This is a genomic window from Aliivibrio fischeri (assembly GCF_009727955.1).
Lineage (GTDB): Bacteria > Pseudomonadota > Gammaproteobacteria > Enterobacterales > Vibrionaceae > Aliivibrio > Aliivibrio fischeri_A.
On sequence record NZ_WOBR01000004.1, the window covers coordinates 1,070,111 to 1,185,453 of the forward strand.

At 38.8% G+C, this 115,343-nt stretch carries 107 protein-coding genes, 2 tRNA genes, 2 pseudogenes and 1 riboswitch (2 of these 112 running past the window's edge); of the genes and pseudogenes, 55 read left to right on the forward strand and 56 right to left on the reverse strand.

All coding sequences use genetic code 11. The annotated features are described in order from the left end of the window. The 16 genes from nadA to aspS form a co-directional block, all read right to left on the reverse strand. On the reverse strand, positions 1 to 186 hold the beginning of the coding sequence (gene nadA, locus GNP81_RS08205; protein WP_155658829.1) for a quinolinate synthase NadA. The gene continues 864 nt to the left of window position 1, outside the view; only the first 186 of its 1,050 coding nucleotides appear in the window; the start codon lies at positions 184 to 186; its stop codon lies beyond the left edge, outside the window. Between the two features lie 131 nt (positions 187 to 317). Then, positions 318 to 1,091 (reverse strand): tol-pal system protein YbgF, encoded by a 774-nt coding sequence (ybgF, locus tag GNP81_RS08210; protein WP_005418625.1) that lies wholly within the window; start codon positions 1,089 to 1,091, stop codon positions 318 to 320. Between the two features lie 25 nt (positions 1,092 to 1,116). Then, positions 1,117 to 1,683, reverse strand: coding sequence for a peptidoglycan-associated lipoprotein Pal (gene pal, locus GNP81_RS08215; RefSeq protein WP_005418623.1), 567 nt, complete (start codon positions 1,681 to 1,683; stop codon positions 1,117 to 1,119). A gap of 35 nt (positions 1,684 to 1,718) precedes the next feature. After that, positions 1,719 to 3,071, reverse strand: a complete 1,353-nt coding sequence (gene tolB / locus GNP81_RS08220; RefSeq protein WP_005418621.1) for a Tol-Pal system beta propeller repeat protein TolB — start codon at positions 3,069 to 3,071, stop codon at positions 1,719 to 1,721. Positions 3,072 to 3,081: 10 nt separating this feature from the next. Continuing rightward, entirely contained in the window at positions 3,082 to 4,122 is a 1,041-nt protein-coding gene (gene tolA / locus GNP81_RS08225) for a cell envelope integrity protein TolA (protein WP_155673439.1), read from the reverse strand. Between the two features lie 16 nt (positions 4,123 to 4,138). Continuing rightward, positions 4,139 to 4,585 carry a protein TolR gene (gene tolR / locus GNP81_RS08230; RefSeq protein ID WP_005418618.1) on the reverse strand — a complete coding sequence of 149 codons (447 nt, stop codon included), beginning with the start codon at positions 4,583 to 4,585 and terminating at the stop codon, positions 4,139 to 4,141. After that, complete coding sequence (gene tolQ / locus GNP81_RS08235; RefSeq protein WP_005418613.1) at positions 4,585 to 5,271, reverse strand: protein TolQ; 687 nt, start codon at positions 5,269 to 5,271, stop codon at positions 4,585 to 4,587. Before tolQ ends, tolR begins: the two co-directional genes overlap by 1 nt. After that, positions 5,261 to 5,671, reverse strand: coding sequence for a tol-pal system-associated acyl-CoA thioesterase (ybgC, locus tag GNP81_RS08240; RefSeq protein ID WP_005418612.1), 411 nt, complete (start codon positions 5,669 to 5,671; stop codon positions 5,261 to 5,263). Before ybgC ends, tolQ begins: the two co-directional genes overlap by 11 nt. A gap of 177 nt (positions 5,672 to 5,848) precedes the next feature. After that, positions 5,849 to 6,151, reverse strand: coding sequence for a cyd operon YbgE family protein (locus GNP81_RS08245; protein ID WP_146865152.1), 303 nt, complete (start codon positions 6,149 to 6,151; stop codon positions 5,849 to 5,851). Then, positions 6,144 to 6,251: a cytochrome bd-I oxidase subunit CydX gene (gene cydX, locus GNP81_RS08250; RefSeq protein WP_000270284.1), complete on the reverse strand. Its 108-nt coding sequence runs from the start codon at positions 6,249 to 6,251 to the stop codon at positions 6,144 to 6,146. Before cydX ends, GNP81_RS08245 begins: the two co-directional genes overlap by 8 nt. 12 nt (positions 6,252 to 6,263) lie before the next feature. After that, positions 6,264 to 7,400 (reverse strand): cytochrome d ubiquinol oxidase subunit II, encoded by a 1,137-nt coding sequence (gene cydB, locus GNP81_RS08255; RefSeq protein WP_146865154.1) that lies wholly within the window; start codon positions 7,398 to 7,400, stop codon positions 6,264 to 6,266. Between the two features lie 17 nt (positions 7,401 to 7,417). Further along, entirely contained in the window at positions 7,418 to 9,004 is a 1,587-nt protein-coding gene (gene cydA / locus GNP81_RS08260; protein WP_038155535.1) for a cytochrome ubiquinol oxidase subunit I, read from the reverse strand. Positions 9,005 to 9,385: 381 nt separating this feature from the next. Next, on the reverse strand, positions 9,386 to 10,399 hold the full coding sequence (gene ruvB, locus GNP81_RS08265; protein ID WP_011261596.1) for a Holliday junction branch migration DNA helicase RuvB: 1,014 nt from the start codon (positions 10,397 to 10,399) through the stop codon (positions 9,386 to 9,388). 27 nt (positions 10,400 to 10,426) lie between these two features. Then, on the reverse strand, positions 10,427 to 11,050 hold the full coding sequence (gene ruvA / locus GNP81_RS08270; RefSeq protein ID WP_005418603.1) for a Holliday junction branch migration protein RuvA: 624 nt from the start codon (positions 11,048 to 11,050) through the stop codon (positions 10,427 to 10,429). A gap of 105 nt (positions 11,051 to 11,155) precedes the next feature. Then, a complete protein-coding gene (ruvC, locus tag GNP81_RS08275; protein ID WP_065603365.1) occupies positions 11,156 to 11,677 on the reverse strand; it encodes a crossover junction endodeoxyribonuclease RuvC in 522 nt (173 codons plus the stop codon). Between the two features lie 152 nt (positions 11,678 to 11,829). Further along, positions 11,830 to 13,605: an aspartate--tRNA ligase gene (aspS, locus tag GNP81_RS08280; protein WP_065596387.1), complete on the reverse strand. Its 1,776-nt coding sequence runs from the start codon at positions 13,603 to 13,605 to the stop codon at positions 11,830 to 11,832. A 386-nt stretch (positions 13,606 to 13,991) separates the two neighbouring features. On the opposite strand from aspS, the gene cmoA reads away from it, so the two are divergent. From cmoA to GNP81_RS08305, 5 genes are all read left to right on the forward strand, one after another. Then, a complete protein-coding gene (gene cmoA / locus GNP81_RS08285; protein ID WP_155673438.1) occupies positions 13,992 to 14,720 on the forward strand; it encodes a carboxy-S-adenosyl-L-methionine synthase CmoA in 729 nt (242 codons plus the stop codon). Positions 14,721 to 14,756: 36 nt separating this feature from the next. Further along, the gene (cmoB, locus tag GNP81_RS08290; RefSeq protein ID WP_012532950.1) at positions 14,757 to 15,731 is read left to right on the forward strand and encodes a tRNA 5-methoxyuridine(34)/uridine 5-oxyacetic acid(34) synthase CmoB; all 975 of its coding nucleotides are present in this window, start codon (positions 14,757 to 14,759) and stop codon (positions 15,729 to 15,731) included. A 79-nt stretch (positions 15,732 to 15,810) separates the two neighbouring features. Then, positions 15,811 to 16,581 (forward strand): ATP-dependent zinc protease family protein, encoded by a 771-nt coding sequence (locus GNP81_RS08295; RefSeq protein ID WP_063655002.1) that lies wholly within the window; start codon positions 15,811 to 15,813, stop codon positions 16,579 to 16,581. Positions 16,582 to 16,689: 108 nt separating this feature from the next. Beyond that, positions 16,690 to 18,198 (forward strand): inactive transglutaminase family protein, encoded by a 1,509-nt coding sequence (locus GNP81_RS08300; RefSeq protein ID WP_155673437.1) that lies wholly within the window; start codon positions 16,690 to 16,692, stop codon positions 18,196 to 18,198. A gap of 3 nt (positions 18,199 to 18,201) precedes the next feature. Then, positions 18,202 to 19,167, forward strand: a complete 966-nt coding sequence (locus tag GNP81_RS08305) for an alpha-L-glutamate ligase-like protein (RefSeq protein ID WP_005418593.1) — start codon at positions 18,202 to 18,204, stop codon at positions 19,165 to 19,167. Between the two features lie 93 nt (positions 19,168 to 19,260). Here GNP81_RS08305 and moaE read toward each other — a convergent pair whose 3' ends face one another. The 4 genes from moaE to moaA form a co-directional block, all read right to left on the reverse strand. Beyond that, entirely contained in the window at positions 19,261 to 19,707 is a 447-nt protein-coding gene (moaE, locus tag GNP81_RS08310; protein ID WP_005418591.1) for a molybdopterin synthase catalytic subunit MoaE, read from the reverse strand. Position 19,708: 1 nt separating this feature from the next. After that, positions 19,709 to 19,954, reverse strand: a complete 246-nt coding sequence (moaD, locus tag GNP81_RS08315) for a molybdopterin synthase sulfur carrier subunit (protein WP_065596382.1) — start codon at positions 19,952 to 19,954, stop codon at positions 19,709 to 19,711. After that, positions 19,951 to 20,430 (reverse strand): cyclic pyranopterin monophosphate synthase MoaC, encoded by a 480-nt coding sequence (gene moaC, locus GNP81_RS08320; RefSeq protein ID WP_005418586.1) that lies wholly within the window; start codon positions 20,428 to 20,430, stop codon positions 19,951 to 19,953. Before moaC ends, moaD begins: the two co-directional genes overlap by 4 nt. Before the next feature lie 12 nt (positions 20,431 to 20,442). Beyond that, a complete protein-coding gene (gene moaA / locus GNP81_RS08325) occupies positions 20,443 to 21,432 on the reverse strand; it encodes a GTP 3',8-cyclase MoaA (protein WP_005418584.1) in 990 nt (329 codons plus the stop codon). Then, positions 21,421 to 21,569: riboswitch (molybdenum cofactor riboswitch) on the reverse strand. It overlaps the preceding gene by 12 nt. Positions 21,570 to 21,815: 246 nt before the next feature. Between moaA and yvcK the strand changes: the two genes are divergently transcribed. Continuing rightward, positions 21,816 to 22,694: a uridine diphosphate-N-acetylglucosamine-binding protein YvcK gene (gene yvcK / locus GNP81_RS08330; RefSeq protein ID WP_155672692.1), complete on the forward strand. Its 879-nt coding sequence runs from the start codon at positions 21,816 to 21,818 to the stop codon at positions 22,692 to 22,694. Here the strand turns inward: yvcK and GNP81_RS08335 are convergent. The 3 genes from GNP81_RS08335 to uvrB all read right to left on the reverse strand — a co-directional run bounded on the left by GNP81_RS08335 (position 22,683) and on the right by uvrB (position 26,782). Beyond that, the gene (locus GNP81_RS08335; protein WP_336495430.1) at positions 22,683 to 23,018 is read right to left on the reverse strand and encodes an Hpt domain-containing protein; all 336 of its coding nucleotides are present in this window, start codon (positions 23,016 to 23,018) and stop codon (positions 22,683 to 22,685) included. The two genes, yvcK and GNP81_RS08335, sit on opposite strands and share 12 nt — an antisense overlap. A 10-nt stretch (positions 23,019 to 23,028) precedes the next feature. Then, positions 23,029 to 24,459, reverse strand: a complete 1,431-nt coding sequence (gene luxO / locus GNP81_RS08340; RefSeq protein ID WP_155672694.1) for a quorum-sensing sigma-54 dependent transcriptional regulator LuxO — start codon at positions 24,457 to 24,459, stop codon at positions 23,029 to 23,031. Positions 24,460 to 24,751: 292 nt separating this feature from the next. Beyond that, positions 24,752 to 26,782 carry an excinuclease ABC subunit UvrB gene (gene uvrB, locus GNP81_RS08345; protein WP_155673436.1) on the reverse strand — a complete coding sequence of 677 codons (2,031 nt, stop codon included), beginning with the start codon at positions 26,780 to 26,782 and terminating at the stop codon, positions 24,752 to 24,754. 480 nt (positions 26,783 to 27,262) lie between these two features. Between uvrB and GNP81_RS08350 the strand changes: the two genes are divergently transcribed. The 11 genes from GNP81_RS08350 to GNP81_RS08400 all read left to right on the forward strand — a co-directional run bounded on the left by GNP81_RS08350 (position 27,263) and on the right by GNP81_RS08400 (position 34,707). Continuing rightward, positions 27,263 to 27,338, forward strand: a tRNA-Asn gene (locus GNP81_RS08350). Between the two features lie 60 nt (positions 27,339 to 27,398). After that, positions 27,399 to 27,474, forward strand: a tRNA-Asn gene (locus tag GNP81_RS08355). 134 nt (positions 27,475 to 27,608) lie between these two features. Further along, complete coding sequence (gene rsxA / locus GNP81_RS08360; protein ID WP_005418573.1) at positions 27,609 to 28,190, forward strand: electron transport complex subunit RsxA; 582 nt, start codon at positions 27,609 to 27,611, stop codon at positions 28,188 to 28,190. Positions 28,191 to 28,192: 2 nt separating this feature from the next. Further along, positions 28,193 to 28,777, forward strand: a complete 585-nt coding sequence (rsxB, locus tag GNP81_RS08365) for an electron transport complex subunit RsxB (RefSeq protein ID WP_005418571.1) — start codon at positions 28,193 to 28,195, stop codon at positions 28,775 to 28,777. A 3-nt stretch (positions 28,778 to 28,780) separates the two neighbouring features. Next, the gene (gene rsxC / locus GNP81_RS08370; RefSeq protein WP_419465703.1) at positions 28,781 to 30,619 is read left to right on the forward strand and encodes an electron transport complex subunit RsxC; all 1,839 of its coding nucleotides are present in this window, start codon (positions 28,781 to 28,783) and stop codon (positions 30,617 to 30,619) included. A 2-nt stretch (positions 30,620 to 30,621) separates the two neighbouring features. Further along, positions 30,622 to 31,677 carry an electron transport complex subunit RsxD gene (rsxD, locus tag GNP81_RS08375; RefSeq protein ID WP_336495397.1) on the forward strand — a complete coding sequence of 352 codons (1,056 nt, stop codon included), beginning with the start codon at positions 30,622 to 30,624 and terminating at the stop codon, positions 31,675 to 31,677. A gap of 4 nt (positions 31,678 to 31,681) precedes the next feature. Next, positions 31,682 to 32,314, forward strand: coding sequence for an electron transport complex subunit RsxG (gene rsxG / locus GNP81_RS08380; protein WP_155672074.1), 633 nt, complete (start codon positions 31,682 to 31,684; stop codon positions 32,312 to 32,314). Beyond that, positions 32,314 to 32,997: an electron transport complex subunit E gene (locus tag GNP81_RS08385; protein ID WP_155672075.1), complete on the forward strand. Its 684-nt coding sequence runs from the start codon at positions 32,314 to 32,316 to the stop codon at positions 32,995 to 32,997. The genes rsxG and GNP81_RS08385 overlap by 1 nt, the downstream gene beginning before the upstream one ends. A 58-nt stretch (positions 32,998 to 33,055) precedes the next feature. Continuing rightward, entirely contained in the window at positions 33,056 to 33,691 is a 636-nt protein-coding gene (gene nth / locus GNP81_RS08390; RefSeq protein WP_155673435.1) for an endonuclease III, read from the forward strand. 24 nt (positions 33,692 to 33,715) lie between these two features. Next, positions 33,716 to 34,132, forward strand: a complete 417-nt coding sequence (gene gloA, locus GNP81_RS08395) for a lactoylglutathione lyase (protein ID WP_155673434.1) — start codon at positions 33,716 to 33,718, stop codon at positions 34,130 to 34,132. Between the two features lie 140 nt (positions 34,133 to 34,272). Continuing rightward, positions 34,273 to 34,707: a DUF2753 domain-containing protein gene (locus GNP81_RS08400; protein ID WP_155673433.1), complete on the forward strand. Its 435-nt coding sequence runs from the start codon at positions 34,273 to 34,275 to the stop codon at positions 34,705 to 34,707. 52 nt (positions 34,708 to 34,759) lie between these two features. Here the strand turns inward: GNP81_RS08400 and motY are convergent, their stop codons facing one another. Then, on the reverse strand, positions 34,760 to 35,638 hold the full coding sequence (gene motY / locus GNP81_RS08405; protein WP_063643878.1) for a flagellar protein MotY: 879 nt from the start codon (positions 35,636 to 35,638) through the stop codon (positions 34,760 to 34,762). A gap of 189 nt (positions 35,639 to 35,827) precedes the next feature. Between motY and rnt the strand changes: the two genes are divergently transcribed. The 3 genes from rnt to GNP81_RS08420 all read left to right on the forward strand — a co-directional run bounded on the left by rnt (position 35,828) and on the right by GNP81_RS08420 (position 39,357). Next, positions 35,828 to 36,493 (forward strand): ribonuclease T, encoded by a 666-nt coding sequence (gene rnt, locus GNP81_RS08410; protein WP_196587340.1) that lies wholly within the window; start codon positions 35,828 to 35,830, stop codon positions 36,491 to 36,493. A 46-nt stretch (positions 36,494 to 36,539) separates the two neighbouring features. After that, positions 36,540 to 37,868: a Na+/H+ antiporter family protein gene (locus GNP81_RS08415; RefSeq protein WP_155672078.1), complete on the forward strand. Its 1,329-nt coding sequence runs from the start codon at positions 36,540 to 36,542 to the stop codon at positions 37,866 to 37,868. Positions 37,869 to 38,037: 169 nt separating this feature from the next. Further along, positions 38,038 to 39,357, forward strand: a complete 1,320-nt coding sequence (locus GNP81_RS08420; protein ID WP_155673432.1) for a response regulator — start codon at positions 38,038 to 38,040, stop codon at positions 39,355 to 39,357. A 64-nt stretch (positions 39,358 to 39,421) separates the two neighbouring features. On the opposite strand, the gene GNP81_RS08425 is transcribed toward GNP81_RS08420, so the two are convergent. After that, positions 39,422 to 39,757, reverse strand: a complete 336-nt coding sequence (locus GNP81_RS08425) for a Grx4 family monothiol glutaredoxin (RefSeq protein WP_005418555.1) — start codon at positions 39,755 to 39,757, stop codon at positions 39,422 to 39,424. A gap of 234 nt (positions 39,758 to 39,991) precedes the next feature. Here GNP81_RS08425 and sodB point away from each other — a divergent pair, with 234 nt between their 5' ends. The 3 genes from sodB (at position 39,992) to GNP81_RS08440 (ending at position 42,177) form a co-directional block, all read left to right on the forward strand. Beyond that, on the forward strand, positions 39,992 to 40,576 hold the full coding sequence (gene sodB / locus GNP81_RS08430; RefSeq protein ID WP_005418554.1) for a superoxide dismutase [Fe]: 585 nt from the start codon (positions 39,992 to 39,994) through the stop codon (positions 40,574 to 40,576). Between the two features lie 200 nt (positions 40,577 to 40,776). Beyond that, positions 40,777 to 41,283 (forward strand): VC2046/SO_2500 family protein, encoded by a 507-nt coding sequence (locus GNP81_RS08435; protein WP_155673431.1) that lies wholly within the window; start codon positions 40,777 to 40,779, stop codon positions 41,281 to 41,283. Positions 41,284 to 41,505: 222 nt separating this feature from the next. Continuing rightward, a complete protein-coding gene (locus GNP81_RS08440) occupies positions 41,506 to 42,177 on the forward strand; it encodes an SDR family oxidoreductase (RefSeq protein ID WP_155672081.1) in 672 nt (223 codons plus the stop codon). 187 nt (positions 42,178 to 42,364) lie between these two features. On the opposite strand, the gene adhE is transcribed toward GNP81_RS08440, so the two are convergent. After that, positions 42,365 to 45,040, reverse strand: coding sequence for a bifunctional acetaldehyde-CoA/alcohol dehydrogenase (gene adhE / locus GNP81_RS08445; protein WP_012533913.1), 2,676 nt, complete (start codon positions 45,038 to 45,040; stop codon positions 42,365 to 42,367). Between the two features lie 582 nt (positions 45,041 to 45,622). On the opposite strand from adhE, the gene GNP81_RS08450 reads away from it, so the two are divergent. Beyond that, positions 45,623 to 46,483, forward strand: coding sequence for an ion transporter (locus tag GNP81_RS08450; RefSeq protein ID WP_005418550.1), 861 nt, complete (start codon positions 45,623 to 45,625; stop codon positions 46,481 to 46,483). Between the two features lie 21 nt (positions 46,484 to 46,504). Here the strand turns inward: GNP81_RS08450 and GNP81_RS08455 are convergent, their stop codons facing one another. After that, positions 46,505 to 46,654, reverse strand: a complete 150-nt coding sequence (locus tag GNP81_RS08455) for a hypothetical protein (RefSeq protein ID WP_005418549.1) — start codon at positions 46,652 to 46,654, stop codon at positions 46,505 to 46,507. A gap of 145 nt (positions 46,655 to 46,799) precedes the next feature. Further along, the gene (locus GNP81_RS08460; protein ID WP_196587333.1) at positions 46,800 to 47,084 is read right to left on the reverse strand and encodes a YeaC family protein; all 285 of its coding nucleotides are present in this window, start codon (positions 47,082 to 47,084) and stop codon (positions 46,800 to 46,802) included. 123 nt (positions 47,085 to 47,207) lie between these two features. Here GNP81_RS08460 and GNP81_RS08465 point away from each other — a divergent pair, with 123 nt between their 5' ends. Further along, complete coding sequence (locus GNP81_RS08465) at positions 47,208 to 48,050, forward strand: DUF2989 domain-containing protein (RefSeq protein ID WP_155672083.1); 843 nt, start codon at positions 47,208 to 47,210, stop codon at positions 48,048 to 48,050. A 62-nt stretch (positions 48,051 to 48,112) separates the two neighbouring features. Here GNP81_RS08465 and msrB read toward each other — a convergent pair whose 3' ends face one another. Further along, positions 48,113 to 48,520 (reverse strand): peptide-methionine (R)-S-oxide reductase MsrB, encoded by a 408-nt coding sequence (gene msrB / locus GNP81_RS08470; RefSeq protein WP_155672084.1) that lies wholly within the window; start codon positions 48,518 to 48,520, stop codon positions 48,113 to 48,115. Positions 48,521 to 48,857: 337 nt separating this feature from the next. Here msrB and gap point away from each other — a divergent pair, with 337 nt between their 5' ends. Together gap and GNP81_RS08480 are read left to right on the forward strand one after the other, a co-directional pair. Then, positions 48,858 to 49,853, forward strand: a complete 996-nt coding sequence (gap, locus tag GNP81_RS08475; RefSeq protein WP_005418545.1) for a type I glyceraldehyde-3-phosphate dehydrogenase — start codon at positions 48,858 to 48,860, stop codon at positions 49,851 to 49,853. Between the two features lie 193 nt (positions 49,854 to 50,046). Further along, positions 50,047 to 50,922 carry a D-hexose-6-phosphate mutarotase gene (locus GNP81_RS08480; RefSeq protein WP_155672085.1) on the forward strand — a complete coding sequence of 292 codons (876 nt, stop codon included), beginning with the start codon at positions 50,047 to 50,049 and terminating at the stop codon, positions 50,920 to 50,922. A gap of 95 nt (positions 50,923 to 51,017) precedes the next feature. Here the strand turns inward: GNP81_RS08480 and GNP81_RS08485 are convergent, their stop codons facing one another. Continuing rightward, positions 51,018 to 52,322 (reverse strand): inosine/guanosine kinase, encoded by a 1,305-nt coding sequence (locus tag GNP81_RS08485; RefSeq protein WP_155672086.1) that lies wholly within the window; start codon positions 52,320 to 52,322, stop codon positions 51,018 to 51,020. Between the two features lie 182 nt (positions 52,323 to 52,504). Between GNP81_RS08485 and GNP81_RS08490 the strand changes: the two genes are divergently transcribed. Together GNP81_RS08490 and trxC are read left to right on the forward strand one after the other, a co-directional pair. Continuing rightward, entirely contained in the window at positions 52,505 to 52,828 is a 324-nt protein-coding gene (locus tag GNP81_RS08490) for an HI1450 family dsDNA-mimic protein (RefSeq protein WP_005418542.1), read from the forward strand. Positions 52,829 to 53,000: 172 nt separating this feature from the next. Beyond that, on the forward strand, positions 53,001 to 53,435 hold the full coding sequence (gene trxC, locus GNP81_RS08495) for a thioredoxin TrxC (protein WP_155672087.1): 435 nt from the start codon (positions 53,001 to 53,003) through the stop codon (positions 53,433 to 53,435). A 99-nt stretch (positions 53,436 to 53,534) separates the two neighbouring features. On the opposite strand, the gene serS is transcribed toward trxC, so the two are convergent. The 6 genes and pseudogenes from serS to lrp form a co-directional block, all read right to left on the reverse strand. After that, positions 53,535 to 54,842, reverse strand: a complete 1,308-nt coding sequence (serS, locus tag GNP81_RS08500; protein WP_005418528.1) for a serine--tRNA ligase — start codon at positions 54,840 to 54,842, stop codon at positions 53,535 to 53,537. 121 nt (positions 54,843 to 54,963) lie between these two features. Further along, positions 54,964 to 56,316: a replication-associated recombination protein A gene (locus GNP81_RS08505; RefSeq protein WP_336495398.1), complete on the reverse strand. Its 1,353-nt coding sequence runs from the start codon at positions 56,314 to 56,316 to the stop codon at positions 54,964 to 54,966. A gap of 27 nt (positions 56,317 to 56,343) precedes the next feature. Beyond that, on the reverse strand, positions 56,344 to 56,940 hold the full coding sequence (lolA, locus tag GNP81_RS08510; RefSeq protein ID WP_155672088.1) for an outer membrane lipoprotein periplasmic chaperone LolA: 597 nt from the start codon (positions 56,938 to 56,940) through the stop codon (positions 56,344 to 56,346). 27 nt (positions 56,941 to 56,967) lie between these two features. After that, a pseudogene (locus tag GNP81_RS19545) lies at positions 56,968 to 58,473 on the reverse strand (DNA translocase FtsK); the annotation flags it as partial. 444 nt (positions 58,474 to 58,917) lie between these two features. Then, positions 58,918 to 60,405: pseudogene (locus GNP81_RS19550) on the reverse strand (DNA translocase FtsK 4TM domain-containing protein); the annotation flags it as partial. A 222-nt stretch (positions 60,406 to 60,627) separates the two neighbouring features. Next, positions 60,628 to 61,119, reverse strand: a complete 492-nt coding sequence (gene lrp, locus GNP81_RS08520) for a leucine-responsive transcriptional regulator Lrp (protein WP_005418488.1) — start codon at positions 61,117 to 61,119, stop codon at positions 60,628 to 60,630. Positions 61,120 to 61,275: 156 nt separating this feature from the next. Here lrp and ald point away from each other — a divergent pair, with 156 nt between their 5' ends. The 4 genes from ald (at position 61,276) to cydC (ending at position 67,152) form a co-directional block, all read left to right on the forward strand. After that, positions 61,276 to 62,394 carry an alanine dehydrogenase gene (gene ald, locus GNP81_RS08525; RefSeq protein ID WP_155672090.1) on the forward strand — a complete coding sequence of 373 codons (1,119 nt, stop codon included), beginning with the start codon at positions 61,276 to 61,278 and terminating at the stop codon, positions 62,392 to 62,394. Positions 62,395 to 62,546: 152 nt separating this feature from the next. Beyond that, complete coding sequence (trxB, locus tag GNP81_RS08530; RefSeq protein ID WP_155672091.1) at positions 62,547 to 63,512, forward strand: thioredoxin-disulfide reductase; 966 nt, start codon at positions 62,547 to 62,549, stop codon at positions 63,510 to 63,512. A 153-nt stretch (positions 63,513 to 63,665) separates the two neighbouring features. Beyond that, on the forward strand, positions 63,666 to 65,438 hold the full coding sequence (gene cydD / locus GNP81_RS08535) for a heme ABC transporter permease/ATP-binding protein CydD (protein ID WP_155673430.1): 1,773 nt from the start codon (positions 63,666 to 63,668) through the stop codon (positions 65,436 to 65,438). Then, entirely contained in the window at positions 65,431 to 67,152 is a 1,722-nt protein-coding gene (cydC, locus tag GNP81_RS08540; RefSeq protein ID WP_155672093.1) for a heme ABC transporter ATP-binding protein/permease CydC, read from the forward strand. Before cydD ends, cydC begins: the two co-directional genes overlap by 8 nt. A gap of 82 nt (positions 67,153 to 67,234) precedes the next feature. Here cydC and serC read toward each other — a convergent pair whose 3' ends face one another. Together serC and GNP81_RS08550 are read right to left on the reverse strand one after the other, a co-directional pair. Next, entirely contained in the window at positions 67,235 to 68,317 is a 1,083-nt protein-coding gene (gene serC / locus GNP81_RS08545) for a 3-phosphoserine/phosphohydroxythreonine transaminase (protein ID WP_017018408.1), read from the reverse strand. A gap of 197 nt (positions 68,318 to 68,514) precedes the next feature. After that, a complete protein-coding gene (locus GNP81_RS08550) occupies positions 68,515 to 69,816 on the reverse strand; it encodes a DUF945 family protein (protein WP_155672094.1) in 1,302 nt (433 codons plus the stop codon). 275 nt (positions 69,817 to 70,091) lie between these two features. Between GNP81_RS08550 and GNP81_RS08555 the strand changes: the two genes are divergently transcribed. Further along, the gene (locus GNP81_RS08555) at positions 70,092 to 70,640 is read left to right on the forward strand and encodes a hypothetical protein (protein ID WP_005418478.1); all 549 of its coding nucleotides are present in this window, start codon (positions 70,092 to 70,094) and stop codon (positions 70,638 to 70,640) included. Between the two features lie 90 nt (positions 70,641 to 70,730). Here GNP81_RS08555 and tfoX read toward each other — a convergent pair whose 3' ends face one another. Further along, positions 70,731 to 71,360, reverse strand: coding sequence for a DNA transformation protein TfoX (gene tfoX / locus GNP81_RS08560; RefSeq protein ID WP_081300364.1), 630 nt, complete (start codon positions 71,358 to 71,360; stop codon positions 70,731 to 70,733). Between the two features lie 373 nt (positions 71,361 to 71,733). Between tfoX and GNP81_RS08565 the strand changes: the two genes are divergently transcribed. The 7 genes from GNP81_RS08565 (at position 71,734) to GNP81_RS08595 (ending at position 79,498) form a co-directional block, all read left to right on the forward strand. Beyond that, on the forward strand, positions 71,734 to 72,657 hold the full coding sequence (locus GNP81_RS08565) for an HDOD domain-containing protein (RefSeq protein ID WP_017018412.1): 924 nt from the start codon (positions 71,734 to 71,736) through the stop codon (positions 72,655 to 72,657). 90 nt (positions 72,658 to 72,747) lie between these two features. Beyond that, positions 72,748 to 73,647, forward strand: a complete 900-nt coding sequence (locus tag GNP81_RS08570; RefSeq protein ID WP_017018413.1) for a LysO family transporter — start codon at positions 72,748 to 72,750, stop codon at positions 73,645 to 73,647. A 136-nt stretch (positions 73,648 to 73,783) separates the two neighbouring features. Next, positions 73,784 to 74,296, forward strand: coding sequence for a hypothetical protein (locus GNP81_RS08575; RefSeq protein ID WP_155672095.1), 513 nt, complete (start codon positions 73,784 to 73,786; stop codon positions 74,294 to 74,296). A 174-nt stretch (positions 74,297 to 74,470) separates the two neighbouring features. Then, positions 74,471 to 76,114, forward strand: a complete 1,644-nt coding sequence (panP, locus tag GNP81_RS08580; RefSeq protein WP_155672096.1) for a pyridoxal-dependent aspartate 1-decarboxylase PanP — start codon at positions 74,471 to 74,473, stop codon at positions 76,112 to 76,114. A 323-nt stretch (positions 76,115 to 76,437) separates the two neighbouring features. Further along, positions 76,438 to 77,295: a MurR/RpiR family transcriptional regulator gene (locus GNP81_RS08585; protein WP_011261554.1), complete on the forward strand. Its 858-nt coding sequence runs from the start codon at positions 76,438 to 76,440 to the stop codon at positions 77,293 to 77,295. Positions 77,296 to 77,405: 110 nt separating this feature from the next. Next, entirely contained in the window at positions 77,406 to 77,669 is a 264-nt protein-coding gene (locus GNP81_RS08590; protein WP_005418461.1) for a GrxA family glutaredoxin, read from the forward strand. Positions 77,670 to 77,815: 146 nt separating this feature from the next. Then, positions 77,816 to 79,498, forward strand: a complete 1,683-nt coding sequence (locus GNP81_RS08595) for an aspartate:alanine antiporter (RefSeq protein WP_005418453.1) — start codon at positions 77,816 to 77,818, stop codon at positions 79,496 to 79,498. Positions 79,499 to 79,656: 158 nt separating this feature from the next. On the opposite strand, the gene fabV is transcribed toward GNP81_RS08595, so the two are convergent. The 5 genes from fabV to GNP81_RS08620 all read right to left on the reverse strand — a co-directional run bounded on the left by fabV (position 79,657) and on the right by GNP81_RS08620 (position 86,950). Beyond that, positions 79,657 to 80,859, reverse strand: a complete 1,203-nt coding sequence (gene fabV, locus GNP81_RS08600) for an enoyl-ACP reductase FabV (protein ID WP_011261553.1) — start codon at positions 80,857 to 80,859, stop codon at positions 79,657 to 79,659. 552 nt (positions 80,860 to 81,411) lie between these two features. Continuing rightward, the gene (gene nhaA / locus GNP81_RS08605) at positions 81,412 to 82,560 is read right to left on the reverse strand and encodes a Na+/H+ antiporter NhaA (protein ID WP_155673429.1); all 1,149 of its coding nucleotides are present in this window, start codon (positions 82,558 to 82,560) and stop codon (positions 81,412 to 81,414) included. 163 nt (positions 82,561 to 82,723) lie between these two features. Next, on the reverse strand, positions 82,724 to 83,845 hold the full coding sequence (locus tag GNP81_RS08610) for a lipocalin-like domain-containing protein (protein WP_005418448.1): 1,122 nt from the start codon (positions 83,843 to 83,845) through the stop codon (positions 82,724 to 82,726). Continuing rightward, the gene (locus GNP81_RS08615; protein ID WP_155673428.1) at positions 83,845 to 86,298 is read right to left on the reverse strand and encodes an ABC transporter permease; all 2,454 of its coding nucleotides are present in this window, start codon (positions 86,296 to 86,298) and stop codon (positions 83,845 to 83,847) included. Before GNP81_RS08615 ends, GNP81_RS08610 begins: the two co-directional genes overlap by 1 nt. After that, entirely contained in the window at positions 86,279 to 86,950 is a 672-nt protein-coding gene (locus tag GNP81_RS08620) for an ABC transporter ATP-binding protein (protein ID WP_005418445.1), read from the reverse strand. Before GNP81_RS08620 ends, GNP81_RS08615 begins: the two co-directional genes overlap by 20 nt. A 307-nt stretch (positions 86,951 to 87,257) precedes the next feature. Between GNP81_RS08620 and GNP81_RS08625 the strand changes: the two genes are divergently transcribed. Then, positions 87,258 to 88,691 (forward strand): DUF2867 domain-containing protein, encoded by a 1,434-nt coding sequence (locus GNP81_RS08625; protein ID WP_155673427.1) that lies wholly within the window; start codon positions 87,258 to 87,260, stop codon positions 88,689 to 88,691. 256 nt (positions 88,692 to 88,947) lie between these two features. On the opposite strand, the gene GNP81_RS08630 is transcribed toward GNP81_RS08625, so the two are convergent. The 5 genes from GNP81_RS08630 to GNP81_RS08650 form a co-directional block, all read right to left on the reverse strand. Next, entirely contained in the window at positions 88,948 to 89,628 is a 681-nt protein-coding gene (locus GNP81_RS08630; RefSeq protein WP_005418441.1) for a DUF2913 family protein, read from the reverse strand. Further along, positions 89,629 to 90,834 (reverse strand): Bcr/CflA family multidrug efflux MFS transporter, encoded by a 1,206-nt coding sequence (locus GNP81_RS08635; RefSeq protein ID WP_005418439.1) that lies wholly within the window; start codon positions 90,832 to 90,834, stop codon positions 89,629 to 89,631. It lies immediately after the preceding gene. 166 nt (positions 90,835 to 91,000) lie between these two features. Beyond that, a complete protein-coding gene (gene rsuA, locus GNP81_RS08640) occupies positions 91,001 to 91,705 on the reverse strand; it encodes a 16S rRNA pseudouridine(516) synthase RsuA (RefSeq protein ID WP_005418437.1) in 705 nt (234 codons plus the stop codon). Between the two features lie 72 nt (positions 91,706 to 91,777). After that, entirely contained in the window at positions 91,778 to 93,379 is a 1,602-nt protein-coding gene (locus GNP81_RS08645; protein WP_155673426.1) for a DHA2 family efflux MFS transporter permease subunit, read from the reverse strand. Positions 93,380 to 93,381: 2 nt separating this feature from the next. Next, positions 93,382 to 94,422 (reverse strand): HlyD family secretion protein, encoded by a 1,041-nt coding sequence (locus tag GNP81_RS08650; RefSeq protein ID WP_026029232.1) that lies wholly within the window; start codon positions 94,420 to 94,422, stop codon positions 93,382 to 93,384. A 136-nt stretch (positions 94,423 to 94,558) separates the two neighbouring features. Between GNP81_RS08650 and GNP81_RS08655 the strand changes: the two genes are divergently transcribed. The 6 genes from GNP81_RS08655 to GNP81_RS08680 all read left to right on the forward strand — a co-directional run bounded on the left by GNP81_RS08655 (position 94,559) and on the right by GNP81_RS08680 (position 101,299). Continuing rightward, the gene (locus GNP81_RS08655) at positions 94,559 to 95,461 is read left to right on the forward strand and encodes a LysR family transcriptional regulator (RefSeq protein ID WP_176721472.1); all 903 of its coding nucleotides are present in this window, start codon (positions 94,559 to 94,561) and stop codon (positions 95,459 to 95,461) included. 115 nt (positions 95,462 to 95,576) lie between these two features. Next, positions 95,577 to 96,083, forward strand: a complete 507-nt coding sequence (locus tag GNP81_RS08660; RefSeq protein WP_336495396.1) for a hypothetical protein — start codon at positions 95,577 to 95,579, stop codon at positions 96,081 to 96,083. Between the two features lie 130 nt (positions 96,084 to 96,213). Beyond that, positions 96,214 to 98,037, forward strand: a complete 1,824-nt coding sequence (secD, locus tag GNP81_RS08665; RefSeq protein WP_155673425.1) for a protein translocase subunit SecD — start codon at positions 96,214 to 96,216, stop codon at positions 98,035 to 98,037. Positions 98,038 to 98,040: 3 nt separating this feature from the next. Next, on the forward strand, positions 98,041 to 98,940 hold the full coding sequence (gene secF / locus GNP81_RS08670; RefSeq protein WP_155673424.1) for a protein translocase subunit SecF: 900 nt from the start codon (positions 98,041 to 98,043) through the stop codon (positions 98,938 to 98,940). A 356-nt stretch (positions 98,941 to 99,296) separates the two neighbouring features. After that, on the forward strand, positions 99,297 to 101,024 hold the full coding sequence (locus GNP81_RS08675; RefSeq protein ID WP_155673423.1) for a hypothetical protein: 1,728 nt from the start codon (positions 99,297 to 99,299) through the stop codon (positions 101,022 to 101,024). Next, positions 101,021 to 101,299, forward strand: a complete 279-nt coding sequence (locus GNP81_RS08680) for a hypothetical protein (protein ID WP_155673422.1) — start codon at positions 101,021 to 101,023, stop codon at positions 101,297 to 101,299. Before GNP81_RS08675 ends, GNP81_RS08680 begins: the two co-directional genes overlap by 4 nt. Positions 101,300 to 101,520: 221 nt before the next feature. On the opposite strand, the gene GNP81_RS08685 is transcribed toward GNP81_RS08680, so the two are convergent. Further along, entirely contained in the window at positions 101,521 to 102,615 is a 1,095-nt protein-coding gene (locus tag GNP81_RS08685) for a Fic family protein (RefSeq protein WP_155673421.1), read from the reverse strand. Positions 102,616 to 102,963: 348 nt separating this feature from the next. Between GNP81_RS08685 and GNP81_RS08690 the strand changes: the two genes are divergently transcribed. Next, on the forward strand, positions 102,964 to 104,052 hold the full coding sequence (locus GNP81_RS08690) for a methyl-accepting chemotaxis protein (RefSeq protein ID WP_065622199.1): 1,089 nt from the start codon (positions 102,964 to 102,966) through the stop codon (positions 104,050 to 104,052). Positions 104,053 to 104,234: 182 nt separating this feature from the next. Here GNP81_RS08690 and GNP81_RS08695 read toward each other — a convergent pair whose 3' ends face one another. Further along, complete coding sequence (locus GNP81_RS08695; protein ID WP_155673420.1) at positions 104,235 to 105,128, reverse strand: DMT family transporter; 894 nt, start codon at positions 105,126 to 105,128, stop codon at positions 104,235 to 104,237. A 354-nt stretch (positions 105,129 to 105,482) separates the two neighbouring features. Here GNP81_RS08695 and GNP81_RS08700 point away from each other — a divergent pair, with 354 nt between their 5' ends. Beyond that, positions 105,483 to 105,962, forward strand: a complete 480-nt coding sequence (locus tag GNP81_RS08700; RefSeq protein ID WP_155673419.1) for a MarR family winged helix-turn-helix transcriptional regulator — start codon at positions 105,483 to 105,485, stop codon at positions 105,960 to 105,962. A 72-nt stretch (positions 105,963 to 106,034) separates the two neighbouring features. On the opposite strand, the gene GNP81_RS08705 is transcribed toward GNP81_RS08700, so the two are convergent. Then, entirely contained in the window at positions 106,035 to 106,538 is a 504-nt protein-coding gene (locus tag GNP81_RS08705) for a YcxB family protein (protein ID WP_155673418.1), read from the reverse strand. Between the two features lie 450 nt (positions 106,539 to 106,988). On the opposite strand from GNP81_RS08705, the gene GNP81_RS08710 reads away from it, so the two are divergent. Together GNP81_RS08710 and GNP81_RS08715 are read left to right on the forward strand one after the other, a co-directional pair. After that, the gene (locus GNP81_RS08710) at positions 106,989 to 107,615 is read left to right on the forward strand and encodes a hypothetical protein (protein WP_005418380.1); all 627 of its coding nucleotides are present in this window, start codon (positions 106,989 to 106,991) and stop codon (positions 107,613 to 107,615) included. A gap of 50 nt (positions 107,616 to 107,665) precedes the next feature. Continuing rightward, positions 107,666 to 108,340, forward strand: a complete 675-nt coding sequence (locus GNP81_RS08715) for a hypothetical protein (protein WP_005418378.1) — start codon at positions 107,666 to 107,668, stop codon at positions 108,338 to 108,340. An 81-nt stretch (positions 108,341 to 108,421) separates the two neighbouring features. Here the strand turns inward: GNP81_RS08715 and GNP81_RS08720 are convergent, their stop codons facing one another. Further along, positions 108,422 to 109,969: a phospholipase D family protein gene (locus GNP81_RS08720; RefSeq protein WP_155673417.1), complete on the reverse strand. Its 1,548-nt coding sequence runs from the start codon at positions 109,967 to 109,969 to the stop codon at positions 108,422 to 108,424. A 42-nt stretch (positions 109,970 to 110,011) separates the two neighbouring features. Further along, on the reverse strand, positions 110,012 to 111,238 hold the full coding sequence (locus tag GNP81_RS08725; protein ID WP_155673416.1) for a lipase family alpha/beta hydrolase: 1,227 nt from the start codon (positions 111,236 to 111,238) through the stop codon (positions 110,012 to 110,014). Between the two features lie 272 nt (positions 111,239 to 111,510). Between GNP81_RS08725 and radD the strand changes: the two genes are divergently transcribed. Further along, on the forward strand, positions 111,511 to 113,235 hold the full coding sequence (radD, locus tag GNP81_RS08730) for a DNA repair helicase RadD (protein WP_005418372.1): 1,725 nt from the start codon (positions 111,511 to 111,513) through the stop codon (positions 113,233 to 113,235). Positions 113,236 to 113,252: 17 nt separating this feature from the next. On the opposite strand, the gene GNP81_RS08735 is transcribed toward radD, so the two are convergent. Next, a complete protein-coding gene (locus tag GNP81_RS08735) occupies positions 113,253 to 113,678 on the reverse strand; it encodes a cytochrome c (protein WP_155673415.1) in 426 nt (141 codons plus the stop codon). Positions 113,679 to 113,876: 198 nt separating this feature from the next. On the opposite strand from GNP81_RS08735, the gene rplY reads away from it, so the two are divergent. Continuing rightward, the gene (gene rplY / locus GNP81_RS08740) at positions 113,877 to 114,155 is read left to right on the forward strand and encodes a 50S ribosomal protein L25 (protein WP_155672110.1); all 279 of its coding nucleotides are present in this window, start codon (positions 113,877 to 113,879) and stop codon (positions 114,153 to 114,155) included. 313 nt (positions 114,156 to 114,468) lie between these two features. Continuing rightward, positions 114,469 to 114,912: an META domain-containing protein gene (locus GNP81_RS08745; RefSeq protein ID WP_005418365.1), complete on the forward strand. Its 444-nt coding sequence runs from the start codon at positions 114,469 to 114,471 to the stop codon at positions 114,910 to 114,912. 79 nt (positions 114,913 to 114,991) lie between these two features. On the opposite strand, the gene GNP81_RS08750 is transcribed toward GNP81_RS08745, so the two are convergent. Continuing rightward, positions 114,992 to 115,343 carry the end of a beta-ketoacyl-ACP synthase gene (locus GNP81_RS08750; protein WP_155672111.1) on the reverse strand. 884 nt of this gene lie beyond the right edge of the window, so the window shows 352 of its 1,236 coding nt (coding positions 885-1,236); its start codon lies beyond the right edge, outside the window; the stop codon is at positions 114,992 to 114,994.

Consider the following 115,343-nt stretch of genomic DNA (forward strand, 5'->3'; position numbering starts at 1 on the left):
ACCAGTCTCTTCAGCTAATGCTTGAATTTCAGGATCAGTATAATAATGGGCAATTAATACCGCATTTTTATCTTTAAGTAATTGTTTGATTTTAGAAATGTATTCTACTTTCTCTTCCGCACTTAATGCGATTGGCTTTGGAGGGAAAGGATAAACGGTATCGATGTGATCTAGAATATGGCCCATTGCTCAGCTCAGTAACTTTTTTCAAATAGTTTGAGCATTATACCCCTAATGATTTAGTCAGCAAGTTAGGGGAAATAAAAAAGGAGCCTTAGGCTCCTTTATGTTTTAAAAATACTAAAAATTCAGCAAAGTTACAGTGATTCCAGTTTAGATGCTGCAGTTTTCGCAGTCGTACTATCTGGGTATTCATTAACTACTTTTTGATAATATTTTTTTGCTGCCGCATTATTATTATTGCGTTTAGCTACTTCGCCTAACTTCAGTAGAGCATCAGCTCGTTTATTTGAGTCTGCATAACTAACGACTTTAGCAAAACTCTTGGCTGCTTCTACATCATTTTTTTGAGCAAAGTACAGCTGTCCTAACCAGTAATGTGCATTCGAGCTATATACTGAATCAGGGTATGCCGTTACAAATTCTTGAAATGCTTTTGTTGCCCCTGCGTAGTTTTTCTCTTTTAAGATCAAATCCACTGCATTTTGGTAAGCTGCATTTTCATTAGTATCAGCAGCATAAGCACCTTCTGTTGATCCACCTTCTGTTGCTTCAGGCTTCGCTTCTACAGTTGGTTTAGCTGTTCTTATGTTGTCTATTTCAATATACAGCTGACGTTGACGCTCAAGCATCTGATCAAGTTCATAGCTATTGCGCTCTACCGTGCCTCGCATCTCTGAAAGCTCTTGAGATAAACCATCCAACTGCTGTTGTAATTGAAGCTGAATTTGATTACGACTTTTAATTAAACGTTCTAGGCGTTCAATACTTGCCGATGATGCAGGAGCAGAAGAGGTAGAATTGGAACTGGCATTTAAATCTGTGACTGGAGCAGGTGCGGCGACCACAAGGGTCGCCGCACTAGCCAGCAACGTAAGCGGAATGATTCGCTTAAGGTTACTGTATTTCATATAAGTCAGCCTTATAAACTATCGATTAGTATACTAATACTGCACGACGGTTTTTAGCGTAGTCTTCAGCTGTTTGGCCAAGAACTAGTGGCTTCTCTTCACCGTAGCTTACGATAGAGATCTGGTCTGCAGAAACACCTAGAGCTTGTAGGTACTTAGATACTGCTTTAGCACGACGCTCGCCTAGAGCGATGTTGTATTCAGGAGTACCGCGCTCATCAGCGTGACCTTCAACAGTTACTTTGATTGAAGGATCAGCACTTAGGAAAGCTGCGTGAGCTGCAAGCATATCTTCGTATTCTGAAGAGATTGTTGAGTTATCAAATGCGAAGTAAACAGTTTGAACTTTACGAAGTTCTTGCTCAGCTTGAGCACGTACTTCAGCTTCGTTCATTGCTTCATCAGCTTCGATAGAAGATAGAACAGCTGTATCTGTTTGACCTTCTGCACCGTTAGTTGTTTGAGTCTCTGCAGCATTAGTTGATTCTTGGCCAGCAGTACTGTCAGTTGCGCTGTCGCTAGAACTACAAGCTGAAAGAGCAACCACAGGCAACGCGATTAAAAGGCTCTTAAGAAGTTTATTTAGTTGCATTGTATTTTCCTTATTTTCCTAAATATTTTTAGTAGCTATAAAAATGGCGACCACGCTGGTGCCCTTACACGACCGTTAGTCGCTGGTAAGCGAGCTTTAAAACGGCCATCTATAGAAACCATAGAAAGAACATTTTGTTTTCTATAGATTGAACTGTAAATCACCATGCCACCATTTGGCGCAATACTTGGTGACTCATCCAGTAGTGTCTTTGTTAAGACCTGGACAGCACCGGTTTCTAAATCTTGTTTCGCTAGATTAAATCCAGTCTCTGAGCGATTTACCATAACGATGTATTTACCGTCTGGAGTAATCTGCCCACCAAGATTTTGACTGCCTTGCCAGGTTAAACGTTTAGTCGAACCATCCCCTAAATTTACTCTATATATCTGAGGTTTACCACCCCGATCTGATGTAAATATAAGTGACTTGTTATCTGGAGCCCAAAAAGGTTCGGTATTATTCGCTCTACCGCGAGTAATTTGACTCATTTTTTTGGTCTTCAAATCCACAACATAAATTTGTAGACTTCCAGATTTTGATAATACTATCGCTAACTTATCACCATCATGTGAGAAGCGCGGAGCTCCATTATGACGCGGATAAGAAGCAATTAACTCTCTCTTACCCGTATAAATATTCATAATGAAAATTTGTGACTTTCTATTTTCAAAACTTACATAAGCAAGCTTTTTACCATCAGGTGACCATGCTGGTGACATGATAGGTTGTTTCGATTTCAGAACTAAACGTTCATTATAACCATCATAGTCAGCAATTCTTAACTGGTATGGGTATTGTGCTTTATCATTTACAACCACATAAGCGATACGAGTTAAAAAAGCACCTCTTTCACCTGTCAATTTCTCATACACCACATCAGAAATACGGTGTGCATATTTACGCAGTTGCTTTGTCGATAATGACGCCACTTTATTAACTAAAATATGGTCTCGAGTAAGTACTAACTTACCTGATTCATCTAATGCCTTAGATTGACCTTTAGTTAGCTGCCCACGAACAACATCGATAAGTTTGTATGTAACTTCATACTTACCTTGTGCGTTTAATTTAACTTCGCCAGTAACAATGGCATCCACACCCATTTTTGTCCAAGCTTCGTAATTAATGTCCGAATCTTTGTAAGGTGTTTGTGGCATTTTATTCGTTGGAATAGGACTAAACTTACCACTACGCTGTAAATCAGACGAAATAATCGCAGATATATCTTGTGGTAACTTACCTTCTCCATGCCATTTAAAAGGCACAATACCAATTGGTCTTGCTGAATCAATACCTTCTGTAATAACCAGTTCTAGCTCGGCTTTTGCGACCTGACTAAAACCTAAACAAACCACAAATAGGGTTAATATCCATCGTTTAAGCACTTGCTCTTCCTTATTCTGGTTGAACGGTAAGGTTTATATTCGTTAACTTAGCAACAACATCCGCATCTTTTGGCATAGGAAATACATTCACTTTTGTTACTGCTGTTTTTGCTGCTCGACAAACTTGAGCATCACCACCTAATGTGGTCACAGATAAAAGCAGTCCAGAAGACGCTAACTTAATTTTCACTCGACAACTTTTACCGACATACGTCTCATCTACCAACAAATTTTGTTGAATCATTTGAGTATAAATTGCCGCATGACGATTAACTTCATTATCGATATGCTGCTGTTTAGCTGATGAGTTCTGAACTGTTTCATCTTCTAAACCTGAAAAAATATCATTTAAAGCTGCTTCTTTCTGCTTACGCTCAGCTTCTGCTCTCGCTGCTTTTTCTTTACGAGCTTTTTCTGCTGCTTTGGCTTTAGCTACTCGCTCAGCCTCTGCTTTCGCTTTTCTTTCAGCTTCTGCTTTGGCCGCTTTTTCTTTTGCCTTACGATCTGCTTCAGCTTTAGCTGCTCGTTCTTTTTCTAACTGTGCTTTCTTAGCAGCCTCTTTCGCTGCTTTTTCTTTATCAGCTTTAATTTTAGCCTGTTTTGCCGCTTCTGCTTTCGCTGCTGCGTCTGCTTTTCGCTTACGCTCAGCCTCTGCAGCTACTGCACGTTCTTTCTCTTTTTTCGCTTCAGCTACTGCTTTTTTGCGTTCTTCTTCCGCTTGACGAGCCGCTTTTTTCTCTTGAACTTGCTTTTCTTTTAATCGACGAATTCGTTCTTCTTCAGCTTTTCGATTTTTTTCTAATCGCTCTGCCTGCTGTTTTAATTTCTTCAAACGATCTTGTTCAGCTCGCTCAGCTCTTTCACGCTCTTGTCGAATTTGATTTGCTTGCTTAGCGATAGTGCCGGGATCAATCACAACTGCTTGAATCGTATTTGGCTTAGCTTTGTCATCTAAAGAAAAATCGCTACCAAATATCAGTGCTATCACTAACAGTAAGTGAAGCAAGATAGAAACACCAATGGCAAATGTGTAATTATTATCCGCTTTCATCAATGGTTATTCACTTCTATTCCTTGAGATCAGTGAGCAAGCCTACTTTACTGACACCCGCTCGACTCAATTCGTCCAAGACCAACACAATTTCAGCATATGGCGTACTTGCATCACCACCAACGGCAACAGGAGAATTTGGCTTTATGCTTAATTCTGCTTTTACGTTAGTGATCATCTCTTGCATCGACATCGGACGACGTACTTCTTGGTTATCAACGCTTAAACCTAAATTACCGTCTTTATCTACTTCAACGATAATAAATGTCGCATTAGGGTCTTCCCCTGCCATTGCCTGTGCTGATTTCGTATTGGTCATTTCAGGCAAATCAACATCAACACCTTGAGTTACAAAAGGAGCCGTTACCATAAAGATAATTAATAGCACTAACATTACATCAATGTATGGAACCACATTGATTTCAGCAGTTAACTTACGCTTTTTAGGTTGATAACCAGACATTACTTCTCCTGACTCGCCATAGCTTGACGGTGAAGAATACTTGAGAACTCATCCATAAATGCAGCATAGTTGTGTTCTAACTTGCCTACTTTAACACTTAAACGGTTATAAGCGATAACTGCTGGAATAGCAGCAAATAAACCCATAGCTGTAGCTACAAGTGCTTCTGCGATACCCGGTGCCACCATAGCAAGTGTTGCTTGTTTTACTGCACCCAGAGCAATGAATGCGTGCATAATACCCCATACCGTACCAAACAGGCCGATATAAGGTGTGATAGAGCCAACTGTTGCTAGGAAAGGTAGATTCGTCTCTAAGTTATCTACTTCACGAGAAACCGTCACACGCATAGCACGAGCCGTTCCGTCCATTACCGCTTCTGATGAAGAAGAATTTACTCGAGATAAACGAGCAAATTCATTAAAACCTGAATAAAAGATTTTCTCTGTTCCGCTAATTCGATCTTTACGAACTTTCACTTCATTGAACAGTTGAGATAAATCCATACCAGACCAAAATTTATCTTCAAAACGTTCCGCATCGCTACGAGCTACAGATAATACTTTTGAGCGCTTAAAAATCATCGCCCATGAAATTACAGACAAGCTTAATAGAATAAGCATCACGATCTTAACTAATAAACTAGCTTGTAAAAATAGATCGAGAATTGATAGTTCACCTGTCACAAGATATCTCCGATAAAATAAACGATGGGATCGCCGTTGGTTTCATAACTGAATTATCGACACAGGCTACCTTAACCGTAGCTTTGCACAATACTTTACCGTCAGAATTAACCAATATTTGACAAAAGGTTAGCGATACTTTTTTAATTTCTGTTATTAATGTTTCAACAATAAGTTGTTCATCTAAACGAGCAGCTGAAATGAAATCAATCTGTAAACTCTTTACAACAAAGCCAATAGATTCATTCAACATTACTTGTTGGGAGACCCCTTTATCTCGTAATAGTTCAGTTCGTGCACGCTCAAAAAACTTAAGGTAGTTTGAATGATATACAACGCCACCGGCATCGGTATCTTCATAATAAATGGTTATAGGCCATTTAAATGGATTCGTATTCATCTCACCTTTCTCATTATTATTGAAAAATCAATTGCTAACTATAACTGATCTTAACCCTAGGTAACTATATGATATTTACATTTTGAGGTTAAATCGTAAAAAAAAATGGTTTGTCACTTAAATAAGTAACAAACCACTCAATATTATGTTTCAAATGATGACTTTAACGCAAGTTAACTATAGGAAATATAAATAACTAAAATAAGCCAAAATCAACATTGAAAAATATGGGCTAAACAGAAGCTTCCATCCCCATTTCTGTGGGATAAATCCAACAACAAAAATGAAAGCGGTACACACTGAGTAAATTAATGCAGGGGCTAATAATCCACTAAACCCACCAATTCGCTCAGCGTATATTGTCGGTTCCCACATAAGCATTGCCATATGGAACACTGCGACACCAACCAACAATAAACGAATGACGATATTGTTGATTGGAGATTGTACGCTATCAATTTTGTCAGCGAGATTACTCACTGTCTTTATCCATCATTTCTGAGTGCTCTAACCAAAGAGCATTGATGATACCAAATGCACAAGCAAGTAGAACACCTAGAATCCATGCGAAATACCACATAGTAAATACTCCTTAGTATAGAGACGTTTTGTTCTCTTCAATGAATTTATTATCAAGACGACCAAACATTTTGATGTACGTCCAGATAGTATAAGCAAGAATAATTGGCACCATTACGATAGCAACGTAAGTCATTAATGTAAGTGTTAACTCACTTGAAGTTGAATCCCACATAGTTAAGCTATGGTTAGGGTTCAAGCTTGATGGCATTACGAATGGGAATAACGCAAAACCAGAAGTTAAGATAACACCTGCGTTAGTTAAGCTTGAGCTTAAGAACGCAAGACCGCCAATATTTGCACGAGATGCAATAATTGTAACGATAGGCATGATCACAGCTAATGCTGGAGCAATCCATAGTAATGGGTATTCGTTGAAGTTATGGAACAAAGCACCTACTTCACGAGTTACTTCTTTGTTTAATGGGTTTGACGGTGCAAAGTGATCTAAGCTACCTACAATCACATAACCGTTAATGCTTTGAGCCCAGAAGCCAGCAATCACAAACAGAACAACCACAAGAGCACTAAAGATCATCGCCATATTTCGTGCGCGAGTGTGCAACTCACCCGTTGTTTTCATTTGTAGCCATGTAGCTCCTTGAGTAATGAACATAAATGAACTTACTAAGCCACACACTAGTGCAAATGGGTTTAACAAACCAAAGAATGAACCATGGTATGTTGGCATCATTAGGTTATCTAGTTGGAATGGTACGCCTTGTAGAAGGTTACCAAACGCAACACCAAAGATAACTGGTGGAACGAAGCTACCAATAAAGATCGCTGCATCCCACGCTGAACGCCAGCGCTTATCTTCAATTTTAGAACGGTAATCAAATCCAACAGGACGGAACCATAGTGCTGCTAACGTTACGATCATTGCTAGGTAAAAACCTGAGAATGACGTTGCGTATACTAATGGCCATGCTGCGAATAATGCACCACCTGCTGTGATTAACCATACTTGGTTACCATCCCAGTGAGGGGCAATTGAGTTAATCATAACTCGACGTTCTGAATCTGTTTTACCGATAACAGGTACTAGTGCACCAACACCCATATCGAATCCATCTGTTACAGCGAACCCAATCAGCAATACACCGATTAATGCCCACCAAACAAATCGCAATACTTCGTAATCAAACATTGCTCAAATCTCCGTTTTTATGCTTCTACTTGGCGAGTTAATTTCGCTTCTGAATCTTGACCGTTTTGCTCAAAGTGGTAGCGGCCTGTTTTCAAGCTACTTGGACCTTTACGAGCAAATTTAACCATTAGGTAAACTTCAGCAATCAAGAAAATCGTGTACAAGCCAATAATTGCAGCCATTGAAATTAGAATTTCAGTTGCAGTTAGTGCTGATGCCGCTACGTTTACAGGTAAGATCTCACCAACAGCCCATGGTTGACGACCATATTCTGCTACGAACCAACCTGCTTCAATCGCAATCCATGGTAATGGCATACCAAATAGTGCAGCTTTAAGTAACCAAGGCTTCGCTTCGATTTTTTGACGACATGTTTGAATGAATGCAAAAGCAAAGATACCAAGCATTAATACGCCACACGCAACCATGATTCGGAATGAGAAGAACAATGGCCATACAGTTGGGATAGAATCATCCGCAGCCGCTTTAATTTGGTCTTCTGTTGCATCAACTACGTTATCTGTATAACGCTTAAGAAGTAAGCCATAACCTAAGTCATGTTTCACATCATCAAATGCAGCAATGTTTTCAGGTGTTTTCTCACCATTACGTAATTTCTCAAGTAGACCGTACGCAACCATACCGTTTCGGATGCGAAGTTCATGTTGGTCTTTAAGATCACGTAAACCAGTCACTTGCTTATCTAAAGAACGAGTCGCAATAATACCCATTACATATGGGATCTTAATTGCGTAATCTGTTTCCATAGATTCTTGATTTGGTAAACCAATCACAGTAAACGCAGCAGGCGCTTCTTCTGTATGCCATTCAGCTTCGATAGCAGCAAGTTTAACTTGTTGTACTTCACCTAGCTCATAGCCAGACTCATCACCAAGAACCATTACAGATAGGATTGATGCCATACCGAAAGAAGCTGCGATTGCGAATGAACGACGTGCAAATGCAATATCACGGCCTTTTAGTAGGTAGTAAGAACTGATACCTAGTACGAACATTGCGCCACATGTGTAACCTGATGCTACAGTGTGAACAAATTTAACTTGTGCTACTGGGTTTAGTACAACTTCAGCGAAGCTCACCATTTCCATACGCATTGTTTCAAAGTTAAATTCTGCACCTACTGGGTTTTGCATCCAGCCGTTAGCTACTAGAATCCAAAGAGCTGAGAAGTTTGAACCTAAAGCAACTAACCAAGTTACTGCAAGGTGTTGACGTTTAGATAAACGATCCCAACCAAAGAAGAATAAACCAACAAAAGTAGATTCTAAGAAGAAAGCCATTAGTGCTTCGATGGCAAGAGGAGCCCCGAAAATATCACCAACGTAGTGTGAATAGTAAGACCAGTTAGTACCAAACTGGAATTCCATTGTTAAACCAGTTGCTACACCTAGTGCAAAGTTAATACCGAACAATTTACCCCAGAACTTTGTCATGTCCTTGTAGATTTGTTTGTCGGTCATTACATATAAAGACTCCATAATAGCCAATAAAAAGGCCATACCTAGAGTCAGAGGAACGAATAGGAAGTGATACATCGCTGTCATTGCAAATTGCAGACGCGATAACTCCACTACATCAGTGATCATGAGAACTCCTTTGTGTCAGGCTGAATGACACAGTACTTCCATACTTTTAAGTGAGCGTAAACACTTTATTTATGTAGTCTTAATATTCATTAGCGTATTAATAACCACAAAGCGTTACATAAATGTGTAAATCAGGTTAATTTAATGTTAAGTTAACTCTAATATAGAACCCGCTAATATTAATAGGAAACAAGATTTCTTTCAAAAGGTTTGTCTCAAAATTGTAAGTTAATTACATTTATTTTTTAGTAAGTGTTCGTTTTTCACACTTTCAATAATCAATATACGAAAAAGCGAGTGATTTTGATCACTCGCTTTCACTTAAATCAATTTTTAATATTAATAGACTGTGTAAACATATTAATACTGTAACTAAATCTATTTATCAGGCTTATCAATCCCAAAATGTAGATACGCTCTATCAGATACAATTCGTCCTCTAGGCGTTCTTTGCAGATAGCCTTGCTGAATGAGATAAGGTTCAATAACATCTTCAATGGTATCACGCTCTTCACCAATGGCTGCTGCAATATTATCTAAACCAACAGGCCCACCATCAAACTTTTCCATAATAGCTAACAATAACTTTCTGTCCATGTAATCAAAACCACGAACGTCCACATCGAGCATATTAAGCGCTTTATCAGCAATCTCAGATGAAATGTTCCCGTCACTCATGACTTCAGCATAGTCACGAACACGACGTAATAAACGGTTGGCAATACGTGGGGTACCGCGTGCACGACGAGCCACTTCTAATGCACCTTCAGATTCCATGGATAAATTCAAACAATCCGCACTGCGTTGAACAATATGCTGAAGATCTTCTACTTTGTAATATTCTAAACGTTGGACAATACCAAAACGATCACGAAGCGGCGATGTTAATGACCCAGCCCTTGTCGTTGCACCAATTAAAGTAAACGGAGGTAAATCTATCTTTATTGAACGTGCTGCAGGGCCTTCACCTATCATGATATCAAGTTGATAGTCTTCCATCGCAGGATAAAGCACTTCTTCAACCATAGGACTTAAACGATGAATTTCATCAATAAATAAAATGTCGTTTTCTTCTAAATTAGTTAGTAATGCAGCTAAGTCCCCTGCTTTTTCAAGAACAGGTCCTGATGTCGTTCTTATATTTACGCCCATCTCATTAGCTACAATATTGGCTAATGTTGTCTTACCTAAACCTGGAGGGCCAAAAATGAGTAAGTGATCTAGTGCTTCTTCACGCATTTGTGCAGCTTTAATGAAAATCTCCATTTGGCTACGAACATGGTCTTGGCCTTGGTAATCATCTAGCTTTTTAGGACGGATGGCTCTATCAATCACATCCTCTTCACGAAAAGTTGGGTTATCTGCTGCAATTAAACGATCAGCTTCAATCATAATAAGTACTCAACAATTAGAAGATGATTAAATCATCGACTTTAATGATTCACGGATCAATACTTCGCTGGTCATGTCCGGCTTAGCAATTTGAGAAACAGTCTTAGATGCTTGCTGAGGTTTATAACCTAATGCAATTAATGCACTAACCGCTTCATCCACAGCACTTTGTGGAGAAGTAATGAACTCTGAACCATCATCCATTGGCGCTGCATCGGTCGCTGGCGTAAACAGATCACCCGCTCCCCATCCTTTTAATCTATCTTTCATTTCAACAACAAGTCTTTCCGCTGTCTTTTTACCAACACCCGGCAACTTAACTAAAGTTGAGATATCTTCACGTTCAACACTTTGCACAAATTGCGCTGCCGTCATTCCAGATAGAATAGCTAAGCCCAGTTTAGGACCAACACCATTTGCTTTAATTACTTCACGAAACAACGCTCGTTCATTTTTAGTATTAAAACCATATAGTAGCTGTGCATCTTCACGTACAACATAATGAGTATAAATAATGGCTTCCGAACCCACTTCTGGTAATTCATAAAAACAGCTCATTGGCATCTGTACTTCATAGCCAATACCACTCACTTCAATTAATAATTCTGGTGGTTGTTTTTCTAATAAATTTCCGCGAAGACGTCCAATCACAATAGATACTCTTTAAAATAAATAATAAGTTAAGATAGTAATAAAGAACTGGATAGATATCCAGTAAAAGAAATGAGAATTTATAACAAGCGACACTGGTGTTCTTTATCTATAACGCCCACGACGTGCACCCGTTGCTTTTCCGGCTAGCGCAATTAATGTTTTATTGGTATTTGCATGACAAATAGCTGCGCCTAATGCATCAGCGGCATCGGCTTGTGGTTTAGCCGGTAATTTCAGCATACTCATGACCATATGTTGAACTTGAGATTTATCAGCAGCCCCCGTCCCTGTTACTGCTTGCTTAATTAAACGAGCTGCATATTCGTAAACGGGTAAGTCTGCATTCACCGCGGCGACAATTGCACTGCCTCTTGCTTGGCCAAGCTTTAATGCTGAGTCAGCATTTTTTGACATAAATACTTGTTCAATCGCAAACACATCAGGTTGGAATTGCGTGATGATTTCAGAAACCCCCGCATAAATTTGCTTTAATCGACCAGGTAGTTCTTTTTCAGACATACGAATACAACCGCTGCCAAGATATTGCAGATGACGGCCATTCTGGCGAATAACACCATATCCAGTAATACGTGAGCCGGGATCAATCCCTAAAATGATGGACATATAAAAACCACTGATTATTTATACATATATATTAGCTAGATACCACTATAAACTCAAGGTATTAGTAATAAAGAGCTGTCTCACTTTACATAGTATAGATACAAAAATGCCCGTATTTATACGGGCATTTTTTACAAAGAGTTAAACGCTAATTATGCGTCTTTTTTCTCTGCAAGTTTAACAGCAATCGCCAATTCTTCTAAAGAAGCAGGGTTTGCTAGGCTTGGAGCGTCTGTAAGTAGACATGCTGCAGCCGTTGTTTTAGGGAACGCGATAACATCACGGATGTTTTCTGTACCACAAAGTAGCATTGCTAGACGGTCAAGACCGAACGCAAGACCAGCGTGTGGCGGCGTACCGTATTTTAGAGCTTCAAGTAGGAAACCAAATTTCTCTTGTTGTTCTTGAGCTTCGATACCTAGGATACCAAATACCGCTGTTTGCATTTCTGCATTATGGATACGTACAGAACCACCACCAACTTCGTAGCCGTTAATTACCATATCGTATGCATCAGAGTTAGCTGCAGCAGGGTTTGCTTGTAGCTCTTCAGCAGAAACACCTAAAGGAGATGTGAATGGGTGGTGCATTGCATGCAAGTTACCTTCACCGTCTTCTTCAAACATTGGGAAATCAACAACCCATAATGGAGCCCACGCAGACGTATCTGTTAGTTCAAGATCAGTACCTAACTTAAGACGTAGTGCGCCCATAGCTTCAGATACGATACCAGCTTTATCTGCACCAAATAGGATGATGTCGCCAGTTTCAGCTTGAGTACGCTCAAGAATTGCGTTTACTACTTCTTCATTTAAGAATTTAGCAACTGGAGATTGAACACCTTCAAAACCCGCAGCACGATCGTTCACTTTCATCCAAGCTAGACCTTTCGCACCGTAGATACCTACAAAGTTACCGTACTCATCAATTTGCTTACGAGATAATGAAGCGCCACCAGGTACACGGATAACAGCTACACGACCTTTTTCATCATTTGCAGGACCTGAGAACACTTTGAAGTCTACGTCTTTAACTAGATCAGCAACATCAACTAGCTCAAGTGGGTTACGAAGATCTGGTTTATCAGAACCAAAACGGCGCATAGCTTCAGAGAATGGCATTACAGGGAATTGGCCAAGTTCAACATCTAAAAGCTCTTTCCACATATCGTGAACAAGACGCTCAGTCACATTACGTACTTCTTGAGAAGTCATGAATGAGGTTTCGATATCGATTTGAGTGAATTCAGGTTGACGGTCGGCACGTAAATCTTCATCACGGAAGCATTTTACGATTTGGTAGTAACGGTCAAAACCAGACATCATTAGCAATTGTTTAAATAGCTGTGGTGATTGTGGTAGAGCGTAGAAGCTACCTTTATGAACACGGCTTGGTACTAAGTAATCACGAGCACCTTCTGGCGTTGCTTTCGTTAATACTGGAGTTTCAATGTCTAGGAATAAGTTTTCATCTAAGAAACGACGAACAAAGCTTGATGCACGAGCACGTAACTTGATACGGTCACTCATTTCTGGGCGACGTAAATCAATGTAACGATACTTCAGACGTTGTTCTTCTGAGTTTGTTTGATTGAAATCTAATGGAAGTGCCGCAGAGCGGTTGATGATCTCAAGACCTGTAGCTAGAAGTTCAACTTCACCAGTAGCCATATCTTTGTTTACTTGGCTATCAGGACGAACACGTACTTCACCAGTAAATTTGATACAGAATTCATTACGCAGTTGACTTGCAACCTCAAATACGTCTTTCATATCTGGGTCAACAACTACCTGAACGATACCTTCACGATCTCGCATATCAATAAAGATAAGACCGCCTAAATCACGGCGACGGTTTACCCAGCCGCAAAGTTCTACAGTTTGCCCTGCAAGGGACTTGTTCAGGTTACCACAGTAATGGGTGCGCATGATGATTTTCCCAATCTAATATACATGTTCAATAGTAAATGCAGCGAAAAAGGAGTGCTGCATTTTTCATAATTCTATTCACGCTTGCTTAAATGACGTATTTACCAGCCAATCTGCTGAATTAATATACAAAACGCAAAAATATGCCGATATTATAAAGGAAAAATAACGTATACCCAAGTAACTTCAAGTCTGTTACCTATCTGAAAAACTTCACTTTCAATTTTCATTGCCCTAAAGACATTAACTCAAGAATTCACTACAATAGCGTCATCATAAGCTGGAGTGCTATGAATCATGCCGTTCTAGGTAAGTAGAATTCAATATTTACCTAGAGTTGTATGAATTTCGTATGGATGTCATAACCAAGCCTTAGTGAGAGTCCCATGGCTAACCCTGATACTATTTTTTCAACACCAATCGACAAAATTGGTGATTTCACATTTGATGAACGAGTTGCTGAAGTATTCCCTGATATGATCCAACGTTCTATTCCAGGTTACAGCAATATTATCTCTGCTATCGGTATGCTGGCAGAACGCTATGCAAAACCTCATTCAAATGTTTATGACTTAGGTTGTTCTCTTGGTGCTGCAACGCTTTCAATGCGCAGAAGTATTAATCAAGAAGGTTGTCAGATCATTGGCGTTGATAACTCATCAGCTATGGTTGAACGTTGTCGTTTACTTGTTAACGCTTACCGTTCTGACACGCCAGTAACGATTCTAGAGGCCGATATTCGTGACGTGGAGATTCAAGACGCTTCTGTTGTAGTGTTAAATTTTACATTACAATTTTTAGCACCTGCAGACCGTCACGCTTTACTTAAAAAAATCTATGCCGGTTTACGCCCTGGCGGCATTTTAATTTTATCTGAAAAGTACATTTTTGAAGATGAAAATGCCAACGAATTACTGATTGACCTACACCATGACTTTAAACGTGCGAATGGTTACAGCGAATTAGAAATAAGTCAAAAACGCAGTGCTATTGAAAACGTGATGCTACCTGACACTATTGATGTGCATAAAAAACGCTTTAATGAAATTGGCTTTAAAAGCTCTGAAGTGTGGTTTCAATGTTTTAACTTCGGTTCAATGTTTGCCATCAAATAACCTGTTTTATTATTACCAACCTATATAAAGATATTTATGTTTAATTTTGCTAATTTTTATCAACTTCTAGCCCAAGATACCGTTCTTCAACCTTGGTTAAATACATTGCCACAGCAACTAACCGACTGGCAGAATGCAGAACACGGTGATATTGAACGTTGGATAAAAGCGTTGAAAAAAATCCCAGAGGGATGTGCTGATAATATTGACTTAAAATCATCAGTTACACTATCTAATAACACTCCTCTCATTGATGGCGAGCGCAAAAAATTAGAGAACTTACTACAAACTTTCCACCCATGGCGTAAAGGTCCATTTACTGTTCATGATATTCACATTGATACAGAGTGGCGCTCAGATTGGAAATGGGATCGTTTGCTACCTCACATTACGCCACTAAAAAATCGTTCAGTTTTAGATGTTGGCTGCGGTAACGGATATCATATGTGGCGCATGCTTGGTGAAGAAGCACGTTTGTGTGTGGGTATTGACCCATCACACCTGTTTTTAATCCAGTTTGAAGCTATTCGCAAACTAATGGGGAATGACCAACGTGCTCACCTATTACCGTTAGGAATTGAACAACTCCCTGAATTGAACGCTTTTGACACCGTATTTAGCATGGGTGTGTTATATCACCGTCGTTCTCCACTTGATCATCTAATTCAACTAAAAAACCAATTAGTTGCTGGTGGTGAATTGGTTCTAGAAACATTAGTTATTGATGGCGACGAAAACGCAGTATTAATGCCTGTTGATCGCTACGCTCAAATGCGCAATGTATACTTCTTCCCATCAGCTAGAGCACTAAAAGTATGGTTAGAGAGTGTGGGATTTGTTGATGTAAAAATAGTAGATGAATGTGTAACAACAACAGGCGAGCAACGCTCTACTGAATGGATGAAACATAATTCTCTACCTGAATACTTAGACCCAAATGATTCAACAAAAACCATTGAAGGTCACCCAGCACCAAAACGTGCGATTTTAATAGCAAAGAAACCTGACTAAACTTTAACATTTGAGGGCTATTCGCTCTCATTTATTATCGTTATTATGCACATGTTAATTTAACTCAACGGAACATAAAATGATCCAACGAATTCTACCACTGGTTGCAGTTTTAAGCCTTTCTGGCTGTGCTCTTACACAACAAACTCAACCTTTAGCTTCAGACAATTCAGAAACCGTCGCTGCAATTAAATCAATGGAAACCAATCTAAACACTCGTTTGGATAATATGGAAACAAAAATTGAGACTCAAAATGACTACATTTCTACATTAGAAAAAGAGTTATCTAACGTTTCTGAAGAATTATCTATTGTTCGTTCAGAGCAAACAAAAATTCAAAACAGCATTAGAGTCGCAACATCTAAGAAAAAACGTCTTGCCCCGCTTCCTGTTTCTATGCAATCTCAAGCTTTAAAAGACACTATTGTGCTTGGTGCTATTGAAAACGTTGAAATCGCTGATATTAAACAAGCATTTACCGCTCGTATTGATACAGGTGCTACAACCTCTTCTTTAAATGCAGTTGATTTACAAGAATTTGAACGCAATGGTAGCCAATGGGTTCGATTCCATCTAGTAAACCAAGACGTAAAAGCTGACGATGGTAAATTGGAGTGGATTACAGCACCAGTTATTCGCAACGTAAAAATTCGTCAAGCAACAGCAGATGATGCAGAACGTCGTCCAGTAGTTGAATTATGGATCAAACTTGGTGCAATTCATGAAAAAGTTCAATTTACTCTTGCAGATCGATCTCACATGACCCATTCTGTTTTATTAGGTCGTGAGTTTATTCAAGATATCGCTGTTGTTGATGTCAGCAAAGAATTCGTTCAAAGCAAAAAATAGCTCCTACCTCAAATAAGCGGTAATTTATTCAATATCTTAGTAGCATAAATTACCGCATGAATTACAATTATAATTATCTTCCACTTATGCCATTACAATGAGGACGTTATGCCATCAAGAGTGCCTTTTTATTTTCTTATCTCGCTATTAATTGTTGCAGGACTTACATTGAGCTGGCTTCGCCATGACTCATATGGTGTGCCTTGGACTCCAGGAGAAAGAAGCCAAGTATGGGATGTTGAAGCCCGTATTCAATTTGATGCTATAAATAAACCTGTTAAGGTTTCTATGGCTGCTCCACAAACTCAAACCGGTTTTACTATTGTCGATGAAAGTGCTTCATCTCCAGGCTATGGTATTGCTTATCTAACGACAGAACATGGACGTCGAGCTGAATGGACAATTCGTCAAGCCGATGGACCTCAAACGCTGTATTACAAAACTCAAATTTTAGTTGACCCTCAAGCTAGTGCAACGATTGAGCCACCTAAAACAGAGAAGCCAGAAGCGGTAACATTTGAAGGACCACATGAAGCAGCAGCAATTTCATTACTAGAACAAGCGCGTCAACGTTCTTCTAATGACATTACACTAACTCGTGAGCTTATTAAGCAGTTTAATGATAATGATAACCAAAATGCATCGTTGCTTCTAAATGACTTAACTAAAGTACAAGCAATTTCAAAACTACTTAGCTTTGAGAACATCCATAATAAAGTGGTTGGTACTCTTTGGTTAGAAGATGGTCGCCGCCGCCAATCAGTTCAACATATGATTGAAGTGTGGAGCGGTGAACACTGGAAACTGTTTAATCCAGAAACTGGTGAACAAGGTCAACCATCGAATCTACTTCTTTGGGATGAGACTAACGTTTCATTACTAGATGTTGTTGGCGGTAAAAACAGTCAAATTCATTTCTCAATGATTGCACAGGAAATTTCACCTGCAGCAGCTACGGATAAAAAAGTAGAAGCAGATAACTTATTAAACTTCTCAATTCACAGCCTACCTCTTGAAGAACAATCGATGTTTAAAACCATCATGTTGATTCCAATTGGTGCTTTGATTGTTGTTTTCTTAAGAATCATTATTGGTTTAAAAACATCTGGTACTTTCATGCCAGTTCTGATTGCTGTTGCATTCGTACAAACACAATTAGTAACAGGTATTGTAGGTTTCTTGCTAATTGTTGGTACTGGTTTAATTATCCGAAGTTACTTATCAAAACTTAACTTACTCTTAGTTGCCAGGATCTCAGCCGTTATCATCACGGTTATTATGATCATTTCTCTGTTTACTATCGTTGCATTCAAGATTGGATTAACAGCGGGTCTAAGTATTACGTTCTTCCCAATGATCATTCTATCTTGGACTGTTGAACGTATGTCTATCCTTTGGGAAGAGGAAGGTTGGAAAGAAGTTGCTACACAAGGCGGTGGTTCATTACTAACAGCGGTAATTATTTATATCGCAATGACAAACCCATTTGTACAACACCTTACATTTAACTTCATTGGTATACAGCTAATTATACTTGCACTTATCCTGATGCTAGGTAACTACACAGGCTACCGACTAAGTGAGCTTCGTCGCTTTAAGCCATTAGCGGAGGACTAACCTATGTTTAGTAGATTTACTTCTCCGTCAAAACTAAAAGCAAAAGGCATTATGGGTATGAACCAACGTAACGGCAGCTACATTGGCCGTTACAATGACAGAAGCAAATACCCATTGGTTGATGACAAATTAAAAACCAAGATCATTGCCGAAAAAGCAGGAGCAACAGTTCCAAAGCTAATTGGTGTGATTGATAGCCAAGCTGAAGTTAAAAACATCCATAATATCGTTAAAGATTGGCCTGGGTTTGTTATTAAACCAGCCCAAGGGAGTGGTGGTAAAGGCATCCTTGTTGTTACCTCTCACAAGGATGGTGTTTATACAAAACCATCTGGTGCAGAAGCATCAAAACAAGATGTTGAACGCCATATTACCAATACCCTTGCAGGTCTTTTCTCATTGGGTGGTAAGAATGATGTTGCGGTTATCGAAAACTTAATCCAATTTGATGATGTTTTTGATGGGTTTAGTTATGAAGGTGTTCCTGATGTACGAATTATCGTATTTAAGGGCTACCCTGTCATGGCGATGATGCGTTTATCAACATCAGATTCTGATGGTAAAGCTAACCTTCACCAAGGAGCCGTAGGCGTTGGTATTGATATTGGTACAGGTAAAGCAGTACGCGCAGTGCAGTTTGATTTACCAGTAGAAACCCATCCTGATACGGGTAAGCTACTCAGTACACTTGAAGTGCCTCATTGGGAAAAGCTATTAACGCTCGCATCAAGTGCTTGGGAAATGACAGGTTTGGGTTATATGGGGACAGATATGGTTCTTGATAAAGAATATGGCCCTATGGTTCTAGAACTGAATGCTCGTCCTGGGCTTGCAATTCAAATAGCTAACGGAACAGGCTTATTACCTAGACTTAAGCATATTGAGAGCTTAGAAGAAACCGTTCCTTACCCTACTCCTGAAGCTCGTGTAGCTTATGCAATGGAGCAATTTGGGATTTATAACAAATAATATATAGCTCTACTTGTAGAGCTTATAGGATTAAAAAAGGGAAGAGAGCTTATGCTGTCTTCCCTTTTTCTTTATGATTCAGTTCTTATACGTCTATTTTTCCCAACGCTCTGCCGCAGTTTTATCCGTATCTCGAGATTCAACCCAGCGCACTTCTTTTGTTGTTCGCTCTTTTTTCCAGAACGGAGCATTGGTTTTCAAGTAATCCATAATGAATTCACAAGAATCAAACGCAGCACCGCGGTGAGCACTTGATACACCCACAAATACAATTTGATCGCCAAGTTCTAAGTCACCTACTCTATGAATCACCTTCACTTTAAGTAGAGGCCAGCGCTCTTTAGCTTGTGCAACGATATCGTTAAGCGACTTCTCAGTCATTCCTGGGTAATGTTCTAAAGATAGACCTGTAACATCATCACCTAGGTTCATATCACGAACTTTACCAATAAAAGTAACTACAGCGCCGGCTGCTGTGCCTTCCGCTAGTAATTGATATTCATCACCAACGTTAAAATCATGCTCTTGAACAGAAATCATATTAACCACCTGTTACTGGTGGGAAAAAAGCGACTTCATCACCATCAGAAACAGCAGAGTCTAAGCTTGAAATCGTTTGATTAATAGCAACAAGCAGCTTGCCTTTTTCTAACGCTAAATCCCACTTATCGCTCTTTTGACTTAATTCCTGACGAATTGCTTCAGCTGTTGCATATTCACCAGATAATTCCAACTTGTCAGTACCAACTAACTCTTTTGTTTGCGCGAAAAATAATACTGTAATCATGCGTCCGCCTTAAAGTGTCCAGATTTACCACCCGTCTTTTCTAATAGACGAACTTGACCAATAACCATATCTTTTTGGACCGCTTTACACATGTCATAGATGGTTAACGCAGCAACAGATGCAGCAGTTAATGCTTCCATCTCAACACCGGTTTTACCCGCTAACTTACATACAGACTCAATTCGAACCATGTTTTCCGCTTCAATCGCTTCAAGTTGAACTTCAACTTTAGAAAGTAATAAAGGGTGACAAAGTGGGATAAGATCCCACGTCTTTTTGGCTGCTTGAATACCTGCGATACGTGCTGTGGCAAAAACATCACCTTTATGGTGAGAACCAGAAACAATAAGTTCCAGAGTTTCAGGAGCCATGTGAACAAAGGCTTCAGCACGAGCTTCACGAACGGTTTCTTGTTTCGCAGAAACATCAACCATGTTTGCCTCACCAGAGGCATTAATATGAGTAAAATTTGACATAATTCTTCTTTATTATCCGCCAATAGAGGCTAAATGAGGGGTCATTCCTGCATGGCCATCATGTAAAAAGTGGCCTTCAGCTTTATTATCTAGCTGAGTTTGAATTCGTTGGATTAATTCATCTTGTTGGGAATCTTGTTGTAATAAGTCGCGAAGATCCACACCATAATCACCAAATAAGCACATATGTAATTTACCTTTTGCCGATACACGAAGTCGGTTACAACTCTGACAAAAATCTTTTTCATACGGCATGATAAGTCCTATTTCACCCACGTAATCAGGATGAATAAATACCTGAGCAGGACCATCACTTTCGCCACGAGCTTTTAATAACCAACCATTGGCAATAAGATGATTTCGAATAGACACACCAGATTGATGATGATTTTTAAATAGATCATTCATTTCACCCGTTTGCATTAATTCAATAAAACGTAATTGAATTGGACGAGTTTGAATCCACTTTAAAAATAAAGGAAGTTCGGTGCTATTGAGATCTTTTAATAATACGGTATTTACTTTGACTTGTTTAAAACCAACTTCAAGAGCTTTATCAATACCAGCCATCACTTCAGCAAATTTATTTTCGCCAGTGATCTGATAAAACATATGTGGATTTAAACTATCAACACTCACATTAATATCGGTTAAACCTGCTTCTCTCCATTCTGCAACGTGCTTTTCCATACGATAACCGTTGGTAGTAGTTGCAACCTTAGTAATACCAGGCTGAGAGGCAACAGTACGAATAATATCAGTGAAATCTTTACGAAGACTTGGTTCTCCCCCTGTAATACGTACTTTTGACGTACCACAACGAGCAAACGCACTTACTGTACGTTCGATTTCATCAAGTTCAAGGAAGGACTCACGCTTTCCATTTTCAGGTTTATAACCATCAGGTAAGCAATAAGTACATTTAAAGTTACAGACGTCTGTAACTGATAATCGTAAATAATAAAATTTACGATCAAAATTATCTGCGAATTGTTGCGCCACGGAACACCTTTCCAAACACGGGAGGCTTGTTCATTTCCAAACAAACCCTTGTGACCGAATTGTCACTGGCTCACGCTACATATTGAGTGCTTCTTAAAAAACAACTTAGCAGCTTGAGCTCGGAGTTATGGCAACCATACTGATTTTTCAGTTTGGTGCTCTTATTAAAATACTCAATATTCATCTGTTTTTCCAATTTTTTTGCTATTACAGACGTTTTTAACCCATATTTATGACTAACTATCTATAAAGTGGTAACGATTCGATAATAAATACTAAAGTAATCTGTGATAACTTCATCATTTCACCAATACTGACTTGTCCTGATTTTCATTATCGAGCACACTTTAATAACTATCACTACATAATTAAGTATCACAACTATGATTGAACATAAAATTGTTGCTATTGGTGGCGGCCACGGGCTAGGACGCGTTCTCGCCGCGTTGAGTGACTTTGGCAGTCATGCAACAGGAATTGTTGCAACTACGGATAATGGAGGCTCTACAGGCCGTATACGCGAATGCCAAGGCGGTATTGCTTGGGGAGATACTCGTAATTGTATCAATCAACTAATTATGGACCCTTCAATCAGTTCGATGATGTTTGAGTATCGTTTTAAAGGTCAAGGTGAACTGCATGGGCACAATCTAGGTAATTTAATGCTAACAGCGTTGGATAACTTAAGTGTTCGCCCATTAGATGCGATTAATCTAATTCGTGACATGCTAAAAGTAGAAACCCATATTATCCCAATGTCCGAGCACCCATCGGATTTGGGCGCATTAACCTCAGACTTACGAAAAATATCTGGCGAAACCAATGTCGATGAAATGGATGAACTTCCTTTACGCTTGTTTCTCGACCCTGAAGTACCAGCAACACTTGAAGCTATTGATGCTGTCAAACAAGCGGATTTAATATTACTTGGACCGGGAAGCTTTTTAACCAGCATCATGCCACCTCTTTTACTTCCAGGCATCGGAAAAGCCATTAATTCAAACAAAAAAGCCAAAGTCGTTTTTATTGATAATCTATCTAAAGAATTTGGTCCAGCAGGTAAAATGGATCATAGAATGATGCTTGAATGGTGTGAACGAGCATGTTCAGGACGAAAGGTAGATATAATCCTAACAGATAAAGAGTTACATGAATTGCAGCAAGAATACGATTGCAAAAAGACTGATCTCGCATCGCCAAATCATGATTGGCGACACGATAGAGAAAAGTTAAAAGATGCGATTATTGACCTACTTAAGTAAAAGTTCTCGATAAGCAATCTCAGTTTGACGCGCAATGTCTACAAATTCAGAAATATTGCGCTCAACCCATTTTTCTTGTTTCTGTTTTGCTTTTTCTTCAATATGAATTGCCATTGTTGCAAGCTTATCTGCACCAAAACTGCCCGCACTACTCTTAAGACAATGGCTAATTTCTCTTACTTTATCAATTTCAGGATGACTACTAAGCGCCCCAATAAAATCATCTAACTCATCACAAAAAATACCAAAAAGCACAGGGATATTTTCATCTCCAACTTCCTGCATTAATTGATTTACAGCGATTTGATTAACATACTGACTCACGATAGTCCCCTTATCTTTCATTCCAAGACTGTAGTTTTCTATATATTGTAGAAGGACTAACCTCTAATTGCTTAGCGGCTTGTGGAATGTTCCCACCACATAGTTCAATTGCGTTTTCAATGATCTGTTTTTCAGATTGCCATAACGGAATAATAGTCTCTTGATCTTTACTATCTAAGATCCTATTACTAGGCAGAATAGATTCTGTAGGCTTAGTTGAATCGCTTATAGATACATTAGATGCAATATTTACACCACTCTTACTATCTAACGATAATGGAGGAGGAAGCATAGATAATTCGACTTCCTTTCCTTTATTTAATACAACAACATTCCTAATCACATTTTGTAATTGTCGTACATTTCCAGGCCAATCGTAATTCAAAAACCTATCGACAACCTCAGGACTAAATGTGATAAATTCACGACCTTCCTCATGTGAAAAGTGCCCAAGGATTGAGTGACCAATTTCAATAATATCATTTCCTCTGTCTCTTAAAGGAGGCAATGTTAAGGGAATAACATGCAAACGATAATATAAATCCTCTCTAAATCGACCTGCTTGTACTTCTAACCAAGGGTCTCGGTTTGTTGCACAAACAAATCGAACATCTACTCGACTCATTTTAGAAGAACCTACTTTTTGGAAGGTTCCGGTTTGAATAAATCGCAATAATTTGGTCTGTAAATCCAAATCCATTTCACACAATTCATCCAAAAATAAAGTCCCCCCATCAGCTTGTTCGGCAGCACCTTTTCGATCAACTGAGGCACCAGTAAATGCACCTTTAACATGACCAAAAAGCTCACTTTCAATTAAATCTTTTGGAATTGCTGCACAGTTAATAGCGATAAAAGGCCCGTCTCCACGCTTACTAGCCGCATGAATGGCTTCTGCACACACCTCTTTACCTGTCCCTGATTCACCAGTAATAAATACCGTTGCTTTACTTGGTGCGGCGGAATCTATCGTGCGATAAACCTGATGCATTTGAGAGCTACTACCAATAAACCCTTGATACTGTTTATTGCTATCTTTAGGGTTCTCTTGGAATTCTTTCTGGTCTTTTTGCGCACGTCGTAATGCGTTATTTACCGTAACCCTCAAACGGTCAGCTTCACATGGTTTAATTAAGAAATCTTGAGCGCCTAGTTGCATTGCTTCTACTGCAGCATCAATTGAGCCATGAGCCGTCATTAATACCACAGGAATACTTTGGTTATCTTTGCGAATTTCAGCCAATACATCAAAACCAGTCATATCAGGCAGACGTAAATCTAGCAACACCAGATCTGGGGTTCTTAATTTTATTTTCTCAATAGCTTCAACACCTTTAGCGACGACATCAATATCAAAACCTAACGGGTTTAAATAAGAACGATATAACGCAGCAACGGAAGCGGTATCTTCTACCATTAACAAATATTTTTTTTGTATCATCAAATCCAACTTGAAGGTAAAACACGACTGATGTTTGCATTATGCAATCACGATTCGCAAAACGCAATTTGCAAAATGCAAAAAAGAATGACTTTGCGCACTATTTAGGCTTATTTAGCTTATTTTTACGGGTAAAAAAGTTGGCACGCTCCCTGCAATAGGTATATTGACCCTTTAAGCCAAAGGGTCACCTAGCCAACTGACGTTGTTAGTGAAATTTACTTTCACATGAACAATAAAGCCAACCGGGATATTGCGGTTGGCTTCTTTTTTTCTGCTATAAAATCAACAACTAACTATTCGCTATAAATTGCTTCCTTAAATTATCAATTTCATCTCGAACTTGTGCTGCTTGCTCAAATTCCAAATCTTTAGCATGCTGATACATCTTACTTTCTAACTTCTGAATCACCTTTTCTAACTGCTGTGGTGACATAGAGCTGTAACCAGCACCTTCTTCTGCAACTTCAGATAATTTGATCTTAGGTGCAACAACTTTACGTTTATTTTTAGTCATATCACCCAATTCAAGAATATCGGCAACATCTTTCTTAAGCGCTTGTGGAACAATACCTAATGCTTCATTGTGCAAACGTTGCTTCTCTCTTCGCCTTTCCGTTTCACCAATGGCTTTTTCCATTGAGCCAGTGATCTTATCGGCATAAAGAATGGCTTTACCTTCTAAGTTACGTGCAGCACGACCAATCGTTTGAATTAACGAACGTTCAGAACGTAAAAATCCTTCTTTATCTGCATCTAAAATCGCAACCAATGAAACCTCAGGCATATCCAAACCTTCTCGAAGTAAGTTAATCCCAACAAGAACATCAAACTCGCCTAAACGTAAATCACGAATAATTTCAACACGTTCAACTGTATCAATATCTGAGTGAAGGTAACGAACTTTAACACCATGCTCATCAAGGTATTCAGTTAGATCTTCAGCCATACGCTTGGTTAGTGTCGTAACCAATACTCTCTCACTATTTTTAGTTCGAATACGAATTTCAGATAGCAAATCATCCACTTGTGTCGCAACAGGGCGAACCTCAATGATTGGATCCAATAACCCAGTTGGGCGCACCACCTGCTCGGCAATCTCTCCATCTGATTTTTCTATCTCATATTTACCAGGAGTCGCTGAAACATAAATAGTTTGAGGGGCTAATGCTTCAAATTCTTCAAAACGCAACGGGCGATTGTCTAATGCCGATGGCAATCTAAATCCATACTCCACTAGGTTTTCTTTACGTGAACGGTCCCCTTTGTACATGGCACCAATTTGAGAAACGGTAATATGAGATTCATCGATAATTAATAAGCCATCTTGTGGTAAATAATCAAACAGGGTTGGAGGAGCTTCACCTTCAGGACGCCCACTCAAATAACGAGAGTAGTTTTCAATCCCTGAGCAAAAGCCAAGTTCGTTCATCATTTCAATATCAAATTGAGTTCGCTGAGTGATACGCTGCTCTTCAACAAGCTTATTATTTTCTAGCAATTCTTTTTGTCTAATAGCAAGATCGACCTTGATCTTTTCGATCGCATCCAATACTTGCTCACGAGGCGTGACATAGTGCGTTTTAGGGTAGATAGTACAACGTGGCATATCTTTCGTTATGATTGACCCTGTTAGTGGATCAAACTTACTGATGCGTTCCACTTCATCATCAAACATTTCAATACGAATCGCTTCATGTTCAGACTCAGCAGGAAAAATATCCAACACTTCTCCACGAACTCGAAATGTACCTCGTTCAAAAGCCATGTCATTACGCTTATATTGCAATTCAGCTAAACGACGCAGCATATCTCTTTGATTAATAATGTCACCACGGCGTAAATGCAGCATCATACTTAAATAGGCTTTTGGATCACCTAAGCCATATATTGCTGAAACAGAAGCAATAATGATCGCATCTTTGCGTTCTAATAGTGCTTTGGTTGCTGATAAACGCATTTGCTCAATGTGTTCATTAACCGACGAATCTTTTTCAATGAACGTATCAGTTGTCGGTACGTAAGCTTCTGGTTGGTAATAATCAAAATAAGAAACAAAATATTCAACGGCATTATTTGGAAAGAAAGCTTTCATTTCACCATATAACTGTGCCGCTAATGTTTTGTTATGAGCCATAATGATCGTCGGGCGACCAGAATGAGCAATAACATTAGCAAGAGTAAATGTTTTACCTGAACCAGTAACCCCAAGTAACGTTTGATGAGCTAACCCATTTTCAAGACCTTCATTAAGTGTTTTTATCGCTTGAGGTTGATCGCCCGCAGGTTGATAATTAGATACGAGTTCATACGCACTAGACATTTTATACTGCTCCACTTTCCTACTTATTTTTATAAGTCACTACCCTATCAAATCCCTTCTCTTTTTTATAGAAACTCTTAAATAAGAAAAGTTTTCCCCAGAAAAGATTAATTTATAATCAATTTAACTTTAATCTTTATTTTTACCGTGAATAATCATTACTATTGATAAGTAAAACATATAATAATTGTAAGTCATTGATTTTTGTCGTCAGTTCTCATTGTTTATTTTACTTATTAAGTGCTGAGGCTATATTTAATCATGCTTAGAGACAGTTAACAAAGATCCATTAACATAGTTATCCACAGTTTTAGTGGATAACTACCCACAACCCTTATCGTCTTTAGCTTAAGAGAGATGTCAATCCTTTTTTACTTAAAATTGTTTTGTTGACCGCAAAATAAACGAACTCATTTTTTTTCAATTTTTAGTATTGACAGTTTTTTTTAGAATAGATAATATCACGGCCGTTTAAACGATTCCCTTTTAGTTCAGTCGGTAGAACGGCGGACTGTTAATCCGTATGTCGCTGGTTCAAGTCCAGCAAAGGGAGCCACATTTAAATGGTTAGGTTGTTGCTCTTTTTAAGCACAGCGTGACTATATAAAAAGTTAATTCCTCTTTAGTTCAGTTGGTAGAACGGCGGACTGTTAATCCGTATGTCGCTGGTTCAAGTCCAGCAAGAGGAGCCACTTTTAAAAGCCTTGTCTAACGACGAGGCTTTTTTTTTACTTAAAATATTAAAAACCTATTCTTTCTAAGGTTGTTATCACGCGCTTAAAGTCCGATAATAACCAGATCATCTATTATCATAAAAATCATTGGCATGACTGAGTATCTCTTACTACTTATTGGTACCGTTCTAGTAAACAACTTTGTACTAGTTAAGTTCTTAGGACTTTGTCCATTTATGGGCGTTTCTAAAAAACTAGAAAGTGCTATCGGAATGGGCCTAGCGACCACATTTGTTCTTACCTTAGCATCAGTATGTTCGTACCTTGTCGAAACATATATTTTATCTCCGCTAGGAATTGAATACCTTAGAACAATGAGCTTCATTCTTGTTATTGCTGTTGTTGTGCAATTTACTGAAATGGTAGTACACAAAACAAGCCCGACGTTATATCGCGTGCTGGGTATTTTCTTGCCGTTAATTACAACTAACTGTGCGGTTCTTGGTGTCGCTTTACTTAATGTAACTGAAAATCATAATTTCGTAGAATCTATTATCTATGGTTTTGGTGCTGCCGTTGGTTTTTCTTTAGTACTTATCTTATTTTCTGCAATGCGTGAACGAATTGCTGCTGCCGATGTACCTTTGCCTTTTAAAGGTGCTTCTATTGCGATGATCACTGCAGGTTTAATGTCTTTAGCCTTTATGGGCTTTACTGGTTTAGTGAAATTATAAACATGAGTTCAATCTTAATTGCTGTTATAGCTATTGCTGCTCTTGCCCTAGTATTTGGCTTAATACTGGGGTTTGCATCAATTAAATTCAAAGTTGAGTCCGACCCTATTGTCGAACAAATCGATGCGATTCTTCCTCAAACCCAATGTGGCCAATGTGGCTACCCCGGTTGCAAGCCCTACGCTGAAGCTATCGCAAATGGCGATATGATAAATAAATGTCCTCCAGGCGGTCAGGCTACTATCGAAAAACTTGCTGATCTAATGGGAGTTGACGTTCCTAGCTCAGCTCACGATGAAGAAAAAAGCATTAAAAAAGTCGCTTTTATTCATGAAGATATGTGTATTGGATGTACTAAATGTATTCAGGCTTGTCCTGTTGATGCCATTGTTGGTGGAACAAAAGCCTTACATACCGTTATTGAATCGGAATGTACTGGATGTGATTTATGTGTCGCTCCATGTCCAACAGACTGTATTGAGATGATCCCTGTAAAAACAACACCTGATAATTGGAAATGGGATTTAAACACTATCCCTGTTGTAAATATTTCTACAGACCAACCTTCTAAATCATCGGAGCTGTAATACATGTTGTCCATTATCGAACAAATTAAACAAGGCCAACTGTGGGACTTTCACGGTGGTATTCATCCTGAAGAAAATAAAATAATCTCTAATCAGGCTGCAATTCAACACGCGGGGATCCCTTCTCAACTTGTTCTTCCCTTAAAACAGCACATTGGTGGAAAAGGTGACATTCTCGTCTCAGTTGGCGATGTAGTATTAAAAGGCCAACCTCTAACACAAGGCAATATTGCTATGTGTGTTCCTGTTCATGCCCCAACATCAGGAAAAATCACAGCTATTGAGCCTCGCACTGTAGCGCATCCATCAGGATTAACTGACCTCTGCATAGTAATCGAATCTGATGGTGAAGATCGTTGGATTGAAGAGCGTACACCAATTGATGACTTTACATCAGTAGACCCTATCGAACTTATCGAGAGAATCCGTCAATCTGGTATATCAGGAATGGGTGGTGCTGGTTTCCCTACTAGCCGTAAGATTCAAAGTGGTATCGGCAAAGCTGAAATGCTCATTATCAACGCAGCTGAATGTGAACCTTACATCACTGCAGATGATCGTTTAATGCGAGAGCATGCTGAAGAGATCATTGATGGTATTAAGATCCTACAACACGTTCTAACACCAAAAGTGTGTATCATTGCTATTGAAGATAACAAACCAGAAGCCGTAAAAGCACTTAACCAAGCCGTTAATGACCATGACAATATCATTATTCGAGTCATACCAACCAAATATCCATCTGGTGGTTCACGTCAACTGACAAAAATCATTACAGGACAAGAAGTACCTGCTAATGGCCGCTCAACAGATATTGGGGTCATTGTTCAAAACGTCGGAACTGTATTTGCCATAAAGCGCGCTATTTGCGATGCCGAACCTCTTATTGAGCGAGTCGTTACTCTAACAGGTAACAGCATGTCAACACCAGGTAACCTGTGGGTTCGCCTAGGTACTTGTATTGATTACCTTATGGAATTAGTTGGCTATAAAGCAGATAAGAAACACCCACGTATCATCATGGGTGGTTCATTAATGGGCTTTACTTTACCCCATCAGCAAGTTCCAATTACTAAAATTACCAACTGTATTATCACACCAGATAAAAAAGAACTGCCTCTTTACAATCATGAAATGGCTTGTATTCGATGCAGTAGCTGTGCTGATGCTTGTCCAACATCATTACTTCCTCAGCAACTATATTGGTACTCAAAATCAGAAGATTATGACAAGTGTAATGAGTATCATCTTGATGACTGTATTGAATGCGGAGCTTGTGCATATGTCTGTCCTAGTGAAATACCGCTAGTTCAATATTATCGCCAAGCTAAATCAGAAATTTATTCTCGTAAACAAGATGAATTAGCGGCAGAACGCGCGAAATTACGTTTTGAAGAAAAAAATGCACGTTTGGAACGCGATAAGCTTGAGCGTGAAAATAAATTTAAGCAAGCAGCTGAAAACCGTCGCAAAGAGATGAAAACAGAGAGTAAAGGTGGTGATGATGCCATCGCTGCCGCTATTGCTCGAGTAAAAGCACAAAAAGCAGCTCAAGAATCAGGCGTAGCTGCACCAAAACCTGCAGTTGCTGCTGCAATTGCTCGCGCGAAAGCAAAACAAGCTGAGGCCGCGAAATCAGAGACTTCAGTACCTGATAATTCGGAAATGGCTAAACTACGTGAAGAACGTAAACAGCAAGCAAGAGAAAGAAAAGCAAAACTAGCAGAAGAAACAACAGTAACAGATTCAAATAAATCAGATAAAAAAGATGCAGTCGCAGCTGCTATTGCTCGTGCAAAAGCACGCAAAGCTGCACAAGAAAATAACAAGAAGGAAGAGTAACAGTGGCCTTTTTTATCACTAGCTCACCCCACGCTCATAGTAAAAAGAGCACAAAACACATTATGAAAATGGTTGCTCTTGCGACCATTCCAGGGCTATTAGCACAAACCTACTTCTTCGGTTGGGGTAATATCATACAAGTGCTTATTGCTATTTTCACAGCAATTGCATCCGAAGCCATTATTTTAAAGTTTAGAAAGAGGCCTCTAGCTCCCTATTTAAGCGATAATAGCGCTCTCTTAACAGGTCTATTATTAGCGTTAGCAATTCCACCACTCGCACCTTGGTGGGTAACCGTTATCGGTGTTGTTTTCGCTATCGTTATCGCTAAACACTTATACGGTGGTTTAGGACAAAACGTATTTAACCCTGCGATGGCTGCTTATGTTGTCTTATTGATTTCATTTCCAGTACAAATGACAACTTGGCTACCAGTAAAAGAACTACTAACAGAAAATATTAGCTTACTTGATTCACTGTGGCTTATCTTCCATGGGTTAAGCCAAGATGGTTTCTCAGTTCATCAATTAACTATGAACGTTGATGGTATGACAATGGCTACGCCATTAGATACGATCAAAACAGGATTAAAATCAGGACTTACCACCTCTGAAGTGCTTTCCTTGCCTATTTTTAATGGTTTTGCAGGTTTAGGTTGGTTATGGGTTAATGTTGGATTCTTATTAGGAGGTCTATTCCTTCTTCAACAACGCTTAATTCATTGGCATATACCGGTTAGTTTTTTAGCCAGTCTATTTATTATTAGCAGTGCATTTGCTTTATTCTCACCAGATACAGCAACATCACCACTGTTTAATCTGTTTTCTGGCGCAACCATGCTAGGGGCATTTTTTATTGCTACGGATCCTGTTTCCGCAGCGACAACACCAAAGGGCCGTTTATATTACGGAGCTCTAATTGGTGCTTTAGTTTATATCATACGAACTTGGGGAGGTTTCCCTGATGGCGTAGCTTTTGCGGTTTTATTAGCAAATATGTGCGTTCCATTAATTGATTACTACACCAAACCAAGAACTTACGGCCATACTAAAGGATAAAACAATGCTAACCACAATGAAAAAAAGTAGCCTTGTTTTGGCTCTGTTTGCGATAGCAGCAACGGCACTAGTTACCATTACTTATGCATTAACTAAAGATCAAATTGCGTATCAACAGCAACAGCAATTATTGTCAGTTCTCAATCAAGTTGTTCCTAAAGAGCAACATGATAACGAACTATACAAGGCTTGTATTCTGGTGAAAAATAACGATGCCTTAGGTTCAAAACAAGCTATGCCAATTTACCTTGCTTCATTAAATGGTAAACATTCAGGCGCAGCCATCGAGGCAATAGCGCCAGATGGATACAGTGGCAACATTAAAATTATCGTTGGTGTTGATTCAGATGCAATGGTCACAGGTGTTCGTGTTCTTTCACACCAAGAAACTCCAGGACTAGGCGATAAAATTGATATTAGAATCACTCGCTGGGTCGATGCATTTTTAGGTAAAACAGTTGAAAGTTCAGAAGATAAAAATTGGGCAGTACAAAAAGATGGTGGCCAATTTGATCAATTTACTGGCGCAACAATTACACCAAGAGCGGTAGTTAAAGCGGTAAAAAGAGCAGTTTGGTTCTATAAGACACATCAAGAAGAGCTGCTCACTCTTCCATTGAATTGTGAGACAAAATAATGGCAAATCATAAAGAATTAATTAAAAACGGTTTATGGGATAATAACCCAGCCCTAGTACAACTATTAGGCCTTTGTCCCTTACTTGCCGTCTCTGCGACTGTTACTAACGCACTTGGTTTAGGTATCGCAACCATTCTCGTATTGGTTGGCTCAAACTTAATTGTTTCTTTGGTTCGTCAGTGGATACCACAAGAAGTACGTATTCCTGTATTTGTAATGATCATTGCTTCACTAGTAACCTGTGTACAATTACTTATGAATGCCTATGCTTATGGTCTTTATTTATCTCTTGGGATATTTATCCCTCTAATTGTGACCAACTGTATTATCATTGGACGAGCAGAATCGTTTGCTTCAAAAAATGATCCCCTTCCTGCTGTTTTAGATGGATTATGGATGGGTATGGGAATGACAGCGGTCTTAGTTTTACTTGGTGCAATGCGCGAGATCCTTGGTAATGGCACTTTGTTTGATGGTGCCGATCTTCTGCTTGGTGATTGGGCAACTATGTTAAGAATTGAGCTTTTCCATGTTGATAGCCACTTCCTATTAGCTATGCTACCTCCAGGTGCATTCCTTGGTGTTGGTTTTCTTATTGCTATAAAAAATGTCATTGATAAGAAAATGGCTGATCGTCAACCTAAAGAAAAAGCAGAGATAGAACGAGTTCGTATTTCTTAACTGTAACACCATAGGTTAACCTCATATATCGTGAAAAAGAAAAGGATTTAATTGCTGTATGAATAATGTAAAACGTTTAGAAATTTTAGAGCGCTTACGTTCAGAAAATCCCAATCCTCAAACCGAACTTGAGTGGTCAACGCCATTTGAATTATTAATTGCAGTACTACTTTCCGCACAAGCAACCGATGTTAGTGTTAACAAAGCAACAAGAAAATTATATCCAGTAGCAAATACCCCACAAAACATTTTAGATCTAGGGGTAGATGGACTGAAAACATATATAAAAACCATCGGCTTATTTAATACGAAAGCAGAGAATGTCATTAAGACCTGTCGTATGCTCATTGATTTACATGGTGGAGAGATCCCTGAAGATCAAGAAGCCTTAGAAGCACTCCCTGGTGTTGGCCATAAAACAGCAAATGTTGTATTAAACACGGCTTTTGGATGGCCTACGATTGCTGTTGATACCCATATTTACCGAGTATCTAATCGCACTAAATTCGCCATGGGTAAAACGGTTAATGATGTTGAAAAGAAACTACTAAAAGTGGTTCCAAAAGAGTTCAAATTGGATGTTCACCATTGGTTAATATTACATGGTCGTTATACCTGTATCGCTCGAAAACCTCGGTGCGGTAGTTGTATGATTGAAGATTTATGTGAATTCAAAGAAAAAACTGAAGATTAATAATATATAAACTGGAGCAAGATTATGGCTAATGGACGCATTTTACATACAATGATCCGCGTGGGTAACTTAGATAAATCCATCGAATTTTATACAAAAGTAATGGGAATGGATCTTCTTCGTCAAAATACGAATGAAGAATACAAATACACACTGGCTTTTCTTGGCTATGGCGATGAATCCCAAGGTGCCGTAATTGAACTTACCTATAACTGGGGCACAGAAGAATACGACATGGGTACGGCTTTTGGCCACATTGCTATTGGTGTTGATGATATCTATGCAACTTGTGATGCAATTAAAGCTACAGGAGGCAATGTTACGCGTGAAGCAGGTCCTGTGAAAGGTGGCTCAACACATATTGCTTTTGTAAAAGATCCTGATGGTTACATGATTGAGTTAATTCAAAACAGCAGCGCATCAGCGGGATTAGAAGGTTAATAAATACCTTATAATCTATCTTGCAGTAAAAACCTGCGATCTAGGCAGGTTTTTTTATACACAAAACTTTAATTGATAATGATTCTCAGTTAGATTTATCGTGATAATGGAATTCTTAATAAACTAATTGAGGCTTTACTATGATTGAATTATGGGAAAAACATACGTTATTAGCTGAACAAGCTTTTAAGAATGAGGATTCATGGCGAACCATTCTTCATTATCAGCAAGCCTTTGCTATTTCAGAAGTACTGATAAAGAGAAATGAAGCTAGCTTAAATGACCAAATAACCATATCCGTTATCTCTTGTCATAATCTGGCTCAATTTTGGAGAAGCCAAAACGACAGTCGTTTTGAACTAAAATACCTTGAACTCGCATCCAAAAAAATATTAACACTCGTACCTCAGTGCCCACATAGCGAGTGTGAATCTTTCGTTGATAATTTAGGTTGTTGCAAGAGTGCATTATTGGATTTTATGAAACGCCACCCTAACCCATCAATTGCACGACATATACAACATATTGATACTACAGTTCAGTGTGAGTTAATTGCCAGTTTCAAATTACAATAAAAAAAGACGCCTACAATGAGGCGTCTTTTTATTACGATTTTACAACGAATAATTAGATAATTGTTCGTCCTAGAGAAATAACAACACGACGGTTTTTATTCTTACCAATCGGTGTTGCATTATCTGCGATTGGGCGACGTTCACCATAGGAATGTACACGGATACGATCAGCGGGTAAACCAATTGATTCAAAGTAATTTTGTAATTTTAACGCACGTCTTTCTGACACTTGTTGGTTCACATTTTTTCCACCACTAGAATCGGTATAAGTGGCAACTAATACTAAATCAACATCTTTCGTGTATTTAATGAAATCAGCAATTTGAGATAAGCGCTTTTTCGATGCTTTGTTTAATTCGTCACTGTTCTTATCAAAATGCAAAATAGTGAACGAAATATCTTCAAAGCTATATGGAAGCAAATTCGCTATACACATACTAAACACATTATATTGCTCTTGAAATAAAACAGGTGATAACGCAACTTCAATCATTTGCTTAGGACTTTGCCAATCAGCATAGGTAAACGTTGGGAAACGACCACTTTCAAGCTCAGCAAGCATAGACCAAGCTGTTGGACCACCAACATAGCCATCAAATTGTTTGAAGAACTTTAAATTCAACATACTTTCCGCACCATCACCCGGCATCCAGCGAGCTGGCATAGACACAAGATTAACAGCACGAGTTTCACCCATTGGGCGGTTCATTTTTAGTTCAAAATCCAGATTCATCTTCTTGTTAGCATAAGATGAAAACTGTGCACTACCATAATTAGGAATGTTATGAGACAAACGACACTCTAAAGGCGAGTTTTCTAACATCGTCCACTTCGATTGCTCTGGCTTAGCGACATAATTCTTATTTGCTAATACAGGAGTAGCAATCAAAGAGCTCACTAATAAAGCAGATGTAACAAATATTTTTTTCATAATACCTAAATCTATGGGTCATGCCGTTGACGATGCTATTAATAAAGCAATAATTAGACCAATAATTACTTACAACTGGCCAGTTTCAGTTAGATACTAATAAATATATCTCTATCACACCTTATTTACAGTTTTTATGCTACGGATAATCTGTAATAATAGTCATAACATTTTCTTACGTACCGAATGATGACTGAAGTAGAACAACACAATTTATTAAAAAACCGTTTTCGTGGCTATTTTCCTGTAGTTATTGATGTTGAAACAGCAGGTTTTAATGCTAAAACTGATGCATTACTTGAGATTTGTGCTGTTACTCTCGCGATGGATGAGCAAGGTAATTTAAAACCTGCTACCACCATTCACTTCCATGTCACTCCTTTTGAAGGTGCTAATATTGAAAAAGAAGCACTTGAATTTAATGGTATACGTGACCCATTTAGCCCATTACGTGGTGCTGTTACTGAAGACGTTGCATTAAAAGAAATCTTTAAACTTGTCCGTAAAGAACAAAAACAACACGATTGCCAACGCGCAATAATGGTTGCTCATAACGCTCATTTTGATCATAGCTTTGTTATGGAAGCCGCAGCACGAACAAAATTAAAACGCATTCCTTTTCACCCATTTTGCACCTTTGATACAGCGGCAATCAGTGGTCTTGCACTAGGTCAAACTGTATTGGCAAAAGCGTGTAAAACAGCAGGAATGGATTTTGATGGAAAAGAAGCTCATTCAGCTCTTTATGATACAGAAAAAACGGCAGAGTTATTCTGTCGTATTGTGAATAAATGGAAAGATCTTGGTGGCTGGCCTGTAATGCCAGAACCAGAAAACAATACTAATAATAATTAATTGGCTAATTGCTAACTACATAATAATTTACAGGGAACTAAACACAATGAATCCAATCATTCTTTCTGTTTCAGTTATGCTTATCCTTGCTTTGCTTAGAGTTAACGTTGTTGTTGCCTTAACATTTAGCGCACTAATCGGTGGATTAGTAGGTGGATTATCATTATCTGAAACCATTTCAGCTTTCGAAGGTGGTCTAGGTGGCGGTGCAACAATTGCATTAAGTTACGCTATGCTAGGCGCTTTTGCTGTTGCTATTTCAAAATCAGGCGTGACTGATTTACTTGCTCACAGTGTGATCAAACGTATAAATGGTAAAGAAAATATCCACGCTGCAACTGGTGTAAAATATTTACTATTATGCTTGATACTTCTAGTGACGATTTCATCTCAAAACGTAGTGCCAGTGCATATTGCCTTTATTCCAATTTTGATCCCGCCACTACTTCAAGTATTTAACAAACTAAAGCTAGATCGTCGTTTAATTGCTTGTGTACTAACTTTCGGTTTAGTGACACCTTATATGATTTTACCTGTCGGTTTTGGTGGTATTTTCTTAAACAACATCCTGCTTAAAAACCTTCATGATAACCATTTAGATGTACTTGCAAGCCAAGTACCACTAGCAATGGCTTTACCAGCGCTTGGCATGGTTGTTGGCTTATTAATCGCCGTATTTATTTCATACCGTAAGCCAAGAACATATGCTGAAGTTGATAACTCTGAGTTAACAGCAACATCAGCAGAGCCTACATTTAATAAACGCCATATCCAAATATCTATTTTAGCCATCATTGCAGCTCTATCGGTTCAGTTATACGCAGGTTCAATGATCATTGGTGCTCTTGCTGGTTTCATGGTGTTTACTTTTGGTGGCGTGATCGCTTGGAAAGAAACGCAAGATGTATTCACTCGTGGTGTTCACATGATGGCAATGATTGGCTTTATTATGATTTCAGCCGCAGGCTTTGCCGCAGTAATGAAAGCCACAGGTGGTGTAGAAACCCTAGTTCAGGCTCTATCTACCTCTATTGGTGATAATAAACCATTAGCCGCCCTACTTATGCTAATTGTCGGCCTATTAGTTACAATGGGAATCGGTTCTTCATTCTCAACCATTCCAATTATTGCAACGATCTATGTTCCTCTTGCTATTGCTTTTGGTTTTTCACCAATGGCAACCATTGCACTTGTTGGTACAGCTGCAGCACTTGGTGATGCTGGTTCTCCAGCCTCAGATTCAACATTAGGTCCAACATCAGGCCTAAATTCTGATGGTCAACATGAACACGTTTGGGAAACCGTTGTACCTACATTTTTGCATTATAACTTGCCGTTAATTATCTTCGGATGGATTGCAGCAATGGTCCTGTAATGTAATTAAATTGCATTTTTATTTAAAAAAACGTTAAAACGGCAGATGTTTCTGCCGTTTTTTTGCATAAAGATCAAAAAAATACCCCTTTATCTCTTTGTTTGAACGTATCTTTAACTGATACAGTTGCTATACTCTGCCATTGTTTAATCACCACCTATAATCTTGTATGAAATTAATTAAGCTTTCTTCATTTCTTATCATTGACGACAGCACTGTCATTCAAAATGCGCTTAGAGCATTACTCAGTCGTATAGGTGTTCCAACCAACAATATTTCATGCTGTCCAACAGCAGGTGCAGCTGTTGGTAACTGTAAACGTCAGAAATTTGATGTGTTATTTGTCGATCATAATTTAGGTCACGGTAGCACTGGCCTACAGATGCTAGAGCAACTTAAGTTACTACGTCTTATCACGGACAACACGCTTATCTATATCGTCACGGGCAATGAAGACCCACAAATTGAGCTAGCATACAGTGATTACATGCCAGCTAAATACATTCAAAAGCCTATTCGTCCTGAAGAAATTATAAAAGTCATTAATCATGATTTGATTAAACGCCAATTTTCTACTGGGATGATTGCCGCGTATACAAAAGATGGATTAACCGGTGTTAAACCCTTAATCTTTCAAGCTCCTAATAAAGTGATCCTAAAAGATTCAATGCTGAAATTGGCATCACGTCTAATTAAAGTAAACCGTCTTCAAGAAGCATTAAGTGTCAATAAAGCCTTACTTTCAATTATCAAAGAATCTATCGAAGCCGATATTCAATATGCTGAAATACTATTAGCTAAAAAAGAATACGAACAAGCAAATCAGCATATCGATGGCCTGCTACAAAAAAACAAAGATAATCTGCAGTTAATTGATCTAAAAGCTGAAGTTTCTTTTGCAAGAGAAGATATTGGAATCGCAGCTCGATTTTGGAAAAGAGGCTTTGAACTCTCCCCCTATTCATACATTCGCTTCTGCAAACTCGTTTGGTCTTTACTTGCAAGAGGTGAAAAATACGACGCTTTTGATCTACTCACTAAATACGCTTATCTGTTACCAAACTCTGCATTTGATTCCGCAGGTAAACGAGCCATGGCGGCGTGGGGCGATTTATATTTAGCTTCTGAAGACATCCTTCAAGAGTGGTCACCAGAAAGTGCATGGCAACGCGTAAGTGCCAAATTAAAAGGACGTCTACGTGGGATCCCGTGTATTGCAGCACAACGAGCACTGTCTGCATTATTTCAATTAAAAATTAATCGATACGGTGAAGCAAATCGACACATATCAGATATTCAAATAAACGATATTGCTGATTATGAAACTGCATTCATTGTATATCTTGTTTATTGTGAAATGAAACTAGACGATGAAAAGGCTCAGTTAGAAGAAAAATGGTTAACTAAACTACAGAAAGGAACATCGACTCTAGCTCAGTTACAAACGATGGCATTCATAAAACAACAAAAATCATCGTCTTCGTTTTAATAGAAATTAGCCAAATAAAAAAAGCCACGTTTAATAACGTGGCTTTTTTATGAAAATATTTTAATTATTCAGCCGCTGGTGCGTTACGCTCTGCCGCTTCTTTAATTAATGGCTGAAGTTCACCCTTTTGAAACATCTCAATGATAATGTCACAGCCACCAACTAATTCACCTTCAACCCATAATTGTGGGAATGTAGGCCATTGTGCGTATGCTGGAAGCTCTGCACGAATATCAGGGTTTTGTAGAATATCTACGTACGCAAATTTCTCACCACAGTTCATTAGAGCTTGTGCAGCTTGAGAAGAGAAACCACAGCTAGGTAGTTTAGGAGAACCCTTCATGTATAAAAGGATGTGGTTTTCAGAAATTTGTTGTTTGATCTTATCGATAGTTTCCATTGTATCCTCTAATGGTCGACATTTAAGTTGTATCCATTCTACTTGTTATGTGTGAAGAAAAAAATACCTATTATTTGTAGTGTTATTATTTATTGAAAAATCGGTACTTTTTCTTTAAATAAACTTAAAACTTGCTAGAATCAAAGCGAAGTCAGATAAGCTCTAATTATAATTGAGCACATATTTTTGGAAAATTAATGAGGCATAGACCTCTTTTAAATGGAGACACGAGCGATGTCATTTGAATTACCAGCTCTACCGTATGCAAAAGATGCACTAGAACCACATATCTCAGCAGAAACACTGGATTTCCACCATGGTAAGCACCACAACACATACGTTGTTAAACTAAACGGTCTTATTCCTGGTACTGAGTTTGAAGGCAAAACATTAGAAGAGATCATTAAAACTTCTACAGGTGGTGTTTTTAATAACGCAGCTCAAATCTGGAACCACACATTCTACTGGCACTGTTTAGCTCCAAACGCTGGTGGCGAACCAACTGGTGCTGTAGCAGAAGCTATCAATGCTGCATTTGGTTCTTTTGAAGAATTTAAAGCTCAATTCACAGATTCAGCAATCAATAACTTTGGTTCTTCTTGGACTTGGTTAGTGAAAAAAGCGGACGGTTCTCTAGAAATCGTTAACACGTCTAACGCAGCAACACCACTAACAGAAGAAGGCACAACGCCACTTCTAACAGTTGACCTGTGGGAACACGCTTACTACATCGATTTCCGTAATGTTCGTCCTGATTACATGGGTGCATTCTGGAATCTTGTAAACTGGTCTTTCGTAGAAGAAAACCTAGCAAAATAATTTTCGAATTATAAATAGACGCTCCTTGCGGCTAAATGTTCAAAGGTCAGTTTTTATACTGGCCTTTTTTTTGTTTTCCGTTGCGGTAACTCTTTGCCCTATTTCTAAAAATAATTTAAAAAACGGCAATTTTTTTCCTAAAAAGACTAAAGCTTTCCAATCCCTTACCGATAAATAGTTATCACCAAGAGGATTGATTCATGAAAGTACATACATTAGACAAAGCAGAATTAATTAGCGAAGTTCAATTTGGCTCGAACCTAAACCATGCTGTAGAAGCTGGTCGTCGTGCTGATTTCGCTTTAATGATGTCGTTACTATCTAATGACTTACGTGAAAACACGCCTGTTGAAAAAATTAACGAGAAAAAAGTAACTGAAGATCTATTACGTCAACGCTTTCAGCTAGCTGATGCTCAAACACTACGTAGTAATGAAGAAAGCTATTCTCGTTCTGCTGCTCAAGCTTATCAATTCCACAACGGTGGAATAGCAAGCGCTAAGCTGCAACATGGTCTAGCACCGGATGCAATGGCTTATATGCCACAAGATACTTGTGACCTACCTGAAGAAATTTATCACAACCTATCAGGCCACCAACGTCGTCAGTTAGAATCAGGTAATGAGATTTTTAATGCTATTCCACAAGATCTTTATAATGAACTTGTAACCGCTAAGCGCCATTCTGAAATGAATTTTTATGTTTAATATGGCATTACATTAATACCATATTAGCCATTAACAGTTTTAACTTCCCCTTCTCATTAATCATTGAGCAATATGTGAGTTAGTGCATAATTCACAATATTGATTGATATTTAATCATCATTTAAAGCCCATCTCACAGCAGATGTCATATTTCTATTCCATTATTAAAGCATCGAGTAACTAACGCTATTAAAGCAATTCATGCTCTAAGGAAAGAATGCTATGCAAATAAAACATTCAACCATACTGATCACATCAGCTGGAAATGTTATGGGTCGTTCCATTTCATGTCATTTCGCTTCTCTTGGCGCTTATTTAATCATTACAGATTCTGATGCAGAAGCGTTAAATGAAACGCATCATTTTTGCAGTCAATTAACATCCAATATTGTCAGCTATCAACTAGAAGACCAAAGCCAAGAAAGCATTCGCCATCTGTTTCATGCCATCGATAATGAGTTTAATAACGGCATAGACGTACTAATCAATAACTATACTGCTGTGACGTTACCAAGCTTGCTGGATTCACAGAGTCAAAATAGTCCATTCCAACTCACAGAGTTAGCAACAACGTTATTCACCTATGGCCAATTTGCCGCTCAAAATATGCGATCTCATAAGAAAGAAGGCGTAATTATTAACCTTGGCTATCACAATGATTTAGCGCATTTGCACCAAGCAGATAACTCCACAGCACTTTTAGCAGGATTAACTAAGAGTTGGGCTAAAGAGCTGAATCCATTCAAAATAAGAATTGGTGGAGTAACACCAAGAATAACAAATAATGATACCGTGCCTAATCTAAGTACCATCAATCAAGAACTGATAAAAAACACTGAATACATTCTTGCTAATGAGTACTTTAGTGGTCGAATTATTGAAGCAACAGCTTAGTAATTTAATACCAATCTGAATAAGCAGTGAGATGAACGGTCAGGTACTTATTTAAATTAGTATTATCAGTTCAATAACATTTTTAAACACAAACCTCTAGATGCAAAAAAGCCACCTAAGACTAGGTGGCTTTCTTATTTATCACTTTCAAATTGCTAGTGAAAGTAACTCAGCGTTTAGCAATCAATTATTTCTTTGCTTTTTTCGCTTTTGGCTCTTCAGTTTTTTTAATTACTGTTGTGCCTTCAAACGTTTCACCTTCAACAAAAGGTTTACCGTAGTAAGAAGTTGTTAGTACTTCTTTTAGCTCTGTGATTAGAGGGTAACGTGGGTTCGCACCAGTACATTGGTCATCGAACGCTTCAACAGATAGTTCATCTAGTTTAGCGATGAAGTCTGCTTCGTTAACACCTGCATCTTTGATAGATAGTGGAATATCTAAATCTTTCTTAAGCTCTTCTAACCAAGTTAGTAGACGCTCAATCTTCTGAGCAGTACGGTCACCAGCTTGGCTTAGGCCTAGGTGGTCAGCAACTTCTGCGTAACGACGACGAGCTTGTGGACGGTCGTATTGAGAGAATGCTGTTTGTTTAGTTGGGTTATCGTTCGCGTTGTAACGTACAACGTTTGAGATAAGTAATGCGTTCGCTAAACCGTGTGGTAAGTGGAACTCAGCACCGATTTTGTGAGCCATTGAGTGACACACACCTAGGAATGCGTTAGCAAACGCGATACCAGCGATAGTTGCAGCATTGTGTACTTTCTCACGAGCGATTGGGTCGTTCGCACCATTTTTGTAGCTTGATGGTAAGTATTCTTTAAGCATCTTAAGAGCTTGAAGCGCTTGACCGTCAGAGTATTCGTTAGCAAGAACAGATACGTAAGCTTCTAATGCGTGAGTTACTGCATCGTAACCACCAAATGCTGTTAGAGACTTAGGCATGTTCATTACTAGGTTAGCATCAACGATTGCCATGTTTGGCGTAATTTCGTAATCAGCTAGTGGGTATTTAGCACCAGTTTTGTCGTCTGTAACAACAGCGAATGGAGTAACTTCTGAACCCGTACCTGAAGTTGTAGTGATACATACAAGCTCAGCTTTTTTACCCATTTTAGGGAACTTGTAAATACGTTTACGGATATCCATAAAGCGCATTGCTAGTTCTGCGAAGTGAGTTTCTGGGTGCTCGTACATTACCCACATAATCTTAGCAGCATCCATTGGTGAACCACCACCTAGAGCAAGGATTACGTCAGGTTGGAAGCTCTTCATTGCTTCAGCGCCTTTCTCAACAACAGATAGTGTTGGATCCGCTTCTACATCAAAGAATGTTTGAACTTCGATACCTTGAGCTTTAAGTAGTTGAACTACGTCATCAGCGTAACCGTTGTTGAATAGGAAACGGTCAGTTACAAGGAATGCACGTTTCTTACCTTCTAGGTCGCTCATTGCGATTGGAAGGCTGCCACGACGGAAGTAGATAGACTTAGGTAGTTTGTGCCATAACATATTTTCAGCTCGCTTCGCTACAGTTTTCTTGTTGATAAGGTGCTTAGGACCCACGTTCTCAGAGATAGAGTTACCACCCCATGAACCACAACCAAGAGTTAGAGAAGGTGCAACGTTGAAGTTGTAAAGGTCACCGATACCACCGTGAGTAGTTGGGATGTTTACAAGAATACGTGCTGTTTTTAGTTTGTCACCGAAGTAACGGATACGGTCAGCGTTAACGTCTTGGTTAGTGTACAGACCAGATGTGTGGCCGATACCGCCAATTTCTACCATTTTAACTGCTTGGTCTACCGCGTTCTCAAAAGAAGACGCACGGAACATACCTAGAGTTGGAGACAGTTTCTCATGAGCGAATTCGTCATCGTAAGATACTTCACCGATACCTTCACCAACAAGGATCTTAGTATCAGCTGGAACTTTAACACCAGCCATTTCAGCGATAGCTGTTGCAGGTTGACCTACGATGTTTGCGTTTAGGTTACCGTCGATAAGTAGAACTTTACGAACTTTATCTGCTTCAGCTTTAGATAGTACGTAACCTTTGTGAGAAGCAAAACGCTCTTTAACTTCGTCGTATACTTCATCCATTACGATTACAGCTTGCTCAGAAGCACAAACTACACCGTTATCGAATGTTTTAGACATAAGAACAGAAGCTACAGCACGTTTAACATCAGCTGTATCATCGATAACAACAGGAACGTTACCAGCACCAACACCGATTGCAGGTTTACCTGAAGAGTAAGCTGCTTTAACCATGCCTGGACCACCAGTAGCAAGGATAAGAGCGATACCGTCGTGCTTCATTAGTGCATTAGAAAGTTCTACAGATGGTTGGTCAATCCAACCGATGATGTCTTTTGGAGCACCAGCTGCAACCGCTGCGTCTAAAACAAGTTTCGCTGCATCATTAGTAGAGTTTTTCGCACGTGGGTGTGGCGAGAAAATGATACCGTTACGAGTTTTTAGAGAGATTAGAGATTTGAAGATTGCAGTAGATGTTGGGTTAGTTGTTGGAACGATACCACAGATAATACCTACAGGTTCTGCGATAGTCATTGTTCCTAGGTTATCGTCTTCTTCAAGAATGCCACATGTTTTTTCATCTTTATATTTATTGTAGATGAACTCTGATGCGAAGTGGTTTTTGATAACCTTATCTTCAACGATACCCATGCCAGACTCAGCAACCGCTTGTTGTGCTAGCGGGATACGAGCTTGGTTAGCTGCTAGAGATGCTGCACGGAAGATTGCATCAACTTGCTCTTGAGAAAAAGTTGCGAACTCTTCTTGTGCTGCTTTAACGCGTGCTACTAGAGCATCTAATTCAGCTAGGTTAGTTACAGGCATAGTGTTTCTCCTAAAATTAAAAAACTATATAAATCATTAAAAACTATTTAGTAAGAACTTTGATTTTTTATTTCATTTGTATAACAAGACCGAAAATTCCCTTCACGTTCTCGTTGTACTTTCTTAGTAAATTGCTTTCAAAACTGATTATATTCTTTCACATTTTTAAAAGTATTGATTCAGATCAGTTATCGGAAAATATTTACCACTTTCGGCTTACCCCTTACGGATAGCACATTTAAAAAGTGATTTATATCACATACTTAATGCAAAAATAGAAGCACTTCAAACATTCAACTCTTAACGAATCAGTCAATAGCAGAAAACCAAACTGTAATAAAATTACATAATCGCGGCCAAAAATGACAAATTAAGGCGAATTATTCGTGCCACTAAAGAGTAGTATAACTCGTGGAAAATTCACATCATTTATATCGTGAATAATTTGCTCTAGATCACTTTATTGTAAAATTTTAGTGTTTTTAAAAAGATAGGATTAGAAATTGATTAAAAGAAATACTAGAGAGGTCAGAGTTTTTTGATTATTCTTGGTATACAGCAATAGCTTATAAATACAGATAAATGACAAAAACAAGAAAAAGCCCAATAAAACATCATCTATATACAATCATCTTTGGTACCCATACTAAAGGTGGCAGAAGATTTGATATCGCCTTAATTATTTTAATCTTATTATCACAAGCAACTTTGATATTAGATTCTATAAGCTCTGTGCGTTTACAGTATGGGGAAGTCTTATGGAAGCTTGAGTATTTATTTACTGCCATCTTCACTCTTGAGTATGTTTTGCGTCTTTATTGTTCGCCACGACCAAGCTCTTATGCAAAAAGCTTCTACGGAATTATTGATTTATTAGCGATATTACCCACATACCTAGCTCTCTTCTTCCCTAGCGCCAGCTATATAGCCATTATTCGTTTGCTTCGAGTAATGCGTATTTTCCGAATTTTAAAACTTGTTCGTTACTTGCAAGATTCAAATATTCTATTGCGCTCACTCTTAATGGCCAAACGCAAAATACTCATATTTTTTAGTACAGTTGCGATTCTTGTTTCTGTTTTTGGTTCACTAATGTTTGTAATTGAAGGACCAGAGAATGGATTTACAAGTATTCCACAAAGTATCTATTGGGCTATAGTAACAATTACTACTGTAGGATATGGTGATTTAGTGCCTCACACCCCTCTCGGCAAAGCAATTGCCTCTTTAACTATGTTATTAGGCTACTCGATACTTGCTGTACCTACGGGGATCATTACTGCGGAATTGAATCAAGAGATGAATACCCACAGAGATCTTGTTCGTTGTCCTAATTGTTTAAAAGGTGGACATGAATCAGATGCAATACACTGTAAGCATTGTGGGAGTCGGTTGCCAGAACCTGACAAAAGAATAGTGAATACTATTAATGCGAAAGAATAATAGTACTCATTTTAAAAGACGCTATTCAGAGTATAAACTTAACGAACTCTTCGACGCATGAGCATCAGAATCACTACCAAGGAACTTTGGTGCAGCAATTACTGCTAATAAAAAGAATACAGCGGCAAATGCAGCAAATTTAGTTAGAACTTGTCCTTTGGTCTTTTTCATCTTACGTCATTCTATATTTATGAAATTGTCGATAATTTACTAGACTGTTTACTTATCGACAATTTTATAAGCCACTTTTGGGATCAATGTTGCATTTGTTTTTCTTATTTACTCATTTGCCGTTATAAAAAGTACAAATAGGCCATTAATCAGAAGAAACATTCACACGAACAATATCTTGCTGGTCTTTCGAAAATTGTTTTTTTAATTCAGATTTTGATTTAAAACTGATCTCTCCGCCCTCAGCCACCGTCATATGCTGTGCATCTATATTGTATTTAGATTGATAAATCATCACGGCTTGCATACATGTGCTTCTCTGCTCAGCAGACAATGGTGTCCCATTATGCCACTTCCCTGTTTCAACTGCGTATTGTAGGTTTTTAAAAACCTCAGGAGTCATGGATTCTAATAATGTATCTATATTCATCATCTACTCTTTTATTTATAAAAATATGAACAAACGATATCTTTTCATTAATGTTAGTCAATATTATGCCGATAAATAGGAGTAACGGATCACGTTTCCATTTTCTCAATCAATAGGCTTATCATGTTTTCTACTATTCAACGATTTTCGCTAATAACGTTTACTGCATTTTCCTTATCTGGCTGTTTTGATACCACTCCAACAACAACGCAGTTATGTGAGGATCATTCTGAGCTACAATGTGATCAATTAAATATGCGTGATGGGCAGTGTCTTAATCAACGTGATGCTCTTATATTAAGTCGCTTTGCTACTTTAAAAAGCCAAAATGACTTAGATAAATTAAAAACCATTCAAGCAACCTATCAATATCAATCCTGTTTAACATCTGCAGCACAAATTGAACCTATCACTGCAAAAGAAATTAAAACAAAGCGTTCAGAAGCACTTATACATACCTATGATGCTATCGATCTATTGAGTATTGAATTGAAAGAATCTAAAGATCCGACCGTTCTTTATTATCGTTGGAGTACTGGTGATAAGTCTGCATTAAGAGAGTTTTTACAACTTGAAGGTTCTCGCTCTCTTGAAACAGCAGAGCTTCAATATGCACTTGCTACCTTTTATGCATTACGCAATGGAAATAAAACCATCACGTTATTGAATCATTCATTAGAACTATTAACTAAAGATGATTATAAAAATGATTTTCATACAACCATTATTAAGTCACTAGCGAGTATTAATCATAAAGAGCAAAACACAGAACACGCTTATATTTGGGCTTTAGTAGGGAAAGAATTTGATCTACAAGTTTCTTCTCAACAACAACTTGACCTTTTGTATCCGTTCTCAGATGCAGAAAAACAAAAACTACAACAAACAAGTGAAGTAATAGTCAAAAGCATTAAAGAACAAAAATTCTCAGCGCAGCTACTTCCAAAAGTAACTGAAAAAAATTAATTCGCTGATATTAACAAAATAAAAGAGGAGCACATTAGGCTCCTTTTTTATTTTATATGGATTTACTTATCTTGCGAAAAATTTAAAGAAACCGAATTGACACAATATCTTTCGTTGGTTGTTTTAGGGCCATCATCAAAAACATGCCCTAAATGACTGTCACAATGACGACAACGGATTTCTATTCTTTTCATCCCGTGGCTGTTATCTTCAATATATCTTATGACTTGCTCGTTCACTGGAGCATCAAAGCTTGGCCATCCACAACCTGAGTCATATTTATTATCAGATACAAATAAAATGGTTTGGCAACAAGTACAGGCGTAATAACCTTTTTCTTTATTATGTAACAACGTTCCTGAGAAAGGCGCTTCAGTTCCTTGTTTTCTACAAATATCAAACTCTTCATTTGTAAGCTTTTTTCGCCACTCTTCATCGGTGTATTCTAAAAATGTTTTTGGTGTATCCATTTTTATAAAACTCCTTTACTTAGACTTCTTTAAATTAAACCTTGCTATATATCACCTTTGTAGCACATACTTTGCCAAAGTAATTTTACAGCAACCAAGCGAAATCACATTAATTGTTATGTCACTTTTTTTCATAAAGTGTCATTTAGGTTACTAAATAACCACAAATTATCCGAATTACGTAAGAATTTTTCTTTATGTTAACAGGATATGGTCTATTTTTTGATTTTAAACAATTAAATTTGGATTTTCACTTGCAGGTTGGCTCAGGATTTTGTAATTTTACTACCAGTTAATTTAAACCTGAAATTCAAATTTAAGTTGTGGAGCAACTATAATGACTATCAAAGTAGGTATTAACGGTTTTGGCCGTATTGGACGTTTCGTATTCCGTGCATCTGTAGAGCGCAATGACATCGAAGTTGTTGGTATTAACGATCTTATCGACGTTGAATACATGGCTTACATGCTTAAGTACGATTCAACTCACGGCCGTTTCAACGGTACAGTTGAAGTTGTAGATGGTAACCTAGTAGTAAACGGCAAAACTGTACGTGTAACTGCTGAGCGTAACCCAGAAGATCTTAAGTGGGATGCAATCAACGTTGACGTTGTTGCTGAAGCAACTGGTCTTTTCCTAGACGACGCAACTGCACGTAAGCACATCACTGCTGGTGCTAAGAAAGTTGTTCTAACTGGTCCTTCAAAAGACGCTACTCCAATGTTCGTAATGGGTGTTAACCACACTTCTTACGCTGGTCAAGACATCGTTTCTAACGCTTCTTGTACTACTAACTGTCTAGCACCTGTTGCTAAAGTTCTTAACGACAAATTCGGTATCGAATCTGGTCTTATGACTACAGTTCACGCTACTACAGCAACTCAAAAAACTGTAGATGGTCCTTCTGCTAAAGACTGGCGCGGTGGCCGTGGTGCTTCTCAAAACATCATCCCATCTTCAACTGGTGCTGCTAAAGCTGTAGGCGTTGTTCTTCCAGAACTAAACGGCCTTCTAACTGGTATGGCTTTCCGTGTACCAACTGCTAACGTTTCTGTAGTTGACCTAACAGTTAACCTAAAAACTGCTGCATCTTACGAAGCAATCTGTGCTGCTATGAAAGAAGCATCTGAAGGCGAGCTTAAAGGTGTTCTAGGTTACACAGAAGACGCTGTTGTTTCTCAAGACTTCATCGGTGAAGTTCAAACTTCAGTATTCGATGCTGCAGCTGGTGTTGCACTAACTGACAAATTCGTTAAAGTTGTATCTTGGTACGACAACGAAATCGGTTACTCAAACAAAGTTCTTGACCTAATCGCTCACGTTTCTAAGTAAGCATTAGTTTAGACTTTCTTTGAAAGCTAACTTAAAAGGTTTTACTATCTTTTAAGAATGAAAGGCGACTTAATTGTCGCCTTTTTTATACCCGAAATTCAGTATTTATCCTTTTTCTATTCAATCTAAAGAAGCAATTTCTCTGAATATGACATAGAAAAAGAATGCATATTTATTATTTTAGGAGTTACCTATGAATCTTACTCAGCTTCCAATTATCAGTGTATTATCTGATAACGTCACTGTTGCTCAATTAGATGATGTAAAAGTGATTCGTGTTATTCATGACAAAGCCAATGCAGCCATTTCTCTTCATGGTGGCCATGTTTTATCTTTTACGCCAAAAGGACAAGACGATCTTATTTGGATGAGTAAAGAAGCCATCTTTAACCCTGAAAAAGCAATTCGTGGCGGGGTTCCTGTATGTTGGCCATGGTTTGGTCGTATCGCCGATCCTGCTCACGGCTTTGCTCGTAATAATGAATGGACACTTATTGAACATCGTGAAAATGATAATGGCGTTATTGTCGTTCTAGGATTAGAAGCATCTGATGCAACCAAAGCGATTTGGCCTTTTGAATTTGAAGCACGCTTAACCGTTGAAATTGGTGATGAATTACGTATTACGCTTGATGCAAAAAATACGGATAACAAGGTATGGAATTGTTCTGGTGCTTTACACACTTATCTTAACGTTGCTGATATTGCATCAACAACAATTACGGGTATGGGCCCAACGTATATTGATGGGCTTCATAATGCCAAACTGTGTACTGGCGAAGAAACACTATCAATAAATGCTGCCGTTGACCGTGTATATACTCAACCAGAAAATACCGTGTCTGTTTCAGATTCTCAGCGTACATTAACGGTCACAAATTCAGGTCATAATGCTGCTGTTATTTGGAACCCTTGGATTGAAGGCGCTGAATCGATGGCCGACATGAATAATGATGGTTACAAAACCATGGTGTGTGTTGAGTCCACTTACCACGCAACAAGTTTAGATGAAGCGCAAACCGTTGAACCAGGTAATGCATTTACGCTAACCACAACGATTAAAGCGTAAGATCAAGATAACCTATTTCGATATTTACCTAAATAAAAACGGAAGCCACTGAGACTTCCGTTTTTTTATATTGTTTGGAAAATAAAGATTATCTCTTATCTTTCCCAGTATGCTTCTTCTAAGCTGTCTTCACGCTCTGGTAAACCACGAGATAAACGTGGAGAGTGCTGAGCTAATACTTCAAAGCTTACACGATTTGAGTATTTACATACTTGTGAGAAAGAAGAATACGTCAAGAAAGAGTGCTGATGCTTGCTTGAGTTTGGCACGTTATTACGGTGGTAATGGTTTGCAGCCATATCATGTAATAAAGCAGATAATGCACCATCACCAGCACCATTAGTGTTCTTAATTTTTTCAGGACCACCCATGTATGGTGAAATGTGTGAAAATACCTTAATAGGGTTTTCACAGCTGTCTTTCACCGCTGGACGGCTAAATTCAAACTGGTTAAATTCAGCAATAGTACCAGGAAGTAATGGCAGTGACGTTTCACGCTTTGCAGAATCTTCAGTGTAACCTGCCATATAAAGACCTACAGGGCCTGCAGTACAAAGAACTAGGTCTACCCACTCAAGAGCCTTGTTTGCAGCTTCTAGAGGGTCTGCTGCACCAGTAAGCGCTTCACCTTCTTCTTCGTTCATTGCAACAACCGTTACATGATCATTTAAGAAATCACGCCAGTATTGTGGATCATCTTGAACCACAAACTTAGTACCCATAGTTAATACAACAGGCACATCATATTTCTTCGCATACTCAATCGCTTTCATTGTTGCTTCAGGCATTGGATCACCTTCTTTACAACGAACAAGATATGCTGTTAAAACTAGGGCTGATGCATTTTTGAAAATCTTCTCAGGAATGCTCTCTGCACGAAGTTGGTTCATGTCACCTTCGCTAATTGCAAACGTACGCTCACCATCTTCACTAATCAGTGCAAAACAGCGACCAATCGCACCCGGTACAGGTTGAAGGTAGTTTAAATCCATTCGGCTAGATGTGTTACATAAATAACGGTATGAATAACTGCCTATGTGAATATCTTCACTCATAACCCCTAATAATGTTGATTTATCATCAGCAAGAACAGAGTAGTTATGAAGCGTATTACCAATCGTACCACCAGCAAATTCATTGCTGATCATATTATTGTCTTTTAATTCATTATAAAGCATTTCAGCTTTATCGTTATCGATAACCAGTGAGTGTCCTTTACTCAAGCCATATTTTTCAATAAAAGCATCATCCACTTTCGCTTCAATATCCACTAGCGTTTGGTCGATACCAATAATATGGGTACGAGACATTTTCTTAGCTTCTTGAGCTTGGCTAACTAATGGATCACGTGCGTGAACAGGAAAATAATGCTTAGATTTACGCTGACCTGGAAATTTCATAAAATAATCATTCAACTGGCTAATGGAAGAACTGCGAAGTTTAGCCGCTCAATAACTCTGCCGCAACTACTGATATACACCACCACCAATAGCAAACGTTTGCTCTTTCTATTTGTTTATACATCTAGCCTTAGGAAGCGATTTCGTGGTAATTTAAAGCGTATTTTTTAAGAGTAATAACCATGACTACTGAACTAATTAGCTACGACGACGTAATTGAAGTCGCTTACGATATCTTCCTAGAAATGGCTCAAGACAATCTTGAACCTGCAGATGTTGCTTTATTCACTTTGCAATTTGATGATCGTGGCGCAGCTGAGGTTGTTGATACCCGTGATGATTGGGCTGAACACGTTGGATTTGAAGTAGATAAAGAAACATACGCTGAAGTATTAATCGGCTTAGTAAATGAAGAATCTGATGCATTAGATGATGTTTTTGCTCGCATGCTAGTTAGCCGTGATCCTGAGCATAAATTCTGTCACATGCTATGGAAACGTGATTAAGTTAATCCCCTACCATATTAATAAAAAGGAGCATTCATTTGCTCCTTTTTTATTCCTGTATTTATTGAATCTACCTCTTTGCATCCCCATTATTCCTTTATGCTCACAAACTGTTTAAACCAATATCCCAATGGTAATTGGTATTAACACAGAATAACGATAAAGGAATACCATGTCACAATTTCAAACTCGATGCCCATCTTGTCATGGGTTAAACCGTCTTCCTACTGAACGAGTCAACGATGGTGCAACTTGTGGTCGCTGTAAGGAATCATTATTAGATGGTAAACCAGTAGAAGGCACAATGGATAACCTAGCCGTTTTACTTAACAGTGAGAAAGCCGTTGTTATTGATTTCTGGGCTCCTTGGTGTAACCCATGCGTTGGCTTCTCTCCTGTTTTTGAAGATGTTGCAGCAGAGCGTAATGGCCAAGTTCGTTGTATTAAAGTCAACACAGAAGCACAGCAACAAATTGCAGCGCAATATCAGATCCGTTCAATACCAACGATCATGGTATTTAAAAACGGTAAGCGTGTAGACATGATTAATGGTGCATTACCAAAAGGCCAATTTGATCAATGGTTAAACCAAGCCTTACTTAAATAACCAAGAAAGTATAAATTGTTCAATAAAACAAAAAGCCCCTTTATGACTTTGCATAAAGGGGCTTTTTATTATTTACCATTTATTATCTATTAATATAGATTAACCGATGAACTCAACACCATTCATGTACTTACGTAGTACTTGTGGGATTGCAATTTTGCCATCAGCTTGTTGGAAGTTCTCAAGAATCGCAACCATTGTACGACCTACAGCAAGACCAGAACCATTTAGTGTATGTACAAGTTCAGGTTTTTTCTCGCCTTTACGACGGAAACGAGCTTGCATACGACGAGCTTGGAAGTCCCACATGTTTGAACAAGAAGAGATTTCACGGTACGTTTCTTGTGCTGGAACCCATACTTCTAAATCGTAAGTTTTACGAGAACCGAAGCCCATATCACCTGTACATAGAACCACTTTACGGTAAGGAAGCTCTAATAATTGAAGAACTTTCTCAGCATGACCGGTTAGTTCTTCAAGTGCAGCCATTGAATCTTCTGGTCTAGTGATTTGTACTAATTCAACTTTATCGAATTGGTGCATACGGATAAGACCACGAGTATCACGACCGTAAGAACCAGCTTCAGAACGGAAACATGGCGTATGAGCTGTCATCTTAAGTGGCATATCAGCTTCATCAGTAATGGTATCGCGCACCATGTTAGTTACTGGAACTTCAGCTGTTGGGATAAGTGATAACTTCTTAAGTGGAACATCACTTACTTGCTCAGTTAGTGGGCTTGTGTGGAACAAGTCTTCACCAAACTTAGGAAGTTGACCAGTACCAAATAAGCTATCTGGGTTTACAAGGTATGGTACATACATTTCTGTGTAGCCATGTTCTTCAGTGTGAAGATCAAGCATAAACTGAGAAAGAGCACGGTGAAGACGAGCAAATTGGCCTTTCATCACGATGAAACGAGAACCAGAGATCTTAACTGCACTTGCGAAATCAAGACCATCAGCCATTTCACCTAGATCAACGTGATCTTTAACTTCAAAGTCATACGCTAAAGGTGTACCCCAACGTAATACTTCTACGTTTTCGTTCTCATCTTTGCCTAGTGGTACTGAATCATCAGGGATGTTAGGTACAGAAAGTGCGATGTCTTCGATTTGTTGTTGAAGCTCTGCTAGTGCTGCTTTTGCTTCATCCAGTTCAGAACCAAGATTCGCAACATCAGCCATAATGCGATCAGCTTCTTCATGATCACCTTTCGCTTTTGCTTGACCAATGGACTTCGAACGGGAGTTACGCTGCGCTTGAAGCTCTTCAGTTTTTACTTGAAGGGACTTACGTTGTTCTTCAAGGTTGCGAAGTGTCTCTACGTCTAGCTTAAAGCCACGACGTGCCAGTTTTTCAGCTGTTTCATCCAGCTCTGTACGAAGTAATTTTGAATCAAGCATTTGTAATCCTATGCCTTATAGTAATGGTGTGTTCAAAATAAAAAGAACTCACTTAATAATAAAATCCTGTGCAATTTTCATTTCCAAATTGCGATTCGAATAAGATACCGAAAATGCCCTTTTATTGGTAGCGTTTTAACGGACTGTTTTGATCTAATTGGGCTAAATATTCTAGCTTTTCACTAATTTTGGTTTCTAAACCACGTTTTGTAGGAAAATAATACTTACGATCACGCATTTCAGGTGGAAAATAGTTCTCACCTGCCGCATAAGCATTTGGCTCATCATGAGCATAACGATAATCTGACCCATACCCCATGTCTTTCATTAATGAGGTCGGTGCATTACGAAGATGATTAGGCACTTCATAATCTGGTGAATTTATCGCATCCATTTGTGCTTGTTTCCATGCCGTATAAACCGCATTACTTTTTGGAGCACACGCTAAATACACAACAGCTTGAGCAATGGCTCGTTCACCTTCAGCAGGACCAATACGAGTAAAACAATCCCATGCATTCATTGCTACTTCCATCGCTCTAGGATCAGCGTTACCGATATCTTCTGAAGCAATAGCAAGTAGGCGACGAGCTACATACAGTGGATCACCACCCGCTGCAATAATTCGAGCGGTCCAGTAAAGAGCCGCATCAGGATTTGAACCGCGAATGGACTTATGAACCGCCGATATTAAGTCATACCACATATCACCTTTATTATCGAAACGTGCAACTTTCTCACCAGCAACTTCCGCTAATAATGGTAAATCAACGACTTTTTTACCTTGTGCGTTTTCTTCTGCCATATCATGCAAAAGCTCTAAATAGTTTAGAGACATACGAGCATCGCCTGATACTAAATCAGCTAGCTGCAATTTCACATCATCAGGTAATACAAAATGTTCATCATTCAAACCACGCTCTTTATCTAGTAAAGCTTGGTCAATGACTTGAACAATATCTTCTTTTTCTAATGATTTTAATTTGTATACACGTGCACGAGATAACAAGGCGTTATTCAGTTCAAAAGACGGGTTTTCTGTTGTTGCGCCAATAAAGGTAATCGTGCCGTCTTCAATATGCGGTAAGAATGCATCTTGTTGGCTTTTGTTAAAGCGATGCACCTCATCCACAAACATAATGGTTCTTCGACCCGTAATTTGATTTTCTTTGGCCTTTTCAATTGCCGCTCGAATATCTTTAACGCCAGAGGTTACCGCTGAAACTCGTTCAACTTCTGCATTCGCATAATTAGCCGCGACTTCCGCTAATGTAGTTTTGCCTGTTCCCGGAGGTCCCCACAAAATCATTGAGTGGATTTGACCCGCTTCTAATGCTCGACGCAGTGGTTTACCTACACCTAGCAAGTGTTGTTGACCAATATATTGCTCAATATTTTGCGGACGCATTCTAGCAGCAAGGGGACGATAATCGTCCCCTGCTGAAAAATCTAAACTGAAATTACTCACGTTTATCCTTTTAGTTTCTTAGATGCACGCTTATTAACGTTGATCGTCAATATCTACACCATCAGGAATCGCAAATGTAAAATTATCTTTAGCAGGCTTCTTTGCTTCAAACTTTGTGAAATCAAAATCACTACGTTGACCATCTTGCTCAACAACTGAGAAACCCGTTACTTTGCCGTTTTCTTGAATGCGAACAATAAATTCACTTTTTACGGCAGAATCTGCTTTTGGCGAAACCGTAAACGCATCACCATTTTGGCTTACTGAGTAATTGTCCCAATCCGAAGCTTTATTACGAGTTAATAATACGAACGGTGTTTGAGTTGTTGCTTTCTCTAACCCCATTAATGTTACTTGCTCAACAAAGGGATTGTAATACCACAAAGTTTTACCATCGGTGACTAATAGGTTCTCATCAGGCGTTTGTGTATGCCAACGAAACAAGTTAGGACGCAATATTTTCACATCGCCCTCACCTTGCATTAATACGTCACCTTCTGGGCTTAATACTTTTTGTGTGAAACCAGCTTCAAAGCCTGCATTCTGATTCAATCGTTCTGTTAGTTCACTTTGAGGTGATGCCAATACCGTCGAACTTAATAAACAGAGAGAAAATAAAAACTTCTTCATTACACTTTCACTTCTTAAAAATTAGGATTAATCATGCATACCTACAGGAGGCGGTGCAATTACTTCACGGTTACCATTATGACCCGGAGTACTAACAATGCCATGCGCTTCTAATTGTTCAACAATACGAGCGGCTCGGTTATAACCGATTCTAAATTGACGCTGAACACCCGACACTGAACCACGACGTGATGTTGTTACAAACTCAACCACCTGATCAAACAGCTGATCTAGCTCTTCTTCACCTTCAGGTTTTTCTCCTGGAAGTAATGCTTCAGCACCTTGATCGCTCTTAGTGATCGCATCAATATAATTTGGACGACCACGCGCTTTCCAATCATTCACTACCGCATGTACGTCATCATCTGATGCAAAAGCACCATGAACACGTACCGTGTGGTTAGACCCAGGCGCTAAGTAGAGCATATCACCCATACCTAATAGAGATTCTGCACCACCTTGGTCAAGAATGGTTCTTGAGTCAGTTTTAGTTGATACGGTAAACGCCACACGTGTTGGGATGTTTGCTTTAATCAAACCCGTAATAACATCAACAGATGGACGTTGTGTTGCAAGAATTAAGTGGATACCTGCTGCACGTGCTTTTTGAGCTAATCGAGCAATCAACTCTTCCACTTTCTTACCAACAACCATCATTAAGTCAGCAAATTCATCAACGATAACAACGATAGATGGCAGCTTCTCAAGTAATGGTGGCATTTCATCCATGCTGTCACCCGGTTTCCATAATGGATCATGGATTGGGTGTCCCGCTTCTGCTGCCATTTTTAATTTATCGTTAAAGCCTTTTAGATTTCGAACACCTAATGCAGACATTAACTTATAACGACGTTCCATTTCACCAACACACCAACGCAGAGCATTACCTGCATCTTTCATGTCAGTTACCACTTCCGTCAATAAGTGTGGGATTCCTTCATAGATAGAAAGTTCCAACATTTTTGGATCGATCATAATGAAACGTACATCTTCTGGTGTCGCTTTATAAAGCACACTCAAGATCATTACGTTTACACCAACTGATTTACCTGAACCTGTTGTACCTGCAACTAATACGTGAGGCATTTTTGCAAGATCAGCAATCACCGCTTCACCCGCAATATCTTGTCCCATTACAACCGTCGTTGGAGACTTAGCTTCAATAAACTTCTGGCTACCAACAACGTCAGAGAAGAAAACGGTTTGTCGATTAAAGTTAGGTAATTCAAGACCTACATAAGGTTTACCCGGAATAACTTCAACCACACGCACTGCCATTGCTGATAAAGAACGAGCTAAGTCCATCGCTAGACCTGAAATACGGCTAACCTTAACACCCGGAGCTAAATCTAATTCAAATCGAGTAATTACAGGCCCTGGGAAAATATCCACCACTCGTGCTTTAATTTTGTAATCCGCTAATTTAGCTTCAACCAAACGTGCGGTATGCTCTAGCGATTCACGAGACTCTAGCTCCTCACGAGTATCCGGTGAGAAAAGCAAATCCAACGTAGGCATTGGTGATGTTGGCTTTGGTAAATTCGGCTCAGATTGCACTAAGAACGGATTTTGTAACGCTGCTTGAGTTGCCTTTTCTTTTGCAACCAACGCTTGGAACGCAGCTACATCAGCATCAGAATGCGTTGGCGTTTCATCTTCAAGTACTTCTTCAAAAACAGGTTCGGTAACAGGAGTAGCATTAACCTCTGGAATGTCGGCCGCATAAGGTTGAGATTGAACAAAGTTTGGTTCATCTTCAACATCATCAGTATCCACTGCGCTGAATGTTGGTAACACAGGCTCTTCTTCACTTTCTGATGCTTCTTGAGCTGAGAAATGAGCTTGAGTACTTAAAGTATTCTCTTCTTCGACATGCTCACTTACCGAATCGACGTTAACAGAATCAAATTGAGCCGCATTATTCTCGTCATAAGATGCATGAGAAATAACATCACTTTCTTTCATTTCTAATTCATCAGAAATCGGAGACGTTGCTAACTCTTCTTCTGCATAAACTGGATGTTCTTGCTCTGTGTTTTCTTCTGGTTCTTGTGTCGAACTAAACGAAGAATCAAAAGAGGTATCTTGCATATCAAACGTAGGAGAAGACACTTCTGGAATATCAATGGAATCGCCAGCAAAAGAGTCACTACTCATCGCTGTTGTAGTAACCGCAGCAGCGGCTGCATTCTGTGTAAAGGCCGTTTCAGCATCAACCTGGCTTAATAATGGATCTTGCTCCAAGGCTTCATGGTCAAGCTCTGCAATCGTCGCATTACTGCGCATAGATAAATTTAAACCATCTTCTAATAGTTCTGGTTCTTGATTTACCGCCATTGTTTCAGCGTTACTTTCTACGCCTTGAGCAACTTCAGCAATCTCATGAGAATTAAACTCTGGTGCTATTGTTGAATCAGCCACATTTGGCTCTTCAATATGTGTATTTGTTGTAAATAATGGATCTTCATTATGCAGAGAGTGATCGGACTCTTGAGCAAACACATCAACTGACGATGTTGAAAATAGTGGATCATCATCTGCTGAATAAAAATCATCAGCCGCTTTAGCTGTAGAAACAGATGCCGCAGCTATACCCGCTCCTACCGCGCCAAAACTTGGTAGTTCACTTGCAGATATCTTAGGTGTCGCATATGGGTCAAGTGGTTCATCGTCTTCCACCGTAGTCATCGATGGCGCAGAAGCGAATGGCTCAGTCTTTTCTGATTTTGTTTCTACAATCGGCTGCTCATTTTCAACTTCGTAAGTTTCATCTTCTGTTTTACGAACTTTATTCACTAAAGCACGGGTTGCTTCTAAAACAAAACCGCCTAGGTTATCAACTATCGTTAACCAAGATACACCTGTGAATAAAGTTAAACCTGCACCCCATAAGAACATGAAGATAAGTGTTGAACCCAATACATTTAAAATCGGATTAGTGATACTGGTTAATACATCACCTACTACACCACCAGATGAGAAATACCAAAGATCATCAAAGTTGATATCAGCCAAAGCACAGCTTGTTAAGAACAAGATCAATAACCCTAAAATACGAGTTCCGATCATCATCAGATCTAATTCAGTTTCTTGCTCTTCTTCTCTTCTGCGGAAAACAATCCAAGTACAACCAAGTAAGATCACCGGCAATAAATAAGCTAAAGATCCAAAAGCAAAAAACAACGTATCCGCAATCCATGCACCAAATGAACCACCTGCATTTTCTACAGAGCCTGCCCATGCAGTTTGTGTCCATGATGGATCGGCTGGATTAAAACTGAATAATGAAATCGTAATGAATATTGTTGCGAGTAAACCTACGATAAAAAGCGCTTCTTGTAGGCGTTGGTTGCCATTTAGACGCTCTTTTTCAGGTTCAGCCACAGCCTCAACTTTTAATGTCGTAAGCTGTGTTTTTCTTTCTGCAATTTTTTCTTTAATCTTTGTAAACAAAATACTGTCCATTGATACGATACTTAGATTTAGTCATCCCTCTTTAAAATGCGAATTCGAGGAGAAGCAAGGATCACTGAATCTCTATAAAATAAAAACAAGTCGAGCGGCACTACGCCGCTCGTCATTACTTAATAGTAATTATAGGTAAATAATATACCTAAAATGCCATTAAGCTCTGCAAGTTTTTGTAAAAATAAAGAAAATATCTCGATATTTACAATCTTGCTTCAATTAGCGAGTCTTAATCACTAAATGGTTCGTTTGTTTTACTTCTTCCATAACAACATAAGTACGAGTGTCGTTAACGCCCGGAAGTCGTAATAGTGTATCACCAAGTAATCGACGATAAGCACTCATATCTGATACACGAGTCTTTAAAAGATAGTCAAAATCACCTGATACAAGATGACACTCTTGAATATCGTCTAATAACTGTACTGCAGCATTAAATTGTTCAAAAACATCTGGTGCACCACGGTTCAACGTGATTTCAACAAATACCAATAATGACGCATCAAGATATTGTGGGTTTAACAATGCTGTATAACCATTGATATACCCTTGGCGTTCTAGACGGCGAACGCGCTCTAAACATGGAGTTGGCGATAGGCCTACTCTCTTAGATAATTCAACATTTGAAATTCGACCATCTTTCTGGAGTTCATTCAAAATATTGCGATCGATACGATCCAGTTCCTTGGAAGGTTTCTTATTATCTACCATTTTTTATTCCACCTTATTACTTCCTTGCAAAAAAATATACTACAACTTTTTAATATTTAGCATCAAATTTTGCCATTTACAATCTATACTAGATAAAAACTCGAAACAAAAACCCTACAACCAGTCATAATAACCATAAAACAAAAGGAAATCAGGATGATCATTGGAGTACCTAAAGAAATAAAAAATCATGAATATCGCGTTGGAATGATCCCTGCGAGTGTTCGCGAATTAATATCTCATGGCCATACCGTATTTGTCGAAACAAAAGCCGGCTCAGGCATTGGTTTTACCGACGAAGACTACATCGCGGTTGGTGCATCCATTCTTCCTACAGCTGAAGACGTATTCGCCAAAGCTGAAATGATTATTAAAGTTAAAGAACCTCAGGCTGTCGAGCGTGCAATGCTTCGTGAAGGGCAAATTTTATTCACGTACTTACATCTTGCACCAGATCTTCCACAAACTAAAGACCTAATCAAGAGTAAAGCTGTCTGCATCGCATATGAGACTGTAACAGATAATATGGGTCGTCTGCCACTATTAGCGCCAATGTCAGAAGTTGCAGGCCGAATGTCTATTCAAGCAGGCGCACAAACATTAGAGAAATCAAACGGTGGTCGAGGCTTACTTTTAGGTGGTGTTCCGGGCGTTGAACCAGCAAAAGTCGTCATTGTTGGCGGTGGTGTTGTAGGTGCGAATGCTGCTCGTATGGCAGTAGGAATGCGTGCCGATGTAACTATATTAGACCGCAATATCGATACACTACGTCATCTAGATGAAGAGTTCCAAGGTCGTGCTAAAGTTGTTTATTCTACGGTTGATGCCATTGAAAAACACGTCCTAGAAGCTGATTTAGTCGTTGGTGCGGTACTTATTCCGGGCGCAGCAGCACCTAAGTTAATTACAGCAGAACATATTAAACGCATGAAACCGGGGGCAGCGGTTGTTGATGTTGCTATTGATCAAGGTGGTTGTTTTGAAACATCTCATGCCACGACTCATGCTGATCCAACTTATATTGTGGATGAAGTTGTCCATTACTGTGTTGCTAACATGCCTGGAGCGGTAGCTCGAACGTCTACATTCGCCCTAAATAATGCAACACTTCCTTACATAATTAAATTAGCGGACAAAGGATATAAAGCGGCTTTATTAGAAGATAAAGGCTTCTTAGGTGGCTTAAACGTCATTCACGGTAAAGTAACTTGCAAAGAAGTAGCAGAAAGTTTCGACTTAGAATATGTCGAGCCTGAAACAGCAATCAGCGCTTAAAAGTATATCCTATAACAAAATCATTTGAGGGCACCTATTACGGTGCCCTTTCTTTCATCGAATAAATTCCCTACAATCAGAAAATTACTAATACGGTGGCTAACGCTGTGTTAACTGCCCTTTTCTCTATTTTGTTTTAGCTCGGAGATCCTATGAGCAACGTTAAGCATTCAAAATTACTAATTCTTGGTTCTGGTCCTGCGGGTTACACTGCTGCTGTTTACGCTGCACGAGCTAACTTAAATCCAGTAATGATCACTGGTATGCAACAAGGTGGTCAATTAACAACGACAACCGAAGTCGAAAACTGGCCAGGTGGTGCAGCTGATATGACAGGCCCAGGTTTAATGGAAGAAATGAAAGCACACGCAGAGCGCTTCAACACTGAAATCATTTTTGACCATATAAATGAAACTGATTTTAGCCAACGACCTTTCCGTTTAAAAGGCGACTCAGGTGAATACACTTGTGATGCATTAATCATTTCAACTGGTGCATCAGCTAAATATTTAGGTTTAGAATCTGAAGAAGCATTCAAAGGCCGTGGCGTGTCTGCTTGCGCAACATGTGATGGTTTCTTCTATCGTAACCAAAAAGTCGCGGTTGTTGGTGGTGGTAATACTGCAGTTGAAGAAGCATTATACCTATCAAATATCGCAGCTGAAGTTCACTTAATTCACCGTCGTGACTCTTTCCGTTCTGAAAAAATCTTAATTGATCGTCTAATGGACAAAGTTGAAAACGGAAATATCATTCTTCATACCGACCGTACCCTAGAAGAAGTACTGGGTGATGACATGGGCGTAACTGGTGTTCGATTAAAAGACACCAAATCGGATACCACTGAAGATTTAGAAGTTATGGGCGCGTTCATTGCTATTGGCCACCAACCAAATACAGCTATTTTCAATGGTCAACTTGATATGGAAAATGGCTATATCAAAGTAAAATCAGGCCTTGAAGGTAATGCAACTCAAACAAGTGTTGAGGGTATTTTTGCTGCTGGTGACGTTATGGACCATAATTACCGTCAAGCAATTACATCTGCAGGTACTGGCTGTATGGCCGCTTTAGATGCAGAACGCTTTTTAGATGCGTTAGAAGCAAAAGAAAGTTAAACTATCTCTGTTAACGTTAAACCCGAAGTTAATGCTTCGGGTTTCTTTTGCTCATCTTATTTTGTTGATGTGCCTATTTTTTCTGATATTCCAATTATTAAAATAGAAAAAGTAGTGCGTGCAAAATAATACAAAACGTAAGCTTTCAATATTATGGATAAAATACAACAACGCGAGTTAGGTAAATGGCTCAAGGGTCAAAGCAAGCTTGCAAAAAAATGGCTAACCCTCTCTATCGGGCTCGGCTTTCTTTCCAGTCTTTTTCTTATTGCTCAAGCGGCATTACTTGCCGATATTCTGCACCAATTAATCGTAGAACAAGTCGATAAATACGAACTGATTTCGCACTTTGTTGCTATCTTAGTGTTTGTTGCTATTCGTGCCCTTTGTAGTTGGGGACGAGAAATTGCAGGTTACCGATGTGGTGAACACATTCGAGTACACATTCGCCAATTGATTTTGAATAAACTTCAAGAATTAGGACCTGCTTACATCAAAGGAAAACCTGCGGGAACATGGGCAACCTTATTGCTTGAACAAGTTGAAGACATGCAAGACTTCTTCTCTCGCTATCTTCCACAAATGTCGCTATCGGTTTTGATTCCATTTGTTATATTAATTGTCGTATTCCCTCAAAACTGGGCCGCAGGATTAATATTTTTGCTTACCGCGCCATTAGTTCCATTATTTATGGCGCTAGTTGGAATGGGAGCTGCAGATGCTAACCGACGCAATTTTAAAGCATTGCAACGTTTATCAGGTCATTTCTATGATCGTCTGCAATCAATGACAACCATACGCTTATTCAATAAAACAGCACAAGAAACTGAACACCTACATGGCGCTTCGGAAATTTTCCGTAAACGCACTATGGAAGTATTGCGACTGGCGTTCTTATCTTCTGCTGTTCTAGAATTTTTCACCTCAATTTCAATTGCTATTGTAGCGGTTTACTTCGGTTTTACGTTTATTGGTGAGCTAGATTTCGGGCATTACGGAACAACCGTTACTCTGTTCACCGGCCTATTCATTCTTATTCTTGCTCCAGAATTTTATCAACCACTTCGTGATTTAGGTACCTTCTATCATGCTAAAGCACAAGCCATTGGTGCAGCAGAATCACTGGTTGAATTTCTAGACACAAAAACAGAACAACAAGCTCAAGGCGATAAAAAAGTCTCTGAATCTACAACTCTTGATATTCAGGTTGAAGAGTTAATCGTAACAACTCACGATGGAAAAAACCTATTAGGTCCTATCAGCTTTCATCTAAAAGAAGGCTCTCAGACTGCACTTATTGGTCCGAGTGGTGCAGGCAAAACAAGTTTGATTAATGCCGTTCTTGGCTTCCTTCCATATCAAGGAAGTATCAAGATTAATGGCATTGAATTATCAGAGTTAGATAAAACAGAATGGTATAAAGAAATCAACTGGGTTGGCCAAAACCCAACATTGGTTCACGGTACGATTCAGGAAAATATCACGCTAGGTAAACAAGATATAACTCAAGAACAACTTGATACTGCATGTGAGCATGCATTTGCTAATGAGTTCATTACTGATCTTGGTTATCAGCATGCAATTTCTGATCGTTCTGGCGGCTTATCTGTAGGACAAGCACAGCGACTGGCATTAGCAAGAGCATTACTGCAACAAGGGCGTTTATGGATCTTAGATGAACCAACAGCAAGTCTTGATGCCAAAAGCGAACGTTTAGTAATGAAAAGCCTAAATCAAGCAACTCAAGGCTTAACTACATTAATGATCACTCACCGCTTAGATCAACTTCATGCAATGGACTCTATCCTTGTATTAGATAAAGGGAAAATAGTTCAATCTGGCTCATTTGATGAAATAAAAGATTCTGGCCTATTTGCGAATATGCTAGCGGCAAAACAACCAGTGCAAGGTGATCTCGATGCGTGATTTACTTCCTTATATCAAACTCTATAAAAAACATTGGTTCGGTTTAACACTTGGTATGTTACTCAGCTTTGCGACTTTGTTTGCTTCTATTGGTTTGCTGACGATTTCTGGCTGGTTCATCTCAGCTTCAGCAATTGCGGGCTTAACCATTGCAAGAGAAACATTCAACTACATGCTCCCTGCCGGTGCCGTTCGTGGTTTCTCTATTGGCCGTACTGCTGGACGATGGGGCGAACGTGTTGTTAGTCATAACGCCACATTCAAACTGCTAACTGAATTACGTATTTTCTTCTTTAAGAAACTAATACCGCTTATCCCAGGTCGTTTCTCAAAGCTACGTGATGCGGATTTATTAAACCGTCTTGTTGCTGATGTTGATGCAATGGACCATGTTTATTTACGTTTAGTTAGCCCAATAATTGTAGGTACTTTAGGTATTATCGGACTGACTGCATTTCTTGCATGGTTTGATATCACTATCGGTCTAACTCTTGGAGCTATTTTACTTTCTCTATTATTAATCTGGCCGACGCTATTTTATAAGTTAGGTAAGCACAATGGCTCAGAGCTGACCCAAAACAAAGCAACACTAAGAATCAAAACCCTAGATTGGCTACAGGGTAATGCTGAATTACGCATTTTTGGGGCTGAAGCTCAATACCGTCAGCGCATTCTTGATGCACAAACGGCACTATTAGCTAACCAACACCGTATGGCCGCTTTAACAGGATTAGCGAATGGTCTGCTACTGCTTGCTAACGGCTGGACACTACTATTAATGTTGTGGATTGCTGGTGATGGTATTGCAGGAATGACACCTGATCCTATGGTCGCTATGGTTGCATTTGCGACAATGGCAAGTTTTGAACTGCTTATGCCAATAGCGGGCGCATTTCAATATCTAGGACAAACACTAAGCTCAGCTCGTCGCCTGAATGAAATCATCACAGCAGAGCCAGATACCGTGTTTGATGAAAATGGTGTTGATCAAGCCGTCAAAGGTAATTTAACAATCTCGAATGTGGATTACCAATACATGGATGCAGATACTAATGCGATTAATGCCATCTCACTTGACCTACTTGCAGGGCAAAAAATGGCCATTGTTGGTCAAACTGGTTCAGGTAAATCAACCTTATTGCAATTGTTAACTCGTCAATGGGATCCAAAGTCAGGTTACATTGCTATTGATGGGGTTAAGTTACCTAAATGGAAAGAATCAAGTCTTCGTAGTGCAATGTCAGTAGTAAGCCAACGAGTCGATATTTTAAATGGTTCTCTAAGAGATAACTTACTACTCGCTGATGATACAGCAAGCGATGAAAAACTGATTGAAACCTTAAATCAAGTTGGATTAAAAGATCTAACAATTGACGAAGGTCTTAATGCTTGGTTAGGCGATGGCGGCCGACAACTCTCTGGTGGTGAACGTCGTCGAATTGGAATTGCACGAGCGTTATTACATGATGCACCAATTGTACTATTGGATGAGCCAACAGAAGGCTTAGATCAAAAAACCGAACAACAAATTATGTCAGTGCTAAATAAACACATTGAACACAAAACCGTTGTGTTTATTACCCACCGTCTAGTGAATCTAGAGCAAATGGATCATATTTGTTTGATGGATCACGGTGAAATCGTTGAACAAGGTACGCATGATAGCCTACTTTCTCTTAAAGGCGCTTACCACCAATTATGGCAACGCTTTTAATCAACATTAAGTAGTTTAAGATAATAAAAAGCCGATATGACTATCATATCGGCTTTTTTGTATCAGTAAATAAGAGCAATACCTAAACGTACTTCTCTTCGAACTCTTTCATAAATTGCACAAGTGCTTCAACACCTTCTAGTGGCATTGCGTTATAAATTGATGCACGCATACCCCCAACAACTCGGTGTCCTTTCAAAGCTTTTAAACCCGCTTCGTCAGCTAATTCAAGAAACTTCGCATCCAACTCAGGATTTGCTAGTTGGAATGGTACATTCATCAAAGAACGATTATCAGAATGAACGTCATTACGATAAAAATCCGAGTGGTCAATGTAATCATACAGAACCGCTGCTTTCTTACGGTTGTGTGTTTCCATTGCATCAATACCACCATTAGATTTCAACCATTTGAAAACTAATCCCGCAAGATACCAAGCATAAGTTGGAGGCGTATTAAACATCGATTCTTTATCTGCTAATACACCGTAGTTTAATACACTCGGTAAAGCTTGAGCGGCTAAATCCAATAGGTCATCACGAACAATAACAATTGTTAAGCCCGCAGGACCAATATTCTTCTGTGCTCCAGCATAAATAACACCGTATTTAGACACATCAATTTTACGCGATAAAATTGTCGATGACATATCAGCAACAATCGGTTTGTCTGTTACTGGTAAATCATTAATCTCTATTCCATCGATGGTTTCATTTGGACAAAAATGAACATACGCAGCATCATCGCTTAATGTCCACTCAGAAGCCGGTTGAACCGCTTTCTTACCATCAACATCAATAATGGTATTAATCACATTTGGCGTACAATATTTTTGCGCTTCTTCAACCGCACTTTGAGCCCAATAACCAGCATCAACATAATCAGCTTTAGTATTACCGCCCAATAAATTTAAAGGTACTGCAGCAAACTGAGCTCTCGCTCCACCCTGACAAAATAACACTTTATAGTTGTCTGGAATCGCTAATAAGTCACGTAAGTCTTGCTCTGATTCTTCAGCAACTTTAATAAACTCTTTACTGCGGTGACTTATTTCCATCACAGATGTGCCTAAGCCATTCCAATTTACCAATTCCTTTTGAGCTTGGGCGAGAACGTCTACTGGTAACATTGCTGGTCCAGCACAAAAGTTAAATACTTTTTCCATGTTTCTTAAAACTCCTGTTGATGTTTACAACACTAACTGACAAAAAATGATTACGAAATTAATAACACCTTTCATCTCATAAAGGAATCAGAAAGTGATCTATTTCACTAAATCCATAACAATGACAGATAAAAATAAGAAATATCAGTTAAAAAAATAGCCCACCAAAGTGAGCTATTTATATAAATATAAATGAATTAACGAAGATAAGTTAAAAAGCCTAATAGCATAAATAAAGGCATTTTTTGACCATTTGGTAACTCAATTTGACCATTAGCAATCTTCGCTGATAGACGATAATTATCACCTTCTTCCGTTGCAAACTCATTAACAAGTAATTCATCCATTTGCATACGAAGCTCTGGTGTCTCATCTACCAATTTTTTCGCAATAACTAACTCAGAACTGCCTTGTAGTGTTTGAACGAGTTTATCTGCATTTTGAGAAGCTCGCGCAGTCCCTGCTGGTAGAGTAAGCAGAATTTGGCTATTCACTTTACTGCCTAGTACATCAGCACTGAATTCATTTAAGTTTACTTTAAAACCTTTCGCAGCAAGTAAATCAAAAGACAACATTAATTGCTGTACTTTTTCTGGCGTGATTTCTTGATCTTGTAATAGAGGAACTAGCTTAATTAATGCGTCATAGTTCAGCTCTTCAAAACTTAAGTCAAAAACACCATTTTCCAAAGTACCACTATCTGTAACGATTTCATTTATCGTTAGTTTATTGCTAGAGCTTAATGCATTGTCTTCTGGCTTATCTTTTACTTCTTTGATTTGGTTAATGCTCGTATAGGTAAAGCCTTTCACTTCATTGTGATTTTGACCTTCTACGTCATTTAACACCAATTTGTCCATGCCAATGTTTGCTTCACCAATAAAGATATCACCCACATAATGACCGACACTCTGACCTTTTACGTTATCAACAACAAACTCTGATTGATTATCTAAACGTAATTCAGTCTTAGGTAGGTCGTAAGCTAAAGTAAATTGACCATCTTTTTGTACCGTCGCAGATACTTGACTTGCGGCAACAAATAGCTTTTCAACACCTTGAGAACGTAAATCGTCATTAACAAAATTAGCGTCTTGGCTTGAAAGCAGTAACTCAGTTGTGCCTGTTAATTGACTCTCTGTAGTTAGCTTAAGTCCTTTAATAAAATCAGACTTATTAGCTTCAGTTTCAAATGTTGATACCGAAGAGATCGATAATAAACCATGAGATATTTCATGATTCACAATAATGTCAGTTGGATAGCCCGCATGCTCTAATTCAGCACTTAAACCAGGATCAACAACATGAATTCGACTTTGAGCCGTCGAACTTAAATAACCGCGATCATAAGAAAGATTTTCAATAGCAATAACTGAATTATCATAAGAAGCGATTCCATCTTTAAAAATGGCTTCACCAATCTTCCCTGTCGCAAATGGCCAGCAAGCAACAAGAGCAACCGCTCCGCCTATTGCTGCATATTTTTTTAACTCATTCATATTGGTATCCAACGTTATCAATTTCAATCAGTTTACCTAACACAACAAGCTCAATACAACTCTATTTATTAGATAACTGCGTCATATATAACAAAACTTACTATGCTTGGCTTAATTTTTGCTTTATTTTATTAAATATATATACATGTTCATTTTTTGACGATTTGTTGTTACTTCAAATTTATATATTGCTTTCTAGCAAAAATACCGATTTCTGTTAGTATCTAGGCCATATTTTTTGTTTACAGCACTCAATTTGATAGGTTTCAAATATCATGATCCGTAAAACACTTTTAGCATCAAGCCTAATGTTTATTTCTGCAACTTCAATGGCTGCAGATGACGCAAACAATGCCATCATGAGCAACTTCAGCTACGATTACGTTGAAGCTCGCATTGGCTTTAGCCCTTCAACATTCGGTGCTGGTTTCAGCAAATCAATTCACCCAAATGCTCACGCTATCGCAAGTATTGATTCTGAGTTAGATGGTGATTACGACCTAGCTGCTGGTCTTGGTTTTCACGCTCCAGTAAACAACTGGGCTGACATCACTGGTGAAATGCTATTACGCGTTGTTGATGACAATCATAAATACCACAATGACACAGGTATGGAACTGAACCTTGGCGTACGTCAGTGGTTAGGTCCACAACTTGAAGTTGGTGGTAAAGTAGGTTACCTATCTATCGACGATAACGACGATACTCTATTCTCTGTATACGGTCGCTTCCACTCAACAGAACTATTCTCTATTGGTGCTGAAGGTCGTTTCAACGGTATCTACGGTGATCAACTTCTACTAACAGCTCGTTTTAAATACTAATTTAAAATAACTGTTTAAATACAAAAAAACCTCGTTATACCGAAACATATAAGTTAAGGAATAACGAGGTTTTTTTATGAAATAAACAAATCAAACTTGCTGTAATAGTGCTTGCTTTGCAGGTTCTTGTAATAACGTCCAATGAACACCTGATTCTGCACCCGCAAATTTCCAAAGTAACTTAACATCAACATCACCACCATAGGTGTGATTCACTTTTTTAAATACATCAACAGCACCAATTTCCAGAAATGAATCAACATCAGGAACTCCTGCTTTTTTGACCATTCTTTCTAATGTCAGTTGCATATTTGGTAAGTCACGTAAACGGCGGTTTTCTTTGGATTTTTTAAACTCTCTTTCTAAACGAGAGTTTTCCATAGCTTCTTGAACAATAGAAAGAAGAGAAGCTGGTTTCTTTTCAAATAACTCAGTAACATCAAAATAATTAACAGTCGCAATTGTCGTCTTCTTAACATGCTTGAAACGCTCACAACCTAACTCTTCAAACCGAGCATCAACCTCACCACCACCACGTACATATAGTCGTCCATCAGTAACTAGCGAGAACATGGCATCTTCGGTAAATAAACCAACACCACCAAACATTGAACGTTTATTGAATCTTCCCAGTTTTTTTACAAAGTTAAAAAAGCGCTCTTCTAGATGACTCATCTCGATCTCCTTGATCTTTAAATTAACATCCCCCGTCCCTGTCATAAAATTGACATCAAGCAATTGAATAATAAACGTACAATGAATAAGTTTCTATTATTTTTATATTAATACCTGAAATAGCAGTATATTTCTTTATTTCGATCACATTCCTATTAATTAATTCATGTAACGAAACAAGTAGTTCTTCAGGCTCGTATCACATTATAATGACATAACACACCACATCATTACATTGATGAATCTCACAAGATTCATTTATGACGTCAATAAATCATCACTTATTTAATTAGACGTATTAACTTTGACGTTTGAACTCACCTATTTAGTTTGAGGACGTGCTCAATTCTTCAAGTTTTTTTTTAGTACGTATAAAAATAATGTATGATTTAACCATTACTTAAACATATGAATTAAAATGAATCATTTATCATTTTTTTGGCTAGAACACGATAAAGAGAAAGCTCTTAACGCATTGAGAACTGAGTTTAGCCAACAAGTTACATCCAATATCACATCGGGGAAAATTCAGCTTCCACCGATCCCTGATGTTGTACTTAAAATTCAGAAATTGTGTACTCTTGAAGGCACAATGATTAAGGATGTATCTGATACGCTTTTAGAAGACCCAAGCCTGACCGCTATTGTTATTAGAATGGCGAATTCTGTCGTATTTAATCGTCGCAATATCACCTGTACAGACGTGTTAACTGCTGTTTCTCGCCTTGGTATCTTCCGTGTCCGTGATATTGTTACCGCTCAAGCTATTGAGCAATTAAAATATTCAAGTGATTTAAATAGCGAATGTAATTCGTTATTACGTAAAAGTGCAGCTAAATCTCGCGAGTTTGCTGCTGTCATGACAATGGTATGTGAAGAGATACTAAAAGAAAGCACAGACGGTTCACATGATTATCTAGAGCCAGAAAAGGCGTTATTAAGTGGTCTTTTAGCAGACATCGGTCTATTTTGCTTAGTTAATAAATACTACAACTACCTTGAAGAAGGGAATTACCTAGACCTTGATGTCGCACTTTATATTTTTGAAAAAGAATGTAATCCAATCAGCTACCATGTATTGAATCATTGGCAGTTTGATAGCGATTTTCTTTCAATCGCTACAAATAAACAAATTTCAGAAAGTAACTTACCAGTTAGTTACTTAAACATCGCTCGTATTGCTAATCATTTGTTAATGTTCAGAAATGATGATGACGATATTGACGATCATGAAGTTGAGATAACATTAGAAGGTGCAGAAGCCCTTTACACACTGAGTAACCTTACTAATACTCAATTCAACGATCGCATCAGAGAGACACTTCGAAGCAGTGGATTGTAATTAAATTACAACAAATCAATTAACATTATATTGCCGAATTTGAAAAGCCTTGATATTCTCGGGGCTTCTTCAAAAGTTGGGTTTATTATTATGTTTTCTGGAATGTTATTTGTTTTTTTACCATTGCTTTTAGGCTATTTAATCCCTCTTCATACGAAGAAGCCACTTCAACATATTAATGCTGCAACCAGTCACCTAGTTACGGTTATCCTAGCTCTTATGGGCTTAAGTCTTGCGGCTTTAGATAACCTTGCCCAAAACCTCAATCAGATCTTAACGATTACCGTCACTTTCTTTGTCGCAATTAGCGTATGTAACTTAGCTATTCTTCCTATCATGGATAAGCTATTCCCATTGAATTCTGAAGGTAATAAAAACTCACTACCTCTATTTAAAATGATTTTAGAATCAGCAAAACTGTTATTAGCCGTAGCTGGTGGTCTTGTGTTTGGTTTGCTTTCTGGTATCGATTTAAGCTGGGTAGAGCAAGCAAGTGAGATAATTCTGCTGCTACTTCTATTTTTGATCGGTATTCAATTACGTAATAGTGGCCTTACTCTTCGTCAGATCCTATTAAATAAACACGGTATCATTATTGCCGCAGTTATTATGTCGACCTCTTTTGTGGGTGGCATCATTGGTGCTCTTATCCTTGATATCCCATTACCACATGGATTAGCAATGGCTTCTGGTTTTGGATGGTATTCACTTGCAGGTATTTTAATGGGTGATGCTTTAGGTCCAGTATATGGTGGCGCTGCATTCTTAAATGAACTTTTCCGTGAGTTAGTTGCACTACTTTTAATCCCAACCTTAATTCATCGCTATCCAGTCACCTCTATTGGTTATGCCGGAGCAACAGCAATGGATTTTACACTTCCTGTGATTCAAAACTGTGGCGGTATTCGTTGTGTTCCCATTGCCATTGTGAGTGGTTTTATACTGAGTCTATCAGTTCCTTTTTTAATGCTATTCTTCGTTTCTCTTTAAGTGTTCGAAGCAGAAAAACATTATTCACATTAGATTAAGTGGGAAGCATCACACTGTGAATCGTTTCAATTGCATTTAGTTACACTCAATTTACAATCACAAATTGATAATTACGATTCATTTATAAGGATTTAAAATGAAACTTGCCGCTCTAATCTTACCTTTTGCATTGCTTACGACGTCAGCTCAAGCTGCAGATACTCAATGTTTAAGCGACAAATACAGTCAATATATAGATGCATCCTTAACTTGGTATCAAGAACTCATTGCCATTACCGTGAAAAAAGATCCAAACCTACAAAGCGTTGGTGACTGGTTTCTTGAAGGACGCAAACATCACTTTGAACTAAACCGTGCCGCAGTGAATTACTATCTTGAAAACGCACCTGAAAAAGTCAAAACCAATCAATCAATAGAGTCGTGGTTACAACTTTCTCAAAAAGAAGTGAAAGAATTAGCAAGCCATGATGATGAGTTAGGTAAAATAGCCAAAGCAACCTTCGATGACCGTCAATCACAGCCACATAAACAAAATTATGAATTACGTTCTGCTTTTGCAGATATTCTCAGTCATCCAAAAACGATTGATGCACCACTAAAAGCTTACAATCAAAAAATGACCGATATCAGCATGATTAAATGCCAATAATATTGATTAATTTATCACCACTCATTCATTTTTGGTGGTAAATCCTACCCTCAAGACTCGATGAGGCACATTTTACACAAGACATTTTCGTCATTTTGTTCTAAATTGTGCCCTCAGAGCCTGTAAAGAACCACCCTCTTTACTTTTCAATCATCAACAAATAGAACAGATACCATGGTAACAGACAACAAAACAGCAGATGCGAACTTTGAAAGCCTGCTGCGAATTTTTACTGTTCCGGAAGCTCCCGATTCGACTCTTGGAATAATTGAAAAAGAACTTTCACAGAACTTAAATCAATTTTTAAGAGAGCATATTGTTGCCGAAGAAAAGCCATTGACTGAAATCGAAAAAGATTTTACCGATTCATCAATGCCAGAATCTCCGACCTATGTGTCAGAACATACTGAGCACTTATTAGATACACTTGTATCTCAATCCGTTCATACCTCTGCACCTAGTTTTATTGGACACATGACATCGGCGTTGCCTTACTTTTTAATGCCGCTTTCTAAAATCATGATTGCCCTAAATCAAAATTTGGTGAAAATTGAAACATCAAAAGCTTTTACGCCACTAGAGCGTCAAGTTCTTGGTATGTTACACCGTTTGATTTTTGGTCAGAAAGACAACTTCTATCAACACTGGATGCACAGTGCTGATCACTCTTTAGGCGCTTTTTGTTCTGGCGGTACCATCGCCAACATTACTGCACTATGGGTTGCAAGAAATCGCCTATTAAAACCAGAAGGTGATTTTGAAGGCATTGCCAAACAAGGACTTTTTGCTGCTCTTACTCACTACAAATGTAATGGCTTAGCGATTTTCGTTTCAGAACGAGGTCACTACTCTCTGAAAAAAGCTGCTGATGTACTTGGCATTGGTCAAGATGGTGTTATTGCCGTTAAAACCGACAATAACAATCGTGTTTGCCTTGATGATTTAGAGCTAAAAATTGCCCAAGTAAAAGCAAAAAATATTAAGCCATTGGCTATCGTCGGTGTTGCAGGTACAACCGAAACAGGTTCAATTGACCCACTGCGTGAATTAGCAAACATTGCTCAACGCGAAGGCTGTCATTTTCATGTTGATGCAGCTTGGGGTGGTGCTACATTGATGTCGAATACGTATCGACACCTATTAGATGGTATTGATTTAGCAGACTCAGTCACTATTGATGCACATAAACAGCTATACGTGCCAATGGGTGCTGGTATGGTTATCTTTAAAGATCCTGAATTAATGTCTTCTATTCAGCATCATGCTGAGTACATTCTTCGTAAAGGTTCTAAAGATTTAGGGCGTCATACATTAGAAGGCTCTCGAAGTGGTATGGCAATGTTGCTCTACTCTTGCTTCAATGTGATCAGTCGTCCTGGCTATGAATTATTAATCAATCAAAGTATTGAGAAAGCCCACTATTTTGCTGATTTAATTCAACAACAAGACGATTTTGAACTCATTACAGAGCCTGAGCTGTGCTTGCTGACTTATCGTTATGTTCCAAGTCACGTGAAAGCGGCGTTGGCAGTTGCGACTGACGAGCAAAAAATTGAGATTTATGAGCACTTGGATAATCTCACCAAGTACATTCAAAAAACACAACGTGAAACAGGAAAATCTTTTGTTTCTCGAACTCGATTAACGCCTGAAGTTTATCAACATCAACCAACCATCGTTTTCAGAGTGGTATTGGCAAACCCATTAACCACAAAAGAAATACTGCAAAATGTATTAATTGAGCAAAGAGAAATTGCAAGCAGCAGTGAAATATCTTTACCTCTATTAAACCAAATTGTAGATAAAATCCTTCGTTAATTCTTCTATATAGGTTGTTTTATGAATATGAAACAACCTAACTTTTTTGTAATTCATTTCCTTTCATACTGAAACTTAATCACAGAATTTTCGATAAAATTTTAGTTTTGTCGTATTTATAACGAAAAAACACTTTCTAAATTGAAAGTGTTTTTAGAGATCTGTCATATTATTGTTATTAAAATACAATCAACGAGGCCAATTGTTAGAGGCTAAGTAAACAAACGTATATACTTAATCTAACAGATAATCTTAACCAAAGTGTCTTTTTTCAAATCACTCTGGTTAAGGTTATATCAAATTAAAAATGTAGAAGAGCGCATATGAATACCATTGAAAAAATACAAAATAATTTAGATAACTTCAGCAAATCAGAGCGCAAAGTAGCTGAAGTAATTATGGCCTCACCTCAAACAGCAATTCATTCAAGCATTGCAACTTTAGCTAAAATGGCTGACGTTAGTGAGCCAACGGTAAACCGTTTTTGCCGTCGATTAGATACAAAAGGCTTCCCAGACTTTAAACTTCATCTTGCACAAAGCCTTGCTAACGGTACGCCTTATGTAAACCGTAATGTTGAAGAAAACGATGGCCCAGATGCTTATACGCACAAGATCTTCGAATCAACAATGGCGTGTCTTGATGTAGCCAAAAATAGCTTAGATCCAATGCAAGTAAACCGTGCAGTTGACCTTTTAACTCAAGCTAAAAAGATTTCGTTCTTTGGTCTTGGGGCATCAGCTTCTGTTGCACACGATGCGATGAATAAATTCTTCCGTTTTAATATTCCAATTGCTTGCTTTGACGACATCGTTATGCAACGAATGAGCTGCATCAACAGCACTGAAAATGATGTGGTTGTTTTAATCTCACACACAGGTCGAACAAAAAGCCTGGTTGAAATAGCAGAGCTTGCTAAATCAAATGGTGCAACGGTTATTGCTATTACAGCAAAAGATTCACCTCTTGAAAAAATGGCATCTTTAGCTATTTGTTTAGATGTGCCAGAAGATACTGACGTATATATGCCAATGGCAAGTCGTGTGGTTCAAATGACCGTTATTGATGTTTTAGCAACTGGCTTCACATTACGTCGTGGTGTTGGTTTTAGAGACAACCTGAAACGAGTTAAAGAAGCACTTAAAGATTCTCGCTATGGAAAAGATGAACGCTACCAATAGGTTTTACCTATCAATCTAAAAGGCATAATCATCTTTACTTAATTCATATTGATAGGCATAGTTAACCTATTGATTGCGAACCATATCCGCTAATAATTTTGGAGAAAGCTATGTTTGTTGTTATTTTTGGTCGTCCTGGTTGTCCATTCTGTGTTCGAGCTAAAGAACACGCTGAAACACTAACTGAAAAACGTGATGATTTTAAATTCCGCTATGTTGATATTCACGCTGAAGGTATCTCAAAAGCAGACTTAGAAAAGACAGTAGGTAAACCAGTTGAAACGGTTCCTCAAATCTTTATCGATGAAAAACACATTGGCGGTTGTACTGAATTTGAAGCGTACGCAAAAGAAAATTTAGGTCTTTTTGATTAATTTCAAATAGCTAATTTATAAAATTAAATCACCGCTCCCAAACGGTGATTTTTTTTTAATTTTATTTCTAAATATGGTTATACATTCGCCATTTTTAAGTTAGACTTACGTCACACTTTCTTACTCCATATTTCAGGCAAAATACAGTGAACATTGATGTTGCGACATTGTTATCGCAAAACGATATCTTACTTTTATTCGTTGTTCTCGCTCTTGGCTTATTCATAGCTAAACTTAGGATTGGTAGTTTTCAACTAGGCAGTTCTATTGGTGTTCTTATCACCGCCCTCTTTATGGGAAGTCTTGGTTATACTTTTACCGCTGACTCTCTCAATATTGGCTTTATGCTATTTATCTTTTGTGTTGGTATCGAGGCTGGACCAAACTTCTTTGGTATCTTCCTACGAGATGGTAAACACTACCTTTTACTGGTACTTGTTGTATTGGTTTCAGCCGTATCGCTTAGTTTTTTAACTGGCCATTATTTTGGTTTAGATTACGGTTTATCTACAGGTATGATGGCAGGCGCATTAACAGCAACGCCTGTATTAGTGGGTGCAAAAGATGCATTGAATTCTGGTTTAGCAGCCCTGCCTGAAGGTGTCGATTTTAGTAAGGTAATTGACAATTTAAGTGTCGGTTATGCTTTCTCATATTTAATCGGTTTAACTAGCCTTATCCTTTTGGCTCGTTTACTCCCGAAATTGCAAAAACAAAATCTACAAGACAGCGCAATGCAAATTGCTCAAGAACGTGGCATAGGAAGTGCAGGCCAGAGAAAAGTATACCTACCAATCATTCGTGCTTATCGTGTTGGCCAAGAGCTAATCGACTGGACTGATGGTAAAAACTTACGTGAGCTAGGTATTCACCGCCAAACGGGTTGTCACATTGAACGTATTCGTCGTAACGGTATTTTAGCCAACCCCGATGGTGACTACATTTTGCAACAAGGTGATGAAATTGCACTTGTAGGTTATCCAGATAGTCATGCTCGTCTCGATTCAAGCTTTAGAAACGGGAAAGAAGTATTTGACCGTAACTTATTAGATTTACGCATTGCGGAAGAAGAGATCGTAGTTAAAAGCGATAATATCGCCGGTAAGCGCCTTTCAGAATTAAACCTTTCTGAATACGGCTGTTTCCTTAACCGTGTGGTTCGTGCACAAATTGAAATGCCAATTGAACACGATATCGTATTGGCGAAAGGTGATATTCTTCAAGTGAGTGGTGAAAAAAGCAAAGTTCACTACCTAGCAGACAAAATTGGATTTATCTCTATTCATAGCCAAGTATCTGATTTATTAGCTTTCTGTAGTTTCTTTATCCTTGGCATCATGTTCGGGATGATCACCATGAGCTTTGGCCAAGTTACATTTGGTTTAGGTAATGCCGTTGGTCTATTGATTTCAGGTATCACATTAGGCTTCTTAAGAGCAAACCACCCTACCTTTGGTTATGTACCGCAAGGGGCACTTAATATGACTAAAAACCTTGGTTTATTAGTGTTCATGGTGGGTATTGGATTAAGTGCTGGTGGCAATATTAATGAATACTTCTCTGAAGATGGCTTAAAAGTACTTGCTGCTGCATTTATTGTCAGCGTGATCCCAGTAATTTTAGCCTACCTTGTTGGTGCCTATATTCTTAATATGAACCGTGCTTTATTGATTGGTGCAATTATCGGTGCTCGTACTTGTGGACCAGCAATGGACGTAGTTAACGAACACGCTCGCAGCACCATCCCAGCACTGGGTTACGCTGGTACCTATGCGATTGCCAATATCTTAATGACCGTTGCCGGTACCATTATGATACTCCTAGCATAATACGAACCCATTTATTGAAACCAATAAAAAACCCCAGAATGAACATTCACTCTGGGGTTTTATTTTCTCTTTTGTTTACTGATTAAACCATTCTAGATAAGTGGTTATTCAGATAATGTTAACAAGCAAGAATGATCAAATACTTATGTAGATTGATATTAGATATCAGCAACATCAAAGTTTACTTCAGGGTTAACATCAGCATCGTAATCAACACCGTCAACACCAAAGCCAAATAGTTTTAAGAACTCTTCTTTGTACTCAACATAGTCAGTTAGGTCTTTTAGGTTCTCAGTTGTTACTTGAGGCCATAGATCACGACAGTGTTGTTGAATATCTTCGCGAAGTTCCCAGTCATCTAAACGTAGACGGTTCTTCTCATCAACTTCTGCTGCTGAACCATCTGCTTTATATAGACGTTGGCTAAACATACGTAGAATTTGCTCTTGGCAACCTTCGTGTACGCCTTCTTCACGCATTTTCTTGAATACCATTGCGATGTACAGTGGCATAACAGGAATTGCAGAACTTGCTTGTGTCACTACAGATTTTAGTACTGCTACGTTTGCTGTACCACCTGTTGCAGATAGTTTCTCGTTTAGCGCTGTTGCTGCACGATCTAAATCCATCTTAGCTTGACCTAAAGCACCATCCCAGTAGATTGGCCATGTTAGCTCAGTACCGATGTAGCTGTATGCAACCGTTTTACAACCATCAGCTAAAACGCCAGCTTCTGATAATGCATTAATCCACAGTTCCCAGTCTTCGCCACCCATTACAGTAACAGTATCTTTGATCTCTTGCTCTGTCGCAGGCTCAACTGATGCTTCAATGATAGCGTCTTTATTTGTATCTACTGCTGTCGCTGTGTAAGTTTCGCCGATAGGTTTCAGTGAAGAACGGATCACTTCACCTGTTTCTGGCATTTTACGTACAGGAGATGCTAATGAGTAAACAACCATATCGATTTGACCTAAATCTTCTTTAATTAGATCAATCGTCTTTTGTTTTGCTTCATTAGAGAAAGCATCGCCATTTAAACTTTTAGAGTATAAACCTTCTTCTTTTGCAAATTTGTCAAAAGCCGCAGAGTTATACCAACCAGCTGTACCTGGTTTCTTCTCTGTACCCGCTTTTTCAAAAAATACGCCGATGGTTGATGCACCACCACCAAAAGCAGCTGTAATACGAGAAGATAGACCGTAGCCACTTGAAGAACCAACAACTAATACACGTTTTGGTGCGTTAGCAATTGGGCCTTGAGCTTTAGTTAATGCGATTTGCTCTTTTACGTTTTGCTCACAACCAACAGGGTGAGTGGTTGTACAAATGAATCCACGAATTCTAGGTTTGATGATCATATTCAACTTTCCTTCTAATAATTACCTTGTAGGATAAAAGGTTCTTCTCCAGTTCGCATCCCATTTATGACAATTTTTGTCAAAATAGTGAGTGGTTGGAGGTGTAGAAATGGTTTTTACAAAAAAAATGGAATTATCTTCACTTTTTTTGAACTATTAGAAAAAGCGGCAGTCTGAATTTATGTTCATAATTCCACTGCTTTTTCTTGATATATTCAAGAAGCCCGTTATCTCGCTAATTTTAGCATTATAGGTAACGGGTTTTTCTTTATCTGGACCTATATTCTTTACAAATCAATACGCAAAAAATAATTTAAAAAAGATCGAATATTTATTGAACTAAGAGAAAAATCGCTAGTCTGATTTTATACCCGTTGATGATGAATTCTAAAATTTAGCAGGCCGCCAAGTTTTATCTTATCAACTATAGCTTTTTCATAATTCCTTATATTCCTTTTGCCCATTCAATTTATTGTTTGGGCTTTTTTTTGTCCAAAAAAATACCCCGCTATTTGCGAGGTATTTATCAACACTTATTTTAAGACAACAGGTTTATGCTGCTTTCTTTGGTAATGAGATACTTAACAACACATAACCCACAACCGCTGCCAATGTAGAGCCCATCAAGATACCTAAGCGAGCCAGTTTATCAAACTCAGGGTTCACACCACCAAATGCCAGTGATGAGATGAAGATAGACATAGTAAAGCCGATACCACATAGCACAGATACTGCGAAGATATGCTTCATGTTTACGCCAGTTGGCAGTTTCGCAACACCTGATTTAACGGCAAGGTAACTGAAACTAAAGATACCCAGAGGCTTACCAAGAAACAGACCTAAAGCAACACCTAGAGGTAATGTCGTTGTCAAGCTATCAAGTGACACACCTTCTAGAGAAATACCAGCATTAGCAAATGCGAACACAGGAAGGATAGCAAACGCAACATAAGGGTGTAGAGCATGTTCCATATGTTTCAGTGGCGAACGCTCACCTTTATTGCCCTTAAGAGGAATAGCAAAACCAAGAACCACGCCAGCTAATGTTGCGTGAACACCTGATTGCAGCACACTCACCCATAGGATAAAGCCAACCAGTAAGTACCAGCGGATCTTTGATACGTGTTTTGCGTTTAATAAGAACAGTAAACCTGTCATTACAAAACCAATTACAAGAGCAAGAACAGAAAGATCACTTGTGTAGAAGAAAGCGATAATAACAACAACACCTAAGTCATCAATAATTGCTAGAGCAAGTAAGAATACTTTAAGACTAACAGGAACTCGATTCCCAAGAAGCGCCATGATACCTAATGCAAACGCAATATCCGTTGCAGCAGGAATTGCCCAACCAGAAAGCGCTTCAGGATCGCCCATATTAAATGCAACGTAAACTAAAGCAGGAGCTAACATACCACCTACCGCTGCAATTGCAGGGAAGATAGCGGTTTCTTTCGACTTTAATGCACCTTCTAATAATTCTCTTTTAACTTCTAATCCGATCAATAAAAAGAAGACCGCCATTAGACCATCATTAATCCAATGTGATACTGACATTCCACCGATATAAGAATGTAAAAATGTATCGTACATTGGTGCTAATGAAGAGTTTGCAATCACCATAGCAATCGCAGCTGCGATCACTAACAGAATCCCACCGGCAGATTCTAATTTGAAAAAATTCTTAATAACATCACTCATAAGATGTCCTTGCTTATAATTATGGTTTACTGAAAAACGAATAAGAAAAGTCTACCCGTTGATCAATATCAAGAATAATCGCTTGTTCAGAGCTTAAACGTCGGAAAAACCGAAGTGTTAAGCGTTTTACCGCGTTTTATTCGCATCGTCTATATTCAATCAATTAATATCCTGCTAATTGCATGAATCCAGAAGCTTGATGTGAACCCGTTGTTGTTATTGGTCCTTGCCAATAAGGAATAAATGCATCTAACCACTGTTCATTTCTCATTACTTGAGTGGTTAAATTAATATCGTATTTTGGAATATTTATAATCCATTGTAGCGGCACTTTTCGACCATTTTTTAGTTGGCGAGCAGGTAAAGTTTGTAAAGTGAGATCTTCTTCACTAAGTAACGTATAACTGCCATCCTTTCTCAATAAGGCGCCAAATTGATATGGAGGATGATCTTGGTATCGATATTGTGTCACTACTAACTTAGTTTGATTATCCAAATTAACAACAAACCAATCTCTGCCATACTGATTTTCATCAAAAAAGCCACTCGCCCATTCATGCTCTAATAAACCTTGTCCTGTAATCGTATAAGTTTGATTATCGAAGGTAACGCTGCCGCGCACAGCAATAAAAGGCTCTATGTATTCATAAGAAGCGATAGGAAGAAAATCGTGTTTCTTTAAATAGCCATTTTCCCCCATCAGAACAGGGAACGTATTGGAATTAAGAGATAACTTTAGAGAAAAATCATCAGAAGATGCCGCTAATCGCCCTGGAAATGGTGTTCTACCTAAACTTCTCCATTCCCAATCATCAATCCAAACTCGATATGGGCGTTGGCTTATCCCTACCTGTCCAATACCACCACGAGCTAAACGTTCAGCAAACCATTTACCGTTTTTCGTTGTTATCACGACCTTAGCAATATACAAACGAGGATCTAACCACCCCTTAGTTTCTCTATCGTCATTAGAAACTCTAAACATACTCCACTGTATGCCAATCGCATCACCATTTTGATTTTTGGCATTCACCGTCATTAGCCATTTTTCATGCTGATATTCAGGATGTTCTTGATAATCTTTAGGAAAAACGATGGGAGTATCAGGTAAAACGGGTTCAAAAAAAGCCCCATCCGTATGAGAAAAGATGGTGCTTGCTTCCCCGTTTCTTTCTACGTTTATCTGCTGCCAATTAAAGTAATAAGCGAGAGCACAACCTAAAATAGCAATCAAAATCAGCACTGATATTATCAAGCTACTGTTCTTTTTATTTTGGTTTTGCATTACAAAGATTCCCTTAATGAAGTAATGGCTTGTCGCTTTGTTACTCTCCAAATGGTTCCAGCGCCAGCAACAGTTAAGGCCAGTAAAGTCCATAAGAACGTAATGGTATATTCTTTAGGGAAGTAATGGATTTCCATTGTCCAACCAAAAGCGTATTTCATAACAATATCAATCAATAACTGTGACAAAATCAGCCCTAACGGCAATGCAATAAGAATGGTAAATAAGCCAATAACCAACAACTGTAAGCCACCAAGCAGCACCAACTCTTTGCCAGACAGTCCTAAACATCGCAGTAATGCAGTTTGTCTTTGTCGTGATATTTCACCAACCAATGTGGCAAAAAACAGACCAAAAACAGCGATAACTAGCGTCAGATTACCAAGGGTTCCCGTAACAATAAATGTTCTATCAAACACACGCATTGCCTGTATTTGAATATTATTATTATCGCTAACCTGCTCTGCAGATAATCGATACTGTTTTAATACTCGCCCAATTAATTCGGTTCTTTTTGATTGATCCGTTAGCACAACACCAATCCCGGTTTTACCCTGACCGCCAAACGCTTTTAACCACGTTCCATGAGAGAGTAACAATTGGTTATACGGATTTCCGTAATCATAATACACCCCAGAAATCTGCCAATTGTTCCCCATAGGAGCAGGAAGATCGATATAATCACCCGGTTTTAGGTCCCATTTCAATGACATAGATTCACTGATTAATACATTGCGTCCATGATGAAGCGAATACCAGTAATCAGGAATCGCCACTTTCATGGTTAACGCATTTTTCTCACCCTCAGTAGAACCGGTACTGATGATCTCTAAATTGCCGAACTCTGTTTGATAATCAATCTTCCACTGACGCCACACAGACTTCACTTCAGGTTGTTTTTCTAACCAATAACTGATTCGTCCAGCCGACGCTTTACTTGGTTCAATATAGATATCAGCAGCCAAACGTTGCTCTAACCAATTGTTAGTGGTTGCTCTAAAGCTGCCCACCATGGTTTCCACGCCAATATTAGAGGCTAGCGCAAGCATAAAGGCCATTGCCGCCACACCACGATAACTTAAGCTTGCCGCTGAATCAGAGAAGAACCAACGAGCTTTTGCTGATGGCAATGTATAAGAAAGCCAATCAAAAAACTTCCAAATAATAAACGGGGTTAACAACCCAATACTTATCATTAAGAAGCCAATCAACATAAACCCATTTCTGTGGCTATGAGGTAATAAATTTATCAGATAAGAAGCAACCAAAATCACACAAGCGATGATAGCTTGAACTTCAAACTCTTTACCTGCAAAACGAGCTAAGGATAGACGAGCAGTTAAACGAATTGGCTCAATGGTTAAAAGACGGTACAACGGCCAACCGCAAGCTAATACACACCCTAATACGGCCATTAGTAGACTTTGATAACTCCAATCCCAACTCCATGAGATTAGTAAATCCACTTCAGCGTTATACAAAGAATACAAACTGTTCGATACCGTCGGCATTAATTCATTTGCCAACAATAAGCCAAAAAAGTTACCACTTATCCAGCCAATAATGATCCAAATGATCACTTCGAGGCTCATGGCCATAATCAATTCTTTGGTTGATACACCGATTTGACGTAGCGTCCCAACCAACGGCTGTCTCTGTACAAAAGAGAGCGACATGGCTTGATAGAAAATAAAGAGACCAACGATAAAAGAGAGCATTCCCATCGCGAGTAAATTGGTGTGGAAAGCATTCGTTAACGCCGTTAAGCCAGATTCTTTATGGGTTTCCAGTTGCAGCCCTCTAGGAAGCATACGCTCCAGACGCTCTTTTTTCTGCTCAGACATCTCTCCACAAAGAATGATACTAAAGCCTGCTTTGTGGCCTAACATCTTAGTCAGTGCAATATCTGAAAACAGTCGAGAGCCCGCCAGTCGATTTTGTTTATCAACAATAACGGGGCCAATATTGGATTGGTTTTTTAGCTCAATATAATCGCCATCTTTTAAGCTAAAATACGAAGCTAAAGGCTGACTGATCAATACCGGGAATGGAGGACGCATTAAAGACAACATATTGTCTGTGTTTGCTAAGTTCCCTGATGATATTTGCATTAAGGCAATAGGATCGATACCAACCATAGAGATATCAATCTTTTCATTGGTTTCTAAATGCAAGGTTTGTATAGGCATGCAAGAGGTGTAACCAGCTCGACGTAAATTAATATAAAACGCCTGAGGGATAACAACATTATCTTGAATAGAGCGAATACGATTAGGAAAAGGGTTTGAGAAAAGCTTTTCGCCTTCGCTATAACTGACTTTAGCGTGATGGTTTATCGCTAGAACACCAACAAGTAAAGCAACTCCGAGTGTTAAACCAAGCCACACTAAAAAGATTTGCAACGGATGTTTACGGTAGTGTCCAAGAAGCGCTTTAGCTACCGGAAATAACATTCAGTAAGCCTCCCTGAAGTTTAACTAAACCATCCATATGCTCTGCCACTTTCTCACTGTGAGTCACCAATAAAAGTGTGCAATGAAGATCACGAGATAATCGTGTTAACAAACGCATTACTGCTTCTGCATTTTTTTCATCTAGGCTGCCTGTTGGCTCATCCGCAAGTAATAATTTTGGCTCCATATACAAAGCTCGAGCAATCGCAGCTCGTTGCTGTTGTCCACCAGAAATTTCTTCAGGGTAACGACCAAGTAGAGGCATAAGATCAAGAGCTGAGATAATTTGACGCCATAACGCATCATCGTCTCTTAACCCTTTAAGTTGGCGACAAAAACGAATGTTATCTGCCACGCTTAACGTAGGAAGAAGGTTAAACTGTTGAAATACTAAGCCAATATTGTTTCTACGGTAAGAAGTTCGAGAACTTTGTTCAGGGGCGTGCATTGAAAAACCAGCGATATTAATTTCACCACTGTCTACACTATCTAGGCCTGCGATAAGATTTAAGAGGGTGCTTTTTCCTGAGCCACTTTCGCCCATTAATGCTATCTGAGCTCCTTGCTCAATTGTTAATTCTGCCCCTTGAAGGATTGGATGAAACTCGCCACCATCCAAATAACCTTTATTCAGGTTTGTCAGCTTTAACATATCCCCTCTCAAAAGATGTATTGTGATATCGGTAACAGAATCTACACTATTCCCCTTACTTCTTAAAGCTTTTTATGGCCTAACTCGCAGTTCGACACAGATATCGAACATAATGCTAACTTTTGCCACTTATCTACTCAATTCTTAAATCTATTTTTTTGATTTCATTAAATAAATTTTCCAGTTCACTTATTCATTTCATCATGTCTCAAAAGTAATGATTAAATTAAGTAGATGGTCATAAATTATACTAGAATCAAATAGTATTAATAAAAAAAGCAATTAGGAAAAGGATGGATTCTTACAAATGACTCATAGGATAATTATTGTTGGTGCATCAGGGTACATAGGATCTCAGTTAATTCCGCTGTTATTAGAGCAAGGGCATCAGGTTATTGCCTGTGCCCGAAATATCCAGTATTTAACAGATAGAGTTCAGCACCATCCTAACTTACGTTGTGAATACCTTGATTTAGAAGATAAAACAACAATCGAACCACTATTGTCTGATTGTGATATTGGTTATTTCTTAGTACATGGTATGTCACACGGTCACGATTTTATTAATTACGAAATCTCCTTAGCTCAAAATTTTGCAGATGCCGCCAAACAATCCCAACTGAAACGGATTATCTATTTAAGCGCATTACAACCAGAGAATCATCAGTCACAGCATTTACTGGCTCGACAAAAAACCGGGGAAATTCTTCGCTCTACCGGCATCACCACCATCGAAATTCAATCGGGTATTATTATCGGAGCAGGTTCTGCAGCTCTTGAGATCATGACCGATTTTATCAATCACTTACCCATCATTCTCTGTCCTAAATGGATTCATTCTCAAGCCAATCCTATCGCCATTGATAATCTAAATGATTACCTCATTCAATGTCTTGATATCGAAGTTAATGATTCACTTTCCCTAGAAGCTGGAGGACCAGATACCGTTACCTACTTTCAACTTTTTCAACTTCTGGCTAAACGACTTAATAAACCCATAAAAATTATTCCCACTCGTTTTATTTCACCCAAATTTGCTGGGTTATGGCTTGGTATTATTACCTCGGTTCCATCAGAGTTAGGACGTGCGCTTCTCGCAGGGATAGACCATGATTTACTTGCAGATAACTCCAAAATACAGCAACTCATGCCTCAAACTCTCACCCCACTATCTGAAGCATTGAAATTGGCTAATCATACTTCTACCAATAGTCTACAAGGTGAAATATGGGGATTTGACCCAAGTGCACTGCGTCGCTGGCAACCCGATTACGGTTACTACCCTAAACAAGCCGGAGCCAGTTTTACAACTAACGCATCGGCTAGTTCACTGTGGAAAGTGATATTGCGACTTGGAGGGCCTGAAGGCTACTTCTTTGCCAATGGACTATGGCGAACCAGAGAGTGGCTTGATCCACTGCTTGGCGGCTCTTTTCCTATACGAAGAAAACCAAAATCAGATCAGCTGCAACTGGGTGACTACATTGATTCTTGGAAAGTGATCCGTTGTGAAAACAACGAATTTTTATCCCTATTATTTGGAATGACCGCCCCAGGGTTAGGACGACTCGAATTTTCAATAAAAGAGCTTGAAAACAACACCAGAGAGTTAGATGTTCGTGCTTGGTGGCACCCAAAAGGGTTTTGGGGATTAATGTATTGGTTTGCGATGTTTCCTGCACACCTTTTTATTTTCAAAGGCATGGTAAAAGCGATATGTAAAAAAGCCGAAAAAGAATAAAAAGGATAAAAAGGATAAAAAGGATAAAAGAAGTTATACCATTCTGGATAAGTAGTTGTTCAGATAATTGCGTAGAAAGAATCGATTATAGCAAGGCATAAATTACAGTAACTAGTGGCTCTAATTACAAAATTTATAACGCTGATATAATCGATTTTAACAAGCAAGAATGATCAAATACTTATGTAGATTGGTATTAGAATAGGAAAAATAAAAAATGGGCTCTACTAAGAGCCCATCCAATCTCGATAATCGATTATTTTTTCACATTAAATGAAAATGGAATTTCACCTAGCTGAGTACCGTGGTTATGAGGGTAAATTAAGTACTCTCCATGGTACTTCACTTTTGATTTGTAATCCGAGCGCTTATGCACCATTAATCCATGCTCAAAAGCAGATTCAACAAACTCATGGTGATTACCACGAACATAACAAGTCAGTGGTTTAATTAACTCTTCACTTTCAGCATCAAAGCATGATTCAAGTTGAGTAGAACAAATAATGAATGAATGGTCACCATCAGAAAACAGCGAGGCTTTTTCTAATACTTCATATTCAGTCGTTACGCACCACTCTTTCTCTTCTAACGATTCGCTCCACGCCATAATCGCAGATTTAGAAATAGATGCCGCTTGCTCAACAGGCGCTAACTCAGCGTATAAACGAGAGTATTGTTCAAAACGCACAGGTAATTGAGTACCAGTCCCTTTTGTACGCCCTTCTTTTTGCCAAGTCATCAAATCTTTTGCAACGCAATGTGCAAAACGTTGAGACTTAATTGCAGTTGTTACCCAACGAATTAAAAAGTGGTTTGCACTTACCGGGTTTTTAGGTAAACGGCCACTGTCTTTAGACTCTTGTAAATCACCAAGAGCACTATTAATTACTCGTTGAATTTCTTGATAATAATCAACTGCTTTTTTTTCTTTACTCATTTACGCTTTTCGTCCAAACACAAAATAACAACCAAAAGATAATATAGAACATGCTGCCATGGAACTTACCATAGGCCAAGCCGAATCAGAAGGGAACATTGCAATACACGCCCCAACCAATGAGCCAGTACCAAAACGTAAGGTACCCGCTAATGATGATGCTGTACCTGCCATTTTAGGGTAGTGACTTAATAATAAGCCCATGGTGTTACTACCTATGGTAGAAATACAACCAACAAATAAAACAACTGGAACCACTGTACCCCATAAACCCCAATCAAGTAATTGACCTACAACCATCAAAATACCCGCGAATAACTGGATTGAAATACCTAGTTTCACCATGTTATGTGAGCCCATTTTCTTAACAATGCGGCCATTGATCGTGGTCATAATAATTAAGAACACCACATTAAGGCCAAACAGATAACCAAAGTTCGAAACACTCACACCATAAATATCAATGTAAACAAACGAGCCAGCGGTTAAAAATGAGAACATACCAGCGAAAGAGAACGCACCAGAAAAAATCAAACCAAGAGATACGGGGTTTTTAAATAACGAGCGGTAATTTCGTAGTGACGTCATTAGCCTAAACGGTGAACGGTTCTCTTCTGTTAAGGTTTCAGGAATACGCCATAAAATAGCCAAAATAATCAGCACAGCAAAACCCGCTAGCAACCAGAAAATAGAACGCCAGCCAAACCACACCGCCATGTGTCCACCCACCATAGGGGCAACCAGAGGCGCTACTGTCATCACCAAAGTAATGAATGCCATCATTCGTGCGAAATCTTCTTTATTAAACATGTCACGAACAATAGCTTGAACCACTACCGCAGAAGCCGCACCAGCAACACCTTGTAAAACACGAATGTACATCAAGGATTCAATGCCACCGACTAAAGCACCAATGACCGCACAAATAGCAAATAAAACCGTGCCAATAATCAAGACTGGGCGTCGACCATAACTGTCAGCTAATGGGCCATGAATCAATTGGGCAATGGCAAAACCCGCAGTATAAGCGGTTAATGTCATCTGTACTGAACCAGAAGTAACGCCTAAATCAGAAGCAATACTTGGCATCGCAGGTACATACATATCAATAGCTAATGGAGTAAGTGCAGAAATTGCACCTAAAATAATAACTAATAGTATGCTTAATTTTGGGGGCTCAGAAAGAGCAGTTTCAGCGGATGACATAACGGCGATACCAATAAAATAAAACAGCAGGACAGGAGTTCAAATAGTATCACGCTCTACTATAGTGCGCCTTTTATATTCGATCTCTTTGTAAGAATTTACAAAAAAAAACGACGAGACATAAATGCCACGCCGTTTTTAATATTGGATTGATAAGGCAGATCAATTATTCGCCAAACACCGCTTCAACTTCTTCTTCAGTTAAGTAACGGTACTCGCCTGGTTCTAGAGAATAATCCAAACCTAAACCACCGATTTGAGCACGGTGTAAACCTTCAACTTTATTGCCTAAAGCAGCAAACATACGCTTAACTTGGTGGTATTTACCTTCATGGATAGTTAATAGAAGTTCGTGTTCTTCTTCATCAACAATTTCCATTACTGCTGGCATCGTTAGATCTTTTTCGCTCTTAAGCTGAATACCCGCTTCCAATTTCTCAGCGTAATCAGCACCAATTGGATCAGCAAGCCATACACGGTATGTTTTCGCACATTTACGTTTTGGTGATGTGATCTTATGTGACCATTGACCGTCATCCGTAATAAGTACTAAACCGGTAGTGTCTACATCAAGACGGCCTGCAAAATGCAGCTTCTCAAGATTCACTTCATCTAATAAAGAGAGTGCAGATGGGTGCGTACTGTCTTCATGAGAACATACATAACCATCTGGTTTAAATAGCATAATGTAGCGAGGGCCATGGAATTTCAGTTCACGTCCATCCCATTCAACTGTTGAATCATCTGTTACTTTTACAGATGTTACTTTTGTTTTCACGCCATCAACAGTAACCGTACCACTTTTAATGATTCGAGTTGCTTCTTTACGAGTGGCACCTAATGTTTCGCACAAAAATTTATCTAAACGCATGAGAACCTCATTTCAATATTCTGGCGCATTATACCCAAACCTTTTAAAGATGCGAGCATCAACCCAGATTTGTTAGTGTGCGCCGCCGGCCATAGGATCAGGCTTGCCATTCGATTTAACAAAAAACATCAAAACCGCAGCAAAAGCAAGGAAGCAGGACATCATAAAAAAGACATCATTATACGCCATGATCGCCGCATCTCGCTGCATAGTTAACGTCAATGATGCTTTGGCTTGCTGCATTGCCGTTGTCGGATCGCTGCCTTTAGCTACAAACATCGCCGCACTCTGGTTTAATTGATACCAACCATCCGTGCTCACACTAGTTAACGTTTCTTTAATGTGCGCCAAATGCTCACGTGTTTTGTTGTCCAATAACGTCGCAATAAACGCAATACTGAACGCACCACCAAGGTTTCTCAGAACATTAGTAATGGTTGATGCATCGGCCACTTCTTGTTTTTGGATCCCTTCCATTGCCACCAATGACAAAGGAACCATAATAAACGGACTGCCAATCGCACGTAATATCATGGAGAAAATAAGCTGATCACCACCAAATAAATAACTCATGTGTGTATTTACAAAACAGCTAATACCAAACATAGAGAAACCAAAGAACACCAAATATTTTGCTTTAATGATCTGCGTTAATTTCGGCACTAATGGGAAGATCAATAATTGAGGAAAACCCATCCACATTAGTACTTCACCAATCTCCAAGGCGTTATAACCTTGAATTTGGATCATATACATTGGCAACACATAGATAGAACCCAGCAGCGCCATACCCAAAATCAAATACGCAATACACGACATGGCAAACTGACTTTGTGTTAATAACCGCAAGTTCACCAATGGTTTTTTATGCTGCAACTCATTGATAATAAAATAGGTTAAGCTGATAACTGAGATAATAGACAACGTAATGATAAAGCTTGAGCTAAACCATTCTTCACGGTTCCCTTCTTCAAGTACCACTTCTAAACAACCCAAACCTATCGCCATCGTGATAATACCAAGCCAATCGGCCTTCAATAAGCTTTCTAGCTTTAATGGCTCATCATCCAGACCGTAATTCACCATACACAATAAAGCGATTGCTGGTGGTAGGTTGATATAAAAAATGTAATGCCAAGAGAAATGCTCAGTTAACCAACCACCAAGCGTTGGACCAATAGAAGGAGCAAAGGTCGCCGTTACCCCAAACAGAGCCATCCCCACCGCACGTTTGTTCACAGGTAATAAATGAACTACAAGGGAAAACGCAAGAGGAATTAACGCACCACCACTAAACCCTTGAATGGCACGAAACACAATCATCGAGCCCATGTTCCATGAAAAAGAACACAGTAGTGAAGCAACGGTAAATACGACGGTTGTCCATGTTAGATAACGACGTTTACCAAGCGCTACAGACAACCAACCACTTAATGGAATCGCTATCATTTCAGCAACAAGATAAGAGGTGGAAATCCAAGAACTCTCATCCATGGTTGCCGATAATGCACCTTGAATGTCTTTTAAAGATGAGTTGGTGATTTGGATATCAAGGATCGCCATAAAGGCACCAATCAAACCACCAAATAATGCTATCCAATGACGACGTGGGATCTCAGGTTCAAGTGGTTTTTCAACCACTTCACCTTTAGGAATACTTACCGATTGACTCATGCTTAACCTCGGGTATCAACAGTCGCAACCACAGACAGACCCGGGATTAATTTACCATCCAGTAAATCAGTATTTAAAATGCTGATCTTAACCGGCACACGTTGCACAATTTTCGTAAAGTTACCCGTTGCGTTCTCTGGTGGCAGAAGCGCAAATTTAGCACCAGTTGCTGGCGAGAAGCTTTCTACAATCCCTTTTAGGTGCAGATCAGGGTAAGCATCAAGATCGACAAACACTTTTTGACCATGATGAATTTTTTCTAGCTGTGTTTCTTTAAAGTTCGCTTCAATCCACACTTCTTTGGTTGGAACCAAGCTAAGTAATGGCATTCCTGCTTGAACTAATAGGCCTTCACGTAAGCTGCGTTTACCAACGATGCCATCAATTGGCGCGTAAATCTTAGTATAAGATAAATTCAAATTCGCTTGGTCTAACGCCGTTTTTGCTTGGTTTAGCATTGCATTTGCTTGACCGATTTGGCTTTCAATTACGTTGATTTGCTCTTTCGATGCTTGGTAATTCGCTTTTGCTGCATCTAGATTCGCAATCGCCACTTTCAAATGTGAAACGTTATTATCCAATTCATCTTGTGAAGAGTAATTCTTTTTAATTAACGCTTTTGTACGTTTTACTTGTTGTTGAGCACGCTCAAGATCCGCCTGTGCCGATTCAATTTGGCTCGCAGCCTGACGAATTCGGATATCTTGCAATTTACGCTCAGCATTTAAATTCGTAATTGCCGCCGCATTAACAGCCACATTGGCTTCCGCTTTTTCTTGTTCAGCTAAAAAATCACGGTCATCAATGGTTGCCAGTAAATCCCCAGCTTTTACTTTCTGATTATCTTCAACTAAGGTTTGTTGAATATAACCACCTACTTTTGAGCTGATTGTCGTGATATCGCCTTGAAGGTACGCATTATCCGTTGATTGGAAATACTGACCGTAGCCATACCAATAACCGGCACCCAAGGCGCCACATAAAATAAAAATGACTGTTGCGATTAACGGTGCTTTATTTTTCTTCTTTTTTAATTCAGTCACTGAGGCTTTACCTATCTTTATAAAATTCTAATATTGTGGATAGAGAGTATAAAACTAAAAAGATTAATTGATTAGATAGGAAAAAAAGGAAACACTGTTGCAGAATTCTTACTAATGATTAGGTTACGCCCTTATGATGGATTTAAATAACATCACACTATTAAACCAAGTTGTTGATTCAGGTAGCTTTACTCAAGCTGCAACGAATCTCGGAATGACAAAATCAACAGTAAGCCGAAAATTAGCAGAGCTTGAAGAGCACCTAGGTGTGAAGCTCATCACTCGTTCAACACGAAAATTAGGCCTGACTCAAGAAGGGGAAATCTTTTATCAAGCCAGCGTAAAAGTTCTCGATATCATGCAACAAACCGAGTTAGAACTCACCGCAAACCAAAACCTCATTCGTGGTCATCTAAATCTAGCCATGCCAGTAGAAATTGGACATAACGTCATGTCTGATTACATCAATAGCTTTTTAAAACGTTACCCAGAAGTCTCGATTAACCTTGAAATGACCAACCGTGAAGTGGATATTATTGGTGATGGTATCGACTTATACGTACAAATTGGGGAAATCAACGACTCTTCTTTAGTGGCAAGAACCATTGATTTTTCAGAGCGTATTATTGCCGCTAGCCCTGAGTATTTAAATAACTATGGCTATATTCAAACCCCTGAAGATCTCCAAGCCCCTCACCATCAAATTAAAGTAGTTAATGCAGTAAAAGTGCCTAATCTTTACTTTAATCAGGTCGATAAAGCGATTCGAGTTAACTTACCCTACCGCTTAAAAGTCAATACCGTTACCGCTTGTAAATCCGCCTGCTTGAGTGGATTAGGTATTGCTTCATTACCTGAATTCATCTGCCGTGAGCACATTAACAATGGTGAGTTAGTACGAATTTTGCCTGATTGGGATTTACCACGGGTGGCTATTAGCTTGGTATTTCCTCAAAATAAATTGCTACCAAAACGCTTAAGAGCCTTTATTGATCATGTACTTGAACGCTTTGAATCCAAAAATGCATCAAGAAAATAAAGCGAAATAAACAACAAAAATTACATCAATTTTTATTTATCCGTTAATTTCACTTGCCAGTAAGGCCATTCATCGAATACGATGCGATGGTCTATTACACATCACTGGATTTTTCGTGGTACAACTGTTTCGATTACTGATCATCTGTTTATGCTTAGGGGTAAGTTCGCTTGCTCAGGCATCTTCATATCAGCAAAACAGTGACACCGTGATTGCCGATTTCACTATCGAGCAACATTCTACCATTCAAGTGAACCTTACTTTAGACCCGTCATTGACACATCAAGTTGACTTCTTAACTTGCAATGTCGCTGACACTCCAAGCAATACACTCTCTTCCCATTCTCAAAATTCTTCTCAAGGCCATAATGTTAATCTTGGTGTAGGTAACTCATCTCGTATGGCAAACCTAGCACGCCATGAGCCAGAAGAAGTTTTCCCTGTTTATGAATTAGCATTAGAGATCCCAGCGATCCCTTCTGAACAATTAACCATTGGTTATCAAGAAAAACCAAAACCAAGTGTTGATTGGGCGTTATACAGCTATTCATCGGTTTCTCGAGTCTCTGCTTGGAAAGAAAGTAACCTCCTCTACAGTCATCGACTGTTTCCTGCAGCTTAATTTCACACTCAAAATCCATCGATTTATCACTTAGTTATTTCTGTACTTATACCAATCTATATAAGCATTTGATCTAGCTAGATTTGTGACTTTTTCGCATACGCATTGTCGTATGTGAGGTGAAATTATTATGCAAAGAAAACAACCAATACAACGACTGAACCATTATTCTAAATGGAAATACATCGTACTTATTACGACCCTTGTTATTCTATTATTGAGTGCGATCCCGACTTGGTATGGTGAAGATGCCGCTGTGCAAATCACCAACAAAGATGGACACATTCCATCGGTTGTATCACTACAAAACACCCTAACCGAGCAAGGCATTAACGTAAAACGCATCGAACAAAAAGGCGATAAAACCATCGTTATTTTGAAAGATGAAGCACAACAAGTTGCTGCTAAAGATATTCTAGGTTCAGTGATTGATGAAAGCCAAAAAGGCACCACACTAGCATTGTCTCTTGCACCTGCTGCACCAGCTTGGCTGCAAAACATGGGCTTTGAACCAATCAAACTCGGCCTTGATTTACGTGGCGGCGTGCAATTCTTACTGGATGTGGACGTAAACCAAGTTTACCAAGCACAACGTAACGAATTAGCTGACTCGCTAAAACAAGAGCTACGTGAAGAACGCATTCGCTCAGTTCGCTTACAAAAAGTAGACAGCGATACGCTCGTGGTTCACTTGCCTTCTGAAGAAGCAAGCCACGCAGCTCGTCAATTCATTCATAAAAACTACCCTACTTGGCAAATCACCAATGATGACGGTTTTGATCTTAAATTAACGCTAAAAGAAGATGAAAAAATTGCCGTACGTAATCTAACAGTACAGCAAAACCTTCAAACCATGCGTAGCCGTATTGAAGAGTTAGGTATTACCGAAGCACTGGTTCAGCGTCAAGGTGAAAACCGCATTCGTATCGAGCTTCCAGGTGTTCAAGATCCAGCAGCAGCGAAAAACGTTATCGGTGCGACAGCAAGTCTTGCTTTCTACGCAGTAAAAGAACAAGGCACTGGCAGCACAATGGTTATTCCTGACCAAAACGGCCAACCAGTTCGTGTAGGTAGAAAACCAGTACTAACAGGTGATCACATTGTTGATGCACGTGCGAGTCTTGGTGAAATGGGCATGGCAGAAGTAAACATTGTTCTTGATAGTTCAGGCGGCAAAATCATGTCTGAGTTCTCTCGTCACAATGTGGGCAAGCCAATGGCAACCTCATACAACGAATACAGCCGTGATAGCGCAGGTAACACAGAGCAAAGTAACCAAATCATCAGTGTTGCGACAATTCAAAGTCAGCTAGGCAGCCGCTTTAGAATCACAGGTTCTGGCTCGCTTCAAGAATCTCAAGAACTTGCTCTACTTCTACGTGCTGGTTCATTAACTGCGCCTGTAACCATCGTGGAAGAACGTACTATTGGTCCAACGCTAGGTGCTGAAAACATCCAAAACGGTTTTGCGGCTTTAGGTCTTGGTCTTGGTTTAACGCTGCTATTTATGGCGGTGTGGTACCGTCGCTTAGGCTGGGTTGCCAACATTGCACTTATTGGCAACATGGTAATGCTATTTGGTCTGCTTGCTCTTATTCCGGGTGCGGTTCTTACCCTTCCGGGTATTGCAGGTCTTGTACTGACTGTAGGTATGGCAGTTGATACCAACGTACTGATATTTGAACGTATTAAAGATAAACAGAAAGAAGGTCGAACATTGGCTCAAGCCATTGATAGAGGCTTTAGTAGTGCATTTGGTACCATTTTCGATGCCAACTTCACCACCATGATTACCGCCGTGGTTCTATACACCATAGGTAACGGCCCTATCCAAGGCTTTGCATTAACACTGGGCTTAGGTCTATTAACCAGTATGTTCACCGGCATCTTCGCTTCACGTGCCATTATCAATTTAGTTTGGGGTCGTGATTCTCGTCATGATGTTAGGATTTAAGTTATGTTTATAAATATGAAAAATGCAACAAAATGGCGTCACATGACGAGTGTGGTTTCGGTATGTTTAATGATTTTCGCATTAACCATGATCGCAACCAAAGGCCTTAACTGGGGCTTAGATTTTACTGGCGGTATCGTGAGTGAAGTTCAAATGGATAGCAAAATCACCAACAGTGAAATTGCACCATTATTGGATGCAGGCTTTAAACAAGATGTTGCTGTTATTGCCTCTGGTGAGCCGGGTCGTTGGGTTCTACGTTATGCGATTCCACCACATGGTACTGAGCTTCCACCACTGACTGAGGTACTTGCTCCTCTGCATACCGATGTTCAAGTATTAAATACCAGTATCGTTGGTCCACAAGTAGGCCAAGAGCTAACTGAGCAAGGTGGCATGGCGTTATTGGTGTCAGTATTGGTTATCTTAGCGTACTTAAGCTACCGTTTTGAATGGCGTTTGGCTTCTGGCTCTTTGTTTGCCCTAACCCACGATATCGTGTTTATACTTGGTTTCTTTGCTGCGACTCAAATGGAGTTTAACTTAACCACCCTAGCCGCTATTTTGGCGATTTTAGGTTACTCGTTAAATGACTCTATCATCATTGCAGATAGAATTCGTGAGCTGTTAATTGCCAAGCCTGAGTTATCTATCCAAGAGATCAATAACGAAGCGGTTGCGGCAACCTTCTCTCGTACTATGGTGACATCAGGTACTACCCTAATCACTGTTGGTTCTTTATGGTTATTAGGTGGCGGTCCACTAGAGGGCTTTGCGATTGCGATGTTCATCGGTATCGTGACAGGTACTTGGTCTTCTATCTCGGTAGGTACAAGTTTACCTGAATACTTTGGTTTGAACTCAGAGCACTACAAGCCAAAACCGATTTCTGAAGAGCCGTAAGAATTGGTTTAGATAGAAAGTAAAAAGCCGCAGTGAATGCGGCTTGATGTTGGGGGATCTGGTTTAGGCTAGATCCCTTTTTTGTGGGTGTTCACTATATCATTTTAGTTCGTTATCGACAAAAAATATGTTAATGATATTAATACTGCATAAATGATTTAATTATAACCTGCAATGCGGACAATTCATTAAATATACAGATTGCCTTTTCACCGATAGGAACTATCCGCATCGTCAAAGAGATTAATACCAAATGCGATACATACTTCCATTTTAAGATAAATATTAATAATTTATCGTAATAATCAAATGAAATGGTACAATCATACTCCTAATTATTTTACTGTATGGTTGTCATGAAACTCGGACAATTTATCAAAAACTATTTTCCAGAGTGTGATCTTTCCGCTCATGAAAATATCACCCTTTCAGAAGCGTGGGGAGTTGGTACTAAAGAAGACTTAAATAAGATCTTAAGTTGGCCCCCAAATGTATTTATGATCATATACTCATTATTAGAGTACACTGATAAATACCGATTAATGGTGTCTCCTCAACCCCATTTCACTTGGGATTATCAGCAAGATAATATAACAGTACAATTTATTACAACTGAATGGTTAGCTCTTATATCGGTTCAAAGTGGCAAACAAAATACCTCATCTATATCATCGTATATTAATCTAAAATATGCTCTTGGGGAGGTTTTTAGTTCCCAGAACTTTGATACTGATATATATGATTTAATGAATACATCGACATTCGCAACATGTGCAATACACCTTCTTTTAGCCGTTGATGAGCTCTTTTCTGATGTGGATATATGTAATTATAAGCTTGAAAACAGACTTCAATTATTATTATTGATGAGACAAAGTTTTGGCATAGGTCAACGAAAAAACCTAGCAGATAATGATTGCAAACTGGGCTTCGTAACATATAAAACTAGCGTCCCCCAAACAGGTTTGACACTTAATAACTTGACTCACTCGCTCACATGTATCAAACCTTCAGTACTACCTGAAGTTGTTGCTAACAAGCATATAAAGCAGGGCTACAATAAAAAGTCATATAATATTTTGTTTTTACCTTGGCCGTTTACAATAGAAAGTGATGCTTTTAAACCAGCAACAAGTCAAATCAAAATGGACGGTTACTTTGGCTCATTCGATTATCTTCCTGAGGATAAATACGAACCTTCAAAATTTTTACAAGCAATTTTGGCTACGCTTCATCGTTGCGGCACTATAGATCTCATCGTTTTTCCAGAATGTGCCCTTAGTGATAAAACGTTTAATAAATATATGACTCTTATTCATAATTTATTTGACGGGAATGCTCCTTCAATTTTGTCAGGCACTTTTGGGAGCGATGGTTCTGTCAGCACAAACAAAGCTAAATTATCATTTGTGGGTGAGTTAGGTATTGATACTATTGAACAGTCTAAACACCACCGTTGGTTTTTGGATGAAAATCAAGTACGCAACTACAACTTAGCTTCTTCTCTAGACCTCAGCAGAAAATGGTGGGAAAATATTTCGATTGACAGACGTCATTTAGTTACCTTACATACTACTAATGGTGTTAAATTGTGCCCTTTAATATGTGAAGACTTAGCACGTCAAGAACCTGTAGCTCAGGCTGTTAGATCTGTTGGCCCAAACTTAGTTGTTAGTTTATTGCTTGATGGCCCCCAACTGGACTTCCGTTGGCCAGGGAAATATTCAGCTGTATTATCCGATGATCCTGGTTCATCTGTTTTATCTGTAACTGCACTTGGTATGACACAGAGAGCTACAGGTCTTGGGCATCCACCTAGCAGACAGGTCGCTCTATGGAGTGAACCTGGAGGAGGGGCCGAAACTTTGAAAATTGACGAAGATGGCTTAGGTATTGTTATTGAACTAGAGCTTAAAGATGAACCTATGTGGACTATAGATGGCCGTAAAAAAGTAAAACCTGTATTAAGGAAAAAAAAGCACACTACAGTTTTGCCACGAGATGCTAATATAAACAATACAAACGTACCAAATTTGCAAACTGAGCTCCGTAAGATAATCAAGAAATTAGGAGGTATTAAATGACATTAGAGTTATATGAAAAACAACTAGTTCGTTCAATCCTCGACTTAGTTACCCATAATCGTGACTTTGCTGTAGACTTTTTTAATAGTGAAAATATCTTAGAAGATAGAGTAGAGTTAAGAAAAAACCTGCTTCCTATTAAAGAGTTTGTATTAGAGCACCGTAATGACGACGAAGATAAGTATAAAAAAGAGCTTAAAATTTTCGTTAGCCACAACATAACAGACGCAGACATTAAAACGATCTTTAACAACTCTCTCTCTATTGAAGAGTAATTCTAAAGCTATCCTATTAAGTTGATACTTATCGACTGAGATATTTGAATAGCATAGATTTTCATATCATTCCCCCGCAAACTCTGTTTGTGGGGGTTTTATATTGAGTCTAACATTTAAGCTTCAAATGCATCGTTTTGTTTATCTTAAAATATACTTTACTAACAACTTTGAGTCAGAAATAATTCAGAACAATTGATAATACATCACAAGCAAACTTCCTACTCCCCCAAAACATAACGAGTACTACGACCACCCGCTCCTGCTTTAACCAAGCAACCAAGCTCAACTAAGGTTGCTAAATGCCGAGTTGCAGTAGGCTTACTTACCTTTGCTACTTTATGGTATTGAGAGGTGTTAATTCCATCTTCAAAATCCCCATCTAACATTCGGTTAAGCACTTTTACTTGCTCTTCTGTCAGCTTGGTTTGATCAACCTTGCGCCAAAAGTTGGTTTTAAAAATCGTTCTGTCTATTTCGTTAAAGACTTCTGCAAATGTGCTATCAAGAGTTTCAAAAAACCATTGTAGCCAAGCGGTAATATCTAACTCCCCTTTTTGGGTTTGCTCTAAAATCTCATAATAGCTTTTGCGATTCGCCAAGATACCAACTGACATCGCATAGAATCGAACCGATTGTTGTTCTGCTTGCGCTAATGCGAGATCCGTAAGTAGACGAGTGATTCTTCCATTACCATCATCAAGCGGATGAAGCGTCACAAACCACAAATGCGTTATTGCCGCTCTTAATAGAGGATCTAACGAAGCATCGCTTTTTGATGTGTTGAACCAATCAATAAACTGACTCAATTCACCATCAAGAATATCTCGGCTTGGCGCTTCAAAATGAACCACAGGACGGTCAATGCGACCAGATACCACTTGCATAGGTTCATCACCACGCAATTGCCCACCCACCACAGGGTTAAACATGGTGTAACCTTGAGGAAATAAGCGATCATGCCAATGTAAAATACGATCAAGAGTTAAAGGAGTATCTAAATTTTCTACCGCATCAAGCATGATCTCGGCAAGGCCATCGGTCTGCTCAGTGGTTGGAAAAGGTCTTTCTTCACTTAACCCTAATTTATTCGCTAAAGAAGAACGCACCGAAAACGCATTTAACGTTTCACCTTCAATTGCGCTTGAGTGGACAATATTGGCGAGTAATGTATCAAGCATGGTTTTTTCTTGGTCTTGACTCGTCATCTTCCCTAGCAAGATCCCTTGATTGAATCTTACCGACCTTAATAACGGTTCAATAACTTGTTCATTCCAATAAAAGTGAGGCCATTTATCTTGCTGCCATATCCACATAACGCCTTCCTCTGATTTAATTTCGCTTAATCTAATCACAGTATGATGCGAATAGCTTACTTATTCAAATCATTTTATGATGCGAATAGCCCACCTATTCAAATCATAAAGTGATGTGATTAAGCCTATTATTCGCATCAATAATCTAGAGAACTTAAAACGACGGCTTTAATTGCATGTGTCATATAGCACACAAATGACTCATTACTTAATCAAGGGTCACACTTATACTTAAGGGTAGCTACCTCAAATATTTTACTTAATTAACTAATATCTATTACCTTTGGTATGACAAAAATCAACCATTCTAGGTAGACTCGGGAAATCATTTAATTAATTTCTTAGCTTATGTTTAGATTAAATCGAGTCAAAGCGGAAAATGAAGCTCTAAAAAAAGAGTTATCTGACCTTAAAAATAAATACCAAACAGATATTCAGAAATTAGAAGATCAGCTCCAAGAAGCTAAACAGCAAGTCATCTCAGTACAGCAAGATTATCAAAGTAGCGACGGTTTGATTTCGAGCAGTTTAAAAGGTGGTGATATGCTTCAAACCATTCGAACTGCGATGGTTGAAAGCGCTCAATCGATGGCGCAAGAGAATGAAAACCTAGAACAACTTAGCGAAGTCTTTAAACAAACCCATCAAGCCCTCACTCGACTTGACAATAGAGCCGTAGAAATAAGCTCTCAAACAACCCAAAGCATTCACTCTGTTCAAATATTAGATGAAACGGCTAACTCCATCTCTCATCTTGTCTCTACTATCCAAGAAATTTCTGACCAAACAAACTTACTTGCTCTCAATGCAGCGATTGAAGCGGCTCGTGCAGGTGATGCAGGCCGAGGGTTTGCTGTTGTTGCTGATGAAGTAAGAACCCTAGCAAGCAAAGCCAGTGACGCTAGCGAACAGATTGATTCGCTAGTGAACCAAGTATTAACTCAAGTGGATGCCATTAAAATATCTATCGATGAAAACCAAAAGTGTGCAGAAGAAGTATCGGCCTCTTCGGCACAAATTGGAACTATCGTAAATGAGGTCGTTGATAAATCAGAGCACATGAAAGAGATCATTTATGTCGCTTCAACAAGAGCCTTCCTTGATACGGTGAAACTTGACCATGCGATTTGGAAAAACAATGTTTATCGCTTACTGCAAAAACACTCATTCGACGAAACCGTTAATACTCACTCTGAATGTCGATTGGGTCAGTGGTACTACAAAGGAAGTGGCAAAGCTTATAATCATCTAAAAAGCTATGCTCTACTGGAAGAGCCTCACAAGGCTGTTCACGACAATGGACGTAAAGCCATGAGTAAAGCTCAAACTGGTAATATGGCCGGTATGATTACATCAATTAATGCAATGGAAGATTCAAGCGAACAAGTCGTAATCCAAATTGATCGTTTAATGGATGAAATCGTTGCAGATAAATAAAGTAATGTATCTCCATTCGATTATGGGCTTGAGTGAATTATCAAGCCCATCCCACTACTAAAAAGTATTCACATCATTTTGTGATGCGAATAACCCAGCTATTCGCATCAAAACCAACTTTTGACTCATAATTCAGGACGGTTAAATAAAATCCTAAAATGATTCTTTAAAATATCCGTAAGTTAGTAATCGATAATCACCTGCTCTGTTGGTAATTTTTTCCGATACTCGATAAGTTGTGCAATAAGGTTACTGACTACCATTATGCCCATAATAGAAACTTGGATTGTGCTGAACGATTCCCCCATCAAGGTAGCGCCAAGAACCATAGCAAGGATAGGGTTCAACGTCCCAAAAAAACTCAGTTCATTAGTAGAAATCATTGGTATTGTGTAGATATAAGCACCATAAGCCACAGAAGTTAACCCTACAGTTAACCAAATCATAGCAGCCCACTGCTCAGCATTAGTAGGAATTGCAGTAACAAAGGATTTCCCACTGAATGACATTTCCCAATAAGCCATCGGAATCAATATAAGTCCGCCAAATATCAACTTCCAAGTTAACAGCTTCCACCAATGTATTTTTTTCATCACATGTTTTGCAACAACACTTCCCCCAATAAGAGCGGTCATAGCGCCAACTAGAAGAAGCACAGCAGTAAGACTTACTGGAACCGAGCTGGTAATAAACAGATAAGCAGAACAGCTAATTAGAACCAATGCTGATATCAGTTGGATAATCGAAGGCTTAACCTGATGGAATATTCCCATGATAGCTAACCCAACAACTGGCAATGCCACCATACCAACGCCGACCAATGTGCTAGGGATCTGCATAGCTGCAGCAAATAACAAACCAAAAAATAGAGCGATATTTAAAAATCCGATTAATAGTAAAGCTGGTAACTCTGAAAGCTTAGGGAATGTAGGTTTAAGCAATAGGAGTAGTAATCCCGCAGGTAATGCTCTCCAGACTGATAAAGCAAACGGCGACCAACCAACGAACTCCGAAGACACAATTGCGTAAGTTGTCCCCCAAAGAAGAGGAGCTAGCATTGCCAAAAATATTTTCATATCACATCTCTTTTTATGTTTACGTAAACATACTTTACTTAAACATAATTACTTAGTAAAGTTAAATCAAGTTGGATGGTTACTCATCACCTTATGCATAATGGACCGTTCTCCGAATACAAAAGAAACTAAATCAAGGAGTTAGACTGGAATGCTATCAATATTAATAAAAATAATTAGGTTTGGACTTAAAATAAGTACCTTTCTACTGATTGAGGTTATATCTTTGGCTTATATGATTTTTCGCATCATTGGTGAGGTGAGGAAGATCGTCTTTTATGGTATAAAGTTACGTGTTTTGAAGTATCGAAACAAAAATAGAAATTAACAAAATCATAAGACGTAGGGATTAGCTTGAATATCAGCATCGAAAAAGTGACAGAGCAATGGCTATTAGCAGATAAGAGTCTAAATAAAGACACGGTTGAACTTGCGACGTTTTTTGTTCGATTCGGGTCACTAGTATCTGAGGCTAGAAATAATTTCTGTAAGAATCATGGCGTTAACGTTTCAGAATTCGATGTTCTTGCTACACTATTTCGCTCTGGAAATCCGTATGAGCTGACAGCAAAAGAACTGAAAGAACGTACGTTATTACCATCATCTGGTGCTCTGTCTAATAGAATTGAACGCCTAGATGCAAAAGGTCTGGTAGCGAGAAGACATCATTCCGTAGATAAAAGGTCAGTAATAATTTCATTAACTAACGATGGCATTGAATTTATGTCTGATGCTGCCCCTGCATTTTTTTCTGATATGGGAAAGTTATTTGAAGACTTAAACGATACACAAGTATTACAACTAAAGTCGATCTTTAATCAGCTACTTCCTTAATACGTTCGTGGTCTCGCTATAAAGTTTAAAATTAGATAGGCACTAAAAAGCCGCAATAAAATGCGGCTTAGATTACTCAACTTTTGATTGTGCATGCAGCTCTAAAATAAAGGCGATTTCTTCCTCATTTAAGCACGATTTACTGACGTATTGGCGCTGTTTACCAATATGAAAGATAAGCCCTAAATCACTTTGTTCAACTTGGTCGATGTCACTCCAAGAGATGGTGCGGGAGTTTTTGGTGTTTTTAAGGCTTTTATAACTCACACCGTTTGCGTCAACGTTAAACATCACTTTACTGCCAGATAGCGAGCTGATGGATTGTCGCCATAGCCACCACGTTCTCTTAAAATAAATACTGAACGCCTCAATAATACTTAACGCAATAAAGAACCAACCAATGTAACCATTAGGTAATAACTCAAGTTTTAATAACGCCAGACCAAAAAGAAAAAAGAGTATTCCTTTTAAATAGGCTTTCGGAAAGGTAATCGGCTGACTAGTTTGATCATAACATTCTGCAAAGAAGGTCTTGTCGAGAACGTATTCTGTGGTGACACTAAAATCTTTAGACATATAGGGCTACTTTACGGTTTTATGTGAATGAGTTTCTCAGGATGCTATCTCGCAACTCACGTATTGTACAGTTTCTCGATGCTTTTCTTTAACCATTTCAATCTTATTATTCGCATCATAAGTATTTCATTTTATATTTTTATCGTTAAAAATGAGCATCTCCCTCACCTTAACTTATTAATAATCAAAATAAACACCTAAATAATAAGTATTACTTATAATCAAGAGAAGCAATTGTCATTAGAAATTCCCTCCTCTAATTACCATAATCTCTCTCAACAAATAACTCGCATGGATTGCAAACAGCGTGGTTTTGATTTTTGTCCAGTGGTACTAGGTTGTTGATGTACCAAGAAAGTCTCTGTCATTGCACCAATGGAAAGGGTGATATTTTCTGCACTGACCAATTTAAGAGTCAGTAAATTTTGATAAGACTTTAGGTGATACATTATGAATAAATCTCTTTTAGCCGTTGTAGTATCAGGTGCTTTATTGTTGTCTGGTTGTTCTTCTTCAAGCGACTCTAGTGGTTCAGGGCAAACAAACCCGCAAACCCCTGTTATTCCTGATATTGATAACTCTCCAGAATGGGGCTTAGATGTTGGTGATGCTCCAGATTGGGGACTAGCTGACCCAGAATTCGGGCTTCCGGTACCATCTGTTCCTGATATTGATAACACACCTGATTGGGGAATAGATACAGGAACAAGCACTCCAGACAGGTTACCTCCTGTATGGGGTGGTCCAGAAATGCCACCAATCGATAATGGTCCTGAAGCTGGTTATACAATTTCAGGAAGCACTATCACTGATGCAAATGGCAATATCTTTACCATCACCGAAGTGAACTGGCATAGTCAGGCTATGGTAGTTAAAGATCAAGATGGCAATGTATATGAGGTAGAGATTGGTCGCCAAGGAAAATACGAAGGTGATTTCATTGTCTTTTTCGATGGTCAATCAATCGTGATTGGTGGTGATACCGTTCAAGGTGGTTTAAGACCATTTATGGAAAATTCAAGCCCAGAGATAGACCGTAACACTATCCGCGACTCTATTCGCTCTCGCTTAAACTAATGTTCCCTCGCTCCTAGTTACGTACTAGGAGCACCTTTCTAGGTTATAACATGAAAACCATTTCAATGACTTGCAGCGCAATGATGCTCTGTACTTCAGCTATTGCTGGAATTGATTTATCAATTGAAAAGGATGTCGTAGAAATTGGCGTTACTGCTGCTGTAACAAAAAATACCTATTTATATATTGGTGGGGACAGTGATAATTGGACAGGTATCGGTCTTGGTTATCATACATTTATTAATTCAAACTGGAAGCTAGCCTCTTACTACGAATACGGTCTAAGAGATGATTGGGTTCTAGAAGAGCTTGTTGGTATTGATGGCGTTAAAACCAAGACGCACCTGATTGATCTCTCTGCAACTCGATTCTTTGATGGGTATTCAGCAAAACTTGGTGTCACCAGTGAGTTTGTTCGTAATGGTTTTACGTGGATAACCGTTGATGATGCAAATAAATACTCAACCTATTTTGCTGGTGCAAAGTATTTTCAGCATACTTATCTGACAACTCGATTTGAATACCATTATGCTGAAGATAAATCAGACATGCTTGATTTTAACCAAGGGCAAGCAAGTGAATTGGAACTTTCAATGGGTACAATGCGTCCTATATGGCATATCTATCCATACGCAAAAGTATCTGCTTTCAACCCTCATGGTACTTATTATGGAATGACCGAGACCAATTATAGTTGGACTGTGGGTGGACGAATGTCATTCTAATTCGATTTATGAGTACACACAGCGTTTTAGGGATTGTGGTAATAACGCAAAATTACCACAAGGTTCCTATTCAACGTTGAATCACAAATACTTTTCTATTGGTAGTAACTGTAAGAATCCAGATTGAAATCGCTCCCAGCGGCCAGTTTCTGGTTCATCTTCCCAGCTTTTATCACCGGAATACCAACGAACATCACCCTCTTGCAGTTTTAGGTGCCAACTGTTTTCTTCATCCATGGCGTGTTCAATATCTTGAGTGAGTTGTTCTGCGATTTTTTGATTTTCAATGATTAAAATCGATTCTGTATTCAAGTACGTTGAACGCAAATTGAAGTTAAAAGAGCCGATACTTGCGATTTTGTCATCAAAAACGGCTGACTTGGCGTGAAGTCCATAAGGTAATGTTGGTGCACATTTAGAAACGTCTTTGGTCGACTCTTCACACAAAGCGGTTTCTGGCTTTAATTCATAAAGCTGAATGCCGTGCTCAAGCATATCTTGACGGCGACCTGCGTAACCTGAGTGGTTAGTGGTTAAATCGTTCGATGCCATTGAGTTGGTAAGTGCTTTTATCTCAACGCCTGTATTAATCAGCGCTTGCCACCCTTTAAGTTGGTTATCATCAAAAATAAGGTAAGCCGATTCTAATAAGATCTCTTTCTTCGATTCACTGGCTAATTTTCCGAGAGCTTTTGCGGTCTCTTTTGGTTCATCTGTATTGTCTGTATCAAGCGGGACAGGGCGATCAAATACGAACTTAGCATTAACCCAAGTCATTTTATCCATTAGATTAGTTAAGTATTGATGCGCTGTTTTATTCCCCTCTGGTAAAACTGGGTAGTTTTTATAAACAGGTGCATCAATCTCATCTAACACTGGTTGTTTTTGTAAGAGTGGTTCTTGCGAGGCTTCTTCTGTTAATAAATCCACAGAGTAAGACCAACGGCTGTCCCAATACTCGATAAAACTGGTTTGTATATCAGGAACGACTGAACCACGAACTAACACATCACGGTCACGAAAGTTAATCTCGTTAGAAAGATCAAAATACTCATCACCAATATTACGTCCACCAACAATAGAGAACACGCCATCAACGGTGAATGATTTATTGTGCATACGACGATTTAAACGAGAAAAATCCCCTAAGAAGTTCACCCACTTTGTGACGCCTCGTCGAGTGGGAATGGGGTTAAATACTCGGATCTCAACCTGAGGATGTGCGTTTAACGCCACAAGTAGATCTTCACGTTCATTGAGATTGATGTCATCCAACATGACACGCACTTTAACACCGCGATCTGCTGCGGCTAATAAGCGACTGGCAAGGTAATGTCCCGAGGCATCTGAGTTCCAAATATAATATTGAATATCAATGCTGTGCTCTGCTGTCTCAATTAATGCTAAACGTTGCGCTAATGCATCCCAACCAGAATCTTGCAGCAACACAGCACTGGTTTCTGGTGTTGAGAGAGTTGGTTGGAAAGAAGTACTTAACTCAGAAAGCGAACTGCTTAATGGTGTTGATACCGATTCGTTCGTGTGTTCAATTTCATTAGGAAGCGAACCACAACCTGAAAGAATAGCGACAAAAAATAGAGCGATATGAATGCGTTTAAGCACTGACATTGAATAAACTTCCTTTGTTAATATTGAACAACCAATAATTCATTATTGTTCTGTTTTAAGCCAAAAATCAGATAAGTCATCAAACAAATCATCGTTATCTAAAATACTGAGGTGGTTTTCATCATAACCCCGAATTTGCTCTGCATGCAGTTGAGCTTGACGTGATAACTGACTTGATAAATCAATCACACCATCATTACTGTCGGTATTAAACAAGTCACCCGAGTTATAGCCAAACGCTAAGAAATGAGGCGTGTGAATTTTATCGTTATCCGTAAATAAATCAGCAATAAATTTACCGTCTGGATTTAAATCAACCCATGCAGGCATTACAACCGGTGAATATTCAACACCTTGCTTGGCTGACCCTACCCCACCAAACGGTGAAGAAATGGTCGTAATGCTGTTTATAAAGTGACATAACTGACCAATACGACATTGGCGCATACTATTAGCGACAATTAACCCGCCCATACTATGGGCAACAACATGCATTTGTTTGACCTTGTATTCAGTGGTCACTGTATGTAATAGGTTATTTAACCCTTTGGAGTTTAAAGACAACGATAAACCTGAAGGGTAATTAAAGACCCATATTTGGTATTTGGATTTGTCTATTTTTTCGATTAATGGCGCAAAATCTAACGCCGTTGAATTGATACCATGAACAAATAAGATCGGGATTTTATTTGGGTCATATTCGGATAAGAAATAAAGCCCTGCATTATTTTCTAGAAGGAAGGTTAGAGGCTGCCACATACCAAGTTCGGCATTATCTTTCTCAAAAGGCGGATCCGTCAGGTTCACTACCGTACCGATATCAACAAGGTCTAATTCTATTTTTAATAATGAGGATAATGGACGATCAACAAAGGCTTTAGGAAGCGCTTTTTCATTAATACTTAAGGTAGTTTCTATTGTTGATTTGTCTTTATGATCACGAAGATTAATCACGCTGAATGCTTCATCAGCTTGGAGAGTTAGATCTTGATTTTTATCTTCAAAGACAAGCAGATAATGAACATCGTTCGACAGCTGTAATTTAATACTGTCGCTATCTATTATGCCGTCATAGCCATCCACTTCACTTTTATTGATATCTTTAATTTGTTCGATAACCACAGCAGAATCTGAAGTAGGCTGATCTAAGATAAGTGTGTATTGATGCGTAATCGTATCAATGGCTTTCATTTCATGAGATAGGTTTTTAAAATTACTGCACCCCAATAAGATTGAGCTGAGTAATAACACCGAAAATAATCGCCTCATTGTCATCTTCATCCTTAAATTGACGTGCTGAATACCAATCCGAATAAGTAACGCTCAGATAATTGCGCAGGAAAAATGGATTAAAACAAGGCATAAATTGCAATAACTAGCGGGTCTAATTATAAAATTTATAACGCAGTTATAATTCATTTTAACAAGCAAGAATGAGCCGTTATTTGTTTGGATTGGTATACATCTTAGCAAGAAAACAAAGAGTAATCTTATATATTCTGATATGATGCCTTTTTGCCTTAACCACTGTTTATATATCCATGTATACGTTACGACCTTATCAACAAGATTCTGTAAAAGCTGTTATCCATTATTTCCGAAAACACACGACACCTGCGGTTCTTGTGTTGCCTACGGGTGCAGGAAAAAGCTTAGTAATTGCAGAACTAGCGCGAATTGCAAAAGGTCGTGTGTTGGTACTTGCTCACGTTAAAGAGCTTGTTGAACAAAACCATGCGAAATATGAAGGCTATGGCCTAGAGGGGGCTATTTTCTCTGCTGGCTTAGGAAGAAAAGAGACCGATAAGCAAGTGGTGTTCGCCTCTGTTCAATCTGTGGTTCGTAATCTTGATGAATTTAAAGATCAATTTTCTTTACTGGTTATTGATGAATGTCACCGTGTGCCAGATAACAAAGACACCAGCTATCGTAAAGTTATTGAGCACTTACAAACCCAAAACTCAGGTATAAAAGTACTTGGCCTTACTGCCACCCCTTACCGTTTAGGAATTGGTTGGATTTATCAGTATCACACTCGTGGACAGGTAAAAACCGATACGCCTCGCTTTTTCCGTGATTGTATTTTTGAACTCCCTATTCAATATCTATTAGATGAAGGGTTCTTAACCCCTGCAAAACTCTTGGATGCACCAGTATTAAGTTATGACTTCTCACAGTTAAAACCGGCTTCTACTGGTAAGTACAAAGAGTCAGAATTGGATTTGGTGATTGAAGAATCAAAACGTGCGACGCCACAAATCGTTCAGCAAATTGTGGAATACGCTAAAGACAGAAAAGGCGTGATGATCTTTGCTGCTACCGTTCGCCATGCTCAAGAGATCCTTTCTTTATTGCCACCAACCGAGTCTGAATTGGTTATTGGTGATACTAAATTAGCAGATCGTGATGCCATCATTCAACGGTTTAAAAACCAAGAAACGAAATTTTTAGTGAATGTGTCGGTATTAACCACGGGCTTTGATGCGCCTCATGTTGATTTAATCGCAATTTTACGCCCAACAGAATCGGTGAGTTTATATCAACAAATTGTTGGTCGTGGGCTTCGTCTTGCTGAAGGTAAAACCGAGTGTACGGTCTTAGATTATGCAGGTAACTGTTATGATTTATATCAGCCAGAAGTTGGCGACCCGAAACCTGATAGCAATAGTGAAATCATTACTATCCCCTGCCCAGCTTGCGGCTTCAATAATAATTTCTGGGGCAAGTTAGACAGTAACGGCTTTTTACTTGAGCATTTTGGCCGTCGCTGCCAAGGTTATTTTGAAGATGACGAAGGCACACGTGAAGAATGTGGTTATCGTTTTAGAGCCAAATATTGTAATGAATGCGGCGCTGATAATGATATAGCAGCTCGTGTATGTCATGAATGCGATGCCATTTTAGTTGATCCAGATAAGAAGCTGAAAGAAGCCCTGAAACTAAAAGATGCACGGATCTTAAATTGTATCGACCTGACATTAACCGCAGGAAAAAATCAATTTAATAAACCACAAATAAAAGTCACCTATTTTGGGGATGATGATTCTGAAATTCATGAAGTGTGGCAATTAGCGACCAAAAAACAGAAAGAGCTATTCTTAAAGAGTTTTGTTCGTCCGCACCTTGTTGATAGACATCGTCCGTTTGAAGAAACAGCGGCAACAAAAATCGCGAACAACCAACACCGTTTTCGTCCACCTAGCTTTGTGATTGCTCGTAAGCAAGGTAAGTTTTGGTCCATTCGCGACAAAATATTTGAAGAGTAAACGTTTTTAAAACACGATTACCATAGAGAACGATAACTCATATGACATGAGCGGCATTGAGAATAAGCACCACTTAGCGCTTCTCTTGCTGCTTGTTCATTTTTATTTTTCGCCGCTTTATCTAATAATTGAAACTGCTCTGCAAGTACGGTGAACTTCTCTTCAAACTCTGGCTTTTGTTGCCAAATTTTTGTTCTTGCTCGGCTGTTATCTGCACTGCCTTCTGGAAACAGTGTTTTTTGCTCTTGTACCGTTAAGTATGCACTCTTAGCTAATGGTATAATTTTGTCCCATTCAACGACTTCATTATCAAACGCTTCATCCAATTGATCGGCAGTTGCGTCTAAGTGCTGAAAGTTATCTTGTCGTTGTTCAATTTCACTTGAAAAGTCATTGGCCATTAAAGAACAAGAAAATAGACCTAATATCGCTATTTTTTTCATATCAACTCCATTTGATTTGATGGTATCAGCTTTTAAAAGCTAGATTAGCAAATTCTCTTAGTAAATTCACTAAAATAGGTTGTGAGTTAACCAAGTGAATGCTATTATCCGCGCTCGTTTTTCGAAACGAAAAGTCTGTTAAGTTAGGTCGCTAAGCTTAATGGCATTTATTTATTTTACTATTTGAGAGTAAAGACTATGAAATTTGAAGCAGTAGTACGTACTGAACAAGGTAAGGGTGCGAGCCGCCGCCTTCGTCACGCTGGTAAATTCCCTGCAATCGTTTACGGTGGCAACGAAGCTCCAGTATCAATCGAACTAATCCACTCTGATGTTATCAACCAAATGGATAAGCCTGAGTTTTACGAAGCAATCGAGCTAGTAATCAATGGCGCTACTGTTAAGGTTAAACCGCAAGACGTTCAACGTCACGCGTTTAAGCCTAAAGTTGAGCACATGGACTTCATCCGCATCTAATTCGAGTCTGTTTTACTCTTTTGCATTATTGCTATTTCTTTCTTACCAATTGAAATAACAAACCCTTTAAAGCCCTGATATTACCAGTATCGGGGCTTTAATCTATCTGGTACTTTGTTTTTTTACTTTCCCCCCTCCAATTTATTCACCTAAAATATCATTCGACCCCTGTTCATATCACAGTCTTATTTTTAAAACACAAACTAATTGAACACCGTTTTTTACGTACATTTGACATTAGGCATTTTTAAATTTCTATACTAAAATGAATTGAATATTAGGTAGTTCCTAATAAATCTCTCTAGGAGTTAAAATGAAAAAATTATTAGTTGCTGTATCTCTTCCTGTTTTAATGGCTGCTTGTGCGAGCAATGGTGATAACAACACTGACGCACAAATCTCTGCAGACATGCTTCAACACCACAACTGGCAGTTAACTCAAGTTGATGGTAAAGACATCGCTACTCCAGAAAAAATGGAAGCGCCACGTCTTGAAATCGGCGAAAAGATGACAGCAAATGGTAATGCAGGCTGTAACAACTTCTTTGGCCAAGCTGAGCTAAATGAAGAAGGTCAATTCCGCATTGAGAAAATGGGAATGACAATGAAAATGTGTATGGGTGATGTGATGACAACAGAACAAGCTGTGTCTAGCACTCTATCTACTTGGAGTGACATTACACTAACTAAAGAAGGTCTTATCCTTAAAGGCCAAGAGCACGAGCTAACTTTCACACTACGTGACTGGGTAAACTAATTTAGCTTTGCTTTTTAAAGACACAAAAAAACCGGTGAATTTCTTCACCGGTTTTTTATTATTTATTATTTAGGTAGCGCTACTCTTCAGTCCAACGCTTAAAGATAAGTGATGTGTTAATACCACCAAAAGCAAAGTTGTTACTCATGATGTAATCACATTCAATCTCACGGCCTGTGCCTGTAATGTAATCTAGCTTACCGCAACGCTCATCTACATGGTTTAAATTCAATGTTGGGCTAAACCAGTTATTACGCATCATCTCAATAGATAACCACGCTTCAATCGCACCACATGCACCCAATGTATGACCGAAATAAGACTTCAATGAACTGATTGGCATCGATGATCCAAATACGTTTTCTGTTGCTGTACTTTCGGCAATATCACCACGTTCTGTCGCTGTACCGTGTGCCGAGACATAACCAATT

Coding starts and splice junctions, on each gene's coding strand:
- ybgF (WP_005418625.1), bottom strand. CDS start 1,091: ATGAAATACAGTAACCTTAAGCGAATCATTCCGCTTACGTTGCTGGCT.
- pal (WP_005418623.1), bottom strand. CDS start 1,683: ATGCAACTAAATAAACTTCTTAAGAGCCTTTTAATCGCGTTGCCTGTG.
- tolA (WP_155673439.1), bottom strand. CDS start 4,122: ATGAAAGCGGATAATAATTACACATTTGCCATTGGTGTTTCTATCTTG.
- tolR (WP_005418618.1), bottom strand. CDS start 4,585: ATGTCTGGTTATCAACCTAAAAAGCGTAAGTTAACTGCTGAAATCAAT.
- ybgC (WP_005418612.1), bottom strand. CDS start 5,671: ATGAATACGAATCCATTTAAATGGCCTATAACCATTTATTATGAAGAT.
- cydX (WP_000270284.1), bottom strand. CDS start 6,251: ATGTGGTATTTCGCATGGATTCTAGGTGTTCTACTTGCTTGTGCATTT.
- cydB (WP_146865154.1), bottom strand. CDS start 7,400: ATGTTTGATTACGAAGTATTGCGATTTGTTTGGTGGGCATTAATCGGT.
- ruvB (WP_011261596.1), bottom strand. CDS start 10,399: ATGATTGAAGCTGATCGTTTAATTGCAGCAGATAACCCAACTTTTCGT.
- ruvC (WP_065603365.1), bottom strand. CDS start 11,677: ATGTCCATCATTTTAGGGATTGATCCCGGCTCACGTATTACTGGATAT.
- aspS (WP_065596387.1), bottom strand. CDS start 13,605: ATGCGCACCCATTACTGTGGTAACCTGAACAAGTCCCTTGCAGGGCAA.
- cmoA (WP_155673438.1), top strand. CDS start 13,992: ATGGCTAACCCTGATACTATTTTTTCAACACCAATCGACAAAATTGGT.
- cmoB (WP_012532950.1), top strand. CDS start 14,757: ATGTTTAATTTTGCTAATTTTTATCAACTTCTAGCCCAAGATACCGTT.
- GNP81_RS08295 (WP_063655002.1), top strand. CDS start 15,811: ATGATCCAACGAATTCTACCACTGGTTGCAGTTTTAAGCCTTTCTGGC.
- GNP81_RS08300 (WP_155673437.1), top strand. CDS start 16,690: ATGCCATCAAGAGTGCCTTTTTATTTTCTTATCTCGCTATTAATTGTT.
- GNP81_RS08305 (WP_005418593.1), top strand. CDS start 18,202: ATGTTTAGTAGATTTACTTCTCCGTCAAAACTAAAAGCAAAAGGCATT.
- moaE (WP_005418591.1), bottom strand. CDS start 19,707: ATGATTTCTGTTCAAGAGCATGATTTTAACGTTGGTGATGAATATCAA.
- moaD (WP_065596382.1), bottom strand. CDS start 19,954: ATGATTACAGTATTATTTTTCGCGCAAACAAAAGAGTTAGTTGGTACT.
- moaC (WP_005418586.1), bottom strand. CDS start 20,430: ATGTCAAATTTTACTCATATTAATGCCTCTGGTGAGGCAAACATGGTT.
- yvcK (WP_155672692.1), top strand. CDS start 21,816: ATGATTGAACATAAAATTGTTGCTATTGGTGGCGGCCACGGGCTAGGA.
- luxO (WP_155672694.1), bottom strand. CDS start 24,459: ATGATACAAAAAAAATATTTGTTAATGGTAGAAGATACCGCTTCCGTT.
- uvrB (WP_155673436.1), bottom strand. CDS start 26,782: ATGTCTAGTGCGTATGAACTCGTATCTAATTATCAACCTGCGGGCGAT.
- rsxA (WP_005418573.1), top strand. CDS start 27,609: ATGACTGAGTATCTCTTACTACTTATTGGTACCGTTCTAGTAAACAAC.
- rsxB (WP_005418571.1), top strand. CDS start 28,193: ATGAGTTCAATCTTAATTGCTGTTATAGCTATTGCTGCTCTTGCCCTA.
- rsxC (WP_419465703.1), top strand. CDS start 28,781: ATGTTGTCCATTATCGAACAAATTAAACAAGGCCAACTGTGGGACTTT.
- rsxG (WP_155672074.1), top strand. CDS start 31,682: ATGCTAACCACAATGAAAAAAAGTAGCCTTGTTTTGGCTCTGTTTGCG.
- GNP81_RS08385 (WP_155672075.1), top strand. CDS start 32,314: ATGGCAAATCATAAAGAATTAATTAAAAACGGTTTATGGGATAATAAC.
- nth (WP_155673435.1), top strand. CDS start 33,056: ATGAATAATGTAAAACGTTTAGAAATTTTAGAGCGCTTACGTTCAGAA.
- gloA (WP_155673434.1), top strand. CDS start 33,716: ATGGCTAATGGACGCATTTTACATACAATGATCCGCGTGGGTAACTTA.
- GNP81_RS08400 (WP_155673433.1), top strand. CDS start 34,273: ATGATTGAATTATGGGAAAAACATACGTTATTAGCTGAACAAGCTTTT.
- motY (WP_063643878.1), bottom strand. CDS start 35,638: ATGAAAAAAATATTTGTTACATCTGCTTTATTAGTGAGCTCTTTGATT.
- rnt (WP_196587340.1), top strand. CDS start 35,828: ATGACTGAAGTAGAACAACACAATTTATTAAAAAACCGTTTTCGTGGC.
- GNP81_RS08415 (WP_155672078.1), top strand. CDS start 36,540: ATGAATCCAATCATTCTTTCTGTTTCAGTTATGCTTATCCTTGCTTTG.
- GNP81_RS08420 (WP_155673432.1), top strand. CDS start 38,038: ATGAAATTAATTAAGCTTTCTTCATTTCTTATCATTGACGACAGCACT.
- GNP81_RS08425 (WP_005418555.1), bottom strand. CDS start 39,757: ATGGAAACTATCGATAAGATCAAACAACAAATTTCTGAAAACCACATC.
- sodB (WP_005418554.1), top strand. CDS start 39,992: ATGTCATTTGAATTACCAGCTCTACCGTATGCAAAAGATGCACTAGAA.
- GNP81_RS08435 (WP_155673431.1), top strand. CDS start 40,777: ATGAAAGTACATACATTAGACAAAGCAGAATTAATTAGCGAAGTTCAA.
- GNP81_RS08440 (WP_155672081.1), top strand. CDS start 41,506: ATGCAAATAAAACATTCAACCATACTGATCACATCAGCTGGAAATGTT.
- adhE (WP_012533913.1), bottom strand. CDS start 45,040: ATGCCTGTAACTAACCTAGCTGAATTAGATGCTCTAGTAGCACGCGTT.
- GNP81_RS08450 (WP_005418550.1), top strand. CDS start 45,623: ATGACAAAAACAAGAAAAAGCCCAATAAAACATCATCTATATACAATC.
- GNP81_RS08455 (WP_005418549.1), bottom strand. CDS start 46,654: ATGAAAAAGACCAAAGGACAAGTTCTAACTAAATTTGCTGCATTTGCC.
- GNP81_RS08460 (WP_196587333.1), bottom strand. CDS start 47,084: ATGAATATAGATACATTATTAGAATCCATGACTCCTGAGGTTTTTAAA.
- GNP81_RS08465 (WP_155672083.1), top strand. CDS start 47,208: ATGTTTTCTACTATTCAACGATTTTCGCTAATAACGTTTACTGCATTT.
- msrB (WP_155672084.1), bottom strand. CDS start 48,520: ATGGATACACCAAAAACATTTTTAGAATACACCGATGAAGAGTGGCGA.
- gap (WP_005418545.1), top strand. CDS start 48,858: ATGACTATCAAAGTAGGTATTAACGGTTTTGGCCGTATTGGACGTTTC.
- GNP81_RS08480 (WP_155672085.1), top strand. CDS start 50,047: ATGAATCTTACTCAGCTTCCAATTATCAGTGTATTATCTGATAACGTC.
- GNP81_RS08485 (WP_155672086.1), bottom strand. CDS start 52,322: ATGAAATTTCCAGGTCAGCGTAAATCTAAGCATTATTTTCCTGTTCAC.
- GNP81_RS08490 (WP_005418542.1), top strand. CDS start 52,505: ATGACTACTGAACTAATTAGCTACGACGACGTAATTGAAGTCGCTTAC.
- trxC (WP_155672087.1), top strand. CDS start 53,001: ATGTCACAATTTCAAACTCGATGCCCATCTTGTCATGGGTTAAACCGT.
- serS (WP_005418528.1), bottom strand. CDS start 54,842: ATGCTTGATTCAAAATTACTTCGTACAGAGCTGGATGAAACAGCTGAA.
- lolA (WP_155672088.1), bottom strand. CDS start 56,940: ATGAAGAAGTTTTTATTTTCTCTCTGTTTATTAAGTTCGACGGTATTG.
- lrp (WP_005418488.1), bottom strand. CDS start 61,119: ATGGTAGATAATAAGAAACCTTCCAAGGAACTGGATCGTATCGATCGC.
- ald (WP_155672090.1), top strand. CDS start 61,276: ATGATCATTGGAGTACCTAAAGAAATAAAAAATCATGAATATCGCGTT.
- trxB (WP_155672091.1), top strand. CDS start 62,547: ATGAGCAACGTTAAGCATTCAAAATTACTAATTCTTGGTTCTGGTCCT.
- cydD (WP_155673430.1), top strand. CDS start 63,666: ATGGATAAAATACAACAACGCGAGTTAGGTAAATGGCTCAAGGGTCAA.
- cydC (WP_155672093.1), top strand. CDS start 65,431: ATGCGTGATTTACTTCCTTATATCAAACTCTATAAAAAACATTGGTTC.
- serC (WP_017018408.1), bottom strand. CDS start 68,317: ATGGAAAAAGTATTTAACTTTTGTGCTGGACCAGCAATGTTACCAGTA.
- GNP81_RS08550 (WP_155672094.1), bottom strand. CDS start 69,816: ATGAATGAGTTAAAAAAATATGCAGCAATAGGCGGAGCGGTTGCTCTT.
- GNP81_RS08555 (WP_005418478.1), top strand. CDS start 70,092: ATGATCCGTAAAACACTTTTAGCATCAAGCCTAATGTTTATTTCTGCA.
- tfoX (WP_081300364.1), bottom strand. CDS start 71,360: ATGACAGGGACGGGGGATGTTAATTTAAAGATCAAGGAGATCGAGATG.
- GNP81_RS08565 (WP_017018412.1), top strand. CDS start 71,734: ATGAATCATTTATCATTTTTTTGGCTAGAACACGATAAAGAGAAAGCT.
- GNP81_RS08570 (WP_017018413.1), top strand. CDS start 72,748: ATGTTTTCTGGAATGTTATTTGTTTTTTTACCATTGCTTTTAGGCTAT.
- GNP81_RS08575 (WP_155672095.1), top strand. CDS start 73,784: ATGAAACTTGCCGCTCTAATCTTACCTTTTGCATTGCTTACGACGTCA.
- panP (WP_155672096.1), top strand. CDS start 74,471: ATGGTAACAGACAACAAAACAGCAGATGCGAACTTTGAAAGCCTGCTG.
- GNP81_RS08585 (WP_011261554.1), top strand. CDS start 76,438: ATGAATACCATTGAAAAAATACAAAATAATTTAGATAACTTCAGCAAA.
- GNP81_RS08590 (WP_005418461.1), top strand. CDS start 77,406: ATGTTTGTTGTTATTTTTGGTCGTCCTGGTTGTCCATTCTGTGTTCGA.
- fabV (WP_011261553.1), bottom strand. CDS start 80,859: ATGATCATCAAACCTAGAATTCGTGGATTCATTTGTACAACCACTCAC.
- nhaA (WP_155673429.1), bottom strand. CDS start 82,560: ATGAGTGATGTTATTAAGAATTTTTTCAAATTAGAATCTGCCGGTGGG.
- GNP81_RS08610 (WP_005418448.1), bottom strand. CDS start 83,845: ATGCAAAACCAAAATAAAAAGAACAGTAGCTTGATAATATCAGTGCTG.
- GNP81_RS08615 (WP_155673428.1), bottom strand. CDS start 86,298: ATGTTATTTCCGGTAGCTAAAGCGCTTCTTGGACACTACCGTAAACAT.
- GNP81_RS08620 (WP_005418445.1), bottom strand. CDS start 86,950: ATGTTAAAGCTGACAAACCTGAATAAAGGTTATTTGGATGGTGGCGAG.
- GNP81_RS08625 (WP_155673427.1), top strand. CDS start 87,258: ATGACTCATAGGATAATTATTGTTGGTGCATCAGGGTACATAGGATCT.
- GNP81_RS08630 (WP_005418441.1), bottom strand. CDS start 89,628: ATGAGTAAAGAAAAAAAAGCAGTTGATTATTATCAAGAAATTCAACGA.
- GNP81_RS08635 (WP_005418439.1), bottom strand. CDS start 90,834: ATGTCATCCGCTGAAACTGCTCTTTCTGAGCCCCCAAAATTAAGCATA.
- rsuA (WP_005418437.1), bottom strand. CDS start 91,705: ATGCGTTTAGATAAATTTTTGTGCGAAACATTAGGTGCCACTCGTAAA.
- GNP81_RS08645 (WP_155673426.1), bottom strand. CDS start 93,379: ATGAGTCAATCGGTAAGTATTCCTAAAGGTGAAGTGGTTGAAAAACCA.
- GNP81_RS08655 (WP_176721472.1), top strand. CDS start 94,559: ATGGATTTAAATAACATCACACTATTAAACCAAGTTGTTGATTCAGGT.
- secD (WP_155673425.1), top strand. CDS start 96,214: ATGCAAAGAAAACAACCAATACAACGACTGAACCATTATTCTAAATGG.
- secF (WP_155673424.1), top strand. CDS start 98,041: ATGTTTATAAATATGAAAAATGCAACAAAATGGCGTCACATGACGAGT.
- GNP81_RS08675 (WP_155673423.1), top strand. CDS start 99,297: ATGAAACTCGGACAATTTATCAAAAACTATTTTCCAGAGTGTGATCTT.
- GNP81_RS08680 (WP_155673422.1), top strand. CDS start 101,021: ATGACATTAGAGTTATATGAAAAACAACTAGTTCGTTCAATCCTCGAC.
- GNP81_RS08685 (WP_155673421.1), bottom strand. CDS start 102,615: ATGTGGATATGGCAGCAAGATAAATGGCCTCACTTTTATTGGAATGAA.
- GNP81_RS08690 (WP_065622199.1), top strand. CDS start 102,964: ATGTTTAGATTAAATCGAGTCAAAGCGGAAAATGAAGCTCTAAAAAAA.
- GNP81_RS08695 (WP_155673420.1), bottom strand. CDS start 105,128: ATGAAAATATTTTTGGCAATGCTAGCTCCTCTTCTTTGGGGGACAACT.
- GNP81_RS08705 (WP_155673418.1), bottom strand. CDS start 106,538: ATGTCTAAAGATTTTAGTGTCACCACAGAATACGTTCTCGACAAGACC.
- GNP81_RS08710 (WP_005418380.1), top strand. CDS start 106,989: ATGAATAAATCTCTTTTAGCCGTTGTAGTATCAGGTGCTTTATTGTTG.
- GNP81_RS08715 (WP_005418378.1), top strand. CDS start 107,666: ATGAAAACCATTTCAATGACTTGCAGCGCAATGATGCTCTGTACTTCA.
- GNP81_RS08720 (WP_155673417.1), bottom strand. CDS start 109,969: ATGTCAGTGCTTAAACGCATTCATATCGCTCTATTTTTTGTCGCTATT.
- GNP81_RS08725 (WP_155673416.1), bottom strand. CDS start 111,238: ATGAGGCGATTATTTTCGGTGTTATTACTCAGCTCAATCTTATTGGGG.
- radD (WP_005418372.1), top strand. CDS start 111,511: ATGTATACGTTACGACCTTATCAACAAGATTCTGTAAAAGCTGTTATC.
- GNP81_RS08735 (WP_155673415.1), bottom strand. CDS start 113,678: ATGAAAAAAATAGCGATATTAGGTCTATTTTCTTGTTCTTTAATGGCC.
- rplY (WP_155672110.1), top strand. CDS start 113,877: ATGAAATTTGAAGCAGTAGTACGTACTGAACAAGGTAAGGGTGCGAGC.
- GNP81_RS08745 (WP_005418365.1), top strand. CDS start 114,469: ATGAAAAAATTATTAGTTGCTGTATCTCTTCCTGTTTTAATGGCTGCT.